At 48.9% G+C, this 115,343-nt stretch carries 111 protein-coding genes and 1 tRNA gene (1 of these 112 running past the window's edge); 61 read left to right on the top strand and 51 right to left on the bottom strand.

Annotation, left to right across the window (positions count from 1 at the left end; genetic code table 11):
• On the bottom strand, positions 1–356 hold the 5' end (the start) of the coding sequence (locus tag BUB37_RS14070) for an MFS transporter (RefSeq protein WP_072994455.1). 808 nt of this gene lie to the left of the window's left edge; 356 of the gene's 1,164 nt are visible here — the first part of the coding sequence; it begins with the start codon at positions 354–356; the stop codon falls past the left edge of the window.
• A 342-nt stretch (positions 357–698) separates the two neighbouring features.
• Here BUB37_RS14070 and BUB37_RS14065 point away from each other — a divergent pair, with 342 nt between their 5' ends.
• Complete coding sequence (locus BUB37_RS14065; RefSeq protein WP_072994454.1) at positions 699–2,291, top strand: sensor histidine kinase; 1,593 nt, start codon at positions 699–701, stop codon at positions 2,289–2,291.
• Between the two features lie 69 nt (positions 2,292–2,360).
• Complete coding sequence (locus BUB37_RS14060; RefSeq protein WP_072994453.1) at positions 2,361–2,759, top strand: response regulator; 399 nt, start codon at positions 2,361–2,363, stop codon at positions 2,757–2,759.
• 30 nt (positions 2,760–2,789) lie between these two features.
• Here BUB37_RS14060 and kynU read toward each other — a convergent pair whose 3' ends face one another.
• Positions 2,790–4,070 (bottom strand): kynureninase, encoded by a 1,281-nt coding sequence (kynU, locus tag BUB37_RS14055; protein ID WP_072994452.1) that lies wholly within the window; start codon positions 4,068–4,070, stop codon positions 2,790–2,792.
• Between the two features lie 48 nt (positions 4,071–4,118).
• Entirely contained in the window at positions 4,119–4,595 is a 477-nt protein-coding gene (locus BUB37_RS14050) for a GNAT family N-acetyltransferase (protein ID WP_072994451.1), read from the bottom strand.
• A 67-nt stretch (positions 4,596–4,662) separates the two neighbouring features.
• Between BUB37_RS14050 and BUB37_RS14045 the strand changes: the two genes are divergently transcribed.
• The gene (locus BUB37_RS14045; RefSeq protein WP_072994450.1) at positions 4,663–5,304 is read left to right on the top strand and encodes an O-methyltransferase; all 642 of its coding nucleotides are present in this window, start codon (positions 4,663–4,665) and stop codon (positions 5,302–5,304) included.
• On the opposite strand, the gene BUB37_RS14040 is transcribed toward BUB37_RS14045, so the two are convergent.
• The 7 genes from BUB37_RS14040 to BUB37_RS14010 all read right to left on the bottom strand — a co-directional run bounded on the left by BUB37_RS14040 (position 5,270) and on the right by BUB37_RS14010 (position 11,641).
• Positions 5,270–5,842: a phosphatase PAP2 family protein gene (locus BUB37_RS14040; RefSeq protein ID WP_072994449.1), complete on the bottom strand. Its 573-nt coding sequence runs from the start codon at positions 5,840–5,842 to the stop codon at positions 5,270–5,272. The two genes, BUB37_RS14045 and BUB37_RS14040, sit on opposite strands and share 35 nt — an antisense overlap.
• 2 nt (positions 5,843–5,844) lie before the next feature.
• On the bottom strand, positions 5,845–6,183 hold the full coding sequence (locus tag BUB37_RS14035) for a Sec-independent protein translocase subunit TatA/TatB (RefSeq protein WP_072994448.1): 339 nt from the start codon (positions 6,181–6,183) through the stop codon (positions 5,845–5,847).
• A gap of 121 nt (positions 6,184–6,304) precedes the next feature.
• Positions 6,305–8,617, bottom strand: coding sequence for a M1 family metallopeptidase (locus tag BUB37_RS14030; protein ID WP_072994447.1), 2,313 nt, complete (start codon positions 8,615–8,617; stop codon positions 6,305–6,307).
• A gap of 61 nt (positions 8,618–8,678) precedes the next feature.
• On the bottom strand, positions 8,679–9,185 hold the full coding sequence (locus BUB37_RS14025; protein ID WP_072994446.1) for a DUF6702 family protein: 507 nt from the start codon (positions 9,183–9,185) through the stop codon (positions 8,679–8,681).
• 48 nt (positions 9,186–9,233) lie between these two features.
• Complete coding sequence (locus BUB37_RS14020; RefSeq protein WP_094766736.1) at positions 9,234–10,064, bottom strand: hypothetical protein; 831 nt, start codon at positions 10,062–10,064, stop codon at positions 9,234–9,236.
• A 58-nt stretch (positions 10,065–10,122) separates the two neighbouring features.
• On the bottom strand, positions 10,123–10,905 hold the full coding sequence (locus BUB37_RS14015) for a carboxypeptidase-like regulatory domain-containing protein (protein WP_072994445.1): 783 nt from the start codon (positions 10,903–10,905) through the stop codon (positions 10,123–10,125).
• The gene (locus tag BUB37_RS14010) at positions 10,892–11,641 is read right to left on the bottom strand and encodes a hypothetical protein (RefSeq protein ID WP_072994444.1); all 750 of its coding nucleotides are present in this window, start codon (positions 11,639–11,641) and stop codon (positions 10,892–10,894) included. Before BUB37_RS14010 ends, BUB37_RS14015 begins: the two co-directional genes overlap by 14 nt.
• Before the next feature lie 329 nt (positions 11,642–11,970).
• Here BUB37_RS14010 and BUB37_RS14005 point away from each other — a divergent pair, with 329 nt between their 5' ends.
• The 5 genes from BUB37_RS14005 to BUB37_RS21650 all read left to right on the top strand — a co-directional run bounded on the left by BUB37_RS14005 (position 11,971) and on the right by BUB37_RS21650 (position 18,720).
• Complete coding sequence (locus BUB37_RS14005; protein ID WP_072994443.1) at positions 11,971–15,384, top strand: vacuolar protein sorting family 37 protein; 3,414 nt, start codon at positions 11,971–11,973, stop codon at positions 15,382–15,384.
• A gap of 33 nt (positions 15,385–15,417) precedes the next feature.
• The gene (locus BUB37_RS14000; protein WP_072994442.1) at positions 15,418–16,566 is read left to right on the top strand and encodes a T9SS type B sorting domain-containing protein; all 1,149 of its coding nucleotides are present in this window, start codon (positions 15,418–15,420) and stop codon (positions 16,564–16,566) included.
• Between the two features lie 220 nt (positions 16,567–16,786).
• Positions 16,787–17,527: a M15 family metallopeptidase gene (locus BUB37_RS13995; RefSeq protein WP_072994441.1), complete on the top strand. Its 741-nt coding sequence runs from the start codon at positions 16,787–16,789 to the stop codon at positions 17,525–17,527.
• Positions 17,528–17,566: 39 nt separating this feature from the next.
• Complete coding sequence (locus BUB37_RS13990; RefSeq protein ID WP_072994440.1) at positions 17,567–18,334, top strand: M48 family metalloprotease; 768 nt, start codon at positions 17,567–17,569, stop codon at positions 18,332–18,334.
• Between the two features lie 218 nt (positions 18,335–18,552).
• Positions 18,553–18,720, top strand: a complete 168-nt coding sequence (locus BUB37_RS21650) for a DUF6747 family protein (RefSeq protein ID WP_170863169.1) — start codon at positions 18,553–18,555, stop codon at positions 18,718–18,720.
• A 92-nt stretch (positions 18,721–18,812) separates the two neighbouring features.
• Here the strand turns inward: BUB37_RS21650 and BUB37_RS13985 are convergent, their stop codons facing one another.
• On the bottom strand, positions 18,813–19,205 hold the full coding sequence (locus tag BUB37_RS13985) for an ankyrin repeat domain-containing protein (RefSeq protein ID WP_072994439.1): 393 nt from the start codon (positions 19,203–19,205) through the stop codon (positions 18,813–18,815).
• A gap of 303 nt (positions 19,206–19,508) precedes the next feature.
• Between BUB37_RS13985 and gpmI the strand changes: the two genes are divergently transcribed.
• The 3 genes from gpmI to BUB37_RS13970 are packed head-to-tail and all read left to right on the top strand — an operon-like array spanning position 19,509 to position 22,686.
• Positions 19,509–21,026: a 2,3-bisphosphoglycerate-independent phosphoglycerate mutase gene (gene gpmI / locus BUB37_RS13980; RefSeq protein WP_072994438.1), complete on the top strand. Its 1,518-nt coding sequence runs from the start codon at positions 19,509–19,511 to the stop codon at positions 21,024–21,026.
• Between the two features lie 31 nt (positions 21,027–21,057).
• On the top strand, positions 21,058–21,876 hold the full coding sequence (gene map, locus BUB37_RS13975) for a type I methionyl aminopeptidase (RefSeq protein ID WP_072994437.1): 819 nt from the start codon (positions 21,058–21,060) through the stop codon (positions 21,874–21,876).
• A gap of 39 nt (positions 21,877–21,915) precedes the next feature.
• Positions 21,916–22,686: a class I SAM-dependent methyltransferase gene (locus tag BUB37_RS13970; RefSeq protein WP_072994436.1), complete on the top strand. Its 771-nt coding sequence runs from the start codon at positions 21,916–21,918 to the stop codon at positions 22,684–22,686.
• Here BUB37_RS13970 and BUB37_RS13965 read toward each other — a convergent pair.
• The 8 genes from BUB37_RS13965 to BUB37_RS13930 all read right to left on the bottom strand — a co-directional run bounded on the left by BUB37_RS13965 (position 22,683) and on the right by BUB37_RS13930 (position 30,251).
• A complete protein-coding gene (locus BUB37_RS13965; protein ID WP_072994435.1) occupies positions 22,683–23,693 on the bottom strand; it encodes an FAD:protein FMN transferase in 1,011 nt (336 codons plus the stop codon). The genes BUB37_RS13970 and BUB37_RS13965 overlap by 4 nt on opposite strands.
• A complete protein-coding gene (locus tag BUB37_RS13960) occupies positions 23,686–24,054 on the bottom strand; it encodes a Na(+)-translocating NADH-quinone reductase subunit F (protein ID WP_072994434.1) in 369 nt (122 codons plus the stop codon). The genes BUB37_RS13965 and BUB37_RS13960 overlap by 8 nt, the downstream gene beginning before the upstream one ends.
• 94 nt (positions 24,055–24,148) lie before the next feature.
• Positions 24,149–25,456 (bottom strand): NADH:ubiquinone reductase (Na(+)-transporting) subunit F, encoded by a 1,308-nt coding sequence (nqrF, locus tag BUB37_RS13955; RefSeq protein WP_072994433.1) that lies wholly within the window; start codon positions 25,454–25,456, stop codon positions 24,149–24,151.
• A gap of 2 nt (positions 25,457–25,458) precedes the next feature.
• Positions 25,459–26,199 carry an NADH:ubiquinone reductase (Na(+)-transporting) subunit E gene (gene nqrE, locus BUB37_RS13950; RefSeq protein ID WP_072994432.1) on the bottom strand — a complete coding sequence of 247 codons (741 nt, stop codon included), beginning with the start codon at positions 26,197–26,199 and terminating at the stop codon, positions 25,459–25,461.
• 21 nt (positions 26,200–26,220) lie between these two features.
• Positions 26,221–26,868, bottom strand: coding sequence for an NADH:ubiquinone reductase (Na(+)-transporting) subunit D (locus BUB37_RS13945; protein WP_072994431.1), 648 nt, complete (start codon positions 26,866–26,868; stop codon positions 26,221–26,223).
• A gap of 1 nt (position 26,869) precedes the next feature.
• Positions 26,870–27,619, bottom strand: coding sequence for a Na(+)-translocating NADH-quinone reductase subunit C (locus BUB37_RS13940; RefSeq protein ID WP_072994430.1), 750 nt, complete (start codon positions 27,617–27,619; stop codon positions 26,870–26,872).
• Between the two features lie 2 nt (positions 27,620–27,621).
• A complete protein-coding gene (locus tag BUB37_RS13935) occupies positions 27,622–28,896 on the bottom strand; it encodes an NADH:ubiquinone reductase (Na(+)-transporting) subunit B (protein WP_072994429.1) in 1,275 nt (424 codons plus the stop codon).
• A 2-nt stretch (positions 28,897–28,898) separates the two neighbouring features.
• A complete protein-coding gene (locus tag BUB37_RS13930; RefSeq protein WP_072994428.1) occupies positions 28,899–30,251 on the bottom strand; it encodes a Na(+)-translocating NADH-quinone reductase subunit A in 1,353 nt (450 codons plus the stop codon).
• Positions 30,252–30,404: 153 nt separating this feature from the next.
• Between BUB37_RS13930 and BUB37_RS13925 the strand changes: the two genes are divergently transcribed.
• The 5 genes from BUB37_RS13925 to BUB37_RS13905 all read left to right on the top strand — a co-directional run bounded on the left by BUB37_RS13925 (position 30,405) and on the right by BUB37_RS13905 (position 35,674).
• Positions 30,405–31,649 carry a type IX secretion system plug protein gene (locus BUB37_RS13925; protein ID WP_072994427.1) on the top strand — a complete coding sequence of 415 codons (1,245 nt, stop codon included), beginning with the start codon at positions 30,405–30,407 and terminating at the stop codon, positions 31,647–31,649.
• 24 nt (positions 31,650–31,673) lie between these two features.
• The gene (locus tag BUB37_RS13920; protein ID WP_072994426.1) at positions 31,674–32,798 is read left to right on the top strand and encodes a DUF3667 domain-containing protein; all 1,125 of its coding nucleotides are present in this window, start codon (positions 31,674–31,676) and stop codon (positions 32,796–32,798) included.
• 13 nt (positions 32,799–32,811) lie between these two features.
• On the top strand, positions 32,812–33,198 hold the full coding sequence (gene apaG, locus BUB37_RS13915; protein ID WP_072994425.1) for a Co2+/Mg2+ efflux protein ApaG: 387 nt from the start codon (positions 32,812–32,814) through the stop codon (positions 33,196–33,198).
• Positions 33,199–33,383: 185 nt separating this feature from the next.
• Positions 33,384–35,012 (top strand): L-glutamate gamma-semialdehyde dehydrogenase, encoded by a 1,629-nt coding sequence (gene pruA / locus BUB37_RS13910; RefSeq protein ID WP_072994424.1) that lies wholly within the window; start codon positions 33,384–33,386, stop codon positions 35,010–35,012.
• Between the two features lie 149 nt (positions 35,013–35,161).
• On the top strand, positions 35,162–35,674 hold the full coding sequence (locus BUB37_RS13905; RefSeq protein WP_072994423.1) for a DinB family protein: 513 nt from the start codon (positions 35,162–35,164) through the stop codon (positions 35,672–35,674).
• 357 nt (positions 35,675–36,031) lie between these two features.
• On the opposite strand, the gene rsmG is transcribed toward BUB37_RS13905, so the two are convergent.
• A complete protein-coding gene (gene rsmG, locus BUB37_RS13900) occupies positions 36,032–36,667 on the bottom strand; it encodes a 16S rRNA (guanine(527)-N(7))-methyltransferase RsmG (protein WP_072994422.1) in 636 nt (211 codons plus the stop codon).
• Positions 36,668–36,774: 107 nt separating this feature from the next.
• On the opposite strand from rsmG, the gene BUB37_RS13895 reads away from it, so the two are divergent.
• Entirely contained in the window at positions 36,775–37,878 is a 1,104-nt protein-coding gene (locus BUB37_RS13895) for a fatty acid desaturase family protein (protein ID WP_072994421.1), read from the top strand.
• 79 nt (positions 37,879–37,957) lie between these two features.
• Entirely contained in the window at positions 37,958–39,166 is a 1,209-nt protein-coding gene (locus BUB37_RS13890; protein ID WP_072994420.1) for a pyridoxal phosphate-dependent aminotransferase, read from the top strand.
• An 89-nt stretch (positions 39,167–39,255) separates the two neighbouring features.
• On the opposite strand, the gene BUB37_RS13885 is transcribed toward BUB37_RS13890, so the two are convergent.
• Together BUB37_RS13885 and trkA are read right to left on the bottom strand one after the other, a co-directional pair.
• Entirely contained in the window at positions 39,256–40,746 is a 1,491-nt protein-coding gene (locus BUB37_RS13885; RefSeq protein ID WP_072994419.1) for a TrkH family potassium uptake protein, read from the bottom strand.
• Complete coding sequence (gene trkA, locus BUB37_RS13880; protein WP_072994418.1) at positions 40,747–42,096, bottom strand: Trk system potassium transporter TrkA; 1,350 nt, start codon at positions 42,094–42,096, stop codon at positions 40,747–40,749.
• Positions 42,097–42,314: 218 nt separating this feature from the next.
• Here trkA and ubiE point away from each other — a divergent pair, with 218 nt between their 5' ends.
• Entirely contained in the window at positions 42,315–43,043 is a 729-nt protein-coding gene (ubiE, locus tag BUB37_RS13875) for a bifunctional demethylmenaquinone methyltransferase/2-methoxy-6-polyprenyl-1,4-benzoquinol methylase UbiE (RefSeq protein WP_072994417.1), read from the top strand.
• Positions 43,044–43,127: 84 nt separating this feature from the next.
• Positions 43,128–43,847, top strand: a complete 720-nt coding sequence (porT, locus tag BUB37_RS13870) for a type IX secretion/gliding motility protein PorT/SprT (protein ID WP_072994416.1) — start codon at positions 43,128–43,130, stop codon at positions 43,845–43,847.
• Positions 43,848–43,874: 27 nt separating this feature from the next.
• Here the strand turns inward: porT and BUB37_RS13865 are convergent, their stop codons facing one another.
• Positions 43,875–44,597 carry a TrmH family RNA methyltransferase gene (locus BUB37_RS13865; RefSeq protein WP_072994415.1) on the bottom strand — a complete coding sequence of 241 codons (723 nt, stop codon included), beginning with the start codon at positions 44,595–44,597 and terminating at the stop codon, positions 43,875–43,877.
• Positions 44,598–44,620: 23 nt separating this feature from the next.
• Between BUB37_RS13865 and tamL the strand changes: the two genes are divergently transcribed.
• The 11 genes from tamL to BUB37_RS13810 all read left to right on the top strand — a co-directional run bounded on the left by tamL (position 44,621) and on the right by BUB37_RS13810 (position 57,087).
• The gene (gene tamL / locus BUB37_RS13860; protein ID WP_072994414.1) at positions 44,621–47,224 is read left to right on the top strand and encodes a translocation and assembly module lipoprotein TamL; all 2,604 of its coding nucleotides are present in this window, start codon (positions 44,621–44,623) and stop codon (positions 47,222–47,224) included.
• 151 nt (positions 47,225–47,375) lie between these two features.
• A complete protein-coding gene (gene fbaA / locus BUB37_RS13855) occupies positions 47,376–48,443 on the top strand; it encodes a class II fructose-bisphosphate aldolase (RefSeq protein WP_072994413.1) in 1,068 nt (355 codons plus the stop codon).
• 36 nt (positions 48,444–48,479) lie between these two features.
• Positions 48,480–49,340: an acetyl-CoA carboxylase, carboxyltransferase subunit beta gene (gene accD / locus BUB37_RS13850; RefSeq protein ID WP_072994544.1), complete on the top strand. Its 861-nt coding sequence runs from the start codon at positions 48,480–48,482 to the stop codon at positions 49,338–49,340.
• Between the two features lie 198 nt (positions 49,341–49,538).
• A complete protein-coding gene (gene rpsO, locus BUB37_RS13845; protein WP_072994412.1) occupies positions 49,539–49,808 on the top strand; it encodes a 30S ribosomal protein S15 in 270 nt (89 codons plus the stop codon).
• A gap of 187 nt (positions 49,809–49,995) precedes the next feature.
• On the top strand, positions 49,996–52,218 hold the full coding sequence (locus tag BUB37_RS13840) for a polyribonucleotide nucleotidyltransferase (protein ID WP_072994411.1): 2,223 nt from the start codon (positions 49,996–49,998) through the stop codon (positions 52,216–52,218).
• Positions 52,219–52,378: 160 nt separating this feature from the next.
• Complete coding sequence (locus BUB37_RS13835) at positions 52,379–53,242, top strand: sigma-70 family RNA polymerase sigma factor (protein WP_013992147.1); 864 nt, start codon at positions 52,379–52,381, stop codon at positions 53,240–53,242.
• A 288-nt stretch (positions 53,243–53,530) separates the two neighbouring features.
• Positions 53,531–54,628 (top strand): amidohydrolase family protein, encoded by a 1,098-nt coding sequence (locus BUB37_RS13830; protein ID WP_072994410.1) that lies wholly within the window; start codon positions 53,531–53,533, stop codon positions 54,626–54,628.
• Between the two features lie 5 nt (positions 54,629–54,633).
• Positions 54,634–54,879, top strand: coding sequence for a VF530 family protein (locus BUB37_RS13825; protein ID WP_072994409.1), 246 nt, complete (start codon positions 54,634–54,636; stop codon positions 54,877–54,879).
• The gene (locus BUB37_RS13820; protein ID WP_072994408.1) at positions 54,880–55,338 is read left to right on the top strand and encodes a tRNA (cytidine(34)-2'-O)-methyltransferase; all 459 of its coding nucleotides are present in this window, start codon (positions 54,880–54,882) and stop codon (positions 55,336–55,338) included. It begins immediately after the preceding gene.
• Positions 55,339–55,444: 106 nt separating this feature from the next.
• Complete coding sequence (gene rpe, locus BUB37_RS13815; protein WP_072994407.1) at positions 55,445–56,125, top strand: ribulose-phosphate 3-epimerase; 681 nt, start codon at positions 55,445–55,447, stop codon at positions 56,123–56,125.
• Positions 56,104–57,087, top strand: a complete 984-nt coding sequence (locus BUB37_RS13810; protein WP_072994406.1) for a YpdA family putative bacillithiol disulfide reductase — start codon at positions 56,104–56,106, stop codon at positions 57,085–57,087. Before rpe ends, BUB37_RS13810 begins: the two co-directional genes overlap by 22 nt.
• Positions 57,088–57,177: 90 nt before the next feature.
• Here the strand turns inward: BUB37_RS13810 and BUB37_RS13805 are convergent, their stop codons facing one another.
• Entirely contained in the window at positions 57,178–59,577 is a 2,400-nt protein-coding gene (locus BUB37_RS13805; RefSeq protein WP_072994543.1) for a TonB-dependent receptor, read from the bottom strand.
• Positions 59,578–59,775: 198 nt separating this feature from the next.
• Between BUB37_RS13805 and BUB37_RS13800 the strand changes: the two genes are divergently transcribed.
• From BUB37_RS13800 to BUB37_RS13790, 3 genes are read left to right on the top strand one after another with little or no spacing between them, the layout of a single operon-like run.
• The gene (locus BUB37_RS13800; RefSeq protein WP_072994405.1) at positions 59,776–60,783 is read left to right on the top strand and encodes a sensor histidine kinase; all 1,008 of its coding nucleotides are present in this window, start codon (positions 59,776–59,778) and stop codon (positions 60,781–60,783) included.
• A 3-nt stretch (positions 60,784–60,786) separates the two neighbouring features.
• The gene (locus BUB37_RS13795) at positions 60,787–61,476 is read left to right on the top strand and encodes a LytR/AlgR family response regulator transcription factor (RefSeq protein WP_072994404.1); all 690 of its coding nucleotides are present in this window, start codon (positions 60,787–60,789) and stop codon (positions 61,474–61,476) included.
• Between the two features lie 12 nt (positions 61,477–61,488).
• Positions 61,489–62,376, top strand: coding sequence for a dienelactone hydrolase family protein (locus BUB37_RS13790; protein ID WP_072994403.1), 888 nt, complete (start codon positions 61,489–61,491; stop codon positions 62,374–62,376).
• A 348-nt stretch (positions 62,377–62,724) separates the two neighbouring features.
• Here the strand turns inward: BUB37_RS13790 and BUB37_RS13780 are convergent.
• The 15 genes from BUB37_RS13780 to mraZ all read right to left on the bottom strand — a co-directional run bounded on the left by BUB37_RS13780 (position 62,725) and on the right by mraZ (position 78,876).
• Positions 62,725–62,798, bottom strand: a tRNA-Arg gene (locus BUB37_RS13780).
• Positions 62,799–62,803: 5 nt separating this feature from the next.
• Positions 62,804–63,250: a GatB/YqeY domain-containing protein gene (locus BUB37_RS13775; protein WP_072994401.1), complete on the bottom strand. Its 447-nt coding sequence runs from the start codon at positions 63,248–63,250 to the stop codon at positions 62,804–62,806.
• Positions 63,251–63,368: 118 nt separating this feature from the next.
• A complete protein-coding gene (gene ftsZ / locus BUB37_RS13770; protein WP_072994400.1) occupies positions 63,369–65,315 on the bottom strand; it encodes a cell division protein FtsZ in 1,947 nt (648 codons plus the stop codon).
• Between the two features lie 37 nt (positions 65,316–65,352).
• Positions 65,353–66,690, bottom strand: coding sequence for a cell division protein FtsA (gene ftsA / locus BUB37_RS13765; protein WP_072994399.1), 1,338 nt, complete (start codon positions 66,688–66,690; stop codon positions 65,353–65,355).
• Positions 66,691–66,693: 3 nt separating this feature from the next.
• Positions 66,694–67,413 carry a cell division protein FtsQ/DivIB gene (locus BUB37_RS13760; RefSeq protein ID WP_072994542.1) on the bottom strand — a complete coding sequence of 240 codons (720 nt, stop codon included), beginning with the start codon at positions 67,411–67,413 and terminating at the stop codon, positions 66,694–66,696.
• Positions 67,403–68,755 (bottom strand): UDP-N-acetylmuramate--L-alanine ligase, encoded by a 1,353-nt coding sequence (gene murC / locus BUB37_RS13755; protein ID WP_072994398.1) that lies wholly within the window; start codon positions 68,753–68,755, stop codon positions 67,403–67,405. The genes BUB37_RS13760 and murC overlap by 11 nt, the downstream gene beginning before the upstream one ends.
• A 19-nt stretch (positions 68,756–68,774) precedes the next feature.
• Positions 68,775–69,872, bottom strand: coding sequence for an undecaprenyldiphospho-muramoylpentapeptide beta-N-acetylglucosaminyltransferase (gene murG / locus BUB37_RS13750; protein WP_072994397.1), 1,098 nt, complete (start codon positions 69,870–69,872; stop codon positions 68,775–68,777).
• The gene (locus BUB37_RS13745) at positions 69,859–71,055 is read right to left on the bottom strand and encodes an FtsW/RodA/SpoVE family cell cycle protein (RefSeq protein WP_072994396.1); all 1,197 of its coding nucleotides are present in this window, start codon (positions 71,053–71,055) and stop codon (positions 69,859–69,861) included. The genes murG and BUB37_RS13745 overlap by 14 nt, the downstream gene beginning before the upstream one ends.
• Before the next feature lie 27 nt (positions 71,056–71,082).
• Positions 71,083–72,417 carry a UDP-N-acetylmuramoyl-L-alanine--D-glutamate ligase gene (gene murD, locus BUB37_RS13740; protein WP_072994395.1) on the bottom strand — a complete coding sequence of 445 codons (1,335 nt, stop codon included), beginning with the start codon at positions 72,415–72,417 and terminating at the stop codon, positions 71,083–71,085.
• Position 72,418: 1 nt separating this feature from the next.
• On the bottom strand, positions 72,419–73,639 hold the full coding sequence (gene mraY, locus BUB37_RS13735) for a phospho-N-acetylmuramoyl-pentapeptide-transferase (protein ID WP_072994394.1): 1,221 nt from the start codon (positions 73,637–73,639) through the stop codon (positions 72,419–72,421).
• 49 nt (positions 73,640–73,688) lie between these two features.
• Entirely contained in the window at positions 73,689–75,152 is a 1,464-nt protein-coding gene (locus BUB37_RS13730; protein ID WP_072994393.1) for a UDP-N-acetylmuramoyl-L-alanyl-D-glutamate--2,6-diaminopimelate ligase, read from the bottom strand.
• Positions 75,149–77,155, bottom strand: coding sequence for a penicillin-binding protein (locus BUB37_RS13725; protein ID WP_072994392.1), 2,007 nt, complete (start codon positions 77,153–77,155; stop codon positions 75,149–75,151). Before BUB37_RS13725 ends, BUB37_RS13730 begins: the two co-directional genes overlap by 4 nt.
• A complete protein-coding gene (locus BUB37_RS13720) occupies positions 77,155–77,481 on the bottom strand; it encodes an FtsL-like putative cell division protein (protein WP_072994541.1) in 327 nt (108 codons plus the stop codon). Before BUB37_RS13720 ends, BUB37_RS13725 begins: the two co-directional genes overlap by 1 nt.
• A 38-nt stretch (positions 77,482–77,519) precedes the next feature.
• Positions 77,520–78,416, bottom strand: a complete 897-nt coding sequence (gene rsmH, locus BUB37_RS13715; protein WP_072994540.1) for a 16S rRNA (cytosine(1402)-N(4))-methyltransferase RsmH — start codon at positions 78,414–78,416, stop codon at positions 77,520–77,522.
• Positions 78,403–78,876, bottom strand: a complete 474-nt coding sequence (gene mraZ, locus BUB37_RS13710) for a division/cell wall cluster transcriptional repressor MraZ (RefSeq protein ID WP_072994391.1) — start codon at positions 78,874–78,876, stop codon at positions 78,403–78,405. Before mraZ ends, rsmH begins: the two co-directional genes overlap by 14 nt.
• A 244-nt stretch (positions 78,877–79,120) precedes the next feature.
• Between mraZ and BUB37_RS13705 the strand changes: the two genes are divergently transcribed.
• The 4 genes from BUB37_RS13705 (at position 79,121) to BUB37_RS13690 (ending at position 81,660) form a co-directional block, all read left to right on the top strand.
• Positions 79,121–79,885 (top strand): alpha/beta fold hydrolase, encoded by a 765-nt coding sequence (locus BUB37_RS13705; RefSeq protein WP_072994390.1) that lies wholly within the window; start codon positions 79,121–79,123, stop codon positions 79,883–79,885.
• Between the two features lie 85 nt (positions 79,886–79,970).
• Positions 79,971–80,588 carry a ribosome biogenesis GTP-binding protein YihA/YsxC gene (gene yihA, locus BUB37_RS13700; protein WP_072994389.1) on the top strand — a complete coding sequence of 206 codons (618 nt, stop codon included), beginning with the start codon at positions 79,971–79,973 and terminating at the stop codon, positions 80,586–80,588.
• Positions 80,589–80,798: 210 nt separating this feature from the next.
• Positions 80,799–81,353: a hypothetical protein gene (locus BUB37_RS13695; RefSeq protein WP_072994388.1), complete on the top strand. Its 555-nt coding sequence runs from the start codon at positions 80,799–80,801 to the stop codon at positions 81,351–81,353.
• Between the two features lie 16 nt (positions 81,354–81,369).
• The gene (locus BUB37_RS13690) at positions 81,370–81,660 is read left to right on the top strand and encodes a hypothetical protein (protein ID WP_072994387.1); all 291 of its coding nucleotides are present in this window, start codon (positions 81,370–81,372) and stop codon (positions 81,658–81,660) included.
• An 82-nt stretch (positions 81,661–81,742) separates the two neighbouring features.
• Here the strand turns inward: BUB37_RS13690 and BUB37_RS13685 are convergent, their stop codons facing one another.
• A complete protein-coding gene (locus tag BUB37_RS13685) occupies positions 81,743–82,120 on the bottom strand; it encodes a GTPase (protein ID WP_072994386.1) in 378 nt (125 codons plus the stop codon).
• A 56-nt stretch (positions 82,121–82,176) separates the two neighbouring features.
• On the opposite strand from BUB37_RS13685, the gene bla reads away from it, so the two are divergent.
• The 19 genes from bla to BUB37_RS13590 all read left to right on the top strand — a co-directional run bounded on the left by bla (position 82,177) and on the right by BUB37_RS13590 (position 100,140).
• Positions 82,177–82,920 (top strand): subclass B1 metallo-beta-lactamase, encoded by a 744-nt coding sequence (gene bla / locus BUB37_RS13680; protein WP_072994385.1) that lies wholly within the window; start codon positions 82,177–82,179, stop codon positions 82,918–82,920.
• A 26-nt stretch (positions 82,921–82,946) separates the two neighbouring features.
• Positions 82,947–84,563, top strand: coding sequence for an alkaline phosphatase D family protein (locus BUB37_RS13675; protein ID WP_072994384.1), 1,617 nt, complete (start codon positions 82,947–82,949; stop codon positions 84,561–84,563).
• 182 nt (positions 84,564–84,745) lie between these two features.
• Positions 84,746–85,798 carry a glycoside hydrolase family protein gene (locus BUB37_RS13670; RefSeq protein ID WP_212635297.1) on the top strand — a complete coding sequence of 351 codons (1,053 nt, stop codon included), beginning with the start codon at positions 84,746–84,748 and terminating at the stop codon, positions 85,796–85,798.
• Between the two features lie 172 nt (positions 85,799–85,970).
• Positions 85,971–86,555 (top strand): Crp/Fnr family transcriptional regulator, encoded by a 585-nt coding sequence (locus BUB37_RS13665; protein ID WP_212635296.1) that lies wholly within the window; start codon positions 85,971–85,973, stop codon positions 86,553–86,555.
• 50 nt (positions 86,556–86,605) lie between these two features.
• Positions 86,606–87,217 carry a succinate dehydrogenase/fumarate reductase transmembrane subunit gene (locus BUB37_RS13660; protein WP_072994383.1) on the top strand — a complete coding sequence of 204 codons (612 nt, stop codon included), beginning with the start codon at positions 86,606–86,608 and terminating at the stop codon, positions 87,215–87,217.
• A gap of 141 nt (positions 87,218–87,358) precedes the next feature.
• The gene (locus tag BUB37_RS13655; RefSeq protein WP_072994382.1) at positions 87,359–88,975 is read left to right on the top strand and encodes a M28 family metallopeptidase; all 1,617 of its coding nucleotides are present in this window, start codon (positions 87,359–87,361) and stop codon (positions 88,973–88,975) included.
• 143 nt (positions 88,976–89,118) lie between these two features.
• Positions 89,119–89,796 (top strand): response regulator transcription factor, encoded by a 678-nt coding sequence (locus BUB37_RS13650; protein ID WP_072994381.1) that lies wholly within the window; start codon positions 89,119–89,121, stop codon positions 89,794–89,796.
• Positions 89,793–91,082: a PorY family sensor histidine kinase gene (gene porY, locus BUB37_RS13645; protein ID WP_072994380.1), complete on the top strand. Its 1,290-nt coding sequence runs from the start codon at positions 89,793–89,795 to the stop codon at positions 91,080–91,082. The genes BUB37_RS13650 and porY overlap by 4 nt, the downstream gene beginning before the upstream one ends.
• Positions 91,083–91,147: 65 nt before the next feature.
• The gene (locus BUB37_RS13640; RefSeq protein ID WP_072994537.1) at positions 91,148–91,591 is read left to right on the top strand and encodes a PepSY-like domain-containing protein; all 444 of its coding nucleotides are present in this window, start codon (positions 91,148–91,150) and stop codon (positions 91,589–91,591) included.
• A gap of 421 nt (positions 91,592–92,012) precedes the next feature.
• The gene (locus BUB37_RS13635; protein ID WP_072994536.1) at positions 92,013–92,465 is read left to right on the top strand and encodes a GNAT family N-acetyltransferase; all 453 of its coding nucleotides are present in this window, start codon (positions 92,013–92,015) and stop codon (positions 92,463–92,465) included.
• Between the two features lie 157 nt (positions 92,466–92,622).
• Entirely contained in the window at positions 92,623–92,949 is a 327-nt protein-coding gene (locus BUB37_RS13630; protein WP_072994379.1) for a DMT family transporter, read from the top strand.
• Between the two features lie 50 nt (positions 92,950–92,999).
• Positions 93,000–93,971, top strand: a complete 972-nt coding sequence (locus BUB37_RS13625) for a sugar phosphate isomerase/epimerase family protein (protein WP_094766735.1) — start codon at positions 93,000–93,002, stop codon at positions 93,969–93,971.
• A gap of 18 nt (positions 93,972–93,989) precedes the next feature.
• On the top strand, positions 93,990–94,595 hold the full coding sequence (locus BUB37_RS13620; RefSeq protein WP_072994378.1) for a Crp/Fnr family transcriptional regulator: 606 nt from the start codon (positions 93,990–93,992) through the stop codon (positions 94,593–94,595).
• A 62-nt stretch (positions 94,596–94,657) separates the two neighbouring features.
• Positions 94,658–95,536 carry a pirin family protein gene (locus BUB37_RS13615; RefSeq protein ID WP_072994377.1) on the top strand — a complete coding sequence of 293 codons (879 nt, stop codon included), beginning with the start codon at positions 94,658–94,660 and terminating at the stop codon, positions 95,534–95,536.
• Positions 95,537–95,553: 17 nt separating this feature from the next.
• Positions 95,554–95,829: a GNAT family N-acetyltransferase gene (locus BUB37_RS13610; protein ID WP_072994376.1), complete on the top strand. Its 276-nt coding sequence runs from the start codon at positions 95,554–95,556 to the stop codon at positions 95,827–95,829.
• A gap of 35 nt (positions 95,830–95,864) precedes the next feature.
• Positions 95,865–96,578, top strand: coding sequence for a pirin family protein (locus tag BUB37_RS13605; protein ID WP_072994375.1), 714 nt, complete (start codon positions 95,865–95,867; stop codon positions 96,576–96,578).
• A 375-nt stretch (positions 96,579–96,953) separates the two neighbouring features.
• Complete coding sequence (locus tag BUB37_RS13600; RefSeq protein ID WP_094766734.1) at positions 96,954–98,036, top strand: nickel-binding protein; 1,083 nt, start codon at positions 96,954–96,956, stop codon at positions 98,034–98,036.
• A gap of 267 nt (positions 98,037–98,303) precedes the next feature.
• Positions 98,304–99,680: an FAD-binding oxidoreductase gene (locus tag BUB37_RS13595; RefSeq protein WP_072994373.1), complete on the top strand. Its 1,377-nt coding sequence runs from the start codon at positions 98,304–98,306 to the stop codon at positions 99,678–99,680.
• 85 nt (positions 99,681–99,765) lie between these two features.
• The gene (locus BUB37_RS13590; protein WP_072994372.1) at positions 99,766–100,140 is read left to right on the top strand and encodes a cupin domain-containing protein; all 375 of its coding nucleotides are present in this window, start codon (positions 99,766–99,768) and stop codon (positions 100,138–100,140) included.
• Between the two features lie 42 nt (positions 100,141–100,182).
• Here BUB37_RS13590 and gldC read toward each other — a convergent pair whose 3' ends face one another.
• Entirely contained in the window at positions 100,183–100,518 is a 336-nt protein-coding gene (gldC, locus tag BUB37_RS13585) for a gliding motility protein GldC (RefSeq protein WP_072994371.1), read from the bottom strand.
• Positions 100,519–101,502: a gliding motility lipoprotein GldB gene (gene gldB, locus BUB37_RS13580; protein WP_072994370.1), complete on the bottom strand. Its 984-nt coding sequence runs from the start codon at positions 101,500–101,502 to the stop codon at positions 100,519–100,521.
• A gap of 69 nt (positions 101,503–101,571) precedes the next feature.
• Between gldB and nadE the strand changes: the two genes are divergently transcribed.
• Together nadE and BUB37_RS13570 are read left to right on the top strand one after the other, a co-directional pair.
• Positions 101,572–102,363, top strand: coding sequence for an NAD(+) synthase (gene nadE, locus BUB37_RS13575; protein WP_072994369.1), 792 nt, complete (start codon positions 101,572–101,574; stop codon positions 102,361–102,363).
• A gap of 170 nt (positions 102,364–102,533) precedes the next feature.
• Positions 102,534–103,163, top strand: coding sequence for a response regulator (locus BUB37_RS13570; protein ID WP_072994368.1), 630 nt, complete (start codon positions 102,534–102,536; stop codon positions 103,161–103,163).
• A 58-nt stretch (positions 103,164–103,221) separates the two neighbouring features.
• Here the strand turns inward: BUB37_RS13570 and dnaG are convergent, their stop codons facing one another.
• On the bottom strand, positions 103,222–105,201 hold the full coding sequence (gene dnaG, locus BUB37_RS13565) for a DNA primase (RefSeq protein WP_072994367.1): 1,980 nt from the start codon (positions 105,199–105,201) through the stop codon (positions 103,222–103,224).
• Positions 105,202–105,512: 311 nt separating this feature from the next.
• Between dnaG and BUB37_RS13560 the strand changes: the two genes are divergently transcribed.
• On the top strand, positions 105,513–105,758 hold the full coding sequence (locus tag BUB37_RS13560; protein ID WP_072994534.1) for a zinc-ribbon domain-containing protein: 246 nt from the start codon (positions 105,513–105,515) through the stop codon (positions 105,756–105,758).
• On the opposite strand, the gene BUB37_RS13555 is transcribed toward BUB37_RS13560, so the two are convergent.
• The 8 genes from BUB37_RS13555 to BUB37_RS13520 all read right to left on the bottom strand — a co-directional run bounded on the left by BUB37_RS13555 (position 105,755) and on the right by BUB37_RS13520 (position 113,569).
• A complete protein-coding gene (locus BUB37_RS13555) occupies positions 105,755–106,828 on the bottom strand; it encodes a hypothetical protein (RefSeq protein ID WP_072994366.1) in 1,074 nt (357 codons plus the stop codon). The two genes, BUB37_RS13560 and BUB37_RS13555, sit on opposite strands and share 4 nt — an antisense overlap.
• 120 nt (positions 106,829–106,948) lie before the next feature.
• Positions 106,949–107,701, bottom strand: a complete 753-nt coding sequence (locus BUB37_RS13550) for a hypothetical protein (RefSeq protein ID WP_139278116.1) — start codon at positions 107,699–107,701, stop codon at positions 106,949–106,951.
• On the bottom strand, positions 107,688–108,248 hold the full coding sequence (locus BUB37_RS13545; RefSeq protein WP_072994364.1) for an RNA polymerase sigma factor: 561 nt from the start codon (positions 108,246–108,248) through the stop codon (positions 107,688–107,690). Before BUB37_RS13545 ends, BUB37_RS13550 begins: the two co-directional genes overlap by 14 nt.
• Before the next feature lie 94 nt (positions 108,249–108,342).
• Entirely contained in the window at positions 108,343–109,320 is a 978-nt protein-coding gene (locus BUB37_RS13540) for a polyprenyl synthetase family protein (protein ID WP_072994363.1), read from the bottom strand.
• 136 nt (positions 109,321–109,456) lie between these two features.
• Entirely contained in the window at positions 109,457–110,497 is a 1,041-nt protein-coding gene (gene rlmN, locus BUB37_RS13535) for a dual-specificity RNA methyltransferase RlmN (RefSeq protein ID WP_072994362.1), read from the bottom strand.
• A gap of 117 nt (positions 110,498–110,614) precedes the next feature.
• Complete coding sequence (gene queA, locus BUB37_RS13530) at positions 110,615–111,664, bottom strand: tRNA preQ1(34) S-adenosylmethionine ribosyltransferase-isomerase QueA (protein WP_072994361.1); 1,050 nt, start codon at positions 111,662–111,664, stop codon at positions 110,615–110,617.
• A 250-nt stretch (positions 111,665–111,914) separates the two neighbouring features.
• Positions 111,915–113,147 (bottom strand): 3-phosphoshikimate 1-carboxyvinyltransferase, encoded by a 1,233-nt coding sequence (locus tag BUB37_RS13525; protein ID WP_072994360.1) that lies wholly within the window; start codon positions 113,145–113,147, stop codon positions 111,915–111,917.
• A 95-nt stretch (positions 113,148–113,242) separates the two neighbouring features.
• On the bottom strand, positions 113,243–113,569 hold the full coding sequence (locus tag BUB37_RS13520) for a nucleotide pyrophosphohydrolase (RefSeq protein ID WP_072994359.1): 327 nt from the start codon (positions 113,567–113,569) through the stop codon (positions 113,243–113,245).
• Positions 113,570–114,096: 527 nt separating this feature from the next.
• Between BUB37_RS13520 and BUB37_RS13515 the strand changes: the two genes are divergently transcribed.
• Positions 114,097–115,290: a sialidase family protein gene (locus BUB37_RS13515; RefSeq protein WP_072994358.1), complete on the top strand. Its 1,194-nt coding sequence runs from the start codon at positions 114,097–114,099 to the stop codon at positions 115,288–115,290.
• The last annotated feature ends 53 nt before the right edge of the window (positions 115,291–115,343 follow it).

The following is a 115,343-nucleotide window of genomic DNA, read 5'->3' as shown; positions in this document are numbered from 1 at the left end:
GAAATGTCGGTAAAACCATTGCAGGCGCCAAAAAGGAACAAAGACCCGGCCAATAGGTAGTAATTGGGAGCCAAAAGGGGCAGCAGGGCCGCAAAACAGCTTAAAACCACGCCCGCCCGGGTGGCCTTCCCTACCCCGATCCGGTTGATAATTCCAGCCGCAAAGGGAAAAACGGTAAAAACCCCCAGGGCCAAAAAAAAGATGGCAATGCCCAATTGCGATTTATCGATACCTAAGTGCTCCTTTACCGTAGGTATGTATATGGCCCAGGTACCAAATAGGATATTGATACTCGCAAAGACCCATGAGGGTCCGAAATATCGGGCATTGGACAGAATAAGCAATAATGATTTCATAGGGCTTCCCTTAACTGACGGACGAATATAATTGAAAAACGCGAAAGCCTCATACAGTATGTAAAGGGAAGCTTATGCAAGTACGGCCCCACCCCATTGTGTTCAGTCCGACCCATAGTATATTAGGATATCCATTTTGAATACCAGAAGGGCGGCAAGCAGCCATACTATTCGAAAAAAAATTACACTCTTAAAAATAAAAACTGCCTAATAAAGTAAGATATTTCATCAAAATGCTGTTCGTTTAAAAAAAAAAGCAATATTTTTAAATCCATGATACTATAATAGGTTCCCCGTCCTACTTCGCAATAATTTGAACAAATACCCTCTTTCCCGGCCTTTATGAAATTGAAATTCACCAATGTTAAACTCATACTATTTTCCCTGATACTATTTCTGGTTACCAATATCCTGATTTGGTCTTCAATTGTGCGTCGCATCGGCACCTTCAATGCCAATATGCATGAACTTGAGGAAGTAAAGGCCCACAATAGGATCAAGGAGGCGGAGAACCAGTTCATAAGCCTCTACGAAATCAGCAAAAAAAACATAGCCGTTATCAGAAAAATGGTCCAGCTCGAAATCGAGAACGGCGACAAACTTGAACTGATCGCCAAAAAACTGGGCAATTTTATAGAACTCGACGGCAATTACTTTCAGGCCCGTATAATCGATTCCAACGGTTATGAGCTTACAAGGGCCCAACTGATAGGCAATTCCACTTATATTTCAGACCCCGGTAAGTTGCAGTACAAAGGTGACCGATACTATTTCAAGGAAGCCTTAAATATCGACAAAGGCCAAATATACGTATCCCAACTCGACCTGAACATTGAAAACGGCAAAGTAGAGGTCCCCTATCGGCCCACCGTCCGTTTTTTCAGCCCGCTCTATGTTCAGGACAAAAAAATTGGCATAATCGGGCTCAACCTCGATATCAAGAACTGGTTCGACACCTTTAAAGGAAAAAACGTTGGATTGCTAAATGCCAACAACGAGGTATTTTATGACGACAAGAGGGAGCTCTATGGCGAGTTCAAGGAAGACCTGGACAAAGAAGGCGCCCACGGCCATAAGGAGTTTTTTTATAAAAAAATAAGCTTGGACGGCGATCAGTTTTGGACCCTCTATACCCAAGCGGATATTTCGGGCGTAGAACAGAAATTGGCGGATTTTAAGAAAGAAGCCGTTGAGACCGGAATTTTGCTGTCTTCAGGGGTACTTATCCTACTTGTGATAACGTACTCCATGAACCGAAAGAACATCAAAATTTCGAAATTGAACGAGCGTATTGAAAGTCGCCTAAAAGAGAGGGACACCCTCATAAAGGAAATTCACCATAGGGTAAAAAACAACCTACAGGTAGTCGCCAGCCTTTTGAGCCTTCAATCGAGCTTTATCAAAGACGAAACGATCAAAATGCTTTTTCGGTACAGCCAATACCGGATCAACTCGATGGGAATGGTCCATGAGATGCTCTACCGAAGTGGAGACCTGAGCAAAATAGACTACGGGGGCTATATTAAGGAATTGGTAGGCACCTTGATACAATCTATGAGGGGCAAGAAAAGCAAAATCGAATTGATTACCGAAGTAGACAACATATACCTGAACCTCGACACCTCCATACCGCTCGGACTTATTATCAACGAGATAATTACCAACTCGCTAAAATACGGCTTTAAAGACTCGGAAAATGGAACCATATTCATTAAACTCGATAAAATCGATTCGTCGGCGTACAAGTACAGGCTTGAAATTGGCGATAACGGTTCCGGTTTTCCGCCAAACGTCAATTTTAGAAACACCAAATCGTTGGGGCTGAAATTGATCCATAAACTCGTTTTGCAATTGCGCGGCAACATTGAAAAGGACAATAGCAAAGTAGGGACACATTATATCATAACATTCAAGGAGATAGAACAAATATCTTAAAAACAGGGGGGGCCATTTCCTTTGTAAGACACTTCTTATCCGTAAAAAGCCAAACCTTAAACCGCCCATATGGAACTAAAAATCTTAATAGTGGAAGACAACTTTATCATACAAATGTTCTTGGAAGAAACTTTGGCGAACATGGGCCACAGTGTACTGGGTTCGGTCGATACGGGCAACGACACCCTATCGTTTATCGAAACCAATCGACCGAACATGATTTTTCTTGACATTGGCCTATCGGGAAGTATGACCGGTATAGAATTGGCCGATACAATTAAGAAAAACTACAACATCCCCTTTATCTTTCTCACCGCCAACTCAGACCGGCCTACCCTCGAAAAGGCCAAAAAAACCCAGCCCCTGCATATTATAAGCAAGCCTATCGACGAAGACAGGTTAAAGGAAGAGGTAGGCGCCGCTTTAGAAAAATTGAGGAAACAGGACATCTCCAATCCAAACGCATAATGCCCGAAAAGGTTTTCTATCGGCCATTGCCTATCGTGCCTTGGCCTGTTCCCGTATGCCCTGCTTTAAAATTTGCCCGAACCGGTACATATCTTCATAAGAGCAATAAAAAGGGGCCGGTGCCAGGCGGATTACATTGGGTTCCCTCCAATCGACGATTACCCCGTGCTCCATCAAGTAGTCGAACAGTGGCTTCCCTTGTCCATGTAGAAAGACCGAAAGCTGGCAGCCGCGGTCCTTGGGGGTGATAATTTCGAAAGACCCGCTTGTTTCCTTGTCGATCTCGCCCAAAATATATTCGAGGTAGGCCACGATCGATTTTCGCTTTTCGATAAGCGCATCCATGCCCACCTCATCGAACATTTGCAAGGAAGCCAAATAAGGCGCCAAAGACAGGACGGGCGGATTGCTCAACTGCCAGGCGTCGGCCGATGCAGGCGGTTCAAATTCGGGCTTCATCAAAAACCTAGTTTCCTTTTGGGTACCCCACCACCCTTCAAAACGGTTGATTCCCTTTTTGTTCAAATGCCGTTCGTGCACAAAGATTCCCGATGCATTGCCCGGGCCACTGTTCATGTATTTATAACTGCACCAAGCGGCGAAGTCGACGTCCCAGTCGTGGAGCCTCAATTCGATATTGCCGGCCGCATGGGCCAGGTCCCAGCCCACTTGGGCCCCCACTTCCCTACCCGCCTTGGTAATGGCGGGCATATCGAACACCTGCCCGTTGTAGTAGTTAACCCCACCGATAAGCACCAGGGCCAATTGATCTCCCGTTTCCTCGATGGCCCTTAAGACATCTTCGGTGCGCCAATGGTGTTCGCCCTTCCTCTTCCTTACCTCAACAATGGCATCGTCGGGATCGAGGCCATGGTGCCTGACCTGGCTTTGCAACATATATTGGTCGGAGGGAAAGGCCTTTTCCTCACAAATGATCTTATACCGTTTATCGGTAGGCCTGTAAAAGGTGACCATCAGCAGGTGCAGGTTTACCGTAAGGGTGTTCATCGCACACACCTCTTCGGTCTTCGCCCCCACGATCTTGGCCATGGGCGCGGCCAAGCGTTCGTGGTAATCCCACCACGGTCTTTTGGCGTGAAAATGGCCTTCGACGGCCAGGTCGGCCCAATCGGCCATGACCTCATCGATATAGTCGTGGGTACGTTTGGGCTGCAGCCCCAATGAGTTACCTGTAAAATAGATAACCTGCCTGCCATTGACCTGGGGAAAATGAAACTCGTCCCGGTACTTGGCCAGGGCATCGGCCGCATCCAATGACCGCGCAAACTTCAGGGTATTTTCAAAATGCATAAAAATGAATTTGTTCAAAAATACGATTAAGATGGTAATTCAACGGCCTTATCCCTGTCCTTGATCATCGACCAAGCGCATTTCGACAAGGTGTTTCTTGAAGCCCACCTTGCCATAGGCCTTTATGGCCCCGATATTGTCTTGGTAAACCGTTAACCGTACCTCCTTGATATCTCTTTTGTACGACCACTCGCGCAGGCCGTCGACGATTTTGCCGTTCAAGCCCCTGCCCCGGTATTCGGGGGCGGTATACATAAAACCCAGGTAGGAATACCGCTCGTGATCCAAATAATGCCTGGCGCGCTTGATTTTGGCATAGCCCGAGGCCACTATCTTTCCGTCGACCTCGGCGACCAACACCTCGGCCTCTTGGCTAAGGATCAAGTCCTTAATGTCATAATAGCTGATTTCACCTTCCCGTATCGTGGGGTCGAAGGGGCGTTCGGCCCTTATGATCTCTTGCTCAAAGCCCAAGAGGGTATCCAAATCCGACAGCGTCGCCGGCCGTACCTTAAATTCTTCCATGGTTCAACTTATTGGCTCCCGTATAAATTAAAGTTCGAAAGTACTATATATTTGCAGAAAAGTCACCATGCATTTTCTATCCCCGGTTTTAGAAAATTACATCAAGAACAACTCCGAAGACGAACCCGAACTCCTTCGAGAGCTTACCCGTGAGACCCATTTAAAAGTGCTCCGGCCCCGAATGCTGACCGGCCATTTTCAGGGCAGGGTCTTGAGTATGCTCTCGAAAATCATCGCCCCCACCACTATTTTGGAGATTGGCACCTACACCGGTTATTCGGCACTGTGCCTGGCCGAGGGCATGCGCAAAACGGGTCAATTGCACACCATCGACATCAACGAGGAACTGCAGGCCATGCAACGCCGCTATTTTGACAAAAGCGGTTATGGCTCGAAGATCATCCAGCACGTGGGCGATGCCAAGACGATCATACCCCAATTGGACCTGACCTTTGACCTGGTCTTTATCGATGCCGAAAAAAAGGACTATCCGGCCTATTTTGAGCTCGTACTCAAAAAAACCCGGCCCGGCAGTATCATTCTTTCCGATAACGTACTTTGGTCGGGCAAGGTGTTGGAACCTATTGACAAAAAAGACAAGGTAACCCCCATATTGCTCGATTACAACTCCATGTTAAAGCGGGATAAGCGGGTAGAAACCGTGCTTTTGCCGATCAGGGACGGCCTAACCCTAACGAGGGTACTATAAAGCGGATATAGAGCATGTAAAAGAAAAGGGCCGACAGCACTCCTACCAGGGCCCCTACCAAGATATCGAGGGGAAAATGCACGCCCACGAAAATTCGGCTCAACACGAACAATACGGGCCATATATAGAAGAGCCAGCTCCACTTGAAGCGATTTTTAAGAAACAGCACCACGAGGGTGGTAATGGAAAAGGAACTGGACGAATGCCCTGAAAAAAAACTGTAGGTCGACGGATTTTTCAATATGCGGATAAGCGTATTGATGTCTTCGTTGTTATTGGGCCTCAACCGTGCCACGGCGTGCTTGGTGAGATCGGTGAGCGTACCCACATAAAGGATCATGACCAAAATCGTTACTATTACCCAGAAAGCCTCCTTTTTGGGGTATTTGATAAAGATTAGGACGATAAACAGAATAAAGAGGGGAATCCACGTGGTGAAGTTGGTCACGGTCGTCCAAAATACATCGTAATCCTCTATACCGAGACCGTTAAGATAGACGAAGACCGCCTTGTCCCATTCAAGAATCTTATCGAGCAAAACTAGTTTCTCTTAATGGTTCCGCTAACCCCGTCGACACTCTTTTTTACCTCATCGATCTCTTTCTTGATATCGGTACCTATGCCCGAGGTCAAATTGTCCTTTACCTCGTTGATATCGTTCTTGATATCGTCTACGAAGCTTGTATCAATGCCTTGTTTTTCGGCACTTTTCTGAATTTCACGCTTAATATCCTCGGTGGCATCCTTCAATTGGCGCATACCGCTACCCAGGCCTTTGGCGATGCCGGGTATTTTATCGGCACCGAATACCATGACCACGATAAACATGATAAAGAATATCTCGCCCCCGCTTATGAACAATAATTGAGTTAAATACATAAGACAAATATAGTGAAGATTGTGTTCGCTGCATAAAAAGACCCGTTAGGTTTTTTCATTACCTCGTCCCCTAGGGCAAGGCAACCCACCTAACGGGCCTTGATTTAATACCGGATACTACTTATTTGCCCTTGACATTGCCCTTCATCCGATCAAAATCGGAAGGGGTTTCCTTTGCGGGCCAAGTGTTGTTGCTCGTATCGATGTCGGCCGTTTCCATCTTGGGATCGACCACGATACCGGTAAGCTCGGTCTGGGAGGCCAGTACCACGCTTACCTCCTTATCGTTCTTGCGCCAAATTTCGGGCGGATAGGTAATGTTTTCGGTAGTGCCATCGGCGTAGGTATACTCGACGATCAAGGGCATGGGTATACCTCCCGGCTTGTCGAAGGTCACCTCATAGAAGTACTTGGGTTCCTTTACCTTGGCCCGTTCGCTGGCCGTCATGTTGTCCATCATGAACTCCTTGAGCGTTTGGGAGGTTTCGGTCGGTGCCTTGCCCTTTATATCGGGGTCGGCATCCTCACTTCCTTCCTCCGCCAAATAGACCAACGGCGGAAGATCGGCCTCGCTGATATTGCGTGCCGCCATATACTCCTGCATCTTCTTGCTCGGCTTATCGCTAACATAGTATTTTTTGATGCCCTTTACCCCGATATCGACATAATCGGTGGTATAGAACCAGCCTCTCCAGTACCAGTCGAGATCGACGGCCGAGGCGTCCTCCATGGTCCTAAAGAAATCCTCGGGGGTAGGGTGTTTGAACTTCCAACGTTGCGCATAGGTCTTGAAGGCATGGTCGAAAAGCTCCCTGCCCATAACGGTTTCACGCAGAATGTTCAAGGCCGTTGCCGGCTTGCCGTAGGCATTGGGCCCCAATTGGTAGACGTTTTCGGGATTCGACATGATCGGGGCTATCGTACTTTGGTCGCCCGCCATGTAAGGCACGATCTTGGAAGGCTCTCCCCTACGCGATGGGTATTTGCTGTTGGGGGCAATGGCCTCGGGATAGCGTTCGCCGAACTCTTGCTCGGCCATGTACTGCATAAAGGTATCGAGACCTTCGTCCATCCAGCCCCATTGGCGCTCGTCGGAGTTGACGATCATCGGGAAAAAGTTGTGTCCGACCTCGTGGATGATCACACTGATCATACCGTACTTGACCCTATCGGAGTAGGTACCGTCTTCGTTGGGCCTACCGTAGTTCCAACAGATCATGGGGTACTCCATCCCCTGGTTCTTGGCATGTACCGAAATGGCCTTGGGATAGGGGTAATCAAAGGTATGTGACGAGTACGACTCCAAGGTATGGGCCACTACCTTGGTCGAATATTCGCCCCAAAGCGGGTTGCCTTCCTTGGGGTACAAGGAAACCGCCATTACATCGCGGTCGCCGATTTTAACGGCCTGCATATCCCAGATAAACTTTCTCGATGTGGCAAAGGCGTAATCGCGGACGTTCTCTGCCTTGAACTTCCAGGTCTTTTTCGCTTTCGAAAACCCTTTTTCGGCTTCCTCGGCCTCCTCTTGGGTAACGATCAATACGGGTTTGTCGTACGATTTTTTGGCCTTCTCGTAGCGTTTCAACATCTCTTTCGAGAAAACCTCCTTTCTGTTCTGAAGTACCCCCGTGGCGTCGAGCACGTGGTCGGCGGGCACGGTAATGCTCACCTCGTAATTTCCGAAGGGAAGGGCGAACTCGCCGCTACCCCAGAACTGATGGTTCTGCCAGCCCTCAACATCGTTGTACACGGCCATTCTCGGAAAAAACTGGGCGATGACATAGGCCCGGTTGCCGTCTTTGGGAAAATACTCGTATCCCGAACGCGCCCGGTTGACCGTATGGTCGGGAATATTGTAGTTCCACTTGATGGAGAACGAAATCTTTTCCTTGCTCTTCAAGGGTTGTGGAATATCGATACGCATCATGGTCTGGTTGATGGTATAGTTCAGGGGCTTGCCGTTGGCATCCCTTACATAGTCGATCACAAAACCACCGTCAAAGGGCTCGGTAAAATACTTTTGCACGAAGGCCCCGGCCTGCTCGGCCATGGGAACCCCACCGCCGTTTCTCAGGGGCGACTTCGAATCCTTGGCCCTTACGTTTTGGTCTAACTGCACCCACAGGTACTCGAGGTCATCGGGCGAATTGTTGGTATAGGTAATGGTCTCTTCCCCGTAAATCTTGGCGTTCTCGTCGTCGAGTACGATGTCCATCACGTAATCGGCCTGTTGTTGGTAGTAGTCGGGACCTGGTGCCCCGGATGCCGACCGATAGGTGTTGGGGGTGGCGAATTCTTCATAGAGCTGTTTGAACTTGCTCTGGTTGTAGTGCCCTGGTTCCTTTTCCTGTTGGGTTTCCTGCCCCTGGACCGTCGCCAAGGCAGCGAACATAAACAGGGCGGAAAAAATGTGATACTTGAATCTGTTCATTTTGATCGTTAGTTTATAATCTGCGAAAAATAAAGTTTTTTAAGGATACGTTAATTAATTGTTACAAGTTTAACATTCCTTTAGCACGCGATTTAACAAGTACGAAACTTTTCTTCTTGTTCTTTAAATTAATGTGAACCAAATTCTGCTGCTCTTCGAAGAGGTCGGTCAGCATCGCGTTTTCGATCTCGACCGTTTTGATCGCACTTAGGTCGATCTCGGGAATCTCGATATAGCAGACCATGACGTCGTTGTCGTAGCGCTTTCCGATAAAATCGTACTCGACCGGCCGGTCATCTATAGAAACGAGAAATTTGGTGCGCAGGTATTTTTCGATGTAGGCGTCGGCCAATGGCGACTCCTTTTCCGTGGCCAGTTCGGCATCCAGGTCGTAGCGCGCCATCAAAAGGCGGTCAAAATCGTCGATAAACAACCGCGTGGTGATCTGAATGGCCTTGTCCTTTTCCGAATAATTGACATGGGTAACACTCACATAATACTTATGTACCGCGGTAAAGGCGAACAGGGGGAGCAGCAGTAAGGGCAGCAACTTTTTCAACGACTTCATAATCCTATTATCTGGTACAAAAATAGGCAAATGTTATGCCAAAAACAGCTATTCCAGGCCGTTGTTTTTACGGTACACCGGGGCCTTTCCTTCCATATCCACATAGAGAGCGGCCATGTCTCCGGTGTTGGCGAGCTCCTTAAACCCGTCATCGACCATGCAGTAATCCAAAAAAGCGTTTATATGGGGTTCGGGAAGTTTTAAGGTTTCCACAAAAACAAAATCTGTAAAGAACGACCGTATCGCGTCTATTTGCCCCGCTTCCTTTTCAATGGCCCCGTACTTTTTTTCAAGCTTGGTGCGACCCGATAGGTCGTCCGATAAGCGAACGATCTTTAGGTCGAGGCGCAGATCGGGTATCAGCCTTATGGTATCGTAGCCCGCGAGCAGGTTCATGTACTTGTTCAATCGAAAGGTTTTGCCCACACCTTTGGGCCTAAGCCTGGTCTTTTTGTTTTCCAGGCCCAATGAGCGCGCCGTCACCACATGGGTTACCGGCATCCGGTCCAAATCCCTGCCCATGTCCCCGGTCAAGTTGTAAGGGGTTACCACTACCTCCTCGAGTAGGGTCAGCGCTTCCTGCAAGGGCACTATAAACAATTTACTTTCCAGTACCTGCTTGGTAACCACCACTATCTTTTTTCTGAACTGCACGGCAGAAAAGACCAGGGTATCGTTCAGGCTGACCTCGATATCGAAAAAACCATCGTTAGTCGTTATGGTGGCCTTTTCGGTCGTGGTGTTCAACACGTGGGTACCCGAAACGTCGTGTTCGGCATTGTACACGCGCCCCTCCAAGGTCTCGGGGTCTTGGGCCCTCCCCACAAAGAAAAAGACCCACAGTGCACATGCAAAAAAAAGCTTTCGAAAAGGTTTCATAATGGACAGGTTTGGCCCTATTTTACCCCAGCCCGGTTTTCAGGGGCCGTGCCCTTGGTTACTCTTCGGCGTTGTGCCTTCGGTACACCTCACTTTTACGCCTAAGAAACTCCCATATCTTAAGCCGGTCGTGGGTATCGACCACGGTTTGAAAGGTCGGGTCTACCTCACAGAAATACATAAAATCGTCTATTTTTTCCAGGGGGATCTTCAGCTCCGAGACGTATAGCGAGTCGGCGTAGAATTGCCTGACCCTTTGGGTCCGGTTGTACCGTTCGTTTCGCGCCACCCGCTGCTTGAGCATTTTGGTACGCCCCGTTATGCCGTTTATGATCGGGTTTAGGCCTACCAGGCCACCTCCCGTCGTAGCCTCGTTGAGCAGGCGTTCGGCCTGGCTCGGAAATACGGCATAGGCGTTGGGCAGGTTCAAGGTGGATGCCGTAACCACGGGCTCCGTCGTCAAACGGTTCAGGTCCCTGCCTATATCGCCCGATAGGTTATAGGGCATGACGACCACCTCGTCGAGTTCGGTCAAGGCCTCTTCCAAGGGCACCATGAGCAACTTGCTCTCCAATACCTCGAGGGTAACCACCATTTGTTTGCGTTTGTACTGTACGGCAGAGAAGACCAAGGTATCGTTCAAGGCCGCCGAAATGGAAAAATACCCGTTGATATCGGTAATGGTCGCCCGTTCGCTCGTGGTATTGAGCACATGGGTGGCGGCCACATCGCCATCCTTACTGTACACCCTTCCCTCCAGTCGTTTTGAAAGTAGATCCTGGGCGGCCAAGCTGGTGCTCGCCCCGAGAAAGGCCAATAAAAAGGTACTAGTCTTGGTCATTCATTTGTTTTCGGTATGCTTTGCTCTCGTTTACCAAAAAATCGATCAGTTGAAATTCGTTTTGTTTGAGCAAAAGGCTTCGCTGTGGTGTATGGGCATCCACATAATCGAGAAAATTATCGATCTCGGCCTGCGACAACTTAAGGTCGACCACGAAAAACTCGTCGTCGTACACCTGGCGCAGCACCTCGCTTACCTTTAAGCGCGGGCGCTGTACCTGGTCGTCGCTTTTGGCCGCCTTGGCCAGGGCCTTAAAGATGTTGACGAAATTTATGCCGTCCCTCATTCCCCGTTCCGTCTGGCTCAACGAAATGTTCTCGACCTCGGTCGAGCGGTCGATATCGTACTCGACTTCCTTGAATTCCTCGTTGCGCAGCTGCAAAAACTTCTCTTGGTTCTCGGGGGTAACCACCACCTCGTCGAGTTCGGTCACCTTTTCCTTTACCTCGACGACCAAGCGCCCGTTCGCGATGATCTCGGGAGTTACCTTTACCACTTCCATCTGGTAGTTGACCGCCGTAAAGGCCAACTCGTCGCCCGCCTTCGCATTGATGGCAAACTGCCCGCCCTCATTTGAAATCACGGCACTCTCCGTAGTAATGTTGATCACATTCTCATTGGGTACCGGAACATTGCGGTACAAAACCGTGCCTCTCAACAGGTGGCGCCCGTCGTCTTGGGCATTCGCCATCAGGGAAACAAAAAGTATGCAAATCAGGGTAGGGATATTCTTCATTGGATTGTTTTAATAGATAATTTTAAGTTTCGCCCAAGCGGGTCTATCGATAGTACAAAAAGTTTTGTCAACCAATGGCCAAACCTGATCGAAAGCTCGTACTTAATATAAAAAAGTGTATAAAGAAAATACATGTAGGGCTCTTAAAAAAGCGGGTACATCTAAACTTTTGTTAATTCGTAAAAGTCGGACCTAAGGTTAAAGTCCGCCTATTGTAAGAAAAACTTTCACCGTTCAACTATGCGAAAAGGTAGTTTATCTTGATAAGTTAGTAATGTATACAGATAATTATATTTTTGTTCACCCTAATAGCTATAAATATTGATCTTATGCTAAAGCACTATGCCTTACCTTTCTTACTGATAGGTCTTTTATTGACTACCGTAACGCAAGCGCAGGTTAAAATCGGAGATGATCCACAGACCATCGACCCCGCTTCCATTCTCGAGCTGCAAAGTTCGGACAAGGTGTTGGTGATCACCCGGGTCGACGAAGCACAAATGGCATCCATAGCGCCCAGCCGTGGCGCCTTGGTCTACAACACGACGGCCGGCTGTGTCTTTTACTACGACGGCGTGCAGTGGATCAATCTGTGCGAGGCCGGTTCGGCGGGCAACCTGACCGCCGATGCCATCGTAAATGCCGAAAGCACCATAGTAATTACGCCGACGGCCGACGGGGCCAATTTTGAGGTAGCCCCCGGCAGTATCAACAGCGAGCAGATCGTCGACGGGGGCATCAACGGGATCGACATCCAAGACGGTTCGATCGGCCCGGGCAAGTTGCAGGACGGTTCGGTGACACAGGACAAGCTATCGGAAAACTCGGTAGGCGCCTATGCCCTGGACAATGACAACATCAACCTCAGCGACTTTACCAACGACGAAGGTTTTATAACCGGTGCCGATGTCGTGAGTCCCGATCCGAACAACAGCATTACGCCCGACGCCAATGGGGCGGCCTTTTTTAATGCCCAGCCCCTACAAGACGGGATCGACAACAATGCAGCGGCCATTGCGGCGGCCGTAGCGGCCGACGGCGACACGGACGCCACCAACGAATTGCAAGATATTACCCTTGTCGGCGACCAATTGACCATTAGTGGCGGAAGCACTGTCACCATACCGACCGCCGACGGTTCGGACACCAAGATCATAGACGGTACCAATACCACCGTCAGTGGTGCCGGAACGGACATCAGCCCCTATGCCATCAACGTCACCCCCGACGGCGACGGAGACAGTAGCAATGAACTTATCACAAGTGCCGTGCTAAACGCCTCCAACGTGCTGGTAATTACCGAAGGGGGCGTAGATACCCCGGTCGACCTAAGTCCCTTGGCCGGAGGCGGGGACGACAACCAAACCGCCGCCGAAGTACCCGCAGCGGCCACCGCCACCAACTACACCCCGACCTCAGCCGACGTAGAAGGCCATTTGGAAGGTATCGATGCGGCTTTGGCCACGGCCACCACCCCCAACCTTTCCACGGTCTTGGGTGAAGGGAATGATGCCGGAACAGAAGTAATAAGCAATTTAGGCGACCCGACGGCGGCCCAAGACGCCGCGACCAAACAATATGTCGACGACGAAATTACCGCCAGCAAGGCCCTGACCGACGGGAACATTCTCGTGGGGGATGCCTCCAACGAAGCACAGGAGGTGGTAATGAGCGGCGATGCCACCATCGACAATACGGGCGTATTGACCATCGAAGATGAAGCCGTTACCTCCGACAAAATAGCAAACGCCACCATCCAATTGGAAGATCTAAGCGATATGGGGGCGACCTCAAATGGGGAAATCATACAATGGGACACCTCTGCCAATTCAGGTGCGGGCGGTTGGACCATTGCCAATAACTCGGGTGGGCATAGTGGTACGGCAAAAGCAATATTTTTCGCCAATGCCGATGGTACTCCGACCACTGCAGATGACAATGACAATCCTAACGATGATTTTGGCTTAATATGGGATACGGAAGGACGTCCTGTAGGGTCAAACACCTACGGAGCTCTATATGTTGGGCGTAAAGGAGATAGTCCAACCCCTGGCAATTATGCCAAAGTGGTGATTAGCGAACGAATCCCGAACGGGCATGTTCAGGCAGGGCTTGCCTACCCACTACAACTCCAAAATGAAAGTGGCCAAGTAGGTAGCTCTTCGGGCATTCTTTTTGCCGTTGACCGTGGTGGTTCACACGGTAAGGGCGCTCTAGTTTACGAAAGACAAGATGCATGGGGCGTTGGTGATTTTCACTTTTTACAGAATACAGATAATACGGGAAATGCCATTCCTGACATTGCCGACAAAGCCTTTACCATTAAAAACAATAAGGACATTCAGTTGTACGGCAACCTCATTGCAAGAAACGGAGCTGGTTCCGATGGTCAGGTATTGATGACAAACGCAGCCGGGGAAACTGTTTGGGGCACCGGAGGAGGCGGACTCAGCGCTGTTACCGTTACGGCAGGCTCGTTTACCGGTGACGGTACCTCGGGCTCGGCCCTCGATATTGCCGACAATGCCATCGGTACCACCGAATTGGCCGACAATGCCGTAAACGCCGACAAAATTGCCGACGATGCCGTAGGCAGCGCCGAATTGGCCGACAATGCGGTCACCACAGCAAGCATCAACGCCGGAGCGGTCACTAGCGAAAAGATCGCCAACAATACCATCCTTGCCGAAGACCTTTCCGATATGGGTGCCACGACGAACGGACAAGTACTCAAATGGAACGGCACCGCCTGGGCACCCGGCACCGACGATACCAGTAGCACACCCTATACCGCCGGAGATGGACTAAGCCTGGCGACCAACGAGTTTAGCGTTAATGTTGACGATACCACCATCGGTATTTCGGGTACGGATCAACTGGAGGTGAAAGATGATGGTATTACTACGGCCAAAATCAAAGAAAGCCCAACAGATGGACAAGTATTGACCACCAGCGGCGGCGATGTGGTTTGGGCCGACCCGGTTAATCTAGAGAATAATGATGTGATTTTGGATGAAGAAAGAACTATCGACTTGAATGGTAATAACCTAATCATAGACGGTTCTGGAAGTGTTGGAATAGGCACAGACACTCCAGATGGAAAGCTTCATGTAATAGGAATTATCCGTACACAAGGTATACGTAACTCATCTGGTACCGCAGGTGTTCCCGCCTATCGTTTTACCGATAACGGTGATACAGGTATGTTCTTAGCCGATAATTCGGGGGTTTTAGGCTTTTCAGCCAACAATATTGAAGCCATGCGAATCGATGACAGCCAAAACGTAGGAATTGGACCAAATTTTGACAGCAATCCTATTGGAGCCAGACTTCATGTCGATGGAAATATTTGGGCCGATGGTGAAGTAAGGGCATCCGGGATCCTTATACCAAGCGATTCCGGACCAGTTGTCCCCGATTACGTTTTCCAAAAATACTTTTTGGGAAGCTCGGACCTAAAGGAAGACTACAGCTTTAGCAGCCTAGAAGAAATTGAAGCCTTTATCAAACAAAACCACCACCTGCCCGGGGTTACCTCGGCCGTAAAAGCCAAGGAAGAAGGGCATTGGAATCTGAGCGAATCGAATTTGCAGAACCTCGAAAAAATAGAGGAACTTTTTCTTTATACCATCGAACAGGAAAAGGAAATCGAAAAATTAAGGGCCGAAAACGAGAGCATGGCCCAAGAACTGGAGTCGATCAAAAAAGACCTCGAGGCGATAAAGGCACTTTTAAACCAATAGTCCTCCCACGCCCTTAAAAACACCCAATTGAAAATGATCGGAAAACTGTACATACCCGCCTTAGTCTTCGCCGCTTCGCTGCAGGCCCAAACGGCCCTGTACAATACGGGCAACCTCCGCATTCACGAGGGGGGACAAATGGGCTTCCATACCGACCTGATCAACGATGGCAGCTTCGACGAGAACCTGGGGCTGGTCGGTTTTTATTCGAACGGTAGCCGTACGGTCGACGGGATCTTTCCGCCCAGCTTTTTCGATGTGGAGTTCTATACCGAGAACGGCACGCTTTTAAACACCACGGCCAACGTGGCGAACACCGCCAATTTTATTACCGGCGATGTACTGACCCCGAGAAGCCAGCCTACCATTACCCTTAACTTTACGGATAACGGCGACGCCTCGGGCGCAAGCGACATCAGCAAGGTCGACGGCTATGCCAGTATCACCAACCAGCAAAATTTTATCTTTCCCGTGGGCGATTCGGAACAGTTGCGGCCCTTGGTCCTTAATTCGGAGGGGATCAACACCTTGGCCAAGGCGGCCTATTTTTACGAAGACCCGAACAGTCCCTCTACCTTTACCGCCTTCGACACCAACAGCAAGCCGAGCCGCTTGGGCGACATCAGCACCACGGAGTTTTGGCGCTTGGAGGGTTCGGTGCCCTCTACGGTACAGCTCTCTTGGAACGAGCGTAGCAATATCAGGGCCTTAAGCGACGACGTGTCGGAAATCGTGGTCGTGGGCTTCAACAAGCTCACCCGCCAATGGGAGAGCCTGGGCGGTCCGGCATCGGTCGGCGACCTGATGCAGGGTGTGGCGGTTTCGGCTTCCTTCGTACCCGACAATTACGAGGCCTTGACCTTCGGGGCCTTCGCCGAGCCCAGGGACTACCTCGACCTCGAGAATTATTTCGTATCGCCCAACGGCGACGGCATCAACGACTTTCTCGACATACCCGAACTGGCCTTATCGCCCAACAACCACATGCAGATCTATAACCGCGAGGGACTCAAGGTTTTCGAACAGAGCAACTACACTAACGAGTTCAACGGCTTCTCGAACCAGAACAACTTTGTGGTCGGCCGCGACAAGGGACTCCCCTCGGGGGTCTATTTCTACATCGTATCCTTGGACGACCTCGGCCTCGAGTTCCAGGGTTTTCTTTACCTGGCCAACGACTAAGGCCTATCTTTCTTGGGCCGGTCGGCCCCTGTAAAGGCTCGGGCCGCATTTTGTGCCCTTTGCACCTTGCATCGGTATGAAAAAAAATGCCCGCTTCGCCGAATCCATCACACGATAAAGGCCCTTGCGAACGTTATCAATACGGCAAGGACCCGATCTTGGCATCAATTTTGGGTATCTTTGTTAAGATTGCGAACCTGATTAAAACTTAAATGCTACTATGGAACGACGGACATTCATAAAAAAAGGCGGATTTACCGGGCTTGCCCTAACGACATTGCCCCATTTGGCGTTTTCAAAGGACAAAGACCTCGAATTCAGCATCTTGGAGCTAATGGGAAAAAGCGACATCAAGCTTTACGGCAAGGGCATCAACCTGCGCAAGGAGGCCCACGACGCCTTTGTCGAGATGAAGCAGGCCGCCTACCGCGACGGCATCGACCTAAAGGTGGTATCGAGCTACCGCAGTTTCGAGCGTCAGCGTACAATTTGGGAACGCAAATTCATGAAGTATACCGAAAACGACAACATGGCGCCCTTGGCGGCCATCGATAAGATCATAGAGTATTCGACCATACCGGGCACCAGCCGCCACCACTGGGGCACCGATGTGGATATCGTCGACGGCAACCGCAAGGTAACGGGCGACGTACTGGTACCTTCAAAATTCGGCGAGGGCCAGCCCTATGCCGATTTCAAGAAGTGGATGGACGAGAATGCCAAGACCTACGATTTCTATCTGGTATACACCGACGTTCCGGGACGTAGGGGCTTTAAATACGAACCCTGGCATTACAGTTACGCCCCCCTTTCGAAGCCCATGCTCGCCGAGTTCAGGAGAAAAAACCTGATGCAGCTTTTAAAGGATGAGGATTTTTACGGCGCAGAACATTTTACCGAGGGATTTTTGACCCACTACATACAAGACAACATCTTGGATATCAATACGGAACTTCTTTAACTCTTTTTCGTATATTGTTTCCGTTAGAACACGATAACCATGGGAAGAAGCAGTTGGAAGATTCGGATTTTTATCGGGCTGGCCATAGTGGCCTTTGCCTTTATCAAGCGCTGTAGCAGCAAGGAAGAAAATCCGTATACGGGCCGGGTACAGACCATCAATATGAGTCCGGAGCAAGAAATCGCCATTGGGCTGCAAAGCACTCCCGAGATCGCACAGCAATATGGGGGGCTATACCCCGATGAGCGCCTTCAGGCCTATGTAGACCAGGTGGGCCACCGCCTCGTACAGAGTAGTATCGCCCGCGAAACGCCCTACCAATACGACTTTCACCTGCTGGCCGACGACCAGACCATTAACGCCTTTGCCCTTCCGGGCGGACCGATATTCATCACCTATGCCCTTTTCAAACAGCTAAACGAAGCCCAATTGGCCGGGGTACTGGGCCACGAGATCGGTCATGTTATCGGCCGGCATTCGGCGGAGCGCATCGCCGAGGGCGAGTTCTGGCAGACCTTGTCGACCGGCGCCTCGGTAGGGGGCGACCTGGGCGGACTCGTAGGCGGTATCGGCCAAAATACCCTTTTGAGCAACGGTAGGGACGACGAGTTGGAAAGCGACGACCTCGGGGTTCTCTTTATGATACAATCGGGCTACCGGCCCGAGGAGATGATCAAGGTGATGGAAATCTTAAAAGCGGCGGCCGGTCCCGACCGCACCCCCGAATTTCAAAGTACCCATCCCGATCCCGAAAACAGGATCGCCAAAATTCAGGAATCGATCGCCAAATACCGCAACCAGCAATAAAAAGGGGCCCTATTACCAAAGAAAGCTTTTTCTTAGTATATAAATCCTTTGAAATGCCGTTAATTTCGATGAAACGCATACCCTCCCCCTAAGCCAAGGGCATTATTTGTATATCTTTACAGCATCCCAAATGTGCTTACCCAAGCGACCCTGATTTAACCCTTATAGCTTTGATTTACTAACAGATGGCAGCCCTGCCTATATGAAAATGAAACTATATGGGAACACTTACACACTTTAGGAACCTTTATGTCGAAGCGTTCGACAATTGCAAACCGGAAATCGCGGTAATAGTGCTTAAGGCCTATTCGGTTTTCAGTGCTATTATGATCCTTATGGCCGTTTACGCCTTTACGGAAAGGCTGATCAATGGATACGAATTCTAAGGTTTTTTTACCTTACTCTTTTATGGGAACACTATGAAAAAAGCGACCCGGGCAATGCCCGGGTCGCTTTGTTACAAACCTTTCCGTCGGACCTAGCTGCCCATGGCAGCCTCTATGACCCGAAGGGCATCGACCGCATTGGAAAGTTCGGCATATTTCTTTACCGTAAAGCCCTTGTCACTGCGGATCGTCAAATCGGCACCATTGTCGATCAACAGCTGCAGGATCTCCGCCTTGTTGTAGCGTGCGGCGAAGATGGCCGGTGTCATGCCCAAAGATTTTTGGTTCACGTCCTCGCCGAGTTCGATCAATTTCTTTACCATGTCAATGTCGCCCTTCATGATCGCCTTGCAGAACGAACTTACCTCCAGGGTTTTGAGCGCGGTTACTTTTGTGGGTTGTGGATCTACCTTGTGGTCATTGGCCAAAAGGCTGCTAGATGATAACAAACAAACCAAGGCTGCGTAAATAATGGGTTTTTTCATGATGAATGATTTTAAGATTGATGAATATTAAATACACCCAATAGACGCCCGGGCCGCCATTTTGTTTCAGAAAAAAAGGGGGAATTTTCAATTTTTAACACTACACGCCCCCAAATTAACGCGATTTTAAGACTTACCTCCCCCCTCAAGTTGCCCTAGGCTCCCCAACCTGCAGGCAAAAACCCATTTTGACGCTATCAAAAAAAGGGATCGCTGTGGCATTTGCCACAAAAAAGCCGTTCCAATTATTGGCAAATGCCCTTAAATCACAGTACTTTTGGAGCTCAGTAAAAGCACGTAAGCATGAACAAGAAAGTAATATTGATGATCCTTGACGGGTGGGGAAAATCACCCGACCCCAAAGTATCGGCCATAGCCAATGCGAACACCCCGTTCGTAGACTCCCTATATAAAAAATACCCCAACGCCAACCTCTTGACCGACGGTATGAACGTCGGCCTTCCCGAGGGGCAAATGGGCAACAGCGAGGTGGGCCACATGAACCTGGGCGCCGGTAGGATCGTATACCAAGACCTGGCCAAGATCAATTTGGCCGTTAAGGAGAACACCCTAAAGGACGAGAAAGTCTTAAAAGATGCCTTTCAGTATGCCAAGGAGAACGACAAGGCCGTCCATTTTTTAGGACTTTTGAGCAATGGTGGGGTGCATAGCCACATCAACCACCTCAAGGGACTCATCGATGCCGGCAACAACTACGGTTTAAAAAAGATGTTCGTGCACGCCTTTACCGACGGTAGGGACGTCGACCCCAAAAGCGGAAAGGGCTTTCTCGAAGACCTGGTCTCCTATTCGAAGGACAAGCACGCCCAACTGGCCACGGTAATCGGCCGGTATTTTGCCATGGACCGCGACAAGCGATGGGAGCGTGTCAAGAAGGCTTACGACGTAATAGTGAACAGCGAAGGGGAAAAATCTACCGATATTTCGGCAACCCTTCAAAAGAGTTACGATGCGGGCACTACCGATGAGTTTATCGAACCGATCGTCATGACCGATGCCTCGGGACAGCCGGTGGCGAAGATCCAGAAAGACGACGTCGTTATCTTCTTCAATTTTAGAACCGACCGCGGCCGCGAGCTGACCCAAGTGTTAAGCCAGGAGTGCATGCACGAGTACAACATGCACAAACTGCCCCTATACTACGTTACCCTGACCAATTACGACGACAGCTTCAAGGGCGTGCACGTGGTGTACGACAAGGAAAACATCAAAGACACCCTTGGCGAAGTACTGGAGAAGGCCGGCAAAAAGCAGATCCGAATAGCGGAAACCGAAAAATACCCCCACGTTACCTTTTTCTTCAACGGGGGAAGGGAAGTCCCCTTTGAGGGCGAAAAGCGTTTGCTGTGCCCGTCGCCAAAGGTAGCCACCTACGACCTGAAACCCGAAATGAGCGCCTATGAGATCAGGGATGCCATCATACCCGAATTGAAAAAGGGCGAGGTCGACTTTGTCTGCCTGAACTTTGCCAACCCCGATATGGTAGGCCATACAGGGGTTATGTCGGCCGCCATCAAGGCCTGCGAAGTGGTCGACGAATGCGCCAAGGCGGTAGTGACGGCCGGTCTTGAAAACGGGTACACCTCCATCGTCATTGCCGACCACGGCAACTGCGATACCATGATCAACCCCGATGGAAGCCCCAACACGGCCCATACCACCAATCCGGTTCCCTTGATCTTGGTCGATAACGAGATCAAGGAAATCAAGGACGGCGTTCTGGGCGACATTGCCCCGACCATACTAAAACTAATGGGTATACCACAGCCCGCCGCCATGACGCGGGAAGCTTTGGTATAAAAAATTATTCCAATTACGTACCTTTGCCGCTATGGTAAAAATCAAAACACCGGAAGAAATCGAACTGATGCGCGAAAGCGCATTGGTCGTTTCCCGAACCTTGGGCATGCTTGCCTCTGAAATCAAACCCGGGGTAGACGCCCTGTATCTCGATAAACTCGCCGAGGATTTTATCCGTTCGCAAGGCGCGGAACCCGGCTTTTTGGGGATGTACGGTTTTCCGAACACGCTGAACATGAGTCCGAACGCCCAAGTGGTGCACGGTATTCCGACCAAGGAGCCCCTAAAGGACGGCGATATCATATCGGTCGACTGCGGCGCCCTGAAAAACGGCTACTACGGCGACCACGCCTATACCTTCGAGGTGGGCGAAGTGGCCCCCGAGACCAAAAAACTACTGAAGGTAACCAAGGAATCGCTCTACCTCGGCATCAAGGAATTCAGGGTCGGCAACCGGGTCGGCGACGTGGCCTACGCCATCCAAAACTACACCGAGGGCCACGGTTATGGTGTCGTACGCGAATTGGTCGGCCACGGTCTGGGCCAAAAGTTGCACGAAGGACCCGAAATGCCCAATTACGGCCGGCGCGGAAGAGGCAAAAAATTCGTCGAGGGCATGGTCGTGGCCATCGAACCCATGATCAACATGGGTACAAGGCGCATCAAACAGCTCAAGGACGGTTGGACCATACTTACCGCCGACGGAAAGCCGAGCGCCCACTTTGAGCACAATGTGGCCATAGTGGACGGAAAGCCCGAACTCTTGTCGACCTATCAATATATTTACAAGGCATTAGGAATTGAAAGTAATGAAGAGGATGAATTTCGCCGCGAAAAACTAGTGCTTTAATTAACAAAGCCATCAATTTGGCGCAAATTGCCTTCATTAGTGTCAAAGATTTTCAAATTCTTCCTCAATCTGGTTCCCAGGCCGTGGCTTATTAGCCTCAGCTATGTGGTGCGCCCCGTCTTCGCCCTGTGGATGAAGGGCCATCGATATACGGATCCCATCGACGGAAAAAGCTTTAGAAGCTTTCTGCCCTACGGTTATGAGAGCCCCCGCGAAAACGTCTTGTCGCCCTCTACCCTCTCGTTGGAGCGGCACCGCTTGCTCTGGCTCTTTCTACAGAGCGAAACCGATTTCTTCTGTGCACCGCTCCGGGTCTTGCACTTTGCGCCCGAACAGCCCTTTTACAAACGGTTCCGAAAGCTGAAAAACCTAGACTATACCACTACCGACCTGAACTCGCCCTTGGCCGATGTAAAGGCCGATATTTGCGCCCTGCCCTTTGAAGACAATTCTTTCGACGTTATTCTATGCAACCATGTGCTTGAGCATATCAGCGACGACACCACGGCCATGCAGGAGCTTTTTAGGGTGATGAAAAAAGGCGGCTGGGGCGTTTTTCAAATACCGCAAGACCTGACCCGGGCCAACACCTTTGAAGACGACAGTATTACCGATGCGAAGGAAAGGGCTCGAATATTCGGTCAATACGACCACGTCAGGGTCTACGGCCGGGATTACTTCGACAAGTTGAGAAGCATCGGCTTCAAGGTCGAGGAGGTCAATTATACCGAAATACTGTCCCCATCGGAAATCGACAGGTACCGATTGGCGGAAGGTGAAATACTTCCTGTGGTCAGAAAGCCCCGTTAGGGCCCCACTACCATTTCTTTGAACCCAGGGGTCATGAACTCTACCACCTCGCCGTTTTGGTCGATATAGATCAGGTAGGCCTCAAGTTCGTGGTCTTCGGTCAACAGAATGAGCGCCTCATCAAGGTCCATGGCCATAAAGGCGGTCGCATAGGCATCGGCGGTGGCACAATTGTTGGCCACAATGGTAGCACCCAAGGTTCGGGCATTCTTGGTAAAGCCGGTAATGGGATCAATGGTGTGCACATACTTTGCACCGGTCTTTTCGTCGACCCTAAAATGGCGGTAATTGCCCGAAGAGGCCAGGCCCTTGTCCTTTAGCCGTATGGTCGTCTTAAGTTGTCGGGTGGTTTCCATTTGCGGGTCATCGATACCTACCACCCATAGCTTGTGCCTTATCCGGTTCTCTCCCTTGGCCACGAGTTCGCCCCCTACTTCAAGCAGATAATCATCGATATAATGGCTGTCCATCAACTTGGCCAGCCGGTCTATGGCGTATCCCTTGGCAATGGCGTTAAAATCGAGGTACATGCCCGGTTTTTCCATTTTCACAAGGCCCTCGGGCGTAAGGCTTACCATATCGAAGCCCACGCGCGATTTAAGGGCCAGTACCTGGGCGCTGTCCATTTTCATCCGTTCTCCCGGGCCAAAGCCCCACGCATTGACCAATAGGCCCACCGTAGGGTCGAAATAGCCCTTGGTAGCCCTGTGCACGTCCTTGGCCATGCTAAAGACCTCCCGAAACATCGCATCGACGACAACGGTACTGTCGCCCCGATTGATTTTCGATATATCGGAATCGGGAAGGTAGGTCGAAAGGGACCGGTTGACGGCCTGGAACACGGAGTCGATCTGCCCTTGCAGATCGAGGGGTTCGTCTGCCGTAAGGTAGACCAAGTTGTAGGTCGTACCCAAGGCGGCACCGCTGCTGACATTTTTAATGAACGCTTCCTTTTCCCCACATGCCACCGCACATAGCAAGAGGCACAACACAATAATCCTATTCATCCTCAATTTCTATCAATCCGTTAAACTCAACAATATATTCCTCGTTCAAGTAGACCGGAAGCTCCCGGTCTTTGGCATTCGAAAGTCCGACACCGGCATAATAGGTACGGGCCTCGTGTTTGTCGGCGTGGTCTTTCATCTTGGCCATAAGCGCCTTGTCGTAGGCCCTTGGATCGTTCGGGTAGGGCACATGGCGTACTACGATAAAGTGAAGCTGTTTTTCTTTCAGGCATACGAACTGCGGATTTTTTCTGGGTTGGCTATTGACCCCCATAAATTCGTAGCCTTCGGCCTCCAGTTGCCGCCCCACGATGTTCATCGCCAGGTTGTGCAGCTCTTGTTTTGAAAGTTCTCTTCGCATTTTTTTTCGGAATTGACCAAAAAAACCGATGCGGTAAACATCGGTTTTTATAAGCTATTTCAATTGATTTTTCTTAGAAGACTACGCCATTTGCCTATCCTCCAAAGTCGTCAAATCGTATGTGCTCGTCAGGTATACCGAAGTCTTCACCCATTTTCTGAACCGCCTTGTTCATCAACGGAGGTCCACAGAAATACAATTCGATATCCTCCGGCGATTCGTGATGGCTCAAGTAATGTTCGATCACACAGTTATGGATAAAGCCGACAAAACCGTCGCCTGGTGCATCTATATTCTCCTTAACCTTCCAATTGTCCTCCTCCAAGGGTTCCGAAAGGGCCATATAGAACTTGAAGTTAGGAAATTCCCTTTCCAGTTCCTTAAAGTGATCGATGTAGAACAATTCGCGTTTCGAACGTCCACCGTACCAATAGGTAACCTTTCTGTTGGTCTTTAAGGTTTTGAACAGATGGTACAGATGCGATCGCATGGGTGCCATTCCGGCTCCCCCACCTACGTAGAGCATCTCCGAATCGGACTCATTGATGAAGAACTCGCCGTAAGGGCCCGAAATAACCACATCGTCTCCCGGTTTCAACGAGAATATATACGATGAGGCGACACCCGGGTTAACGTCCATCCAACCGTTCTTGGCGCGATCCCATGGCGGGGTGGCGATACGAACGTTAAGCATGATCTCCCTTCCTTCGGCGGGATAAGAGGCCATCGAATAGGCCCGTTCTATCGTCTCGGGGTTCTTCATGACCAAGGGCCAAAGGTTGAACTTGTCCCACTCGGCCTGAAACTTATCAGGGGTTTCGTGTTCCTCGGGATGCGCGGTAATATCGATATCCGAGTATTTGACCTCACACTTGGGGACCTCAATCTGAATATACCCCCCTGCCTTATAGTTCATATCCTCGGGAATCTCGACCACGAACTCCTTGATAAAGGATGCCACGTTGTAGTTACGTACCACCTTGGCATTCCACTTCTTGATACCGAACACCTCTTCGGGGATGGTAATTTCCATGTCTTGCTTCACCTTCACCTGGCAGGCCAAACGCGCCCCTTCGTTCAATTCCTTTTTTGAGAAATGCGGTGTTTCGGTAGGAAGGGCTTCCCCCCCGCCCGAAAGCACGTGGCATTCACATTGGATACAGGTTCCTCCACCACCACAGGCAGAAGGAAGGAATATTTTCTGGTTTCCCAGGGTCGATAGTAAGGAGTTTCCGGAGTCTACCTCTATTTTCTTCTCCCCGTTAATGGTGATGGTCACCGGACCCGAGGGCGAAAGTTTTTCCTTGGTGAACAACAAAAGGGCCACCAAGATCATTAAGAGTATTAAAAATGCGACTACGGTAATAAGTATGGTTCCGCCTGTACTTGCTGCTAATAGCATATCTAATCGTTTATTGCATCGTTATAAGAGACTTCCTTACTGTCTATCTCCTTATTAATTTCTTTCTTCTCTTTCGTTTTTTCGGCCGTTGTCTCCTCGACCGGGGCAGGTGCGGCATCGTCGCCACCGGTTAACATCCCCCCGAAACTCTGAAAACCGATACCCATCAACCCGGTAATGATAAAGGTAATGCCCAAGCCGCGTAAGGGTGCTGGTACATTGGAGTATCTAATCTTTTCACGGATCGCGGCAATGGCCAATATGGCCAAGAACCATCCGATACCCGAACTAACGCCATAATTGAAGGCCAGGCCCAGGCTTTGAATATCCCTTGACTGCATAAAGAGCGAACCGCCCAAGATAGCACAGTTCACGGCGATCAAAGGCAAGAATATACCCAAGGAGTTATACAGGGAAGGCGAAAACTTCTCTACCACGATCTCTACCAACTGCACCATTGTGGCAATGGTAGCGATAAAGAGGATAAACGAAAGGAAGCTCAGGTTGTAATCGGCGTATTCAGGCCCCAACCATACCAATGCGCCATCCCTTAAAAGGTATTGGTCCAACAACCAGTTCAACGGTACGGTAACCGCCAGTACAAAAATAACGGCCGCGCCCAAACCAACGGCAGTGGCCACCTTTTTGGAGACCGCCAAGTAGGAACACATCCCCAAGAACACGGCGAACACCATGTTATCGATGAAGATGGACTTAAAAAATAATTCGATATGCTCTAACATAATTCTATCTTTTTACCTTAATTAATGATCTTCGACCAAGGCCGGATTTCTTGAACGCTGCACCCAAATGATGATACCCACAACGATCAAGGCCGCCGGTGGTATGATCATGAAGCCATTGTTTTCGTACCCTATGGAATACAATCCGGTTTTTTCGATCGGGTTTCCCAAAACGGGATAGCCGAACAAGGTTCCCGAACCCAACAGCTCCCTAAAGAAGCCCACGATGACCAAAATGACACCGTAGCCCAGGGCATTACCGATACCGTCAAGGAAAGACCTCCAGGGGCCATTACCCAGGGCAAAGGCCTCAAAGCGTCCCATAATGATACAGTTGGTAATGATCAACCCCACGAATACCGAAAGGGTCTTGCTCAATTCATAGGCAAAGGCCTTCAATACCTGGTCTACGATAATTACCAAGGTGGCCACCACGATCAACTGAACGATGATCCTAATTTTTGAAGGAATAATATTTCGCATCAACGAAATAACCACGTTACCCACCGACAAAACAAAAAGGACCGAGATCGCCATTACCACCGATGCCTTTAGCTCTGCGGTAATCGCCAATGCGGAACATATACCCAATACCTGAATGGTAATGGGGTTGTTGTCGGCCAACGGGTCTGTTATTAGACTTGCGTCTTTTTTTGTTAATAGTGCCATATTATTTTGCGCTAACAGTTTTTAAATAGTCTTTGTAGAGGTTGATACTCTCCTTGATCATAGCCGACACCCCGTTACCGGTAATGGTTGCACCTGCCAAGGCATCGACTTCATTATCGTCTTTTTCGTTGTTCAAGGGGTCGTTATTGCCCTTGGCCACTGTAATACCCACGTACTCATCTCCCTTTAGGATGCTTTCACCGGTGAAATCATCCATAAAGTAGCGTTGTTTGATGTTGGCCCCGAGGCCGGGTGTTTCACCCTTGTGATCGAAATAGACGCCTCTTACGGTCATGGTCTTGTCCAGCGCAATAAAGCCCCAGATAGCGTCCCATAGCCCCTTGCCGTACATGGGGATGATGTAGAAGGTCTCACCGTCCTTCTCTCCGACCAATAACGGAAGCTTCGGCGTTTCGCCCTTTTTGGCAATGGCCATCTGCTTTTTCATATCGATCAAATAGGCATGGTCGTCTTCGCTAACCTGATCGCCCTCTATGACCAACTGTTTTTTGATATAGGTCTTGAATTCGCCCTCTACCTTGTCAGTGGAAACAAAGTTTACACTTCCTTCATCGACATTCTCGTTTACGCCCATGGCGTAAAGAATGTTCTGTTGCTTTTCGAACCGTTCGTTCTCCGCAATCCGGTCTTTTAGGCTCGACGACATAAAAGCCAGAAGGGAACCGACTATCACCACCATTACGGCGGCAAAGACAACGGTATATGAATTTTTATCTGTATTGATTGACATAACTATACGGTTTCTGCTTGAAGTTCGTTTGCCTTGCCTTCGGAATCCTTGGGCAAGATGGTTGCGTTTTTGAGTCGTTTCATTCTTCGTTTTATGTTCCCTCGAACCACGTAGTGGTCAATGGTCGGTGCAAACACGTTCATCAAAAGAATGGCCAGGAAAACACCTTCGGGATAGGCCGGGTTAAAGACCCGTATCATTACGGAAAGGAAACCGATAAAGAAACCATAGAACCACTTGCCCCGGTTCGTTTGGGCCCCCGTCACGGGGTCGGTCGCCATGTAGACGATACCAAAGGCCAGACCCCCCACGATCAAGTGTTGCCAGAAGGGAAAGCTCATCAAGCCATAAAACTTACTGGTCTCACCGATCCAACCTTGATCGACCACTCCGTTAAAGATCAGACCCATGACCAAGGAACCGATAACGGCGCTCAACATAATACGCCAGCTGGCGATCTTGCTAAAAATCAGGAACAAGCCTCCCAAAAGGATAAGGAAGGTCGGGGTCTCACCGACGGAACCGGGTATAAAACCGAAGAACATATCGGAAACCGAATACGACATCTCGGCCCCTTTGTTCTGGGCCAAATAGCCCAAAATGGTCTCACCGGAAATGGCGTCGGGGCCACCGGCGCGTTCGACCGCCTGGTACACCCAAACCTTGTCACCGCTCATCCACGTAGGATAGGCAAAGAACAGGAAGGCCCGTATGGTAAGCGCAGGATTCAGGATATTCATCCCGGTACCCCCAAAGACCTCCTTACCTATGACCACACCAAAGACAACGGCCACGGCCAACATCCAAAGCGGGGTATCGATCGGCACGATCAGCGGTACCAGCATACCCGTCACCAAGTATCCTTCCTCCACTTCGTGCCCCTTGATCACGGCAAATATAAATTCGACCAAAAGTCCTACCCCATACGACACGACCAAGAGGGGAAGCACCTTAATGATCCCGATCCAGAAGTTGTCCCAGGTAAGAAAATCGTCCATCAACGAGAAATTTTGCGGAAAACCGTTGATTGCGGAATAATGCTGATAACCTGCATTGAACATGGAAAAAACAAGTACCGGGACCAAGGCCATAATAACCGTGTTCATGGTACGTTTCAAATCGTCGGCCGCCCTGACATGGCTACCGTTATGGGTCGTTTCGTCGGGCGTAAATAAAAAGGTATGGAACGCATTAAAGGCGGGCGCCATTTTCTTACCTCGAAAATGATGCTTAATAATGTGCAACCTTTTCTTTAAAGTCAGTCTTTTATCACTCATCTTTATCCTATTTCTTTATACAACAAATCCAACCCTTCGCGTATGATCTGCTGATGCGGTTGCTTGGAAACACACACAAACTCAGTCAAAGCAAAATCTTCGGGCGCCACCTCGTAAAGTCCCAATTGCTCCATTTCGTCAAGATCCTTTACCATACACGCCTTAAGCAGCTGCATGGGGTAGATATCCATCGGAAACACCTTCTCGTACATACCCGTAACCACAAAGGCCCTATGCTCGCCATTGGTATTGGTGTTCAGGTCGTATTTTTTATTGGGCTGTAGCCAAGAGAAGGTCAAGGCCCGGGTAGCGGAAATTTTATTGAAAATCGGCTTGTTCCACCCGAAAAGCTCATAATCGTCCCCCTCGGGTATGACACTTACCGTATTGTTATAAAAACCGAGATGGCCATCGGGACGACTTTTCGAACCGGTGAGCACATCGCCATTGATTACCCTGAAATGATTGTTGGTAACGCCACTGGCATATAAAAAGGTAGATATTTCGGCACCGATCTTGGTCGTGTAATACTTGGGCGCCTTTACGCACGAGCCCGCAAGGGCGACGACACGCTCGGGGTTAAACCTACCGGTCAGCAAAAGCTCGCCGATAACCACCAAATCCTGGGCGGCCACGGTCCAAACGACCTCCCCCTTGTTTATGGGGTCGATCTTATTGATCTGGGTTCCGACCAATCCCGCGGGATGCGGACCGGAAACCTTGTGAAGCTCAATGCCCGAAAGACCGGCCAATGGTGAATTGGAGGAAGCACCTACGGAAACATGCACCTTGCCCGGGGTCAACTTGCCCAGCGCAGTGATAGCGGCCTGAAGCTCTTTTTCCCTGCCTTTCAAAACATAGTCAAGATCCGCCGCCAATGGTGCTGTGGCATAACCGGATATAAAGACCGCCTTGGGCGTGGCATCGGGATCGGCGATGATATCGTAAGGACGCTGTTTGATAAACGGCCAGGCCCCACCTTTTAGAAGGTAGGCCTTGACCTCGTCCTTGGAAGCCTTCCCAAGCTCCAATGGGGAATGGGAAACTTCGGCCTGCTCCTTATCGGCCAATATTTTAAGGGAAAGAATGCGCCTCCTCGCCCCTCGATTAATTTCGATGAGTTCGCCGCTTACCGGAGAGACGAACATCATATCTTCCCTGTTCTTGTTATAGAAAAGAGGTTCCCCGACTTTTACCTCGGCACCTTGCTTCACCAACATTTTAGGGGTTATTCCGTGAAAATCGTTAAGATTTATGGCATAAACATTGCTTAAAACAGCCTTGGATGTAGTTTGCTCTGCAGCACCAACAAGATTAATGTTCAAGCCCTTTTTAATCCGAATGTCTTTAGACATATTATTGTAGACCTTAGGTTAACTAAAATATGGCGCAAAAATAGTACTAAAAGCAATGTTTTCATAATAAATGCCCATAAATTTGGAACGTATATCGATCTAAATTTGCCGGGCACACTTTTTGTTTACCTTTACCGAAAAAATAGCGCGTTCATGCTACAAAAGATTATACCGGCATTCCTTTTGCTTTTTACCACCTTCTCCCTTGCCCAGGTTTTGCAGGAAATCAACCCTCCGGAACACATTAAGACGGTTATTTTCGGCGGACCCACCGAAGACCAGTTTCCGGTCGTGGAGCTAGGGGAAACGATCACGTTGGAGTTCGACGACATTACGGCCGGCGAAAGGGACTATTACTATAAGATCGTACATTGCGACTACGACTGGTCGCCATCGCAACTCCTACGGTCGCAATACCTTACCGGGATCGACAACCAAAGAATAACCGATTACGAAAACAGTTATTCGACCCTGCAGCCCTACTCGAACTACAAGCTCACCATACCCAACGACAACGTTCGCCTAAAAGTAAGCGGCAACTACGTATTGGAGATTTACGACGACAATTACGAATTGCAGTTTTCGAGAAGATTTGTCGTCTACAAAGACCTTGTAAGCGTATCGGCAACGGTAAAAAGGTCTAGGGATTTTAACTTCTTGAACACAAAACAGGTCGTCCAATTCAGCATCAACGCCGGGAGCTTTCAATTGGTCAACCCCAAAAAGGAAGTGAAAGTGGTCATTTTGCAGAACTACCAGTGGAATACGGCCCTCTACGACATCGCCCCGCAATACACCATAGGCAAGGAACTGGTATACAAGTACGACCAGGAGACCAGTTTTTTCGGGGGCAACGAATTCCTTAACTTCGACACGAGCGACCTCAGGGCCCCGAGTTCGGAAATTTCAAGAATCGAGATAGGCGACCTTTATCACCATTACCTGTTCCCCGACAGGTATCGGGCTTCGAGGGACTACACCTATTTTCCCGATATCAACGGCGATTTTGTGGTACGCACCCTGCAAGGCGACGACAATTCGAGGGAGGCGGAATATTCATTGGTACATTTTTCATTGCCCTACGATCCCATTTTGGATCTCGACGAGGTATATGTCTTCGGAAAGTTCAACAATTACGCCCTCGGCGACGAGAACCGACTCACCTATAACGAAGAAAACGGTATGATGGAGGGCACCCTAAAATTGAAGCAAGGGTTCTACAACTACAAATACGTTGTCAAAAAGGACGACGGCACGGTAGACCTGAACAGGATCGGCGGTAACTTCCACTTTACCGAGAACAACTACCTTATACTGGTATATTACCGCAGCTTTGGCGAACAGTACGACAGCATTATTGGAATCGGCAATGCCAATTCTAGAAATATCAGCAATTAGCAAGCACCATCAAAATGGGTAAAAATGGAGAACGAACAGGTTGCCACCCAGACGGAAAGCCCCAAAATTAAGTACCGGGGCACCGAATGCCTTAATTGCGGCCATCCATTAAAACTATCGGACAGGTTCTGCCCCAACTGCTCACAGGCCAACAACACCAAGAAGCTTTCGCTCAAGGATTTTTTCGACGAGTTCTTCGCCAGCTTCATTTCGTACGACTCCAAGTTGTTCAAAACCTTATCGGCCCTGCTCCTGCGCCCCGGAAAAATCACGAGGGACTACATTAACGGCAAAAGGGTTTCGTATACCAACCCCTTTCGGTTCTTGCTCAGTTTGGCCATCGTTTACTTCCTGATGTTGGGCGTATCGGGCGGTTATGACCAAATAGGACCTCTTGAAGCCAAGGTCAGGACACCAGATTTCGACCTATCGAAAACCCTGGACACCGTGGAGTTCGAAAACGAGGACGAGAAACAGGAAATAATGCAGGTGATGGATTCCCTTGACCTTCCCAAGCGCATCGGCACCTATATCAAAACGAGGGATTCGGCATTGAACGCCGACCCCATCGCCTACTTTCGGGGCCTGGACAAGATTTCGGGATGGGACAGGATATTTCAAAAACACAACTTTTTCGAAACCATGGCGAGAAGGGACTCCGTCAGGTATTTCGAGGAGGCACGTTCAAAATTCAAGGTTGAAAACACACGTGAAAACCAACTCACGTTCAACTCCGGCCGCAGCCTTTTCAAGATCAAGGAGCGGCCCGGTGACTTTCTGCGTACGTTGATTTCGCGCCTACCCTTTGCCACATTTTTCTTTTTACCCCTGTTCACCGTCTTTATATGGCTGGCTTACATCAGAAAAAAATACAATTACACCGATCATTTGATCTTTAGCTTTCATGTCACATCCCTGTTGTTTATCTTGCTCATTGTTAGCTTTTTGATCGATTCGATCTTTAAGATAGATAGCAATTGGTTTTTTCTGTCCTGCTTTTCGGTCTACCTGTTTCTGGCGATGCGAAAATTCTACGGCCAGGGCATATTCAAAACTATTGTTAAATATCTTTTTTTGAATACGATTTTTTTTATATTGGCCATGTTTTCAGTATTGGTTTTGATCGTTGGAAACATGATTACCTATTAGACCTACAAAACGCATGATAACACAGGTTACCAAGGGCATTAAAATTTCGGTGAACACCAGCTTCGAAGGCACCTTCTTTAAAAACTACAAGATGCACTTTGCCTTTGGCTATACCATTACCATCGAGAACCAAAGCAAGGATTCGGTTCAGCTTACCTCTAGGCATTGGAAAATATACGACGCCCTCAACGAACTTGAAATTTTGGACGGCGAAGGTGTCATCGGCAAAAAACCGGTCATTAAGCCGGGCGAGTCGCACACCTACACCTCCGGATGCCTTCTCACCTCCCCCATCGGGGCCATGCGGGGGCACTACACCATGGTCAATTTCAGCTCTACCGAAAAATTCAGGGTCTACGTACCGACCTTTAAGTTCCACGCCCCCTTTGCCCTCAATTGAACGATACCCCTTCGGTACCCGTACATCCACGACGCCATACCGCTAATTCCCAAGGGTATTTTTCAACGACTTGACAAGGTAAGGCCGAACCTTTAAAACCTCGCTTCGATAACGGTTCAATTTTTTTTTATTTCGACATACTCATCCTACCTTTGTCCCCATCTAAACTCAAAACACACTCAATTATGGGCAAAGGATTTTTCCAGGTACCAAAAGCCAAGAACGAACCGATAAAGAGCTACGCGCCGGGCACCCCCGAACGCGACGAGGTACTAAAAGCTTACCGCAGGTATTACGAGGGCAGTGTAGACATCCCTCTATACATAGGCAGTAAAGAAATCAAGACGGGCAACACCAGGCCCATGTCTCCCCCACACGACCATAAACACATCGTAGGCCAGTACCACTTGGCCGAAAAAGAACACGTACAGGAGGCCATAGACAATTGCCTTGAGTCCCGAAACGCCTGGGCGAACCTTACATGGGAACAACGCGCCGCTATTTTTTTAAAGGCCGCCGAACTGATTGCCGGCCCTTATAGGGCCAAAATAAACGCGGCAACGATGATCGCCCAATCGAAGACCATCCATCAGGCCGAAATCGATTCGGCCTGTGAGCTGATCGATTTCCTACGCTTTAACGTGGCCTATATGGCAGACATCTACGAAGAACAGCCCGACTCTGCCGCAGGCCTATGGAACAGGGTCGAATACCGTCCGCTCGAAGGTTTTGTCTATGCCATCACGCCGTTCAACTTTACGGCCATTGCCGGAAACCTGCCCGCCAGTGCGGCCCTAATGGGCAATGTGGTGGTGTGGAAACCGAGCGACAGCCAAATCTTCTCGGCCAAGGTAATCGTAGATGTATTCAAGGAGGCGGGACTTCCCGACGGCGTTATCAACGTGGTTTATGGAGACCCGGTAATGATAACCGAAACGGTTTTGGCCAGTCCCGATTTTGCCGGGATCCATTTTACGGGATCCACCCATGTCTTCAAGCAATTATGGAAACAGATAGGCAACAACATCGACATCTATAAAACCTATCCGCGTATTGTGGGCGAGACCGGGGGCAAGGATTTTATAATTGCCCATCCAACGGCCAAACCCCAACAGGTGGCCACAGCGATTGTCAGGGGCGCTTTTGAATTCCAAGGCCAGAAATGCAGTGCGGCCTCGCGGGTCTACCTTCCGAAATCGACCTCAAAGGAAATCTTGGACCTGGTGAAGAAAGATGTGGAATCGTTCAACAAACCCGGGAGCCCCGAAGACATGTCAAACTTTATCACCGCGGTGATCCATGAAGGCTCCTTCGACAAACTGGCCAAGTACATCGACCAGGCCAAAGAAGATGCGAACGCCGAAATTATCGTAGGTGGCGGTTACGACAAGTCGGAAGGCTACTTTATCGAACCGACGGTCATCTTGACCACCGACCCCAAGTACACCACTATGGAAACCGAGCTATTCGGTCCCGTTGTCACCGTCTACATCTACGAAGACCAAGACTGGTCGTCAACCCTAAAATTAGTGGACGAAACCTCGGAATACGCCTTAACGGGCGCCGTTCTTGCCACCGACCGTTACGCCATCGACGAGGCCACCAAAGCACTTCAGAACAGTGCCGGAAACTTTTATATAAACGACAAGCCCACAGGGGCCGTGGTCGGCCAACAACCCTTTGGCGGGGCCAGGGCCTCGGGCACCAACGACAAGGCCGGTTCTGCCCAGAACCTGCTCCGATGGGTGTCTCCGCGCCTGATCAAGGAAACGTTTGTAACTCCCGAAGACTATCGCTACCCGTTTTTAGGCTAAGCAAAACCCGAATATTACAAGGCGGGCGATTTCCGAAAAGAAATCGCCCGCTTTTTTTTATTCTTTTTTCAAGGCAATTCAACACCTTTTTAATACCTTGTAAACGAACACCTTACAAGATTCAATCAACATCAACTAAAAACCGACAAATGAAAAAATTACTTTTCGCACTTATGTGCATGGCAGGCGTAACGGCCTACGGACAAGACCTTCAGACACAAAGCACCATACAAGGGGTATTACAGGGCAACCAGGCCCAAGTCGTTGCCTTGGCGGAGGCCTTCTCCGAAGAACAGTACGATTGGCGGCCAATGGAGGGCGTCAACTCGGTAGGCGAAGCCCTTTTACATGTGGCCGGGGGCAATTACTATATTGCGTCAAAAATGGGGTTTGCCCCGCCCGAGGATGTCGATATGATGAATTTGGGCAAGATCAAAGGCAAGGAGAACATCATTGCCGCCTTAAAGAAATCGAACGATTTCGTATTGGAAAAAATAACCATGGTCGAAAACGAGCAACTGGGCGAAGAGGTCGACTTTGGCTTTATGAAGGCCAATAAACTGACCGGGCTTTTGATCATCATGGAGCACAACGGGGAGCACAAGGGCCAACTGATCGCCTATGCCCGATCCAATGGGGTAGTCCCCCCTTGGAGCAAATAGTGCCTTTTTTACGTCAACAAAACCCTGAACCCCTGTGCAATTATCACAGGGGTTTTTCGTTAACCTATAAGGGCAAAACCCCAAAAATACCCCTTAAATTGGGCACTTCACCCCAAAAAAAAGCCTAAAAACATAATTTTCAACACAATACATATGTAAATTTAACGTTAATTAATTGTAAATTAATCGTCATTTACTGAACTTTGTATCAATTAATGTGCTGAATTATGAAAAGGAATACAATGATTGCCAAGACAAAAATGATCGTCAACTGCCTCCAAATACACATTTGGGGCCACATGCGCATTTATGCCAGAAAATATAGGAAGACGTATTACAGAATGTTAAGCCTATAGTTCAACCCTTGAATTTAAGCGGTAGGTACACCACCTTTTTGGTGTCGAAAAAATCTTCTTCAAAATAATCGGGAAGGTCGAATATTTCAACGGTTTTGTAGTCTTTAAGTTCTTCGGTAAGGTCACCTCCCTTTAGGTAGAGAATGCCGTTTCTGCGTTCGTGCACCGAGTCTTTCTTTATTTTGCCCTTCACCCAATGGGTAAAGGTGGGCATGGCCGCCACGGCCCTACTTACGATAAAATCGAATTGCCCGTCGATCTGCTCCACCCTCGAGTTTATGGTCTTTACGTTCTTGAGCCCCAGTCCGTCGACCACCTCGTCAACCACCTTTATTTTTTTGCCGATCGAATCGACCAAGGTAAATTGAACCTCGGGAAAAAGAATGGCCAACGGAATCCCGGGGAAGCCTCCCCCCGTTCCGACGTCCAATACCGAACTTCCCCCACGAAAGGATTGAATCTTGGCAATGCCCAGGGAATGCAATACATGGCGGATATAGAGTTCTTCGATATCCTTTCGGGAAACAACGTTTATTTTTAAATTCCAATCCTTATAAAGATCCTCCAACATGATCAACTGCTGTCGTTGGATATCGGATAAATTGGGAAAATATTTAAAAACTATTTCGGCCTTCATGCGTATATTTGTATGAAAGCAAAATTACAATATTCACTTGCGATATTATAACTACGATAAAATTATAGGGTAAAATTTCAAATGCCCGCAAAAAGAATTCCACAATTATGAGTACTAAAACCGTACGCTTCTCCAGAAAAGATCCGGCACAATTTTTTAAGACCCTCAACAAAAGGGTAAACGATTATTTCAAGGAAAACCAGATCAAGAAAACAGGAAATTGGCGCTTGCACCTAAAAACCGTAATCATGTTCGCCATCTTCCTAACCCCTTATTTTTTAATATTGACCCTTGGGCTGCCTACATGGGCCAACCTCTTGCTCACCATTGTTATGGGCATCGGTATGGCCGGTGTCGGGATGAACGTCATGCACGATGGCAACCACGGTGCCTACTCCAACAAAAAGTGGGTCAACAAATTAATGGGCAGCAGCATCTATATCCTGGCCGGCAATGTATACAACTGGCAGGTACAGCACAATGTATTGCACCACACCTACACCAATATCCACGAGCACGACGAAGATATGGAGGCCGGTAGGATACTGCGGTTCTCAAAACATGCCAAATGGCACAAGTACCATAAGTTCCAGCATTTTTATTCGGTCTTCCTCTATGGCCTGTTGACCTTCAACTGGGCCATAACCACCGATTTTATGCAGATGTACCGTTACATGAAGCGTAAATTGTCGTATGGAAAACTGCCCAACCCCATCGTAAACTGGAGCACCTTGGTGATTACCAAGATATTGTACGTCACCATATGGATCGTGCTACCCCTGATCTTTGTCGACCTGGCTTGGTGGAAGGTGTTTTTGGGCTTTTTTATCATGCACTATGTCGCCGGTGTCATCCTGAGCGTTGTTTTTCAGCTCGCCCACATCGTAGACGAGGCCGAGACTCCCCTACCCGACGAAAACGGAAGCATGAAAAACACCTGGGCCATACACCAGTTGTTCACCACCGTAAACTTTGGCACCAAGAACCGTATCGTCAATTGGTTCACCGGTGGCCTCAACCACCAGGTAGAACACCATATATTCCCCAATATCAGCCATATACATTACACAAAAATCTCTAAAATTGTGAAAGAAACGGCAAAGGAATTTAATTTGCCCTACAACGAATATAAAACTACAAGAAAAGCCATAATTTCGCATTTTAAACATCTAAAGGAGCTGGGCAAACAACCCTCTTTGCAGATGCAATAAATTTTGAGCACCAAATGTATCGACGTGGACGACCGGTACCGAAACCCGGTCGTCCGCTTTTATCAATTAAAAAATCAAGATGACCGCAACTACAGTTACATCTAACGGACTTTCCGATCGAATTAACAGTCTAACCCCTTCCGCCACTTTGGAGATGGCGGCAAAGGCTCGCGAATTACGGGCAGCTGGCAAAGACATTATCGGTTTGAGTTTGGGCGAGCCCGACTTCAACACACCCGACTACATTAAGGAGGCGGCCATACAGGCCATCAATGACAACTACAATTCGTATACGCCCGTCGATGGCTATGCAGAATTGAAGGATGCCATTATCACCAAATTCAAAAGGGACAACGGCCTTACCTACGACCCTTCCCAAATCGTGGTTTCGACAGGGGCCAAACAAGCGCTCTACAATGTGGCGCAAGTGGTATTGAACAAGGGCGACGAGGTAATCCTTCCCTGCCCGTACTGGGTCAGTTACAGCGATATCGTCAAACTGGCGGAAGGTGTTCCCGTCGAAGTAGCCACCTCGATCGACAACGACTTTAAAATGACCCCGGAGCAATTGGAGGCGGCCATTACCCCAAAGACCCGTATGCTTTGGTACAGTTCGCCCTGTAACCCGAGCGGATCGATATACAGTGAGGCCGAACTTCGCGCCTTGGCCGATGTGCTTCAAAAATACCCTCAAATTATCGTGGTAAGCGATGAAATATACGAACACATCAATTACGGGGTAACCGCCCATGCCTCAATGGCGGCTTTCGACGATATGTACGACAGGACCGTTACGGTCAACGGTGTGGCCAAAGCCTTTGCCATGACCGGTTGGAGGATCGGCTACATAGGAGCCCCAAAAACCATTGCACGCGCCTGCAACAAGCTCCAGGGCCAAGTTACCAGTGGTGCCAATTGCATAGCCCAAAGGGCCGTGATCACCGCTTTGACCGAATCGCCCGATCGCGTACAGTACATGGTCGACAAATTCAAGGAAAGAAGACAACTTATCCTGGGCCTCTTGAACGAAATCGAAGGGTTTCGCTGCAATGAGCCCGAAGGCGCCTTTTACGTCTATCCCGATGTAACGGCCTATTTCGGCAAGACCCTGAACGGGGTAACCATAAACAATGCCTCCGATTTTGCCATGTACCTTTTGGAACACGCCAATGTGGCCACCGTCACCGGTGATGCCTTTGGTAACGGGGACTGTATTCGAATTTCATATGCCGCATCGGAAGACGAAATAAAGGAAGCGATTTCAAGAATCAAAAAAGCGCTGGATTAAGCCGCACTTTTGCACAAACACAAAAAAACGGCCCTTTGGTTTTACCAAGGGGCTTTTTTATTGGGTATTGGGATTTGGATCCAGCGGCACTAGATGCGTTTCCAAAAATAGGGGGTGAACAGGATCAGCACGGTAAAAAGCTCCAGCCTTCCGGCCAGCATCAGAAAACCGCACCACCACTTACCGATATCGGGCAGGCCGTTAAAATTGCTCACCGGGTTCAGGGTACCGAAAGCCGGGCCCACGTTGCCAAGTGACGAGGCCGCACCTCCGATGGAGGTCACAAAATCCATCCCCATGGCACCAAGGCCCAAGGCCCCTATTATAAAAAGCAACATGTAGAGCACAAAAAAGGCGATGACGTTATAGACGATCTGTTCCTTGACCGTTTTTCCATTGTAACGCACCGGAATAATGGCACTGGTATGCAGGGTTCGCTTAAACTCCAATAGTCCGTTCTTAATGATCAAGATGTGCCGCATTACCTTAATACCTCCCGCCGTCGAGCCCGCCGAGCCCCCCAAGAACATCAATCCGAAAAAGAAAACGCTCAAAAAGGGGGTCCAGCTTGTAAAATCGGCGGTCACAAACCCTGTCGTAGTAACCACCGCCACCACCTGGAACAGCACATGCCGGAAGGCACTTTCGGCACCGCCCAAAACCATGGGGTGGTAATCGCTAATGGCGACGTCGGCCTTAAAGTACACCACCAAAGCGGCGATGATGGTAAACGATACGATAAAACCGGTATAGAACTTCAGCTCCTCATCCATTAAGATACGCTGTACCTTGCCTTTAAAGGCAAAGTAGCTCAACACAAAATTAGTACCCGCCAAGAACATGAAAAGGATGATAATATACTGTATCAGCGGTTGGTCGTTCCAATAGGCGACACTTAAATTTTTGGTCGAGAACCCCCCGGTGGAAAGGGTGGCCAAAGAGTGGTTGATCGCATCGAAAAAGGACATTCCGGCCAACTTGAGCAATATTGTTTCGGCCAAGGTGTAGCCGACATAGATCAGCCAGAGCCGTTTGGCCGTATCGGTAATACGCGGGTGCAATTTGTCGGCACTCGGCCCGGGCGCCTCGGCGGCGAACAACTGCATGCCCCCTATACCCAACAGGGGAAGGATCGCAATGGCCAGCACAATGATGCCCATACCTCCGATCCAATGGGTAAGGCTGCGCCAAAACAAAAGTCCCTCGGGCAAGGACTCGATATCGTCCAAAATCGACGCCCCCGTAGTGGTGTACCCCGATATCGTTTCAAAAAAGGCATTCGTAACCGAGGGTATGGCCCCTGAAAAAAGATAGGGCAGCATTCCCGAAACCGACATCACCACCCAGCCGAAGCTCACAATTATATAGCCTTCCTTACGCTTTACCTGTTTTTTGTGGTCGCGGGTGTAGAACATGGCAAGGGTACCCACGAACATCGAGGTAATGGCCGCCAAGGCTATGCCCAAGGTCGCCCCATCGGAATAAATGCCGCTGACCAGGGCCGCCATCACCATAAAGCCACCGTTGAACAGCAACAGCAGCCCCATGATATGGAATATTATTTTTGAATTAAGACGCATTTAAAGAAACAATCGTTCAATTTTCGGTATAGCTTCGGGCAGGCAGCAGACGACTACGCGGTCGCCCGCCTTAATCTCAAAACCACCCAGTGCGATAATGCCCTCATCATCGCGAACCACCCCGCCTATGGTGGCGGTACGTGGAAAATCGAGCTCCCGGATAATATTGCCCGTTACCCGCGACGTAGGCTTGACCACGAATTCGAGAATTTCGGCATTGAGGTTGTTCAAGCGCATCAAGGCCACCACCTCCCCCTTTCTGATATGGCGGAATATATTGTTCGCCGCCAACAGCTTTTTGTTGATCAGGGTATCGATACCTATGGAGTGCGACAATTGAAAATAATCCATATTCTCGACCAGGGCGATCGTTTTCTTGATATGCTTCGACTTGGCCACCAGACACGACATGATATTGGTCTCGGAGTTTCCCGTAACGGCGACAAAGGCATCCATAGACTCCAAGCTCTCCTCTTCCAAAAGCTCGACGTTTCGACCGTCCCCGTTAATGACCAGGGCATTGGGTAGGTCGTCGGCCAGATCAAAGGCCTTTTCCTTGTTTTTCTCGATCAATTTTACGTTAAAACGATTCATACAGAGATCCCGGGCCGCTTTAAAACCGACCTTGCTTCCCCCTAAGATCATAACGTTCTTGATCTCTTCCTTTTTCTTGCCCGTAAGTTTGTACAGTTCATCGACACCCTCCTTTGTGGTAATGAAATAGACCTGGTCTCCCACCTTAAATACCGTATCACCCCTTGGGATTACGGTATATTGGGTACCCGTCCGCTTGAGTGCGATCGGCATAAAATGCAATTTGGGAAATATCTTGGCCGCTTCCTTGACCATCTTGCCCACGAAGGGCGCCGACGAAGGCAACGAAACACCTACCATGATCAACTTGCCCATTTCAAACTCATAGGTATCGTTAAAGGCCGACTTGTTCAAGAGCAATTTAATCTCAGTGGCCGCCAATTTTTCGGGCGATATGAGTTCGTCGATTCCCAGCTCCGAAAAACGCAGCGCCTCCTTGTCCTCAATAAATTCGGTATTTGAGATCCTGGCGATGGTACGTTTACAGCCCAACTGTTTTGCGAGCATGCACAGGGTCAGATTTGTGGTTTCGGACGAGGTGACCCCGATCACCAAACTCGAATTCTGTACGTTGGCATCCTTCAATACCGCTATCGAGGTGGCATCGCCACGCAATACCCGGATGTCCAAATGCGAATCGGCGTAAGCCAAACTTTCCTTATTGGTATCGATAAGTGTTATGTCCTGCGATTCGTAAGACAGTAGTTTCGCCAGATGAAAACCTACTTCACCGGCACCCGCAATAATAATTTTCATCTATCAGTAACTTTCTGTGCATCCGCACCTTATACAAGATAACACATCTCTATAAAATTGTGCAAAGTTCATATTGAGCGCAGCAAAATTACACATTTAATCGGTAGTCCCTTTTAAATTCAGGCACATAATGAACCTATCGGACCATCGGGCAATATTAACGGACATAAAACGTATACTTGGGCCGTTATTGTATCTTTGCCCTAAAAATTGCCCCTATGGCCAAAAAAGTTATCCCTTATAAAGATTCCGACCTAGGCAAAAAGGCCCAGGTAACCCAAATGTTCGATACCATATCGGGCAGCTATGACGGCCTAAATCGGGTAATCTCGTTCGGTATCGACATAAAGTGGCGCAAGCGGGTGGTGAACATCGTAAAGGCCTCGCGCCCCGAGAGCGTACTCGACATTGCCACGGGTACGGGCGATTTGGCCATAAACCTCGTTGAAAGCGGGGCCAAGTCCATTATCGGGCTCGATATTTCGCCAGGAATGCTCGAGGTCGGCAAAAAGAAAGTAGCCCAAAAAAAATTGGATCCCATTATTGACATGGTCGTCGGCGACAGTGAAAACCTGCCTTTTTCAGACCAAAGTTTCGATGCGGTAACCGTTGCCTTCGGGGTTCGCAATTTCGAAAACCTCGAAAAAGGCCTGTCGGAAATTTATCGCGTACTGGCCACCGGCGGTACCTTTGTGGTCCTCGAAACCTCGGTACCTACCCAAACACCCTTTAAGCAGGGCTATTCCCTGTACACCAAGTACATTCTGCCGATGATAGGGAAACTTTTTTCCAAAGATCGTTCGGCCTACGCCTACTTAAGCGAATCGGCATCGGTTTTCCCCCACGGCGAAGCCTTCAACAATATTTTGCGGAAAATCGGGTTTATAGAGGTAGAGAACAAACCCCAGACCCTTGGGGTGGCTTCCATTTATGTGGCCAAAAAGTAAATCGAGCCCCCTACAGGGCTTTATAAAAATACCGGTTCCCCTTGTATATGAGGGTATTGACGGGAGCAGGATAATTTTTTTTAAATGAAAGGATTTTATTTGCTTTTGGGAAGTATGCTGATCTTGACCTCAGCAGTGAGCGCTCAGTTTAACGCCGACCCCATTCTCAATATTGAAAACAAGGACAAAAAGTTTCTCAATTACGGTTATTTTCTGGGTTTTAACCGCTACGGGTTCAAATTCGACTACAAAAACGACCGGGGCGACCAGAACACCGATGTCCAGGTTCTCGAGTCAACCGGTTTCAACGTCGGACTCATCGGAGAAATGAGACTTCACGAATTTCTGGACCTGCGTATCGAACCGGGGCTGTACTACAATGCCCGTACCTTGGGCTTTCCCGGCTTTCAGGCCACCGAGGAAGGTGAAAGAAACGCCATTCGCGAAGTAAAATCGACCTACATCAATTTTCCGGTCCTGCTAAAGATCAATACCCGCCGTTTCGGCAACTGGAAACCCTTTTTGGTAGCAGGCCCCTCGGCTTCGTTAAATTTGGGCAGCAACGAGGCAAGTCCGGACGACAACAGCAGCGGAACCTTCAGGATGAAAAAATGGACCTACAACTACGAAATCGGGTTCGGTATCGACTTTTACCTAGAGTACTTTAAGTTTACCCCATCGATCAGGGGCGTTTTCGGACTGACCGACGAGCTCATCCGCGACAACGACCCCAATAGTCCCTGGACGGGCAATATCGAAAAAATGAGCACCCGTGGCCTTTTCGTCAACTTTACCTTCGAATAACCCCACCAACAATAGCATCAATACCCTCTAACCCCTGCGTATTTCGCTCAAGAGAATGGCCGTAGCGGTGGCCACGTTCAAACTCTCCGCGGTTGGTTCGCCAAACTGCGGTATGCTTATCTTGTGGGTTACCAGGTGTTCTATCGGGCTTGATATTCCGTTGGCCTCGTTGCCCATGACCAAGATTCCCGGTTCGGCCAATTTTTCGCCGTATACCGGTACCCCGTCCATAAAGGCCCCGTATATGGGCCGATCGGCCTTTTGCAAAAACAAGGCAAGATCGGTATACCCCACGTTCACCCTCGCGATCGATCCCATCGTCGCCTGAAGGGTCTTGGGGTTGTAACAGTCGACGGTTTGCCCCGAACAGACCAGATGGCGTATTCCGAACCAATCGCAGAGTCGAATGATGGTGCCCAGGTTTCCCGGATCGCGAACATCGTCGACGGTTACGACCCAATCGTCAAAGTCGATTTTTTCGACCTTGGGAATCTTAAAGAGCCCCAACACCTTGTTCGGCGTTCTCAGGGCACTTATCTTTTTCAACTCCGCCTCGGAGATCAATTCGACTTCCCCCGCGGAAGCCGACAAGCCCCCATCTTCGGTCGCATAGACCTTGACGACCTCGAATCTCGAATCCAACAGTTCTTGAACCGCCTTTAAGCCTTCGACAAAAAAAAGACCATTTTCATTTCGGTACTTTTTTTGATGTAGGCTTCTTATAAGTTTTATTTGGCTTTTAACAATCATAAAAAGATGTATTTTTGGGGGCTATGACCACATCGTTACGCTTTATAAAAACATGTGCTAAAATAAGCCTATTATTTCTAGCGGTGACGATCTACTCGTGCAACACTTTAAAAAGAGTCGGCGAAAACGAGCTTTTACTTACCGACAATACCATTTATGCCGATGACAGGGAGGTCAAGAACGAAGCCATCAAGAGCTTGATCGTCCAAGAACCGAACAGCACCCTGTTGGGCTACCCCTTACGCCTCAACCTCTACAACCTGGCCAAGAAGAACCCCGATTCTTCCTTCCAGGCCTGGCTGCACCGAAAGGAAAAACGCGAGGCGCGATTAATACGCCTTCTCTCAAAAAAGCAAGTAAACCGATTGGGGGAGTCATTTTTGGTAAGCGGCCTGAGCGAATGGCTCAAAAAAATCGGGGAAGCCCCGGTGATAGTCGACACGACCAAATCGAGGCGTACCCTCGAACGGCTCAGCGCCTACTATGGCAGCAAGGGCTATTTTAACAACAACACTACGTTCGTCATCGATACCCTGCCCAGAAAAAAACGCGCCAAGATCGATTACAAGATAGACTTGGGCAAGCCTTTTATCATCGACTCGATTTCAAAAAAAATCGCCTCAAGGGCCATCGACTCCATTTACCAACTGAACGCCGAAGCGTCGTTCGTAAAGGAAGGGGAACAGTTCGACCTGGCCCAATTTGCCAAGGAACGGGAGCGGCTAAGCTCCATTTTCAGAAATTCGGGGGTCTATAATTTTCAGGAAAGTTCCATTTCGTACGATATCGCCACCGACACTACCAAAGTGGCCGACGACCAACAGATGAACATCGAACTGAACATCGACAATTTTAAAAAGCGGGGCGATACCGCCGTTACCTCTACCGAATACAAAGTGTACAAGTTCGATCAAATCAATATTTACACCGACTACCTTTACAACGGGGACGACAGCGAACAACAATCCATTCGCTATGGCGACTACAACATATTCTACCACAACAAGCTCCGGTTCAAGCCCAAAACCCTGGCCAATGCCGTTTTCTTTGAAAAAGACAGTGTTTACCGCGAGATAGACCGAACCAGGACCTACCGTCAGATCACCAACTTAGGCGTGTTCAAATACCCGACGATCACATCCGAGCCCAATGGCGAGGGCAACACCCTGGACGCCAACATCTACCTTGCCGCGCGGCCGAAATACTCCTTGGGTACCTCTTTCGAGGTAACCCGGTCCAACATTCAACAGGTGGGCTTGGCCCTCAGCCCCTCGCTTCAGGCCAGAAACCTTTTCGGGGGTGCCGAAAACCTAAGTCTTGCGGGCCGGTTGAGCATAGGTTCGTCGAACGACCCCAGTATCGTCGACAACCGTTTCTTCAATATACAGGAGTACGGTGCCGACCTCAATTTGGACATCCCCCGTATTTGGTTTCCCTTTTTCAATACCAATAAGGTCATTCCCAGCTATACCCTTCCCAAAACACGGATATCGCTAGGTACCAGCTTTCAAAAGAACATTGGCCTCGACAAACAGGCCTTCAATACCGTACTGAGCTACAATTGGGTGCCCTCCGACCTCATCAAGCACAACGTCGAACTTTTGAACATACAATTTGTACGCAATGTCAATATCGACCGCTTTTTTAACGTATACAGCAACTCCTACGAACAGTTGGACGAGGTGGCCGATGCCTATGACAACGCCGGGCAGTATCCCGAATTGGCCTCTTTTTTTGAGACAACCGACGATTCGAGCGACCCCCAGTTGATCATTCCCACAGGGACTACGGGCTTCACCCAAGCCGTTCTCAACAACGAGATCAGCACCACGGAGGACGAGCTGGAAACGGTAAACCGCATCGAGGAAAGAAGGGAGCGCCTGACCGAAAACAACCTTATATTCGCCAGTAATTACACCCTGAACCTGAACAACAGGGAAAATGTTGCCGACAACACCTTTTACCAATTCCGGTTTAAGGTCGAGAGTGCGGGCAACCTCCTTTCGGCAATCTCGGCCATCATTCCCTTTGAAGAAAACGAAAGCGGAGACCGCCTGGTCTTTGGCGTTCCCTATAGCCAATATATAAAAACGGAGTTCGACTATGTCAAATACTGGGGTATCTCAAGGTCGAACGTCTTGGCGTTGCGCACCTTTTTCGGTATTGCCATACCTTATGGCAACTCGAACAACATTCCCTTTGTACGCAGTTATTTTGCGGGAGGGGCGAACGATATCAGGGCATGGTCGCCCTATTCCCTTGGGCCCGGCCGCACCGATGCCATCAACGACTTTAACGAGGCCAACCTAAAGATCGGGGTCAATCTGGAACACCGCTTTCCCGTAATCGGCAACCTCAAGGGAGCCCTGTTCGCCGATGCGGGGAACATCTGGAACGTTTTTGACAACGTAGAGGATCCCGAGGCGACCTTTACCGGTTTCAGCTCCTTGGAAGATATCGCACTAGGTACCGGTTTCGGACTACGTTACGATTTTACCTACTTCGTCCTAAGGGCAGACCTGGGCTTTAAGACCTATAACCCCGCCAACGAGATCTCAAAAAGATGGTTTACCGATTTTAACCTTTCCAACTCGGTGCTCCAGATCGGTATCAACTACCCCTTCTAGCCCATTTTTATCAAAGTTTGCCCCCCTGTATACCAAGAAGACCAAGCCCCAATCGAGGAAGCGTTCACATTCTTGCCCGGCCCTTCCGCTTTAGAGGGAATATTTTATTACTTTTGTCCCATTCAAATTACAAACAAAGATTTATAAAATTATGGCCCACAATATAAAGCCCGGCGTTGCCACCGGAGATGAAGTCCAGGAAATTTTCAAATATGCCAAGGAAAAGGGCTTTGCCCTACCGGCAGTAAACGTTATCGGTTCGAACACGATCAACGGCGTTTTGGAGACAGCAGTAAGTTTAAACGCCCCCGTCATCATTCAATTCTCCAATGGGGGAGCCCAGTTCAATGCGGGCAAGGGACTTTCGAACGAAAACCAAAGGGCCGCCGTATTGGGTGCCGTTGCCGGTGCCAAGCACGTACACCAATTGGCCGAGGCCTATGGGGCCACCGTAATTTTACACACCGACCACTGTGCAAAAAAATTGTTGCCTTGGATCGACGGCATGCTCGATGCCAGTGAAAAACACTTTGCCGAGACCGGCAAACCACTGTTCAGCTCGCATATGATCGATCTTTCCGAAGAACCTATCGAAGAGAACATCGAAATTTGCAAGGGTTATTTGGAGCGCATGAGCAAAATGAACATGACCCTTGAGATCGAGCTGGGCATTACCGGAGGCGAGGAAGACGGTGTCGACAACTCCGATGTCGACGATTCGAAACTTTACACCCAACCCGAAGAAGTGGCCTATGCCTACGAAGAGCTTTCGAAAGTAAGCCACAGGTTTACCATCGCGGCGGCATTTGGCAACGTTCACGGTGTGTACAAGCCCGGAAACGTTAAACTGACCCCAAAAATCCTGAAAAACTCTCAAGATTACATCAGCGAAAAATACGGAGTCGGCCACAACCATATCGACTTTGTATTCCATGGCGGGTCAGGGTCTTCCGTAGAGGAAATCAGGGAAGGCATCAGCTATGGTGTTGTAAAGATGAATATCGACACCGATTTGCAATACGCCTTTTTAGCAGGGGTCCGCGATTACATCCAGGCCAAAAAAGACTATTTGCAATCCCAGATCGGAAACCCCGAAGGTCCCGACGAGCCCAACAAAAAACTATACGACCCACGGGTGTGGCTCAGGGAAGGCGAGAAATCGTTCTCCGAGCGCCTAAAACAAGCTTTTGCTGATTTAAACAACGTAAACACCCTATAGTTATAGGTGTTACCCGCTAACGACAATATGGAAGAAATGACGGCTTGGTTTAAACGAAAGGAAAAAGGAATCCAAACGGCTACCGAAGAGAAGAAGGACACCCCTAAAGGTCTTTGGTACAAGTCCCCTACTGGAAAAATCGTAGAATCGGAAGAGCTGGCCAAAAACTTTTATGTCAGCCCGGAAGACGACTACCATGTTAGAATTGGCAGTAAGGAATACTTTGAGATCATATTCGACGACAACAAATTCAGGGAACTAAACCCTAATTTGACCTCTAAAGACCCCTTGAAGTTCGAGGACACGAAGAAGTACTCCGACCGACTGAAGGAAGCCCAGAAAAAGACCAAGCTAAAAGACGCCGTACGCACGGCTGTTGGCAAGTCGATGGGCAAGGACCTGGTCGTGGCATGTATGGATTTCAGTTTTATCGGCGGGTCAATGGGAAGTGTGGTCGGCGAAAAAATCGCCCGGGCCATCGACTACTCGATAAAGAAAAAACTTCCGTTTTTGATGATAAGCAAATCGGGCGGTGCCCGGATGATGGAAGCTGCCCTTTCCTTGATGCAATTGGCCAAGACATCGGCCAAGCTCGCCCAATTGGCCGAGGCCAAGATTCCCTATATATCGCTTTGCACCGACCCTACAACGGGAGGAACCACGGCTTCTTATGCGATGTTGGGCGATATCAACATCTCTGAACCCGGGGCCCTGATCGGTTTTGCAGGGCCGCGCGTGGTCAAGGAAGCTACGGGGAAGGAACTGCCCGAGGATTTTCAAACGGCCGAGTTCGTAAAAGAACACGGGTTTCTCGACTTTATCGTTCATCGCCGCGACCTTAAAAAGAAAATCAACCTGTATATCGACCTGATCCAAAACAACCCGGTGCGCTCGTAGGCGTCCGTTGCCGAAGCCCGAGACCAGGACAAAGGTACGGGCCCGACGTAGGCCGTGTCGACAACATCCCGAATCGGCACCTGTACCCAAGGGCTTAAAAAATGAATTTTATACCCATTAGGTAATTAAATAATATTATCTTTGCGGCCTGATTGAAAATCAATCATATACATAAAAATCATTTAAAACAATATTGGCATGTATTTAACCAAGGAAGTAAAAGCCGAGATTTTTAAGAAATACGGCGGAAAAGCGGAGAACACCGGTTCTACCGAGGGTCAGATTGCGTTGTTCACGCACCGCATCAACCATTTGACCGAGCATTTGAAAAGGAACAAAAAAGACTACAACACCGAGCGTTCATTGGTTCGTTTGGTAGGTAAAAGAAGAAGTCTTCTCGATTATATGATAAAGAACGACATTGTAAAATATCGTGAACTTATCAAAGAATTGAACATCAGAAAATAATTAAATTCGGGGACTGATTATTTCAGTCCCCTTTTTATATTGCAAAAGTCCTCGTTTATCGAGGCAAATTCAAAAAGCTTCACACGGTTTTTCATTGGTCAACACAACACAACAACTCCGACCAGAGAAAATGTCGGAAAGACCATTGTTTAACAGTTCGCCACATGGGCGGATTTAAATCGAATTTATGATTCCAAAAGTATTTAAAGAGGTCATCGACCTTGGTGACGGTAGGGAAATTTCTATCGAAACCGGAAAATTGGCAAAACAGGCCCACGGTTCTGTTGTTGTTAGATCGGGAAAATGTATGCTGTTGTGTACCGTTGTTTCCAACTACAAGCAAAGTGATGTGGATTTTCTTCCACTTACCGTAGATTATCGCGAGAAGTTCGCGGCGGCCGGGCGCTACCCGGGCGGTTTTTTCAAAAGGGAGGCAAGGCCCAGTGACGGGGAAGTATTGACCATGCGTTTGGTGGATCGTGTACTTCGTCCACTTTTTCCAAAAGATTACCACTCCGAGACCCAGGTAATGATCCAGTTGATGTCGCACGACGAGAACGTAATGCCCGACGCCATGGCCGGATTGGCCGCATCGGCAGCGATCCAACTATCGGATTTTCCTTTTGAATGTGCCATTTCGGAAGTACGTGTAGGTCGTGTCAACGGTGAATTTATCATCAACCCCACCCGCGCCCAGCTCGAAGAATCGGACATCGATATGGTAATCGGGGCTTCGGCCGACTCTGTAATGATGGTCGAAGGGGAAATGAAGGAGATTTCCGAAGAGGAAATGACCGAGGCCATCAAATTTGCACACGAGGCCATTAAGGTACAGTGTGCCGCCCAGATCCGATTGGCCGAGGCCTTCGGAAAAAAGGAAGTACGCGAGTACGAAGGGGAAAGGGAAGACGAGGAACTGGCCCAAAAAATACACGACATGGCCTACGACAAGGTATATGCCATCGCCAAGGCCGGATCGGCCAAACACGATAGGAGTGCCGCTTTCGAAGCCATCAAGGAAGAAATAAAGGCCACCTTTTCGGAAGAGGAGCTGGAAGAGTACGGCGACCTGATCTCTAAATACTACCACAAGGCCGAAAAGGCCGCCGTTCGCGACCTTACCCTAAACGAAGGACTTCGATTGGACGGTAGGAAAACCGACGAGATCAGACCGATCTGGTGCGAGGTCGACTACCTGCCATCAACGCACGGCTCGGCCATTTTCACCCGTGGCGAGACCCAGGCCTTGGCTACCGTAACCTTGGGAACCTCAAGGGATTCGAACCAAATCGATATGCCATCGCACGAAGGCGAAGAGCGTTTCTATTTACATTATAACTTTCCTCCGTTTTCAACGGGCGAGGCAAGACCGATCCGCGGTACTTCACGACGTGAGGTAGGCCATGGTAATTTGGCCCAAAGGGCGTTAAAGGGAATGGTTCCCGACGACTGCCCCTACACCGTTCGGGTCGTTTCGGAAATATTGGAATCCAATGGATCCTCTTCCATGGCCACCGTTTGCGCGGGTACCATGGCCTTGATGGATGCCGGGGTTCAATTGAGAAAACCCGTATCGGGTATCGCAATGGGACTTATATCGGATGCCGATACGGGAAAATATGCCGTACTTTCGGATATCTTGGGCGATGAGGACCACTTGGGCGATATGGACTTTAAAGTTACCGGAACCGCCGATGGTATCACCGCCTGTCAAATGGACATCAAGGTAAAGGGACTTTCTTACGAGATTCTCGTAAAAGCCCTGAAGCAAGCTCGCGACGGTAGGCTGCACATCTTGGAAAAACTTACCGACACCATCGCCGAACCCAATGCCGATGTTAAGGCCCACGCGCCGAAAATGGTTACAAGGGTAATACCCAATGAATTCATCGGAGCCTTGATCGGACCTGGTGGAAAGGTCATCCAAGAACTTCAGAAAGAAACCGGAACCACTATCGTTATCAACGAAGATCCGGTAACCGAAGAAGGTATTGTTGAAATTTTGGGAACCGACCAAGATGGCATCGATGCCGTACTGGCCAAGATAGATTCCCTGATGTTCAAGCCCGAAGTCGGAAGCGTTTACGAGGTCAAGGTGATAAAAATGTTGGATTTTGGTGCAGTAGTCGAATATTTGGATGCCCCGGGCAACGAAGTATTGCTTCACGTATCGGAATTGGCATGGGAACGCACCGAAAACGTCAGCGACGTGGTCAACATGGGAGACGTCTTCGATGTTAAATATATGGGAATCGATTCCCGAACCAAAAAAGACCGTGTTTCCAGAAAGGTACTTCTTCCCAAACCCGAAGGGTATAAGGAAAGGCCACCTAGAAGCAACGATCGCGGACGCGGAAGGGACAATAACCGCGGAAGGGACAATCGCGACCGAAAACCCAGAAGGGACTAATACGTTCCAAAACAAGTAATTAAAAGCCCCAAAGAACGCTCTTTGGGGCTTTTTTCGTGCATTTTACCCGAAATTTCAAGTTTTTTTTACCCTTATGTAACATTTCCGTCTTTTGTACGTATAAGTATATGCAACTATGCATAACGAAAGGATAATTTAGATGAGACAGCTAAAGATTACAAAACAGGTAACCAACCGGGAAACGGCGTCTTTGGACAAGTACTTGCAGGAAATTGGCAAGGTAGACTTGATTACTGCGGATGAGGAAGTGGAATTGGCACAACGGATCAAGGCAGGCGACCAGGTCGCTCTTGAAAAACTTACAAAAGCCAACCTTCGATTTGTGGTATCAGTTGCCAAGCAGTACCAAAACCAAGGTCTAACCCTACCTGATTTGATCAATGAAGGAAATTTGGGTCTTATCAAGGCGGCACAACGCTTCGATGAGACAAGGGGATTTAAATTTATTTCATATGCCGTATGGTGGATCAGACAATCGATTTTGCAGGCCTTGGCCGAACAGTCGAGAATCGTCCGTTTGCCGTTGAACAAAATCGGTTCGATCAACAAGATCAACAAAACCTTCGCTTTTTTGGAGCAGGCACACGAGCGTATGCCTTCGGCAGAAGAAATCGCCAAGGAGCTGGATATGACCGTCGAAGACGTAAAACAGTCCTTAAAAAATTCGGGGCGCCACGTTTCGATGGATGCGCCTTTGATCGACGGCGAAGATTCCAACCTCTACGATGTACTTCGTAGCGGGGAGTCGCCCAATCCCGACAAGGAACTCTTGCACGAGTCGCTAAGAACCGAAATTGAAAGGGCCCTTGAAACCTTGACCCCCAGGGAAGCCGATGTTATCCGCCTTTATTTTGGCCTTGCCGGTCAGCATTCCATGACCTTGGAAGAAATCGGCGAAACCTTCGACCTCACTAGGGAACGGGTTCGTCAAATCAAGGAAAAGGCCATTCGAAGGCTGAAACACACTTCGAGAAGTAAGATCTTAAAAACCTATTTAGGTTAAAACAAACTTAAATTACAGCGTTAAATAATCCTTAAATTGGAAATTTGGCATATTAGTTGTAATTTTAACAGCAACAACAGTTTATCATGACTGTTCGTTTTTTGATTGATGAATAAACTCCGGCTGATTACCGGAGTTTTTTCATTTATGCCCCCTCTTATTTTGGCCACCCAAAAGATACCAGGTGTCAAAAATTTGTACAACCGTGCAGTTAAGGGCCTTGTATATTTCTTTTCTTGGAAAGAAGCGCTATATTTAAATACCTAGTTTTTCCAAACCCGACCGACCATGAAGAACCTCCTTCCCTTGTTACTTTTACTCTGTGCTTTCGCCTGCAAGGAAAAGCCGTCCAATACGGAAAGCCCAAACACGGCCCATACGGCCCCTACCGAAACCGAGGTACAGATAATCGATGCGCACGCCCATTTCAAGTACGACCGCGATTACCTTCCAGGGTTTATGAAATCACGTCAGATGAAGGCCGTACTGGTCGATGTGGCCTTGGCCGATTCGGAAGACTCCACGATTACGAAAAGAAATTGGAGGGAATACGTGGCCTTGGCCCAAAAACACCCCGAGCTGTTTTGGCTCTGTTCCTCGTTGATAGGCACCGGCATCGATGCACCCGATTACGCGGAAAGGGAGATTGCCCGCCTTGACAAGGAAATTGCCCAGGGAGCAAAAATGGTAAAGGTATGGAAGAACTTCGGCATGGTTACCCGGGACAAAACGGGCCACTACGTCCAAATCGACGATCCCCGACTTCAGCCCATCTGGGACTTTCTGAAAGAACGGAACATTCCCGTCATGGCACATATCGCCGAACCCGTGCAAGCCTGGAGGCCCTTGAGCAAAAAAAGCCCACACTACGGATACTATAGCGAACACCCCGAATACCACGCCTATAACTTTCCCGAAATCCCCGGCTACGAAACCATTATCGGGGCAAGGGACAACTGGATCGCCAAAAATCCGGGACTCCAAGTATTATGTGCCCATATTGGCAGTATGTCACATGACATTGACATGGTCTCCGAACGCCTAGACCGCTACCCGAACATGAAGGTAGAACTGGCCGCCCGGTTCGGCGACTTGGCCACGCAGGATTCCAAAAAGGTCAGGGCCTTTTTCGAAAAATACCAAGACCGTATCATGTTCGGTTCGGACTATGGCAACCGAGTGCCCCAAAGTGCACTGGCACCCGAAGAGATCGCTTCCGAAGAAAAAGAGCTTTCCGAGAGCTACGACAGGTTGGACCGATATTTGTCGACCTCCGATACCATCCAAATCCGCGGGCAAACCAATGTGGGCTTGGCACTTTCCGACGATGTCTTGAAAAAACTGTACGTAACGAATATTGTAAACTTTTTAAACCTCCAAGAATAAGCCCCATGAAGGAACAGAACGAAGCTTCCCCAAGCCAGCCCAACAACCCCTTGCACGGTGTAAAGTTGGCCGATATCCTTGAGCACCTTACACAAAAATACACGTGGGAAGAACTGGCCGACCGGGTAAACATCAACTCCTTTAAGAGCAATCCGTCCATTAAATCCTCATTAAAATTTTTAAGGCGCACCCCTTGGGCCCGGGAAAAGGTAGAACGACTATATTTGAAGTCGATTAAAAAACAGCATTAAGTGGCCTTGAACATCGTCCTTATCGAACCCGAGATTCCCAACAACACCGGAAACATTGGCCGGTTGGCCCTGGCAACGGGATCGAACCTTCATCTGGTAAAACCCTTTGGCTTTGAACTGAGCGACAAGAGGCTCAAACGGGCGGGACTCGACTACTGGCCCCATCTTTCGCTGTACACCTACGAAGACCAGGACGAGTTCTTCAGGATACACGGAAGCAAGAAAATGGTGTTTTTTTCAAGCCATGGCCAAAAGAAACACTGGTCTATCCCCTATGAAAACGACCTTTTTCTCATCTTCGGAAAAGAATCGGTCGGTTTGCCCAAGGAGCTTACCGAATCGAACGGAAACGATTTGTACCAAATCCCCCTCTACAGCGAGCACATACGCAGCCTAAACTTGGCCAACGCCGTTAGTATAGCTGTCTATGAAGGCCTGCGCCAACTTGGCGTCACCTAGGTCGCCCCATGGGCCACAAAACGGGCAAAGCGAAACAACTCTCCCTTTTCACTCCCTAAAAGCCCCCATTTCATTACTTTTGTACCGTAATTGAAGCGAAAACAAAATGAGCAAAGCCAAAATAGCACCATCGCTACTCGCCGCCGACTTCGGAAATCTACAGCGCGATGTCGAAATGGTCAACAAAAGTGAGGCCGACTGGCATCATATAGATATAATGGACGGGGTTTTTGTGCCCAATATCTCATATGGCATGCCCGTAGTCAAAGCCATTTCAAAACACGCTACAAAACCATTGGACGTTCATTTGATGATCGTAGACCCCGATCGGTATATCAATACCTTTGCCGAACTGGGCGCTACCTACCTAACGGTTCATTACGAGGCCTGTACACACCTGCACAGAACAATACAGGCCATTAAGGCAGCCGGCATGAAGGCCGGGGTGGCCCTTAACCCGCATACCAACGTGAATCTTCTTAAAAACATCATCAAAGACCTCGACCTCGTACTGATCATGAGCGTAAACCCCGGATTTGGAGGCCAAAGCTTTATCGAAAACAGCTATGAAAAAATAAGGGACGCCAAAGAACTCATAAAGATGAACGAATCAAAGGCCTTGGTCGAAGTCGACGGGGGCGTAACTATAAAAAACGCCAAGGCACTGATCAAAGCCGGTGCCGATGTCTTGGTGGCGGGCAGTTTTATTTTTAAAAGCGGGGATCCGGGCACTACGATCAAAGAACTTAAAGCAGCTACTGACAAATGGAGCATTTTCGAGTTGTAATCATTGGGGGCGGACCAATAGGTATTGCCTGTGCCCTTGAGGCGAAACAAAAGGGACTTAGCTATGTTATCTTGGAAAAAGGGCCCATTGTAAATTCCCTTTTCAACTATCCGATCAACATGCAGTTTTTTTCTTCTTCGGAAAAACTCGAGATCGACGGAATTCCCTTTATCAGTAAGGAAGCCAAGCCCAAACGGAACGAGGCCCTGGAATATTACAGGAGAATAGTAACCTCGAACAACCTCAACATTCGCCTGTTCGAAAAGGTGGAAAAGGTAGAGGCCTCCGGTAGCGGTTTTACGGTAAGGTCGAGCAAGCAGGAATATTCCGCCGACAAGGTAATCGTCGCGACCGGCTTTTACGACCTTCCCAACACCCTCGACGTACCCGGTGAGGATCTGCCGAAAGTATCGCATTATTACAAAGACCCCCACTTTTACGCCAGTCAAAAACTTGCGGTAATCGGGGCCAGTAACTCGGCCATTGACGCCGCCCTCGAATGCTGGCGAAAAGGGGCCGAGGTATCCCTTATCATCAGGGGCGCGGAGGTAGGCCAACGAGTCAAATATTGGGTAAGGCCCGATATAATCAACCGTATCGAAGAAGGCAGCATAAAGGCTTACTACCGTTCAACGGTAAAGGAAATCAAGGAATCGGAAATCATTATCAATACGCCCGAGGGGGAAGTAACACTTGAAAACGACTTTGTTCTGGCCCTGACTGGTTACAAGCCCAATTTTGAATTTCTTGAAAGTATGGGCATTGAACTTTCCGATGACGAAAAGCGACTACCCCGGTACAACCCCGAAACCATGGAAACCAACGTACCCGGAATTTACTTGGCGGGCGTTATTTGCGGAGGTATGGAAACCCACAAGTGGTTTATCGAAAACTCAAGGGTACACGCCCAAATGATCGTCGACGATATCCTAAGGAAAAAAGCAGTGGCTTCGGAGCACTAAGGCTGGCAACCCGCCTCTAAAAAATGAAGCCAAATGAAGGGACGCAAAAGCGACTTACTCCATTTGGCCTACCATGACATTTTAAATCCCTTATCTTCGACGGCGCTGCCCCGAGTACTGCATGGCCTCTCCCTTGCCGAAACCATAGCTAAAACCGAAGGCTACGAAACGCCCGCGTTGCCGTCGATTGTACACCTCAAAATCGGTCTGGGCGACCAGGCTTTCGCTAATGCGGGAGGCGAACAAGTCGCGGATACTTAGGTTGAGAACGGCCTTCCCTTTGAGGATGTTCTTTCGCAGTCCGAGGTCCAAATAGGCCATATCCTCCATTTCACTTTGTACGGTCCTGTAACTCGATTGGTAGTTGCCGGTCATTTCGAAATCGAAATCGGCGGGCAACTTCACCTTCGTCATCAATTTAGAGGACCATTGATCACCGGTAAAGTCAAAAATTTGGCTGTCGAAAACACCATCCCTGGTAAAGGAACTGTAATTAAAGTCCCCGTTAAGGGTGAGCCATTTGAGGGGACTGTATTTGGCGTTGAACTCGACGCCCGTCGCTTTGTTGGTACCGATGTTCTCGGGTCGGTAAGTGCTAACGTTGTCTTCAAAGGTAGAGACCCTTTCGATCACATCGGTGGTATATCTGTGGTAGACCCCCAAATTCAAGGAAGCCTTGCCCAAAATATAGATACTGGTAATTTCGTAGGAATCGGTAAACTCGGGCTCCAATTCCGGATTCCCTTGTCGTATGCTGTAGTTGTTGCGGATATTGAAGAAGGGGTTCAGGTCCCACATTCTGGGCCTGTAAATACGTTTTGAATACCCGGCCTGCAAAGACACCTTATCCGAAAATTTGTACGAGGTATGCGCACTCGGAAAGAAGTTGACGTAATCTTGGTCGTTCGATTCCCCGGTGGTAGCCAAATAGGTCCCGAGGTCGGTATGCTCCAGTCGCAGTCCTCCTTTTACGCCCCATTTTTTTCCTTCGTAAGAGCCCGTACCATAAACCCCCAATACCTTTTGGTTGTACTCAAAGACGTTGGTAAGGCCCGGATCGTTCACGTACGTCCCATTTTCATAATTGTTTACCTCGTAATCGTTGCTTACATCGTTGAGTACGTATTGGGCACCGGTTTCTATGGTCACTTCGTCCGTCAGCGGATTGGTATAATCCAACTTAAACGTAAAGACCGCCTCTTTAAAATCGGTACGCGTCTGCTGCTGTGAATCCATATCCTCGCCCCCTACCGTGGCATCAAAGAACTCGGAAGACTGGTCTTTGGCGAAAAAATTACCCAGACCGCTAAAAAGAAGGGTATGCTCATCATCGTCCTCGTCAAAGTTCTTCTTGTACTGCAGCTCGTACTGAAACTTGGGGTTACGGGCATCGGTAACCTCGGTGCGCTGCCACTGCGAAACCAGGGAGTTGGCACCGTCGTATTCGGCAAAATCGGTCGTCGAGGGCTGATCTTCCATTTCTAGGGCAAAATTGCCCGACAGGGTAAGAACGTTCAAATCGTTGATGTGGTAGTCGGCCCCCAAAACCAAGTTGTAATAATCTTCGTTTCGATGCTCCGTACCGGTGCTTACGACCGAGGTATTGTCCTCCAAATTAAGGTTTCTGTTCTCAATATCGGTAGGGATATCGCGGACCCCTACCCCGATTTGACTAAAGAGGTTGAATTTTTCGGTACGCCTGTTCAGGCTAATGCCCACACTATGGCCAGCTGGCGTACCCGTATTTACGGATATGGAACCGTTAAGCCCCTTGCGCTCATCCTTTTTCAGTACGATATTGATAATTCCCGAGGTACCCTCGGCGTCGTATTTGGCCGAAGGGTTGGTAATCACCTCTACCCTTTCGATCATATCGGCGGTAATCGTCCCCAAGGCATTGCCCTCTTCACTGGCAATTATCGACGGCTTACCGTTAATGAGCATCTGCACCCCTTGGCTACCGCGCAAACTTACCTGGCCTTCTATGTTGACGTTTACCGAAGGTACATTGTTCAGCACTTCGAGGGCACTGGCCCCCGTACTGCTCAGGTCCTTGCCCACATTGAACACCCGTTTGTCAAGTTTGAACTCGGTGCGCGATATTTCACCGGCGACCACGACCTCTTCCAATTGTTCGGCATCCTCTGAAAGGGCCACCGTTCCGAGATCCATTGTAGAGCTTCGGGTAGCCGGTTGCCCGAAGGTTTTGGTCTGAAAGCCCAAAAAACCTATTTCGACATAAAAATTATTGGCGGTCGTCTCAAAGCTAAAGGTACCGTCATCGGCCGTTGTGGTCCCCGTAATGGGTTTCTTGGTTTCATTATCGGCGGCCATGACCGTGGCAAAGGCTATGGGTTCCCCGCTTCCCTGTTCAACCACCTTTCCCTTGATCAAAATGGGATCGCCATTCTGTGCCCTCGCCCACTGCAGCCCGAAAAACAAGAGGCCGACAACGAGTATTCGTAAAAATTGTTCTGTTTTTGGTAACATGTTGATCGGTATAATTTGCGTTTTACCAAAGATGGTATTAATTGTAAAAAATAAAAAGGGATTGCCCCAAACGACAATAGTTTTCCAGTAAACGACCAAAAATTATGTTAAAGTGAAGATCAGGTCGTTCGGGGCAGAAAAAATGCCGTTGGCATTCCAGAATTTTATCGTGCCGGGACAAAATCTTAGCTTTATGAAATGAAACACGCCACTATCTCAAGAAAGGAACTGGTATTTCAGGTTATTCTACACGTTCTCGTTCTTCTCTTTTATTCATTTGACAGGAACGACCCGGGAATAACACTGGCCCAATGTGTATTTTTTTTGGTCTACACCATTTCGGCCGGCCTTATCACCTATTACCTAATGCCGAAATTTCTGTACAAAAAGAAATACTGGCAATTCTTCGGATGGGTCGTAGCCGTCTTCGTCGTGGTTATCATAACCGAAGAGCTTCTGGAAATTGTCTTTTACCCGGGCACCAAGCGCGCCGGGATCGTACCGGGTATCTATTTCGCCTTTTTCGATATTTTGCCGATAATCACTATTCTATCGGGCTTCAAGTTTGCCTGGGACGCCATTGAAAGTCAACACGAGGTGGAAAAGCTGAAAAGCTATGTACAGGAAAGCGAGCTCCAATTTCTAAAATCCCAGATCAACCCACACTTCCTGTTCAACAACCTGAACAATCTGTACTCCTATGCCTTAGAAGGTTCGCCAAAGACCCCCGAAATCATCCTCGAAATGAGCGGGGTTTTACGCTACATGTTGTATGAGTGCAAAGAAAAATTCGTTCCCCTTAAAAAAGAACTAGAACAAGTTAGTAACTTTATAAAGCTCTATAAGTTACAGATCGAAGAGCGGGGCAAAGTAGATTTTAGAATAAGTGAAATCGGTTCGGAGTATAAGATCGCCCCGCTGATATTGATCGTTTTTATTGAAAACGCCTTTAAACACAGTCAATCGGGGCAATCGAAAAATATTGAAATAGATATAGACATAAGGTTGGAGAACAACACTTTGATATTCAAGTGCCTGAACAATTTCGAACCTGTAGAGGGACTCGACAGTGTGGCCAAGGGCATCGGGCTTCAAAACGTAGGGAAACGGCTGAAATTGCTATATCCCAACAAACACAAGCTCGAAATCGAGGAAAGTGAAAAGCTCTTTTCGGTCAACCTGAGCATGCAATTAGAAAAATTTTAGACCATGCATTGCATCATCATAGAAGATCAACCGCCCGCACAACGTATTCTCAAGAAGTACATTGAAGATATGGGCACCTTAAAGCTACAAGGGGTCTTTTCCGATGCCATACAGGCCATGGACTGCCTAAAGACCCATCCTGTGGACCTGATGTTTTTAGACATTCACCTCCCTAAAATATCGGGCATCGATTTTTTAAAATCGATGGCCCACCCGCCCCAGGTCATACTTACCACGGCCTTTTCGGAATATGCCTTGGAGAGCTACGAATTCAATGTAGTCGACTATTTATTGAAACCTTTCTCGTTTCAACGCTTCGTGAAAGCCGTCTCGAAGGCAGTCGAAAGAAACAGGCTCCTCCTCGCCCAGTCTCCCGGTGGGCGCAAGGAAATCTATATCAAATCGGGCTACGAACTTGTCAAAGTGGTCATAGACAACATTCTGTATATTTCTTCGGATGCGGATTATACCGAAATCGTAACCCCGGAAAAAAAATACCTTTCGAACGAACCGCTCCGATTTTGGGAAGAAGCGTTCCAACAACCCCATTTCTACCGGATCCACCGCTCTCACATCATCAACACCTCCAAGATCAAAAAACTGGTCGGCAACCAGATATACCTCTCCGACAGCATAGTACTGCCCATAGGCAGGGCCTACAAGGAAGATTTTGTAAAACGCATTTTATACTAAACGCATCCCACCATGAAAAAGCTTAAAAAGGAACAGATCAAACAAGAGGTTTTCGATCTATACGATGCCTATGCCCACAACCGGCTCCAACGCAGGGAATTTATCGAAAAATTGTCCATCTATGCGGTTGGCGGACTTACCGTTGCCTCGCTGATGGGTTTTTTAATGCCCAATTACGAGGATACGCTTATCGTACCAAAGAACGACCCCCAACTCGAATCGGGCTATATCGAATACCCATCGCCAAAGGGCGGGGGCACCATCAAAGGATTGCTTTCCCTACCGAAAAACACCAAGAAAAAATGGGGCGGCATCGTGGTGGTACACGAAAACCGGGGACTCAACCCCTATATCGAGGATACGGCGCGCAGGGCCGCCCTTGAAGGCTTTATTACCCTTGCCCCCGATGCCCTGAGTCCACTTGGCGGATACCCGGGCAATGACGATGAAGGACGTGAAATGCAGCGCAAACGCGACCGCAACGAAATGCTCGAAGATTTTATTGCCGCCTTCGCCTACCTCAAAAACCACAAAAACTGTTCAGGAAAAATAGGGGTCGTAGGCTTTTGTTTCGGAGGATGGATATCGAACATGATGGCGGTCAGGATTCCCGACCTGGCTGCGGCGGTACCTTTCTATGGCGGACAGCCCAAGGAGGACATCGACAAGATCAAGGCCCCGCTGATGCTGCAATTTGCCGGCTTGGACGAACGGGTCAATGCGGGATGGCCGGAATACGAAAAGGCCCTCAAGGAAAACGGCAAGAAGTACGAGGCATACACCTATCCCGATGTCAACCACGGTTTTCACAACACCTCGACCCCGAGGTACGATAAGGCGGCCGCGGAACTGGCCTGGAAACGGACGATGGACTTTTTCAGGAAGCACCTAAACGGCTAGCTTCTTTTAAGGTAGCCCAATGTTCAAGGATCAATGAAAGGTGTGGCTCCGCCTTTCCTGACAAAGCTCCGCTTTGAAAATCAAAAGGCCGCACTTACACAGTCGACCGGGAAAAACCTCAATGCCCAATATCCCAAAACAGGATTGGCTCCGCCTTTCCTGACAAAGCTCCGCTTTGAAAATCAAAAGGCCGCACTTACACAGTCGACCGGGAAAAACCTCAATGCCCAATACCCCAAAACAGGATTGGCTCCGCCTTTCCTGACAAAGCTCCGCTTTGAAAATCAAAAGGCCGCACTTACAAATTCAAGTAAACTTGATTTGACGTGCAGCCTTTTGATTTATTCGTGACCCCGGCAGGATTCAAACCTGCAACCCTCAGAGCCGAAATCTGATGCGCTATTCAGTTGCGCCACGGGGCCTATTGTTAAGCTAACTTCTTCTTCACTATGGTGGAGATGGTCTTACCATCTGCCTGGCCTGCCAACTCCTTCGAAACGATGCCCATTACCTTGCCCATATCCTTCATACCGCTGGCACCGGTTGCTTCGATTGCCTTGGCCACAGCCTTTTCTATTTCCTCTTCCGAAAGTTGTTCGGGTAAAAACTGCTCGATTACCGCCACTTGGGCCAATTCGGGCTCGGCCAGATCGGCCCTCCCCTGTTTCTGAAAAATAGCTGCGCTATCCTTTCGTTGCTTGACCAGTTTTTGAACCAGTTTAACCTCGTCTTCCTCGGTAAGCTCGTTCCCCGAACCATCGGTCTGGGCCAATAGCAATGCCGACTTAATGGCACGTAAAGACTCAAGTGCGACGGCATCCTTGGCCTTCATTGCCGCCTTCATTTGCTCCATTACTTTTTGCTGTAAGCCCATTACTTTTTATTTTCGGAATGCGAAGATAAAAAATAAACCCGAAAAATTTACCTATTTTTCGGGTTTAACTTTGAGTTAGTATAGATTCCAACAAAAGTCCTTGATTCCGAACTTTTTGCTAATCTACGTTATCGTGCAGAAAGGAATTGTTGGAGCGCAATTGAATTTCATCGTTGCTGTCCGAGCCCAAGGTAGTTCTTGAAACCCTTCCTTCTTGGTTACGTACATCGTCCAAATCGATTCCCTGTCTCTTGTAGGCCGGCTCTTTTTCGATCTCGTCGATGCTGCTTACACTGTTCTGAAACTTATAGTTAAAGTCTTTAAGCTTTCTTCTACGTTCGTCGGCACGCTCCTTTAACAACTCTTCGATGGGGCTGTTCATGGGATCGACCTCGGTTTCAGCGGAATTCTGCGGACCGTTTTGTAGGTTCTCGACCGATTTTTTCTCGATAAGCATCTCCTCTTCGACCGGTTCCTGCTTCGGCTGGGCCTTATTGAGCTTATCCTCGAGCTCCATATAATCGTCCAAACTGTAGCGGGTTTCCCCGTTCTTATTGTACTCAAGCACCGGAATAACCTCCACCGGGTTGTTTACCTCCATATCGCTGACATCGTCATCAAGACTAAAGGTTATTACGTTCTCCTTTTCCGCTTCCTCCTCGACCTCTTCGTTTTCGGTCAGGGGCATATCGAAACTCATGGCGATCTGCTCTTCCTTCAATCGGTCGAACTCGACGGTAATGGGATCTACTACCTCCATATCCCGAATCGAGCTTCCCGACTCGATAATTACGAAGTCGTCGTCAAGAACGTCGTTCTTCTTATCGACCTTCTCCACTACCTCTTCGTAGAAGACATTGAAGTTCTTGATGTAATCGGTAGTCTTTACCAAGTCCATGCCCATATCTTCGGGCTCCTCCTCGATCAAGGTGTGTTTGATGATCGGTTCGGGGACTTCCTCCTCCTCTACCAAATGATGGACGATGTTCTTATTGGCAGTAAGGTCTTGCTGAGCCTTTTGCTCGTCTTCGAGGGTATGGATGATCTTTTTGCTTTCGGTGTTGACGATATCGTCTTGCTGATCTACGTTAAAGCCCGTGGCGATCACGGTAACCGCGATGGCCTCGCCCAAATCCTCATCTTCGCCGACACCCATGATAATGTTGGCCCCATGTCCGGCCTCGGCCTGGATATGGTCGTTGATCTCCCCGATTTCGTCGATGGTAATTTCTTGGGAACCTGAAACGATGAGCAATAATACGTTCTTGGCCCCTGAGATTTTATTATCGTTGAGCAAGGGCGAATCCAAGGCCTTCATGATCGCCTCGTTGGCCCTGGCCGATCCGGTGGCCATGGCGGATCCCATAATGGCCGTACCACTGTTGGAAAGTACGGTCTTGGCATCGCGAAGGTCGATGTTCTGGGTATAGTGGTGGGTAATTACCTCGGCGATTCCCCTTGCCGCGGTAGAAAGCACTTCGTCGGCCTTGGAGAAACCGGCCTTAAAGCCCAGGTTACCATATACCTCACGCAATTTATTGTTGTTGATAACAATGAGCGAATCAACGTTGGCACGCAGCTTTTCGATACCGATGCGCGCTTGTTCGCAACGCATCTTGCCCTCAAACTCGAAAGGCATGGTAACGATACCCACGGTAAGCACGTCCAATTCTTTCGCTTGTTTGGCGATTACGGGAGCGGCACCAGTACCCGTTCCTCCGCCCATACCGGCTGTGATAAAGATCATTTTAGTGGTAGTGGCCAGCATCTGCTTGATCTCTTCCATACTCTCCAAGGCGGCCTGCTCCCCTACTTCGGGGTTGGCACCAGCACCCAACCCTTCCGTCAGCGAAACGCCCAATTGGATCTTTGTAGGTACCGGACTATTGTTCAGCGCCTGTGCATCGGTATTGCAGATGACAAAATCGACCCCATTGATTCCCGATTGAAACATGTGGTTGATGGCATTGCTACCACCACCGCCGACGCCGATGACCTTTATTACATTGCTTTGATTCTTCGGGAGATCAAACGCTATCCCATCAAATTCCGTGTTGTTGCTCATAGTTATTTTTTATTACTGGTTAATGCTTATATTTTCCTTATTCGGCGTTGTCTAAAAAATCCTTCAATTTTTCGGACCAAACTTCGAACACCGACTTTTTTTCCTTTTTCTTTTTTGTTGCTTGGGGCTTGGATACCTGTTCTTCATGACCGGCCATAACCAATTCCCCTTCGTCCGTTTGGGGTGCTTTTTTCTCTACCGGCTTTTTCTTGGCCTCGTTCGAAACCGCGTTCATCAACAGTCCAACCGCTGTAGCGTACATCGGACTGGCGATATCGGCATCGGAGTCGCCCGCCAAATGCTCGTTAGGGTAGCCGATACGGGTATCCATCCCGGTGATGTATTCCACCAATTGCTTCAAATGCTTCAACTGGCTTCCGCCACCGGTAAGTACGATACCTGCGATCAGTTTCTTCTTCTGCTCTTCGTGGCCGTAGTTCTTGATCTCGGTGTACACCTGCTCAATGATCTCGACCACCCTGGCATGGATGATCTTCGAAAGGTTCTTCAAGGTGATTTCCTTGGGTTCCCTCCCGCGCAGTCCGGGAATGGACACAATTTCGTTATCCTTGTTTTCCCCGGGCCAGGCCGAACCGAACTTTATTTTCAACAGTTCCGCCTGCTTTTCGATAATGGAGCATCCTTCCTTGATGTCTTCGGTAATAACACCGCCTCCAAAAGGTATGACCGCCGTATGGCGGATGATCCCATCCTTAAAGATGGCGAGATCGGTCGTACCGCCCCCTATATCGATCAATGCCACCCCGGCCTCCTTTTCCTCTTTGCTGAGAACGGCATCGGAGGATGCCAAGGGCTCAAGGGTGATGTTTCCAAGGTTGAGTCCGGCACTCTTGATGCACCGCCCCACATTTTTGATGGACGATACCTGGCCGACGACCACGTGGAAATTGGCTTCCAAGCGACCACCGTACATACCGATGGGCTCCTTGATCTCGGCTTGCCCGTCTACCTTGTACTCCTGCGGCAGCACATGGATGATTTCCTCCCCGGGAAGCATGACCAACTTGTACACTTGGTTACAGAGCTTGTCCAAATCTTCCTCGCCGATCACTTCTTCCGAATCGGCCCGGGTAATATAATCGCTATGGTGAAGGCTACGGATATGCTGCCCGGCAATGCCGACGACCACAGAGCCTATTTTGAGCCCCGAACTGGCCTCCGCCCCTTCGACGGCCTGCTGGATCGATTGTATGGTTTGGGTAATATTGTTTACCACTCCCCGGTGTACCCCAAGGCTCTTGGATTTTCCAATCCCCAGCACCTCGATTTTACCGTACTCGTTTTCACGGCCGATGATGGCCACGATCTTGGTGGTCCCTATGTCCAGTCCTACAGAATAATTACCTACTTCCATAACTTATATTTTAGTGCACACTACTTGATTGTTAAACTCTAAACTTACCATACCATATTGGTCCAATGCCCTATCCTTTTTGGCTTTGGCATAAAAAGCCTTGAAATTTGCGAACTTTTTCTGCAGCGCTTCGACGTCGCCCAACTCCACTACAAACCGTTCGGTGCGAAAGCGAAGTTGATACTTGGACTCCGACTCAATATGTATACCAATGACGTTCTTTCTAAGAAAATCGTCTTTGTTGATATAGTTCAAAATTTCATATACATCCGCCAAGCTCTCGCCCGTTATCCGACCCGTGATTATAGGTACTCGGGCAGAGTGGCTCGTTGACAATGGCATGCGTTTTCCCTCGTCATCGAGGTAAAACTTGGAATCTCCTTCTATACGTCCGATTGGTTTGCGCTGAACGATCTTCGACGCCAACTTTCCGTTTATGGTGAGATAAACTTGTGCACTTTTTACCATTTTGTTGGCCTCAAGGGCCTTCTCCATAGTATTCAAAACTAATTTTTCTTTGGGCACATTTTCAAGGCTGCCGAATTTTTGTATTAACAATTTATTAACCGCGCCCTGGGTAATGTACAAGTTCTGATCACCGACAAATTCGATCTCGATTCCGTTTACGTTTTTTTGGGCACTTCTGTGATTGGAAAAAGCGTAAAGCCCCATGATCACGAGTACCAAGGCCATTAATTTTATGTAGTCGTAATTAATGCGCATACCCAAATTCATTTTTTATCTTTTCTACCTCCAAACCGATATCACCGGCCCCCATGGTAACCAAAACCTCGGGGTCGTACCGCTTGATCTCTTCGATCAGATTTGCTTTTTCAATTCTTTTTTTGTTAGCGACATCCATTTTGCCCAACAACCATTCCGACGTTACCCCTTCAATGGGCTTTTCCCTGGCGGGATAGATATCGAGCAACAAAACACTTTCGAATTGCGAAAGGCTTTTGGCAAAATCGTCGACAAAGTCCTTCGTCCTTGAAAACAAATGGGGCTGAAACACCACCAATGTCTTCTTGTTCGGGTGCATTTCGACAAGGGCCTGGTAAACCGCATTGATCTCCGTTGGATGATGGGCATAATCGTCTATATACACAAAATCATCGCGTTTGACCTGGTACGAGAACCTGCGCTGCACCCCCTTGAAGCTTTCCAAGGCCGCGGCCAGTTCGTCTACGGGACGGCCCGAAAAGGTAGCCATGGCGAATGCCGCCAGGGCATTCAAAAGGTTGTGCCTCCCCGGCTTATTGAATCTTACCCCTTTCAGTAGGCCATCGGGGGTACGGATATCAAAGACATAGGTTCCGCCCTCTATGGCCACACCTTCTATGCAGTAATCGCTGCCATCATCGATACCATAGGTCTTACCCTCAAGCGGCAATCCCTTGCGCACCAACAACTGCCCCCCGGGCTTTATTCGTTCGGTAAAGGCACTAAACGACCTGTGCAGTTCGTCGACATCGCCATAAATATCCAGGTGATCGGCATCCATTGAGGTTACGCAGGCCACATTGGGCGACAGCCTCAGAAAGGACCTGTCGAACTCGTCGGCCTCCACTACCGAATATTCGTTGCCCTCGAAGACAAAATTGCTATTAAAATCTTCCGAAATCCCTCCTAGAAAGGCGGTAAACGGCGTATTGGCCTCCTTGAGCAAATGGGCCAAAATACTCGTTGTCGTGGTTTTGCCGTGCGTACCCGCAACGGCAAAACAAAACGTATCTTTCGTAATGAGTCCCAGTACCTCCGAGCGCTTCTTGATCTCAAAGCCCCGGTTCAAAAAATACTGGTATTGGGAGTGTTCCGTAGGAACGGCCGGCGTATAGACCACCAAGGTCTGCCTGGCATCGCGGCATCCTTCGGGAATGGCCCCCACGTCGTCCCGATAATGGACGGCAATACCCAGGGACTCCAACTCGAGGGTCAATGGTGTGCGTGTCTTGTCGTAGCCCGCCACCTGTTTGCCTATAAACTTGAAATAACGCGCCAAGGCAGACATACCTATGCCCCCTATACCGATAAAAAAGACGTTATTTATAGTTTTTAAATTCATTTCCCTACCTGGGTTTTTGCTATTGTTTTGACGGCAACAGTTTTTCTATTTCATCCACGATGTGCTTGGTAGCGTTCGGAAGGGCCATTTTCTTGATGTTCGCCGAGAGGCTCTTCCGATAGGCCCCATCCTCGACCAACCTGCTGAAAACGGGCTCGAACCGTGCTTCCAGTTCCGATTCCCTGACCATAAGGGCGGCACCTTCGTCGACCAACGACTGGGCATTCTTGGTCTGGTGGTCTTCCGCCACGTTGGGCGACGGGATAAAGACGACGGGCTTGCCCACAATACTGAGCTCCGAAACGGCCCCGGCCCCCGACCTCGAAATAATGAAATCGGCGGCGGCATACGCATAGTCCATCCGGTTCATAAAATCCAACACCTTTACCGAATCGGAAGTATATTTTTCGTATTCGTCGATATAGAGTTTCCCGCATTGCCAGATCAACTGAAGGCCCAACGACTTAAAGTACTCCAGTTTTTGCGCGATCAATTGGTTGATCCGCCTTGCCCCAAGGCTCCCGCCTAAAACCAACAGGGTAGTCTTACCGGGGTCCAAGCCGAAGAAAGCCAGTGCTTCGGGCACATCTTGGTTCAACTCGACAAGGTCGCTCCTGACCGGGTTACCGGTCTTGACAATCTTATCGGCAGGAAAGAACCGTTCCATACCGTCATAGGCCACGCATATCTTGGCGACCCTGTTCTTCAAAAGTTTGTTGGTGATCCCGGCAAAGGAATTCTGTTCCTGTAGCACACAGGGGATGCCCTTGCCCGAGGCGACCCGAAGCATGGGCCCACTGGCAAAGCCACCGGTACCGATGACCACGTCCGGTCTAAACCTATCCGCTATTTTACCCGCTTTCAACAAACTACTTACTACTTTAAAGGGAAACATTAAATTTTTAAGGGTCAGTTTCCGTTGCAACCCTGTGATCCACAATCCTTCGATATCGTATCCGGCCTGGGGCACCTTTTCCATTTCCATTCGGCCTTCGGCCCCCACGAACAGGAACTCGGCGTCAGGATACCTTCTCCTCAATTCGTCCGCTATGGCGATTGCGGGGTAAATGTGCCCGCCCGTTCCCCCTCCGGAGAGTATAAACCTATAATTGCCCACTCAAAATCTCTAAAGGGTTCATTTCGTCCTCCGTGGTTTTTTTAGGTTCCACCACCTGTTCCTTATTGCTTGCCCCGAGAATGATCCCGATGGCCAGGCACGTCATCCAACTACTGGTCCCGCCCCTACTGACCAAGGGCAGGTTCTGGCCCGTAACGGGAAAAAGTTCTACCGCCACGGCCATATTGATCAGAGCCTGAAAAATGATGGGCAAGCCCACTCCCAAGACCAACAACTTACCGAATATGGTGGGGTTGGCATTGGCCACGACCATGATCCTGAACAATAAAAAGAGGTAGAAGAACATCAGGGTAAAACCACCTATCAAACCGTATTCCTCCACGATGATCGCATAGATAAAATCGGAAGAGCTCTGGGGCAAAAAATTCTTTTGAATGCTCTTGCCGGCGCCCTTGCCGACTATACCTCCGGTAGCTATGGCTATCTTGGCCTTTTCTATTTGGTAATTGGCTTCGGTATCCTCGGGATTGGAAAAACTCTCGATCCTGCTCATCCAGGTATCCACACGGTTGGGGAACAAGTCTGGGGCCGCCTTGGCGGCGAGCACGAACAGGGTGAGGCAAAGAATACCCGTACCGACGATCGCCAAAAGGTACTTAATGGGATATCCTCCCAAAAAGCACAGCAAAAGGACCATGGTAAAGATGATGGCCGCCGTAGAAAAGTTGGCCGGCAATATCAGTACCACAACCAAAAAGACCGGGATCCATAGGGGCAGTATACTCTCCCCAAAGCCTACCTTTTTCTCCCGCACCTTGGCCAGGTATCGGGCCACATAGATCATGAGCACCACGGCTGCCAGATTCGAGGGTTGAAACCCGCCCACGAAGGGGATGCTGATCCAACGACTGGCGTTCGCCCCATCGATGGTTGTACCTTGGGCCAGAGTAAAGCCCAAGAGCACCAGAACAATGGGCAGGGCGATCAAAGACAGGCCCTTAAAGAAATGGGTAGGAATTTTATGCACGCCATAGATAATTCCAAAACCCAACACCAAAAGCATGGCATGTTTCAACAAATGGCCAAAGGTCGTTCCGTTGCCCACCACATACACCAGGTTGCTACTGGCACTGTACACGGGCAGGAAAGAAAACAGGGCCAACAGGGCCACCACGGCCCAAATGGCTTTATCTCCCTTGATATTTTGAAAAAGTGCCTTCAATGCGAATCGATTATCGATGTTGGTCTATTACAAATTCTTTACGGCGTTCTTGAACTGATCGCCCCGATCTTCATAGTTTTTGAACAGGTCAAAACTGGCACAGGCCGGTGACAATAAAACCGTATCGCCCCTTTCGGCAATTTTATAGGCCACCTTTACGGCCTCGTCCATGGCATAGGTCTCTACCATCAGGTCGACTACGTTGCCAAAGGCATCCTTCAGCTTTTCGTTGTCGAGCCCCAAGCAAACAATGGCCTTCACCTTTTCCCTTACCAAGGGCATCAGTTCCTTATAGTCGTTGCCCTTATCCTGTCCGCCGGCGATCCAAACGATCGGTGTCTTTACGCTGTCCAAGGCATAGAAAACCGAATTTACGTTCGTGGCCTTTGAATCGTTGATGTATTGTACGTGGTGTATTTTCAACACCTTTTCCAAGCGGTGCGGCGCCCCTTGAAAACTGGCGATACTCTCGCGTATCGACGCCTTACGGATGCTTACCAGTTTGGCGGCGGTCATGGCGGCCATGGTATTCTTTACGTTGTGTTTGCCTTCCAAGGCCAATGCATTTGTTGTCATTTCCAGTGTCTCGTCTGTCATTTTCAGTATTATTTTATTTTCTTTTACATAAGCTCCTTCTTCCAATTCCCTTTCCAAGGAAAAGGGAATCAATTTCGATTTGATCGGGTGGGTCTCCATCCACTCGGCGATGACCGGGTCGTCGGCATCGTAGATGAAATAATCATCTTCGGTCTGGTTTTCGACGATCCGGAATTTCGAGGCTATATAATTTTCGAACTTGTACCCGTAGCGATCCAGGTGATCTGGGGTAATGTTCGTCAAAATGGCAATATGCGGTGCAAAATCGACGATACCGTCGAGTTGAAAACTGCTTATTTCCAACACATAGAACCGGTAATCGTTTTCGGCCACCATTTGCGCATAGCTATCGCCTATGTTTCCGGCCATCCCAACGTGCAGCCCCCCTTCGCTCAACAGGTGGTGGGTAAGCATGGTCGTCGTCGTCTTGCCGTTGCTTCCGGTTATTCCGATTAGGGTAGCATCGGTATACCGCGATGCGAACTCTATCTCCGAGACCACGGGAACCCCCTTGTCGCGCAAGGCCTTGACCAAGGGCACCCTGTCGGGTATGCCCGGACTTTTCATCACCAGGTCGGCGTTCATTATTTTTGCCTCCGTATGGCCTTCGGCCTCCCAATCAATATCAAAATGTTCAAGAACGTTCCTATATTTTTCTTTCAGCTTTCCGCTGTCCGATACGAATACGTCGTATCCTTTTTGCTTTCCCAAAATAGCGGTGCCCACACCGCTTTCACCCCCGCCAAGAATCACCAATCGCCCCATCTTACCGTATCTTCAATGTCACGATCGTAAGAATCGCCAGTAGAATGCCTATGATCCAAAACCGGGTTACGATCTTGCTCTCGTGATAGCCCTTTACCTGGTAATGGTGATGGATGGGCGACATCAGGAACACCCGTCTGCCCTCTCCGAATTTTTTCCGGGTATACTTGAAATAGCTCACCTGTATCATTACAGAAAGTGATTCGGCGAAAAAGATGCCGCATAGCAGCGGGATCAACAGTTCCTTGCGGACGATAATGGCGATTACCGCAATGATGCCCCCGATGGTGAGGCTGCCCGTATCGCCCATAAATACCTGTGCCGGAAAGGCATTGTACCACAAGAAGCCTACCAGGGCCCCTACAAAGGCGGTTATGAACACCACCAGCTCGCCCGAATTGGGGATGAACATGATATCGAGGTAATCGGAAAAAATAATATTGCCCGATACCCAGGCGAAAATGCCCAGGGTAAAGACGATAATGGCCGAGGTACCGGCCGCCAGCCCATCGATGCCATCGGTAAGGTTGGCCCCGTTCGAAACGGCCGTTACGATCAAGATAACAATGGGGATAAAGACCATCCAGGCGTAGTCTTTGGCTCCCTCGCCGGCCCAGGCGATAAAATCGCTATAGTCGAGCTCGTTGTTCTTAAAAAAGGGAACCGTAGTACTTGTCGACTTTATTTCAGAGCCTTCTACATCGCGCACCTCGAACTGCTGGGTAATGACACTGCTGTTCTCTTCCTTCATGGTTACCTCGGGATGAAAGTACAGGGTGGCCCCTACGCCCAAACCCAATACGACCTGCCCCAAGACCTTAAACCGGCCCTTAAGCCCCTGCTTGTCTTTTTTAAATACCTTGATATAGTCGTCGGCAAAACCGATAAAACCCATCCAAAGGGTCGTCACGATCAAAAGCAGGATGTAAATGTTATCGAGTTTGGCGAACAGGAGAACGGGAATCAGCGTCGACATGATAATGATCAAACCTCCCATGGTGGGCGTACCCGTTTTTTGTTTTTGGCCCTCGAGCCCCAAATCCCTTATGCTTTCACCAATTTGTTGTTTTTGCAGGAAAAGGATGATCCTTTTTCCATAGGCCGTAGCTATGAGCAGCGAAAAAAGAATGGCCATGGCGGCCCTAAAGGTCATGAACTGAAACAAGCTCGCCCCGGGCAACTGGTATTCTTTTTCCAAAAATTCGAACAAGTAGTACAACATAGCTTTTCTGGTTTCTAGGCCTGGATATCCTAGAGGCGCCGTGCGCCCTTTATTTATTCAAACTGTTCAACAGGTTCTTGACCGTTTTAAAATCGTCGAAATCGATCCGCTTGCCATTGGTTTCCTGATAGGTCTCATGGCCCTTGCCGGCGATCAGGATAATATCTTCCGACTCGGCCATCTGGCAGGCCGCCTTAATGGCCTGTTCCCTATTCTCGATACTGAGGATCTTCTTTTCGTTCTGGGGCTCAACACCGGTTTCCATGTCATGTATTATGGCACGGGGATCTTCACTTCTCGGATTATCGGAAGTAAAAATGGCCTGACTGCTCATTTCCGATGCGATATGACCCATAACCGGACGCTTAGAGCTGTCTCGATCGCCACCACACCCCACAACGGTGATGACGCGTTCATTTCCAGTTCTCAACGTGTCGATTGTAGCCAACACATTTTTAAGTGCATCCGGCGTATGGGCATAATCCACTATCGCCGTTATCTTCGTTGCGGATATGTAGTATTGAAACCTACCATCCACGTTGTCGAGTTCGCTCAAAAGCCGAAGCGTCTCCAAGGTCTCGAGTCCCATCAGATCCGCTGTCGCATAGATCGCAAGCATATTGGAGGCATTGAACTGACCGATCAGCTTCGACCAAAGCTCCAATTCGTTTATTTTCAAAAGCTGCCCGCTGAACTGCGCCTCCAACACCTGCCCCCTGTAATTGGCAAAGCTCTTTAGGGCATAGGTGTACTTTCGGGCCTTGGTATTCTGCAGCATGACCATTCCGTTCTTGTCGTCGATATTGCTAAGGGCGAAGGCATTCTTCGGAAGCTCGTCAAAAAGCACCTTTTTGGTATCGCGATATTCGGCAAAGGTCTTGTGATAGTCGAGATGATCGTGCGAAAGGTTGGTAAATATGGCCCCTTCGAAAACCAGGCCTTTGGTCCTTTTTTGATGGATGCCGTGCGAGCTGACCTCCATAAAGCAGAACTCGACCCCGGCCTCGTTCATCAAACCCAGGTACTTGTTGATGGTCAGGGCATCGGGGGTTGTATGCGAGGTGGGGTAAGCCACGTCGTCGACCATTATCTTTATGGTAGAAAGCAGTCCCACCTTGTACCCCGCCTTTTTGAACAACTGGTAGAGCAGGCTGCTAATGGTCGTCTTGCCATTGGTACCCGTTACGCCTACCAACCTTAAGTTTTTCGAAGGATTGTCGTAAAAGTTGGAAGCCATTACCGCCAAGGCCGTATTGCCATCGGCCACCTCGACATAGGTAACACCGTTGACCAACAGTTCGGGAAACCTTTCACATACGATTGCCTTGGCACCTGAATCGATGGCCTTTTGTATGTACAGGTGTCCGTCGGTAAGGGTTCCCTTGATGGCCACGAAAACATCGTCCATAGCCACCTTTCTCGAATCGAAACGGATTTCGTTCACCAAGATATCGGTAGACCCGTTCACGGCGTTTAGGCCGGCACCGTACAATATGTCCTTTAACAGTTTCAAGATAGCTCCAGGGTTATTTTCTTTGCTTTTTTAATATCGGTTCCGTGCGCTACGGACTGCCTTTTTACTTTTCCATTGCCTTTCACCTCAACCTCGATACCCAGGTTTTCCAATATCGAAATGGCATCCATACCGCTCATTCCCTTTACGTTGGGCACCTTGTTGTATTTTTTTTGCGAAATGGCATAGTACCTTTGATAGTTCTTTTCAAGATCCTCATCCTCTACCGCATTCATATCGACCTCATCGATCAAGGGCGAGGTGGCATATACCTTTTGGGCAATCGACTTGAACACCGGTCCTGAAACGTCGGCACCGTAATAGCCCACGCTTTTATCCGGTTCGTGAATGACCACGATACAGGAGTACTTGGGATCTTCGGCAGGAAAATAGCCCGCAAAGGTCGAGATGTACTTGAGTTTATCGGGATCCTTCGACACATAGTCTTTTTGTGCCGTACCTGTTTTGCCGGCCATCGAAAAATTCGGGGAATACAGCCCATGACCGGTACCATGGGGGTTTTCGACCACATTTTTCATCAAGGCCTTGGCCTTGGCCGCGGTCTCTTTCGAACAGATGGCCCTGTCGATTACCTCCTTATCGAATTTTTGAATGGTGTGGTTCCATTCCTTCACCTCCTTGATCAACCTCGGCTTTACCATCTCACCATCGTTGGCGATGGCATTGTAAAAGGTCAGGGTTTGCAATGGCGTCATCGAAACCTCATAGCCATAGGCCATTTGGGCCAATGAGAGTCCTGACCACCCCTTATCGCCCGGCGAACGCAGTACGGGCTCACCCTCTCCCTTTATGGGCAGGTCTAGCTTTCGATGCACGTTCATGGCCATTAAACGGTTGACGAATTTGTCGGGATTGGACTTGTACCCTTCGTGTATTACCTGTGCAAAAGCGGTATTCGAAGAGACCTCGAAGGCCTTACCAAAGGAAATTTTACCATAACCTCCATATTTGGAGTCGCGCACCCGGTGGTTATAGATCTTCCATACACCTTTTTTGGTATCGATAATGTCGCTGGTATCCTTTATACCATCTTCCAGTGCCGCTACCAGGGTCATCAATTTAAAGGTAGACCCCGGCTCGTGCGATTCGCCAATGGCATAGTTCAATCGCTCGTAGTACTTCCCGGCCTCGGTCCTTCCCAAATTGGAGATGGCCTTTACCTCGCCCGTTTTGGTTTCCATCACAATAACACAACCATGGTCGGCCTTGTATTTTTCCAGTTGCCCCAACAAGGCATGGTGGGCGATATCCTGTATATTGATGTCGATGGTAGAGATTACGTCGTAGCCATCCTTGGGTTCCACGATATTGTCCCATCCTATAGGCTTCCACTGGCCTTTGGCTATTTTCTGCTTCAACCTTTTGCCCTCAACGCCCCTAAGGTATTCGCCGAAGGCCCCTTCAAGGCCCACACGGGTATAGTAACCGTTCTCGTCGACACGTTCGTAGCCCACACTGCGCTCGGCTATCTTGCCCAGTGGATGCTCCCGGACTGTCTTCTGCTCGATGATCAATCCGCCCTTGTACGGCCCCTTGTTAAAGAGAGGAAAGTCCTTAACCGCCATATATTCGGAATAATCGAGGTTACGGGCAATCAGGGCATAGCGGTTCTTGTTCACCCGCGCCTTTCTAAGCAGTTGTTGATAGTGCGAAGACGATTTGCCCAACATCCTCGACAGGGCGTTCGACAGGGGAACAATATTTTCCTTGAAATCGGAATCCTTTACGGTAACGGCATCGAAACGAATGGTATACCTGGAGACCGAGGTCGCCAACAAGCTACCGTCATCGGAATACAAATTACCGCGATTGGGGGCAATGGTGAACATTTTCTCGGTTCGCTTCATGGCCAACTCCTGGTACTTGTCGCCCTGCACCAATTGAATGTTCAGCAACTTGAACAGTATGGCACCTGCGAACAGGAACAGGCAGGCCACCACAAAGTACAAACGGGTCAATATGTTCTTTTCGGTTACGGCCACTACTCGTCCTTCTTTTTTGATTTTACCTTAATTTGTTTGGGCGGTACCACTGGTGGATACAAGCCCTTTTCCTCCACAATTTTCATTACCGTGGATTCAAGCTTCAATTTCTGTACGTCAGACCGCACATCTACAAACTCACTGCGCAATTCCTTTACCTCTTCGTTCAAGGCCGCGATTTGGTGTACTTTTCTATCCGCACTATGCGAACTTCCGATCATGACCGTGGCCAAGAAAGAGACGAACAAGATGAACAGCCAATGCCTAGGGGCATCGTCGCTCACCAGAAACTTTCCTTTTAACAGGTTCAATAATCCTTTTTTCACTTTAGTACTTTTTTTATTTCCGTTTTTCAACTTTTCCTTCAAATCCGCTTGGCGATCCGCAGCTTGGCGCTTCGCGCACGATTGTTCATTTTTATCTCTTCGGGCGACGGAACCACCAAGGGCCCCACTTTTTTGAACGGTACCGATATGTTGCCGTAAAAATCCTTTTCAGGCTCACCCTCGAACTGTCCGGCCCGAATAAAGCGCTTTACCAAACGATCTTCCAACGAGTGATAGCTGATAATGCTCAGCCTACCCCCTTTATCAAGCAGGTCGGGTGTCTGCAGCAAGAACTCCTCGATCACCGCGATCTCTTGGTTCACCTCGATACGAATGGCCTGATATATCTGGGCCAAGACCTTATGTTCCCTGCCCTGTGGCAAAAATCTCCGCAACACCTCCTTTAAGCGGGCCGTTGTCTTGATCGGCCCGTTCGAGCGCTGCTCGATAATGGTCGTTGCCATGGCATTGGCATTGCGCAGGTCGCCGTACTGAAAAAGCACCTTGCGCAAATCGTCATAGTCGTATTTATTCACCACATCGTAGGCCGAAAGCGCGTTGCGCTTGCTCATTCGCATGTCGAGATCGGCATCGAAACGGGTAGAAAACCCGCGTTCGGCCTTATCGAACTGATGCGACGAAACGCCGAAATCGGCCAAGATCCCGTCTACTTTCCGAATGCCATAGAACTTTAAAAACTGCTTGATAAACCTGAAATTCTCACCGATCAGGGTAAACCTTTCGTCATCGATGGCATTTTCAAGCGCATCCTCGTCTTGATCGAAGGCGAACAGTCTTCCTTCGCTTCCCAAGCGTTTCAATATCTCTTTTGAATGCCCGCCACCTCCGAAGGTAACATCGACATACACACCATCCTCTTTAATGGCCAGTCCGTCAACGGACTCCTTTAACAAAACCGGATTATGATATACCATCGCCATCGTCTCCGTCATCTCCCATGACCTCTTCGGCCAAGGCGGCAAAATCTTCCGCAGTTTCCTCCAATACCTTCTCGTAGCTATCCTTGTCCCAAATCTCAACAATATTGATGGCCGAGCTGAGCACCACCTCTTTACTGATATTGGCGATCTCCACCAGATTTTTGGGAATCAGCAATCTTCCCGTGGCATCGATCTCTACTATCTTTACTCCTGCCGAAAAACGCCGGATGAAGTCGTTGTTCTTTTTCTTGAACCGGTTCTTCTTGTTCATCTTCTGCATGAGCAAATTCCACTCGTCCATCGGGTATAGCTCCAAACAGGGCTGAAAAACCGACCTTTTGATCACAAATCCCTTATTCAGAATAGGAGACATCTGATTTTTTAGCGCAACCGGCAGCATTATCCTACCTTTGGCATCGGCTTTACAATCGTATGTTCCAATGAAATTGATCACTTAAATGGCTAGTTTTTCAGTACTATAACTCAAAACTACAAATTTTATTACCACATTTTACCACAAATTACCACTTTGTTGATAAATTGTGGCTTTTGAGTATAAAATCTCCCCCCAAAACATCGATTAAATGGGAAATGGTTTGGTGGGAGAGCAATTAAATTGGTTACTTTATGGCTTGCCCCATTGCACGGGTATAATTAGGAAATGCCTATCTTTGGCCCAATACGATAAGCACCCCTGAATGAAAGACAATATTATTAAAGAGGGAAAATACCGGTACATGGAAATAGGGGAAGGCTCCCCTATCATTATTTTGCACGGTCTTATGGGCGGGTTAAGTAATTTTCAAGGTGTTACCGATTATTTTCCCAAGAAAGGATATAAGGTTCTGGTGCCCGAGCTCCCCATTTACAGCATGCCCATGCTAAAAACCAATGTAAAGCAGTTTGCCAAATTCCTTGAGGGCTTTATCGAGTTCAAGGGCCTTAAGGATGTAATTCTTTTGGGCAATTCCCTTGGCGGGCATATCGGACTTTTACACACCAAAATGTATCCCGATATGGTAAAGGCCTTGGTTATTACCGGTAGTTCGGGACTTTACGAAAGTGCTATGGGCGACGGTTATCCGCGGCGGGGCGACTACGAGTTTATCAAGAAAAAGGCCGAGGCCGTTTTCTACGACCCGGCGGTTGCCACCAAGGAGATCGTCGACGAGGTTTTCGCCACCGTAAACGATCGCAATAAAATCGTCAAGACCTTGGCGATCGCCAAAAGTGCCATTCGCCACAACATGGCCAACGACCTGCCCGCGATGAAGACCCCCACCTGCATTATCTGGGGCGAAAACGACAGCGTAACCCCGCCCGACGTGGCCAATCTTTTTCATGAACTGTTGCCCGACTCCGACCTGTTTTGGATCAAGGAATGTGGCCATGCCCCCATGATGGAGCACCCCGATGAGTTCAATGCCATTTTGGATGCCTGGCTGCAGAAAAGGGGATTTTAAGGATCGATCAATAGCCTTGCCCCTGTACTTTTTCGACATCACTTTTTGTAGTAACTTGGCCCGTTAAAGAACCTAAAACACAACCGTGCAAATCAAATCGGCAAATTTCGTAATCAGCAATACCGACGTGGCCAAATGCCCCAACGAACTGCTGCCCGAATACGCCTTTATCGGCCGTTCGAACGTCGGCAAATCGTCGCTCATCAATATGCTCACCGAGCGTAAAAGCCTGGCCAAGACTTCCGGTAGGCCCGGAAAAACGCAGTTGATCAATCATTTTAAGATCAACGACAACTGGTTTTTGGTCGATCTGCCGGGCTACGGCTATGCCCGTGTCTCCAAAAAGAGCAAAAAAACCTTCCAAAAATACATAACCGATTATTTCGCCAAACGCGAACAGCTGGTCTGTGCCTTTGTTTTGGTCGACATCCGCCACGAACCCCAAAAAATAGATATGGAGTTTATGGAGTGGCTCGCCGAAAACGCCGTGCCCTTCTGTATTATCTTTACCAAGGCCGACAAACTAAAACCAAAGGCCATCGAGCGGAACGTAAACACCTACCTTGACAAACTTTTAAGCGGTGCCTGGGAAGAGGCCCCCTCCTATTTTATCACTTCTTCGTCAAAGGGCATCGGGCGAAACGAACTGTTGGCCTACATCGAAGGCATTAACCTCGAGTTTTTCAAGGCGATCAAAAAGTAATCGCCCCCAACAGCACTCCATTTTCCTGCAATTCCCCTCCCCTATTTCACGTCAAAAGGCAGGTGAGCTATAACTACGCCTTAAGATTTGTTGCGACCAACACACCGATCGGCACCATCTATACATCCTTTTCATTTTAAGGGAAGGACTCCCCTACTTTTAACAAACCCCTCACCCAACAAGTAAATCGCAACGACTTATACGCAGACCATGGACAAAAAAATTGAGCAAACACGGAATCCCTTACATTCAAAAACCCCTAAGGCACCTCTACCCGAATGGGCCGTGGGCATTTCGCCCGCCGACATAATCACCGCCTTGAACCGCGAAATCGAAAAAGTTCTAAAACAGGCCAAAGGAAATCAATTGCGCGCCCTAAAACTAGGGTTTGAACGCCAACTGAATGCCGGACTCATAACGCCGAACGATTACAAGCGACTGAACCAAACCTTTTTAACGGTCTATGCCGCCGAAGAGGGCAAGAGAACACCAAAACAGGTTGCAGAAGAGCTGGAACTAATTTACCACGAGTCTTTGATGGATGCCGATTCGAGCGATGCCGCAAATGCGGTAATCGGCGTGGCCTACTCCAAAAAAGAAGACATGGCCATAGGGGGACTTCTGGGCATGGGCATAGGAATGGTAATCGGAGGCGCCCTATCGGGAACAGGACCTTTTGGCGGTTCGGCCGGAGCCCAGATCGGCGCCATCGTAGGTACGATTGTCGGGTCTTGGGCCGCCGGCGTATGTGAAGCAAACAATTAAACCTAAAACCAAAACCATGGCACGGATTACCAGAAGCGCATTTATTAAAAAAGGCAAATGGAATACCCTCGAGACCCGTTGGTCGAACGCAAAGATCCACTTTTATTTCAGAAGGCCGGAAGGAGCCAAAATCAGGGTCAAATATGGGGTGGGATGGTTTTCAAAAACCCGTCAAAACCAAACTTTGGACGGCATCGAGCGAAAAAGCATATCCGTCGGATCTTGGGGCCTTACCCGGGCCAAGATACAGGTCAAGCCCTTGATCGATCAGAACATCGACTTCGAAATCGTAACGGAAGGCCCATAGCCGGGGCAAAACCAAAGGCTTTCCAAACCCCTACGGATACCACCCGAAGAACCTGCCCTTTTTGACCATGCAATTAAAATTACTAGGCGAGCTGGTCTTCAATCAAGGCAATGAGTTCTTTCGAATCTTCCAGCCCGTTCAAGGTTTCCGTACCCACGAAAAGCTGCAGGGCATCATCGGTGGCGGCCAAGACAACGGGGTATGTGAATTTGCTACCGAACTTCGAAGCATAGGTCTTGCGAAACTCGTCTTTGTGCAGAAACTCCATAGCGATGCCCCTGGTCTCGCGAAACTTTTTCCAAACCTTGTTCTCGGTAAAAACACCAAAGGTTATATCGCACAGGTTGCACTCGTAGGTATGGGGACTCAATAACTTATGAACGCTGTCCATCACCTTGTTCCTCAGGCCCGAATCGGCATTATATACAAATATCAGTTTTCGAATCTTTCCGTTTGTCATACTTTAAAAGGAGTAATACGCTTATATTTAGGGTATAAATCCAATACAGCCCCACCATGAAACAACATATCGGTACCGCAATGGTTCTTCTTTTCGCATTGCTACTTACCTGTTGTAAGTCTCAAAAACCAGGGGCGGCTTACACTTCCGAAAATTTAAAGATCATACCCATCACCCCGAACAGCTTCATCCACGTTTCGTACCTGGAGACCGATTCGTACGGAAAAGTGGCCTGCAATGGCCTGGTCTATATGAAGAACAAGGAGGCCGTGGTCTTCGACACGCCTACCGACGACCGCACTTCGGAGGAACTGATCGATTGGATAACGAAGACCAAGAACCACAGGGTAACGGCCGTGGTCGTCAATCATTTTCACGACGATTGTGTCGGTGGACTGCAAGCCTTCCATCAAAGAAAAATTCCTTCCTACGCCAACGAACGTACCATCGAACTGGCACGTAAAGAAGGCAACCAAGTACCCCAATTCGGTTTTAGGCGACGTAAGGAATTACTGGTCGGACAGCACACGGTCATCAACGAACATCCGGGCGAAGCCCATACAAGCGACAATATCGTCAGTTATATTCCCGACGACGAAGTACTCTTCGGCGGCTGCGCGGTAAAGGCGCTCAAGGCGACCAAGGGCTACCTCGGGGATGCGAACGAGGCCGAATGGGGCCCTACCATCGACAAGATCAAGGCAAACTACCCCAAGGTAAAATACGTGGTTCCCGGTCACGGCGACTATGGGGGCGTCGAACTATTGGACTATACGGCCCAACTGTTCCGTACCGAATAAAACAACAAGCAAAATTTAGCGCCCTTATGAAAACCCGATTTTTAGTACTCTTCCTTGGCTTAAGTATACTTTCCTGTTCCGAAAAACCCGAAGAACGCATTCCCCCGGTCAAGGCGCCCTTTAGTCATGTGGACACCCTGTGCATTAACGATTGGTGGAACCGTGCCGACAATCCCATTGTCGACCTAAAGGTGGATCGCGACAGTGTGATAGCCTTTGGCATCTATACCGTTTCCGACCGCACCCTTAAAATGAGCGCCCAGCTCTATCCGCTCTACCCCGAGGAAACCCGTGAGGTACGGTTGGAAATCGAGGAAAACGGTGCATGGAGGGAAATCCAAAAAGCCACGGTGAACGACTTGGGCTGGTCGGCCCTTTTCAGGGTCGAAAACTGGGACGACTCGCAAGACACCCACTATCGCATCCGTCATGGCAAAAACGCCTACTACGAGGGACTGGTCCGCAAAAATCCGATCGATAAGAAAGAGATCTCCATGGCCGCCCTAAGCTGCAACAGCAACCAAGACCGGGGCATGCGCGAAAACTACGTGCGAAACATCAACCACCAAGACCCCGACCTCGTTTTTTTTGCCGGCGACCAATCGTACGACCATACCGAGCATACGGCCGCCTGGCTAAAGTTCGGGCTGCAGTTCAGGGAAACCTTTAGAAACCGGCCCGCCGTTGCCATCCCCGACGACCACGACATAGGCCAGGGCAACCTTTGGGGGGAGAACGGTAAAAAATCGGTGGTAAAAGGGTCCAACGACGGGGGCTATACCTACCACCCCGAATATGTAAAAATGGTAGAGCGCTGCCAAACCGCCCATTTGCCCGACCCCTACGACCCCACTCCCGTTGAGCAGGGCATCGGGGTCTACTACACCAATCTAAAATTGGGCGGGGTAGACTTTGCCATTCTCGAAGACCGCAAGTTCAAATCGGGACCCAATGGGAAGATTCCCCAACAGGGGCCGAGACCCGACCATATCCGCAACCCCGACTACGACCCGGCCAGTATCGACCTACCGGGCCTCAAACTGTTGGGTGACCGCCAGTTACAATTTTTGGAGGATTGGGGCAGCCGCGACACCACCTACCTCAAGGCAGTGCTCTCGCAGACCGGTTTTTGTGGTGGCGCCCATATACACGGTACGCCCGACAACCGACTGCACGCCGACCTCGACAGCAACGGCTGGCCACAGACCGGACGCAACAAGGCCCTGCGATTGATCAAGCGGGCCAAGGCCGTACACATTGCCGGCGACCAGCATTTGGCCACCGTGATCCATCAGGGCATCGACACCTTCGGCGATGGCCCCTGGTCGTTCGTAGTGCCCGCCATTGTTAACGACTACTACAGCCGCTGGTGGTGGCCCGAGGACGAAAAGGCCGGCGAAGACCCCAACCCCGATACCGACCTGCCGTGGACGGGCAATTACCTCGACGGCTTCGGCAACAAGATAAGGATGATGGCCTATGTCAACCCCGAAAGCCCCTCGAAAGGAGGCGGGTACGGCCTCGTGCGTTTCAACAAAAGCGAGCGTACGGCCACCTTCGAATGCTGGCCCAGGAATGCCGACCTTACCCAAGGCGATGCCCAACAATTCGAAGGCTGGCCGATAACGGTAAAAATGGAGTAGGCAGCCCTACAATTACCCGACGGGGCGAGCCATTGAACAGGGAAGAAATTGGGCGATTGCCGCCAAAACCATCAGAGGTTTTTCTTAAATTCCCCCCAAAAAAAGTGGCGATGGCAATAATGCCCAAGTACATTGAAGTATAAATAGCCTAACACCATAGAACTTTTAAAATCGGGAATTTTATGAAAATACTTTTCGCCTTAACCGCGTTATTGACAATAACAACCAAGGTGGCCTCCCAAAGCCCGGGCGATGACCTCTCCTTTAAGAATAGGTTCGACAAGGTTACAGGGAACAACATTTTTAAAGATCCCGATTATTACCACTGGGGCGGCTCCATTATTAAAGGCGATGATGGCAAGTACCATCTGTTCTATTCCCGCTGGCAAAAGGATTTTGCCGCGTGGCTGACCTTTTCCGAAATCGCCCATGCCACCTCCGATAGCCCCAATGGCCCTTGGCAATACCAGGAAACCGTGCTTAAAGGCAGGGGAAAGGGGCATTGGGATGCCATTACGGCCCATAACCCCAAAATAAAAAAATTCGAGGGAAAGTATTACCTGTACTATATAGCCACCAACTTGGGCGACCTTGACTATACCGAAAAAGATCTGTACGATACGCACGGAAAATCGTTGGAAGAGAGTCCTATACGCAAGGCACTTCGCAACAACCAAAGAACAGGCGTCGCCATTTCCAATTCGATAAACGGTCCTTGGAAAAGGCTGGACGAACCCATAATAGAACCTTCCGGTCCCATTACGACCATTACCGTAAACCCCGCCATCGAAAAAGGCGAGGACGGGCGCCATTACCTTATTGTCAAAGGGGATAAACCCAACGAAAAACGCTTTATCAGAAACCAGGCCATAGCCATTTCAGATTCGCCCGTCGGGCCGTTTGCCATGCAGCCCAAACCGGTAATAGACTACCTGGACACCGAAGACATGTCGATGTGGTATGACAGGAAAAGAGGGCGTTTTTACGGGATTTTCCACGCCCATCAATATATCGGTTTGGTCAGCTCGACCGATGGCACCGATTGGGAAAAGGCCAAAAATTTTGTGGTCCTAAAAAAGGAACTCTCCTTTAAAGAGGGCGAAACCATAAAGCCTAACCGAATGGAAAGGCCTTTTGTCTATATCGAAGACGGCGAGCCCAAAACCTTATGTCTGGCCATAAAGAAAGGCGATGAATCCTATACCGTATTTTTGCCTATAAGAAGCGAGAAATAGAATCCGACCAAAACCGGTTTTTTAGAACCGAATAGAAAAACAGTGGCCGAAACACTTTGCCAAAATCAACGATAATGAATGTACCTAGACCATCAACCTGTATCCCTAATGGTGACCGTTGCCCCCTTGCCGACCGATGGTCTCCCTGAGTTTCGCAACCAAAACCACCGCGATGATGACCAAGGAAGCGATAATTGATCAAATCAGCGACACCTATGCCCCCTTATCGGCTGCATGCAAGGAGCAATTGGCAGGGCACGCCACCCTGCTCCCGCTTCATAAGAACACCCTTCTCGTCAAAGAAGGGGAATACGCCGATTCGACCTACTACATCGTCAAGGGCTGTGCCCGGGCCTATTATTTAAGGGAAGGGAAAGACATTTCCGACTGGTTCGCCTTTGAGGGCGAATTCATCAGTTCCATCGTCAGCTTTTTTACCCAAAGGCCCAGTCCGCACTACATCGAACTGCTTGAAGACTGTATTTTGCTTGAACTGTCGCGCGACCATATCGAAAAGGTGTCGGGCCAATTTCACGATTTTGAGCACTTGGTCCGGATCGTGGTGACCCAAACCATGCTTCGCCTCCAAGAGAAAATTTCTTCCCTCCAATTTTACACTGCCCGCCAGAAGTACGAAAATATTTTGGCCATCCGCCCGAATATCACGCAAAGGGTCGCCCTGACCCATATCGCCTCGTATTTGGGCATTTCACTCGAAACCCTGAGCCGAATCAGAAACCCAAGGAACCGAATTTGATGTATATCAAATGATTTGCGCTTACCACGCCCGAGCTTTGCAAGAAAAAAATGAAGCGCATCCACTACCTATCGGGCCTGGTCCTCGCCCTCTTTATCGCCCTCCATCTCTTCAATCACCTGGCCAGCGTTTATGGCGCCGAAACCCATATCGCCCTTATGGACCAACTGAGACGGGCATATCGAAATCCCTTTGTCGAAACCGCACTTCTGGCGGCCGTGGCCGTACAGATCATCTCGGGCATAAGCTTGGTCCGATGCAGGAAAGGGGCCCTGCAAGGGTTTTACGACCGACTGCAGGTTCGTACGGGACTCTACTTGGCATTTTTCCTTTTGATACATGTTGCGGCGGTATTGATCGGACGGTATGTAATGGAACTCGATACCAATTTTTATTTCGGCGTAGCCGGATTGAACACGTTTCCGATCAACCTATTCTTTATTCCCTATTACGCACTGGCCATTTTATCGTTCTTCGGACACATGGCCGCCATCCATTTCCAGAAAATGAAGGGAAAAATTCTTGGCTTGACCGTCGAACAGCAGTCGCGATCGATCCTCATTGTGGGAATCATCGTCACCCTTGTTATATTTTATGGGCTCACCGACCGGTTTTCAGGGGTCGAACTTCCGAAAGCCTATTTTATTCTAATCGGAAGATAGCCTCCCCGCCCCAAAATGGGATTCCCCGGCTTTGTCTTGCAAAATCAGAACGGATTTCAGACCTTAGTCACATACCTACCTTGGTGTTTTACGCCAGGAAGGGTATAAAAAGCCTTTGGTTCAACCTAACAAGCACTTGAAATGAAACATATCTTTACAATTGGTGCCCTCGTACTTCTCGCAAGCTGCGGAAACCACAAAGAACAGGAAGAAGCAACCGTCGAGGTCGACCAACACACCCTGGCCAACCATATCGAGCGCCTGGCATCGGATGAATTCCTGGGAAGAAAACCGTTTACCGAAGGCGAGACGAAGACCGTAAACTACTTGCGGGACGAGTTTAAAAAACTGGGGGTGGAGCCGGGCAACGGAAACAGCTATTTTCAGGAAGTGCCTATGGTCGAAATAGACGGCTCCCCTTCCGAAAAAATGACCATTTCAGGAAAAAACACCCATTTCGACCTGCACCTGTTAAAGGATTTCGTGGCCACGACCAACCAAGTGACCGAAGAGGTGGCCCTCGACGATTCGGAACTTGTTTTCGCGGGCTATGGCATTGTGGCCCCCGAATATGGATGGAACGACTACGAAGGCATCGATTGGCAGGGCAAGACCGCCGTGGTCTTGATCAACGACCCGGGGTTTAAATCGGGCGACTCGACCCTGTTCAAAGGCAACGAAATGACCTATTATGGGCGCTGGACCTATAAGTACGAGGAAGCGGCCCGACAAGGGGCCGATGGGCTGATCATCATTCACGATACCGAACCTGCCTCCTACGGGTGGAACGTAGTGGAATCGGGCTGGAGCGGTGCCCGGTTGACCATAGAAAGCGATTTGCCCCTTTTAAAGGTCGAGTCTTGGGTAAGCGGCGAAAGCGCCCAAAAAATAATCGATGCCTCGCCCATGAAAGGACAAGATTTCAAAGCCTTGGCCAGAAACAAGGACTTTAAGCCCGTTCCCCTCGACCTGACCGTTTCCGTTTCGATTCGCAACCAGATCAAAAAAGACGTTTCAAAGAATGTGGTGGCCCTTATCCCCGGCACCAAACGAAAGGACGAGGTTATCATCTATTCGGCCCATTGGGACCACTTTGGGGTAGGCAAGCCCATTGATGGCGACTCGATCTACAACGGCGCCGTCGACAACGCCTCGGGTACCGCCGGCCTGCTCGCCATTGCCGAAGCCTTTAAGAAAAACGGCCCTACCGAACGTTCGGTGGCCTTTATTGCCCTTACGGGCGAAGAGCAAGGTCTCTTGGGGTCTGCCTATTATGCGGAAAACCCCATTTTCGACCCCAAAAAAACCGTGGCCAACATCAACATCGATGCCTTGGCGAGTCCCGGAAAAATGAAAGACCTCACCATTACCGGTTACGGACATTCCGAAATGGATGAATACGCCGAAGAGGCGGCCCTCAAACAAAACCGGTACATCATTCCCGATCCCGATCCCGAAAAAGGGTATTTTTTTAGGTCGGACCATTTCAATTTTGCCAAGATCGGTATTCCGGCCCTCTATGCCAGCGGTTCGTACGAAGGCTTTGACAAAAGCATCGAGGAGATAAAGGCAAGTAAAGACCATTACCTGGCCCATATCTACCACCAACCGGGGGACGAGTACGACCCCGAAACCACCGAACTGTCCGGGGTACGCCAAGACCTGCAACTGTTCTTTGAAGTGGGACTGAAGCTATCGAATGAGGATTATTTCCCGAAATGGTACGAGGGCAGTGAATTCAAGGAAATCAGGGAATAGGCCGGTCGGCCCGGTTGCCCTGCTTCCCAAGGTTCCGGTTTTGGGGCCCATCGAACCGTAAAAGGTTAAAAAGGCCGGCCCTTCCCCCTAAAAAAATCAGGTAATTCCCAATTCTTTCCAAAATCTTGTAGCAACTTTGCAAGGTGAAGATTTTAGTAATAGAAGACGAGCTACAACTACAGAACAGTATAACCGAATCGCTGGAAAAGGAAAACTTTTTAATAGAGACCGCGGCGGATTACCATACGGCCATGGAAAAGGTCTTCGTCTACGATTACGATTGTATATTGCTCGATATCATGCTGCCCAACGGGAGCGGATTGGATATTCTAAAGGAACTTAAAAAGGAAGGAAAGAACGGCAACGTGATCATCATCTCGGCCAAAGACTCACTCGACGACAAGCTCGAGGGCCTGGAACTCGGCGCCGACGATTACCTGACCAAACCCTTCCACCTGGCCGAACTCAATGCCCGGGTCAAGGCCATCCTCCGAAGAAAGAACCTGAACGGAAAGAATACCATCGAGTTCGCCAATACGGTTTTGGACCTAAACGAACGGCAATTTTACGTCGATGGCAAAGGCGTTCCGCTCAACCGCAAGGAATTTGATATCCTCAACTACTTCCTCTTCAACAAAAACCGCTTGGTCACCAAAACCGCCATGGCCGAACACGTATGGGGCGACAATACCGACCAGGCCGACAACCTCGATTTTATGTACTCCCAGATCAAAAACCTGCGCAAAAAGTTGCAAAGATCACAGGCGGACATAGAAATAGTATCGGTATACGGGGTGGGCTATAAACTCGTTGAAAAATGAAGCTGCTCAACCAATCGCTAAAGTACCTTTCACTTTCCATTTTGGCAATCGTTACGGTATGGTCGGTCGTTTTCTACATCAACATGCTCAACGAGATCAAAAGCAGCATCGACGAAGGACTCGAAAACTACAAACGCCTCATCATCCAAAATGCAAAAATAGACTCGAGCATCCTTACCAAAACCTATTTTGACGAAAGTTTTTTTACCCTACATGAAATCGATAGGGAAACGGCCCTTTCGATGCGCGACCGCTATGCCGATACCATCATTTACATGCAGGATGCCGATGACAAAAGGCCGGAGCCCGAACCGGTACGGATGCTCACCACCTCGTTCAAGATCAAGGACCGCTTTTACGAACTTAAGGTGGCCAACTCCATGGTCGAGGAAGACGACCTCATCGACCAACTGTTTTGGGACGTTATCTGGCTCTACATCATCTTGATCGCCAGTATCATCATCATCAACAATTGGGTGTTAAAAAAACTGTGGAAACCCTTTTATGCCTTCTTGCAGCAACTGAAAAACTACAGGCTCGGCAGCACGAAAAAACTGCCCGAGGCCCAAACGACCACCAAGGAGTTCAAAGATCTGCAATACGCCGTAAACACCTTGCTCCGGCATAGTATCGCGGCTTTTGACCAACAAAAGGAGTTTATCGGCAATGCCTCGCACGAACTGCAGACGCCCTTGGCCATGGTTACCCATAAATTGGAACTGCTATTGGAGAAGGAAGACCTCAAGGAGGAACAGGCCGAAAAGCTGGTCGAAATCTTTCAAATTGTCGAACGCTTGGTTCGCCTGAACAAATCGCTCTTGCTGCTCTCCAAAATCGACAACAAGCAATTTTTCGACAACCAGCAAGTTGCCATCAACCCACTGGTCACACAGACCCTGGCCGAACTGGAAGAAATCAGCTCGTTCAAAAAGGTGGAGACCACGGTCGTTGAAAACGGTAGGCTGAACGCGCACATAGACCCGATACTGGCCCAGGTCGTCGTTTCGAACCTGCTTAAGAACGCCATCTTCCACAATGTCGAAAACGGTACGGTATCGATAGGCCTCTCCGACACGACCCTCGAAATTTGCAATACGGGCAAGGATGAAAGACTACATCCCGAAAAGGTGTTCAGCAGGTTTCAAACGAGCCGTTCAAAGAGCCACGGAACCGGTCTCGGGCTCGCCATAGTAAAAGCGATTTCAGACCTCTACGGCTATCGCGTCTCCTACGCCTTCGACGGGGGCATCCATTGCTTTACCGTACAATTTTCCACTGGGGGCTAGGTCTTTTCCCAATTCTTTCCAAAATGGGGTGCTTTCTTTACGGCATTAACCAAATTATAGCACCCATGAAAAAGCAAATTTTATACATCGCCGCATTGGGCCTTTTTACTTTTTCGAACGCCCAAGACCTTTACCCAAACCAAGTTCCATCGGTAATACTCAACGAATTCAACAGCCGGTTCCCCAATGCCTCCGACGTGGAATGGGAAATGAAGGGAGCCCTTTACAACGTCGAATTCGAAACCGGATGGGACAGGGACCATGAGGTATGGTACGATCCGGAAGGAAAAATTGTCAGGCAAAAGGACGAAATTACGGCAAAGGAACTGCCCGAAGCCGTAAGCCAAACGATCAAAACCAAATTCAAGGGCTATAGGATCGACGATGTCGAACGCATAAGCGACAAGGGCGAAACCGTGTACAAGGTAGAGGTCAACTCCTTGCTCAAGGACGATTGGGACCTGGTTTTGAACGACAAAGGGGAGCTCTTAAGCCAAACCCCGGATTGACACCCATAACAGTTTGACCTAGGGGTATCGGCCCGACCTAAGGTCGCGCCTCTTAAATTAAAAAAACCCCGCCCGGTTGCCATCAAAAAACCGGGCGGGGTTTCTATATTTTTAAGGCTATTGTGCAAAGTGCCAAAAACTACCCTTGGCTTGCACATTTTTAGCCTAAATACCTCCGTTCCCACCTTTTTGTTATATTTAAGCCAACCGTCTGCCCCCAATCTATGAAGGGGCGGTACGGAACGCCGAGCACGTACCCGAAATTTTCAAACCCGACAAAAGTATATGGTTCGCCCTTGGCTACCACACGGGGAAGCCAACCATGACCGAAGGGTCTAGAACCGGCTTGAAAACGATTACGGCCAAAGCCCGAAAAAAAAGAGGTCCGCCACTATATAACAACCAACAACATCCCCAAAAGATGATCGAAGAACTACAGCACTACACCTTGGATACGGCCAAACAGATACGCAGGGTTTTTCAAGCCTCGTACAAAATAGAGGCCGAATTGTTGAAGGCCACCGATTTTCCGCCCCTAAAAAGACCGCTCGAAGCCTATTTGAAATGCGATTCCCGGTTTTTCGGGTACACAAAGCAAGGCCAATTGGCCGGAGTTATTGAAATAGGCCACAATGCCGAGTTTACCCATGTGAGAAGTTTAGTGGTACACCCTCATTTTTTCAGACAGGGAATAGCGAAAGCGCTAATGGAATTTACCCTCAACTCGTTCGACTCGAGCCTATTCGCGGTTGAAACCGGACTGAAAAACGGGCCGGCTTCCCATTTGTACAAAAAATTGGGGTTTACCGAAGTTGAACAATGGGATACCGACCACGGTGTGAGGAAGGTAAAATTCGAACTTAGAAAACCCTAGGCGCATTTAAGCTCCCCTTCCATAGAAAACAGACCGGCCATAACCGTCGCAACAGGTAAACGCCGTTCCTTAAAATAAAAAATAATTGCCCAAGAAAATGTAGCTTTACCGGCCCATTGATTGCAAAAATTACAACCCTGTAAAACCAGAACGAACGATGAATTGGATACTGCTGATTATTGCCGGCCTGTTTGAAGTAACCTTTGCCTTCTGCCTGGGAAAAGCAAAGGAAACCTCGGGCCATGAAATGTACTGGTGGTATGCGGGTTTTCTTGTGGCCCTTTTTATGAGCATGGCCCTCTTGATCAAGGCCACCCAAACCCTGCCCATAGGAACGGCCTATGCCGTATGGACGGGGATCGGTGCCGTAGGTACCGTACTCGTGGGGATTTTTGTCTTTAAGGAACCTACTACCTTTTTAAGACTGTTCTTTATCACCACGCTAATTATTTCGATCATCGGGTTAAAAGTGGTTTCGCATTAGGCGGCTTAGTTTGGGAAAAGCCTTAACTTTAGTTTTTCAACCGCTATACCATGTCCGACAAAATTTCCAGAAGAAAGGCTATTTCCAACACGGTCAAAGGCTCACTGGCCGCCATGGGCGGATATGCCTTTGCCACGGGCCCATTAAACAACAATCGGGAAACCGCTAAAGACAAACTCCCCGTACGGATCAGTTTAAATTGCTCTACCCTGCTCCATTACAAACTGCCCGTCGATGTACAGATCGATTATGTGGCCGATGCCGGATTCGATGGTATAGAACTATGGATGCGCGACATTAAGACCTACCTCGACAAAGGCGGAAACACCTTCTTGTTAAAGAGAAAATTGCAAGACCGGGGACTCGTACTTGAAAATATCATCGGGTTTTCGAAATGGTGCAGCGATGATCCGACCGAAAGGGAAAAGGCCCTGATTCAGCTGCGCGACGAAATGCAGATCACCAAAGGCTTGGGCGGTACCTTTCTTGCCGCTCCCGTACAGGGCATCGATAAAATCGACCCTTTACGCTACGACGATTACGCCGAACGCTATAAGGCCATCCTAGAGTTGGGCGATCAAACCGGGGTTACCCCTATTTTGGAACTCTGGGGCATGGGCGCCCTCAACAAGGTTGCCGATTGCACCCATATCGCCATGGCCACGGGCCACCCCAAAGCTACCGTACTCTTGGATTTTTACCACGTTTACCGCGGAGGAAACGATTGGAACACGGTAGACTTGATCAATGGGGCCAAGCTTCCGGTGATGCATATGAACGACTACCCCGCCACCCCGTCTTACGAACAGTTGACCGATGCCGATAGGGTTTTGCCCGGCGAGGGCATATGTCCGTTCAACGAACTTATCCCCAAACTCTACAAAGCAGGTTTTAGGGGAGGTTTTTCGGTAGAGCTTTTCAATAAGGGCTATTGGAACACCATGGATGCCAAGACCCTTTTGAAAAAAAGTTACGACCAAACATACGATACCGTTAAACGGGCACTTGCACCCCACCTTTGACCCAAGGGCAAAACCACGATGCTCAGAAACTTTAGAACATACCTCGCGAACCAATGGGGCCTTCCCAAAGAAGCCATTGACCAGTTGTGCGCCCAGATCAACACCAAGCAGGTCGATAAAGAAGGCTTCTTGTTAAAATCGGGCGAAATCTGCCCACTTACCTTTTTTGTCGAAAAGGGACTTTTGAGAATGTACGCCCTCAACGAAAAGGGAAAAGAGGACATTCTTCAGTTCGCACCGGAAAATTGGCTGGTAAGCGACCGGGGCAGCGTGTACTTCAACGAGCCCTCGGATTATTATATCGACGCCATTGAAAATACTACGGTGGTACTATTGGACCAGGGCTTTATGGAGCGCATTTCCGATTTGGGCCCCTCGTTCAGAAAACTGAACGAAAGGTTGCTGCACAACCACATCCGCCATTTGAACAAAAGGGTAAAACTCTTGCTGGGTGCCTCTGCCGAGACCCGCTACCTGAATTTCATTAAATTACATCCCGATGTGCTACTGCGCGTTCCCCAATGGATGGTAGCCTCATATTTGGGCATAGCGCCCGAAAGCCTCAGCCGCGTACGCAGGGCGCTGGCCAAAAAGAACTTTAAGCCGGGCCAACGCCTTTCTTAACATACATCAATGCGCCGGTGCTATGGGCATACTATTTTTGACGGAAACAAAACACAACGATTATGGACGTTAAAAAAATAGAACTTGTGGTACCCCCAAGACCGCCCCATTTTGTAGGAGATGGTTTTCGGGTACATAATTTTATTCCCAGCAGTTTCCGTTTGACCATGGAACGAATGAGTCCCTTCATTCTTTTGGACTACAATTCAAAATTCCATTTTCCCCCATCGGAGAAGCCCAAGGGCGTAGGCGTACACCCCCATCGCGGTTTTGAGACCGTTACCATTGCCTACAAGGGGCGGGTAGCCCATCACGACAGTGCCGGAGGCGGGGGTATAATCGGCGAAGGGGGCGTGCAATGGATGACCGCCGCTTCGGGGGTACTCCACAAAGAATATCACGAAGAGGGGTTTTCAAAGACCGGGGGCGACTTTCAAATGGTCCAGTTGTGGGTGAACCTTCCCGCCAAATACAAAATGACCGCCCCAAAGTATCAGGCCTTGGACCCCAAGGACATCAATGCCCATACCTTGCCCGACAATGCCGGAAGGATCGAGGTAATCGCCGGGCAGTATAAAGATGTTCGGGGTGCGGCTTCGACCTTTACCCCCATGCACCTGTTCAATGCCAAACTGGCCCAAGACGCGACCGCCGATTTCGCATTTCCCGCCCATTACAATACCGCATTGTTGGTCATTGAGGGGGAAGTTACGGTCAACGGGGAAGAAAAGGCCCCTACCGACCATTTTGTACTTTTTGAAAACGAAGGCGAATCTTTTCATATAAAGGCCGATCGCGAGGCAGTGGTATTGATACTGAGCGGCGAGCCCATCAATGAGCCCATTGCCGCCCAAGGGCCCTTCGTAATGAACACCAGGGAAGAGTTGGCACAGGCCATAGAAGACTTCAATCTGGGTAAATTTGGATATTTGGAAGATTAACCTTTAAAACATCACCTATGAAAATCGATCAACAGGACAATGGCAAAAAAGGAAGCTTTTACATCGAACACGAGGGCGAACGGGCAGCCGAAATGATCTATGTATGGAAAGGGGACAAATTGGTCATCGAGCATACCGAGGTTGCCGAAGCCCTAAGGGGCAAAGGCGCTGCCAAAAAAATGCTTATGGAGGCCGTTGCCTATGCCCGTGAGCATAAAAAAAAGATCCTGCCCCTATGTTCCTATGCGGCCAGTGTATTCGAGAGAACGCCCGAAATACGGGATGTACTTTAAGCCTAGCGGCATTTTAACCCAAAATATACCCTAAAATGAAAACGACAATACATCGATCGGAAACACGCGGACATGCCGACCACGGCTGGCTGAACACCTACCACACCTTTAGTTTTGCCAACTACCACGACCCGGAACGGATGGGCTTCGGGGTGTTGCGCGTTCTCAACGACGACGAGGTCTCGGCAGGAATGGGTTTCGCCACGCACGGCCATAGCAATATGGAGATTATCTCCATACCCTTGGAAGGCGACCTTGAACACAAGGATAGTATGGGCAATACCACGGTAATTAAACAGGGGGATGTTCAAGTGATGAGTGCGGGGTCGGGCATCCAACACAGTGAGAAAAACAAAAATAGCGACAAAAAGGTAAAATTTCTCCAGATTTGGGTATTGCCCAATAAGGCCAACGCAGAGCCGAGATACGACCAGATCAGCCTTAAGGAGGCCGACCTGGCCAACCGATTCCATCAAATCGTTTCGCCCCATAGCGATGATAGCGGGGTGTGGATCCATCAAAACGCCTGGTTCCACCTGGGGAATTTCGAAAAAGGCCGAACAGGCAGCTACCGTTTTAAGGATGCTTCGAACGGCCTGTACGTTTTCGTGCTCGAGGGGGAACTAACCGTGGACGAGGTAAACTTGGGCCGAAGGGACGGCCTTGGGGTATGGGATACCGATACGGTCGATTTTACGTTTAAGGAAGCCAGTAAGGTGTTGTTGATGGAAGTGCCCATGGCCAATTGAACGAACCCCTTTATAGGCAAAAGTCCGTATCCCGGAGAGTATCGATCGGTCTTCGAAATGGCGGCTGTCCGCATTCCTTTACCCTGTGATTCCCGATAATGCCCTCCAAAAACCAGTCGCGCCTCCCCTAAAAAGGATGGTTATGACCTATTTATAGCATAATTTGAACCAAAAGTCCGATTTTACGTTCATGTAATTCGTATATTTATACTATTCCCTTCGAATTATATATAAGTTGGTTTTTTATCCCATGCCGACCTCCATGGGCTCCCCCTATCGTAGCAAAGACCGAGGCCCAACATAGGGCCCAAACCCCAAGATCAAGCATTTAGGGGTATTGGCACTGATGTATTCTAAATTTTAACACCCAGGATTATGCCGCTATACATGGATGTACACCAAGTTGATTCCGATGATTTTACGGTCGAGGACGTTATTCAGGCCCACTTGAGGGACCTTTCCGTACAGGAGCGTTTTGGGGTAATACAACGAAAGTATTGGGTCAACGAAGAAGACAAAATGGTATTTTGCCTCATGGAAGGCCCCAATAAGGAAGCCTGCCACAAGACACATGAAGAATCCCATGGCATGACGGCGTGCAATATCATCGAGGTATCCGACGACGAGTACAATATTTTCATGTCCCATGGCAGTACCCAAAAAAACGATTTGGCCTATACGGCCGACGGCCAACTTGACCCTGGTTTTCGAACCATTCTACTGATAAGCACTTCCGACTTTTCGGGAAACTACCAGCACTATATAAGGGAAACAAGAAACTTGATTGAAAAATTCCACGGAAAAATCGTACGTCAGCCCCACAACGATGAAACGATGGCTTCATTTCTGCTGGCTTCCGATGCCATTATAGCCGCAATGGCCATCGCCAACTTATTGCAAAGCGTTCCGGACAATTTTGAATACCGATTGGCCCTCGTCAGTGGCAATCCGGTAGATGACAGCGGGACCGACCTGTTCGAGGAAACAAAAAAAAGGGTACGCACCCTCTGTTGGATCGGGTTGAGCAAGGTGGTTTATTTGGATGCGATTACCGAAGCCCTTTCCCATAAGGAATCGAACACCCCTAAGATCAATCACGCCCATGTCAAGATCGTAAACGCCACCGATTTTTTGTTCTGTGAGAAACTGTCACGGATTTTGGAAAGCGAACTGAACAATCCCAGTTTTAAAAGTGATGGACTGGGCCCCTTATTGGGGCTGAGCAAGGCCCAGACCTATAGAAAGATAAAGTTACTTACCGGAATGTCGCCCAATACGATGATCAGGGAACTCCGGCTTAGAAAATCGCTCAAGGCCCTAAAATGCAAACAACGGACCGTAGCTGAAATTGCCTATGACCTCGGTTTTAATAGTCCCACCTATTTTACAAGGGTCTTTAGAAACCGGTATGACGTACTGCCGACATCCTACGCCAAAATTTCCTCCGCCAGCGCCTAAACGTTTTGGGATGGACCTTTTGTTCCGTCTTCCGATTAAAAAAGTACATCCTTGATCCAATTGTTTCAGCCTTTGATCCCGCTGTTACATTTTTGAGTTTTTTTCCATAGTAACTTTGAGACCGTATTGCAGCAGGACAAACGATTATCAAAAACTTAGCTTCCCCCTGTCCGTATCCGTCGTCCTCTCCCCCGAACGAAATACATTTTGACCGAATATACGGGCCGGTAGCAAAACCGTCCGGCCTTAACAAATACATCACACAAAATGGAAACAAAGATCAAGGAATTGGAGAGTCGGGTAAAAGGCGAAATCATCCTGCCCCAACACAAAAATTACGACGAGGCCCGTAGCATTTACAACGCGATGATCGATAAGCGCCCAAGTATTATCGTAAAATGCAAGGATAGGGAGGATGTGGTCGCAGCCGTTAATTTTGCCAGGGAAAATGGTTTGGAGGTCTCGATAAAAAGCGGGGGGCATAACGGTGCCGGATTGGCTTTGGTCAACGATGGATTGGTCATCGACCTTTCGGAAATGAAGGCCATCGAAATAAATGCGGACAACAAGACCGCTAAAATACAACCGGGAAGGACCCTGGCCGAAGTAGACAAGGCCACCCACGAATACGGTCTGGCCCTGCCCAGTGGCATCATTGGAACAACTGGGGTGGCGGGACTGACCCTAGGCGGCGGAATGGGCTATTTAAGCCGAAAGGGCGGTTTGACCATAGACAACCTACTGGAAGCGGAAGTAGTGCTGGCCACGGGTGAAACGGTTACCGCCAGCGCGTCGGACAATCCCGATCTTTTTTGGGCCTTGCGCGGTGGCGGGGGCAACTTTGGGGTCGTCGTATCCTTCACCTTTAATTTGATTCCCATAAAAAACATCTATGGCGGCCCCATGTTCTGGCCAGTGGAAAAGGCGGAGGACGCCATGAAATTCTATGACACTATGCTCAAAAACGCTTCGGACGACCTCTATGGCTTTTTCGCCTTCTTGATCGTACCTCCCGGCGATCCGTTTCCCGAACACCTGCACATGAAAAGGGTCTGTGGTGTGGTATGGTGCTACACGGGGCCCATGGAAAAAGCGGAAGAGGTTTTCAGGCCCATCCGTGAATTCGGCCCGCCCATTCTCGACTTTGTCGGCGAAATGCCGATGCCCGCCCTCAACGGTCTTTTCGACGGACTCTATCCGAGCGGAATGCAATGGTATTGGAGAGCCCATTACATCAACGAACTTACGGATGGGTGCATCCAAGAAAACATAAAACACGGTTCGAATACCCCTTCCGTACGTTCGACCATGCACCTCTACCCCATTGACGGAAAAGTACACGAGGTATCCCGGGAAGACACGGCTTGGGCCAACCGAGGCGCGCGTTGGGCACAGGTAATCGTAGGCGTATCCCCAGAACCGACCGATGCCGACAAGATCACCAAATGGTGCAAAGACTATTATGAGGGCATGAAACCCCATGCCGCAGGAGGCGGGGCCTACGTCAACTTTATGATGGAGGAAGGCCAGGAACGTATCAAGGCGGGCTACAAGGGCAATTACGAACGGTTGACCAAGGTCAAGAAACAATACGATCCGGATAATTTCTTTCATATCAACCAGAATATCGTACCAGCCCGTTGATCTGTCGGCCCTATCGCCCTCCCTTTTTATCCGATATAAAACTCGAAAAGGGTCCTGCACTTTTTGAACCTAAAAACAAATCGACTTGAAAATCAACAAAATAGACATTCCCGTTACCATGGAGGCCCCGGGTACCGTGATGCGTGCCCTGCCCAATTACGGCGGCATGACCGTATGTTTCAACGAACTGCCCAAGGGCACCGACTTTACCCCCTTGTTGCAGGGTTTAAGCAACGACAGCTGCCATTGCCCGCATTGGGGCTATGTCATCGAAGGCAGGATTAAGGCCGTATACGACGATGGCCAGGAAGAAACCGTAAGTGCCGGGGAAGTCTTCTATTGGCCCGCGGGGCATACCGCCATTGTGGTCGAAGACGTAAAGATGATCGATTTTAGTCCCTCAAGGGAGTTCAACGAAGTGATTGCCCATGTCGGTAAAAAGATGGCCGGGATGGGGTAGTTGCCTTGCAAAGACCGATGAAGGATTTATAGGTTACCTTCCCTATTTCTTTAATTCCAACTTCTCTGCGAAGTAGTCGCAGAAATCCCTCATGGTGGCCGTCATTTTTTCGTCTTGGGTGGCCTTCATAAAGGTATCGGAGAGCGAAACCAGGGTTTGGTGAAAAAAGATCTTCATTTCATCGACCGGCATATCCTTTGTCCAGAGGTCTATCTTAAGCGACTCGCGGTTCTTGCTGTCCCAGACCGAAAGCAACATGGCTTTGGCCTCCTCGTTGTCAACTCCCCCGTCCTCAGCCGACCACGACAAGGTTTCGGGTACCCGGTTTTCATCCAGTCCTACCCTTAGGGTAATCTCCGATGTATGTAATTTCGCCATTTATTTTGCAGGTTTATAGTTCGATTTTTTAAAAATTTCGTCCGAAGGCAATTTCAACATTTGTTGCAGGGTCACCTCGTTCTTGTCCATAAAGGCCCTGACCACCCTCCAACCGATATAGCGACCTATACGGCCCGGGGATTCGTTGTCGAGCTCCAGCCCGAATTTTGAAAAGGGTGCCGGATCCAGGAACCTACGGGACAGCTTTACGTCTGTACTATACAAATACTCCCTTTCGATAAAGTTGCGCCAAATGGGCACTTCATTGGCTTCGGCCCAAGCGAGCTCATCTTCCGAATAGTGTATTCGCAAATAATCGGGAGAACCGGGCATAAGCCTATCCTTTAAGTAAAGTTCCTTGCCGTAATACACCATACGGGCGAGGAAGGAACGATTTTCGGGCTTGGGCACCACCCGTTTGGCAAAGGCGCTGGCCACATCGCTGATCAGGTAGGCCTCATCGAGGTTCGCCTTTATGTAGTTCTGTATATTTCCGTAGAACTCGTGTTCCGCTCCCAAATAATTGTCCAATCCGATCAACAGCAGACTGTCGGTCAGAATAATACGGTTTTCATATTGTACGTCGGAGGTCAATGTGACGACCTCGGGCACCTGGTAGTCGGGAAAGTAATATTTGATATGTTTGAACAGGTTTTCCAGGCCCTCCCTTTGTTCGTCGAAATTGGCGAACACCCCTTGAACCTCTTCCAAAAGCTCTATTTGCAAGGTATCTTGCAATTTGGCCACCCAAACACTGTCGGGGTATTGGGCCGGAAATAAATAGGGATATGTTTTTCTCAGTGCGGGAATATCGGAGGGGGAGGCCTCGGCGAATTCGCGATCAAAACGCGAAATTTTCAAATCGACCCCTATCCTTTGTACCGCCTGCTCGACCTTATCGGTATCATTACAACCATAAAACACGGCGATATTCAGCAAAATCGCAAAAATGAACCTTTGTCCGTAAAGAATTCTTCGATACATTTTAATTATTAGACGATAGACATTAATTTTAACCGGTAAAGTTAATCGATCTTAACCAAAGAACATCTTATGCAGACAGAAAAGGTAACCGACCATATCGTAAATTGGCTAAAAGCATATGCCACCAAGGCTAATATCAAGGGTTTTGTCATCGGCATATCGGGCGGAATAGATTCCGCGGTTACCTCGACCCTCTGTGCAAAGACAGGCCTGGACCTGCTGTGTCTGGAAATGCCCATCCACCAGGCCGAGAATCAGGTAAATCGCGCTTCGAGGCATATCGACTGGCTTCAGTCCAACTTCGACCAGGTAAAACGACAGCCCGTAAACCTCACCCCGGTGTTCGATAGTTTGGTCGATGCCCTGCCACCGGTAGAAAACGAGGAAGAGCGTTTTATGTCATTGGCCAATACCCGCGCCCGGTTGCGAATGACCACCTTGTACTACTTTGCCGCCCTACACGGCTACCTCGTTGCGGGCACCGGAAACAAGGTGGAGGATTTTGGTGTCGGGTTCTATACCAAATACGGGGATGGCGGTGTCGACCTCAGCCCCATAGCCGACCTTTTAAAAACGGAGGTCTACGAAATAGCCAAGCATTTGGGTGTTAACGAGGAAATCATCAAAGCTGCCCCGACCGATGGTCTGTGGGGAGACGACAGAACCGATGAAGACCAGATAGGTGCCTCATACCCAGAACTTGAGTGGGCCATGGCCATGCTCGACCAAGGAAAGAATGAAAACGATTTTTCAGGCCGGGAAAAAGAAGTATTTCGTATCTTTATGCGATTTAATACGGCCAACAAGCATAAAATGCTTCCAATACCCGTTTGTGAGATACCCGTTGAGTTAAAACAGTAATTTGACCTAAATAGGTGTAATATAAACGAATATATTCAAAAAACGGGCCGTTTTTGTGAAAAAAATATGACTTTTGTTCAAGAAATTAGATTTTTAAACCTTACATTGCGTGTCAGTATTTTTTTTCACGCCCGAACCGAAAGTTTATCATCTAGACTAAAACTATCAAAATGATCAAAGTACTAATTGCGGACAATCATCCAATTGTCAGAATGGGTGTTACAAATGTTTTAGAGGCTGCTACAGGGTTTGAAGTAGTCGACACGGCATCAACAACTTCCGAGCTTTTTGAAAAATTGGAGAAAGTCACTCCTGATGTGATAATGTTGGAAATGGACATTCCCGAAATCAATGGAATTGCCACCCTAAGGAAACTGAAAAAGGAAAATCCTGATGTCAAGGTATTAATGTACAGCGGCCAGTCCGAAGATGTTTACGCGCTAAGCACCATAAGGGCCGGTGCGTTCGGATACCTATCGAAGGCCTCGGATATCGACTACATTATTTCCGCCGTGAGAAAAGTTAGCGAAGGCAACATGTTCATCACCAATGAACTTGCACAAAGGTTGGCCTTTGACGAGGGAACCCAAAAACCAAGGAGGTTCTTCAGAAAACTATCGACCCGTGAGGTAGAGGTTTTAAAACTTTTGGCCAGTGGTAAGCGAAACAAGGACGTTGCCATCGGTTTGAACCTTAACGAAAAGACGGTCAGCACCTACAAGGCGCGTTTGATGAAAAAATTGAACGTCGACAATATGGTAGACCTACTACAACAGGCCAAGGCCTTGGAACTTTACTAATAGGCTCCCGTAGCATAAAGCATAAAAAGCCCGGACAGACGTTCGGGCCTTTTTTGTTTTACGAGAGTACCCGGTTCAACTTCTGGTTCAACAGCTTGTTCAATTGAATGTAGTTCATGATTTCCTCTAGGGTCTCCCGATTGTCTTGGGTGCCTTCCCTTGTCTCGCCTTGCAGGGCCGACATCCGCTTTTTGATCAAGAAACACCGCAAGGTCAATATGGTCTCACTGGTCAGCTGGGCCACCCCTATCTTTTTGTCCTTGGGGTAAATGTCCTTGCGTTCCCAATTGTGCAAGGTGTACTTTTCCTCTTCCATCATGATGGAAGAAACCTCGGAGACCATTTCCTGGTCCAAACTCCCCAAAAAAGTGCTTAGGCTAAAATTTTCGGATTGGTTCAAGGCTTCGATAAGCTTGTAATAAATAGTTCGAAAACGTTCGTTGGCCAGTTCGATCTCGTCTTCCTGAAGATCGAGGTAGATCTTTTCGTATACCTTGGCCTCTACCGACTCGGGCTCGAGGACCAGCTCACCCGTTTCGCTTTCCTTAAGTACCAGATCTTCGAACTTTTCGGTGTTATTGCCGTACAGCAATAGAATTTCGATGATCTTGCGTTCCAATTCGTATTGTACGTCGACCTTTTCGACCGTGGCATCGTTCTTTACGACATCAAAGGCCTTTTGCTCTTGCCGCTGCTTTTTCGATGCCTCCGTAGATTCCTTTTTTCCGATTTGGGCCAGGGTACTGAACAGTACGGATTCGGACACGTTCATAATGCCCGCACACTCCTGTATATAGATCTCTTGCTTGATCCCATCGGGTATCTTGGCAATACTGTTGACGATATCGCGCACCGTTTCGGCACGCTTGATTGGATCGTTGGCGGCTTCCTTGGCCAATAAATTGGCCTTGAACTGGATAAAATCCTTGGCATTCCCCTCCAAATAGCCCACGATGTCTTCCAATTCGTTGTTCTTGGCAAAACTATCGGGGTCTTCGCCTTCGGGAAAGGTACAGACCTTTACGTTCATCCCCTGCTCCAAGATCAGGTCGATGCCCCGCAACGAGGCCCTAAGCCCTGCGGCATCGCCATCGAACAAGACCGTGATGTTCTTGGTCAGGCGATTGATCAGGCGGATCTGTTCCGGGGTCAAGGCCGTACCACTCGACGAGACGACATTTTCCAGACCCCGTTGGTGCAATTGGATAACATCGGTATAGCCCTCGACCAAAAAGCAGTTGTCTTCTTTGGCAATGGCTTTCTTTGCATAAAAAATGCCGTAAAGCACCTTGCTTTTGTGGTAGATATCGCTTTCGGGCGAATTCAGGTACTTGGCCGCCTTCTTGTCGTTGGTCAGAATACGCCCCCCAAAGCCCAATACCCGGCCGCTCATGGAATGGATCGGAAACATGACCCGCCCCTTGAACCTGTCAAATTTTCTGGTCCCGTTAGGGTTATTGGGGTCGGGCTTGACGATGGTGAGTCCCGTTTTCTCCAAATAGCTTAAGCGGTAGCCCTTATCCAGGGCGGCGTTGGTAAAGCCGTCCCATTGGTCCAAACAATAGCCCAGACCGAATTTCTTGATGGTCTCGGGGGTAAAGCCCCTTTCCTTGAAATACGTAAGGCCAATGGCTTTGCCCAGTTCGCTATTCCAAAGCATATCGGCAAAGTGCCTTTGGGCAAACTCGGAAACCAAATACATGCTCTCACGCTCATCCGCCTCTTGCTTTTGCTCATCGGTACGCTCGGTCTCCTCTACCTCGATATTGTATTTTTTGGCCAAGTATTTTATGGCCTCGGGATAGGTAAAATGTTCGTGCTCCATTAAAAAGGCAACAACATTGCCCCCTTTGCCACTACTAAAGTCCTTCCAGATCTGCTTGACCGGCGAGACCATAAAACTGGGGGTCCTTTCGTCGGTAAACGGGCTCAGGCCCTTAAAGTTCGCCCCCGATTTTTTCAACTGCACAAAATCCCCGATAACCTCCTCCAATCGGGCGGTTTCGAATACTCGGTCTATGGTCGTTTTTGAAATCACAGCGTGTCGTAAAAAGGAAATAGCGCCTAAAGATAGACACTATTTAAATGCTAAAATAATTAAACCTGGTTTGGCACCGGCCGCTCTTGCAAAAGCTACCGCCCTGTAAAGCAAAGGGACTACCGGAGCCTATCGGAAAACGGAAAAAACACGGCTTTTTTCCAGACCGTAAATTTACTATAAAGCAAGACATTTGGCAACTCCCCGGGGCTCGAATGGGCTTGGTCGGACCCAAGCCCTTCCCTCCTTTGGCCGATGGTATTTTTGATATAACTTTGGCACGACCGACGAGTACAAAAAAAACGATACAAATGATTCTTTTCTTTGGAACCCGCCCGGGAAAAACGGAAATTAAGCAACTTACCGGGGTAGCTTGCCCCTATTGCGAGCAAGTGGGCACTATTTCAGTTTCAAAATCGAGCAATTGGTTCCACCTGTTTTGGATCAAGCTCTTTAAGATATCGAACCACTTGATCGCCGAATGCTCGCACTGCAAACGGGTATATTTTGAGGATGAATTTTCCGAAGCCATGCGCAAAGCCTTGGATTCGGACTAGTCAAGGTCGAATCTCAGGCCCAACGAAATATTGTGCTGATCTACGGAAGCATCCTTAAAAATGGGGTTCAAATCGTATTTGGCGTATAGCAAGACCCCATCAAAACCCAAATATCCGCTTAGACCGTAGATAAAATTACTCGTATTGTAACTTCGCTTGAGTTTGTCCTTTACCGTTTCGCCATCAACCTCATACTTGAGTTTTTGCCGTGTTCCGAGGTTAAATCCGGCATAGCCACCAAGGCCCACCCTAAATTTGTTGTGAATATCGTACCTGATCTTTTCATCGCTACTTGAAAAATTTGAAGGTCCGATTTCAAAATGAACGGGAAACACCAGGTTATCCATTCTAAATTTGGACTTCTTCAAGTCGGTTTCGAACTCCTGTAACCGGGCTTCACCATCCTGCATCACGAAGTATTGGTTATCTTCAGGTTTTAGACCGTTGAACTGAAGTGATGCCCCATAGGCCAGTCGCAGAAAATTGGAATTTTCGAAGACCCGTGTCCTCCACACCCATCCCAGTTCAAAAAAGCGGCTGCCCCCTACCTTATAGGGCGAATCGTCGAGGGATCCCCCCTCGAAAAGGGCATTGTTAAGGCCGATGGCCACTACGGGATAACTATAGGTCCGTTTGTCGAAGACCACCTTTTTTTGATTTCCGGAGTTGTACTTTACCCCGAAAAGCACATCGCCCCCTTCGTCTTTCCCTCCAATGGCCACTTCGATACTATTGGTATCCAGGTTCAGGTCGGTGGTACCCGTCCGCTTCAGGAGTTGGATGCTATTTTCTATGATCGCCAACTTGTTCTCGATATTCTTGGCCCGTTTTTCCGCCGCCGCCTTTTTCAATCGCCCGGCCTCCTCCTTCGTAATCTCCTTGTTCCGCAATCGCCCGTTTATCTCCTCCACCTCGATTTTTAAGGCCTCGCGCTCGTTTTGCACTACCTCCTCCTTTTTGCCCTCAAGCCTTTGGATTTCATAGGAAGTGTCCCCGTCTTCCTGAGCTAGGGCCTGATGGGCAAAAAAGGTAAGTAAAAGCACAATTAAATAGGTAACAATAGTTTTCATGACAACTGATTTGATTGATAATTGATAACTGGTAATTGATAATTGATGATTGATAATTGATGATTGATGAATAAACCCCTCCCCTTTCGACAGGGACGAAGTGCGGTCGAATATGATAATTTATTCGTTTCTGGTAGCCACGGCCGTCCTGACCTTGAGCAAACGTTCTTTAAGGGCCTCAAAAATCTGATCGCGGAACGATTGGTCTATCTCGTATTCAACGTCGGCCAAAAGGGCCATGGCATCGACCGTTCGCCCATTTTTACCCAGTTCGCCCTCCAAGATAATTTCTCGCTGGGCGGCTCGCAGCAGTTCGTCGATCTCGGCATCGGATACGGCGACCTCATCCTTTTCGAGACCTTCTATTTTGGTAACGATTTCATCGACCTTGGCATCGATGAGGGTTTTGGGGGCATCGACCAAAACCACCGGTTCCTTGGCCACGCCTTCCGTTTTATCGACGGATACGAGTTCTTCGCCCCAACTATCGGATACTTCGGCCTCATCGGTATCCGCTCCCTTGGTCGCGGCGTTCCCCTTATGCCCCGCCACCTCCGCCGGTACATCCTCCCCAATGATGGGATCGGTGCCCGGGGTTTCCTCGACGGCCTTTTGAGGTGCCTCGTCGACTTCGACATCCGTAACCTCCATAGGTGGCCCCACTTCGGTTCGTTGGGTGGCAAGGTAGATTATCGAAGCGAGCAATATACCCGCAAAGCTTGCGGCCATAACATACCTATTGTAGGGTTTGGGCCTTGGTTTGCGCGAGGTTTCCAACTGTTCCTGAATTCGTTCCCATGCCTTGGGCGAAGGTTGCAACCTACGCCCCTCCAAGCGCTTCCTTATAAAATTATCCGTTTCATCTGTCCGCATATCCTATGACATTTTGTTGTTTTAGTTTTTCTTGAAGCCATTTACGGGCCTTAGAGAGCTGTGACTTCGAAGTACTCTCGGCAATGCCCAGAATTTGGGCGATATCCTGATGTTTATACCCCTCGACGGCATAAAGCACAAAAACGGTGCGGTAGCCTTCGGGAAGGGCATCGATCAAATGCTGGATGTATTCCACGTCAAGTGGGTCTTCTTTGTCCACCTGCAAGGCCGCCTCCTCAAAAACACAATTGTCGAACACCACGAATTGATGTTTGCGCAAATAGGAAATACTTTCCCTCACCATAATTTTACGCACCCAGCCTTCGAAACTGCCATCGCCCCGGTAGCTTTCCAAATTCTTGAAGACCTTGACAAAGCCCGTGACCATGACGTCTTCGGCAAACTGTAGATCCTTGACATACCGCCTACATACGCTCAACATAATCGGCGCATATTTTTCATAGAGCCGCTGTTGGGCGTCCCGATGGCCGGATATCGATTTGCGTATGAGCTGCTTTTCGTTTTTGTAAAATGGAATGATCTTCAATTCTAACGTTATTGGCTTCTATAAAGATAGACGCGGAAAAAGGGAAAAAGGTTGCCTAGGGCAAAAAAAAGAAAGGGCAGGCCCAAGGAAAAGGCTATTTTTTTCGGTCGACGACATAATTGACCATAAGCTCAAGGGAGCTTCGGTATTCCGATTCGGGGTAGGATCTTAGGATGGCAAGGGCCCTTTCCTTAAACTCCAACATTTTTTCTACGGCGTACTCCAGTCCCCCTCGGTCTTTGACAAAGGCAATAACCTCCTTGACCCGTTTTTTGTCCTTGTTATGGTTCTTGATCGAATTGATCAGCCATCGTCTTTCCGACTTCGAGCAATGGTTCAGGGTATAGATCAGGGGCAGGGTCATTTTTTGTTCCTTGATATCGATACCCGTGGGCTTTCCTATTTTGTCCTCCCCGTAATCGAAGAGGTCGTCCTTGATCTGAAAGGCCATTCCGCACAACTCCCCGAACTCACGGAAGGTTTCGACATGCTCCGTATCGGGTTTTACCGAACAGGCTCCCAGACTGCAGCAGGCCGCGATCAAGGTTGCCGTCTTTTGGCGGATGATATCGTAGTAAACCGCTTCGGTAATATCCAATCGCCTGGCCTTCTCGATCTGCAGGAGTTCGCCCTCGCTCATTTCCCTTACGGCCACCGATATAATTCTCAGCAGGTCAAAATCACCGTTGTCTATCGAGAGCAATAAACCCTTTGACAGCAAATAATCGCCGACCAAAACGGCAATCTTGTTTTTCCAAAGGGCGTTGATGGAGAAAAAGCCACGCCGTTTACTGCTTTCGTCGACCACATCGTCGTGCACCAAGGTGGCGGTGTGTATCAATTCGATGACCGAGGCGCCCCGATAGGTACGTTCGTTGACCTCGCCGTTGCTCAAGAGCTTGGCCGTCAAAAAAACGAACATGGGCCTCATTTGTTTGCCCTTTCGGTTAACGATGTAATAGGTAATGCGGTTCAACAGGGCCACTTTGGAGGACATAGCCTCCCGGAACTTCGTTTCAAAAAGTTCCATTTCCTTATTTACCGGGTCCTTTATTTGAGCTACGATCTTCAAGCAGTTCGGTTTATTCGCACAATGGTTTCGCGAAGGGGTAAATTTAGGGAAAATAGTTTGCAGTTGACCGTTCTGGCCGACGAATGGAAAATCTATTTATCAGGGCACCGGTTTTTAGGCTATATGGGAAAGGAAACTATTGTTTGTTCGCCAATTGGCCACAGGCCGCATCGATATCCTTGCCCCGCGAGCGTCTTACCGTAACGGTTATTCCGTTTCGCTCCAGGGTATCGACATACCTATCGATGGCCGAATCGGGGGCCTGAAGAAACTCGCCATCATCGATAGGGTTGTACTCTATAAGGTTTACCTTCGAAGGGGCGAAGCGGCAAAAGCGCACCAAGGCATCGACATCTTTCTGCGTATCGTTAATTCCCTTCCAAACCACATACTCGTAGGTAATCCTGCTCTTGGTCTTGTCGTACCAATACTGCAAGGCTTCGCGCAAGTCGGCCAAGGTGAAGGTAGCGTTGAAGGGCATGATGGTGGTCCGTATTTCATCGATTGCGGAATGCAGGGACACGGCCAACTTGAACTTCACCCCGTCATCGGCCATTTTCCGAATCATTTTCGGAACGCCCGAAGTGGAGACCGTAATACGTTTCGGCGACATGGCCAGGCCTTCAGGAGAGGTAATTTTCTCTATGGCCTTTAAAACATTGTTGTAATTCATCAGGGGTTCGCCCATCCCCATAAAAACAATATTGCTCAAGGGCCTGTCAAAGTACAGCCTGCTTTCATTGTCTATGGCCACCACCTGGTCATAGATCTCATCGGGGTTCAGGTTGCGCATGCGCTTAAGGCGTGCAGTGGCACAGAAACGGCAATCCAAGCTACAGCCCACTTGGCTCGAAACACAGGCCGTGGTACGGGAACTTGTAGGTATAAGGACCGATTCGACCACTAGACCGTCGTGGAGTCTTACGGCATTTTTTATGGTGCCGTCGCTACTGCGCTGCATTTGATCGACCCGAATATGGTTGATCACAAAGTTGGCTTCCAACATTTCCCTTGTGGCCTTCGAAAGATTGGTCATCCCCTCAAAGGAATGGGCAGACTTCTGCCACAGCCATTCGTAGACCTGGTTGCCCCGAAATGCCTTGTCGCCATGGGCCACAAAGAAATCGCGCAGCTGTTCCTTGGTGAGTGCCCGTATGTCTTTCTTTTTCGTTTCCACAAGGTCCTAAGTATAAAAAACCCTTCTCTATTGTCAAAGGAGGATAAAGAAGGGCTTTTGGGTTGCTACCGTCAAATTCCGAAAAAAGGGAATTTTTAGGCAATCGTATTGTTATGATTATATGATCAACATGGCATCGCCGTACGAATAGAACTTATACTGCTCCAAAATCGCTTCTTTGTACGCCTTTTTCATCAAATCGTGTCCCATAAAGGCCGAAACCATCATCAAGAGTGTCGATTTAGGCAAATGGAAATTGGTAATCATGCAATTCGCTATGCTAAAATCGTAGGGAGGGAAAATGAACTTGTTGGTCCACCCTTCGAAAGTGTTCAAAGTATGCTCCGACGAAACCGCACTTTCAAGCCCTCTCATGACCGTAGTACCAACGGCACATACCTTCCTTTTGTTCTTTTTGGCATTGTTAACGATTTGGGTCGCCTTTTCGTCAATGACCAATTCCTCACTGTCCATCTTATGCTTTGAAAGGTCTTCTACCTCAACGGGATTAAAGGTCCCCAAACCTACGTGAAGGGTAACCTCGGCAAAATCGACACCTTTGATTTCCAACCTTTTTAGCAGATGCTTACTAAAGTGAAGTCCCGCTGTCGGTGCGGCAACCGCACCTTCGTATTTGGCGTAAATGGTTTGGTAACGCTCTTCGTCTTCGGGTTCCACTTCCCTTTTGATGTACTTGGGCAAGGGGGTCTGGCCCAGTTCCCTGAGCTTTCTTCTAAAATCGAGATACGACCCGTCGTATAAAAAACGAAGGGTTCTTCCCCGTGATGTCGTATTGTCGATAACCTCGGCCACTAGGGTCTCATCTTCGCCGAAATACAATTTGTTCCCGATCCTGATCTTACGTGCCGGATCGACCAACACATCCCAAAGGCGCTGCTCTTCGTTGAGCTCCCTCAGCAAGAACACTTCTATACGGGCCCCGGTCTTCTCTTTGTTCCCATAAAGCCGTGCCGGAAAGACCTTGGTGTTGTTCAACACCATGACATCGCCTTCATCGAAATAGTCAATGAGGTCTTTGAACATTTTGTGCTCGATTTTTCCCGTTTCGCGGTGAATGACCATTAGTTTCGATTCGTCCCTGTTCTCAGCAGGATACTCGGCCAACAAATTGTCAGGAAGCTCGAAATTGAAGTGTGATAATTTCATGTTGCGTTTACGTGTTATTTATCCCAAATAAGCAGTCGGCCAAAAAAAATAGCCCCGACATGCGGAGACTTTAGACAGGCCTATGCCATTAAGAATTTGGTTAAAGGTTTTGCGGCTGCAAATATACGATGTGCGAACAGGGGTTGTCAAGTAAATCGATGATTATATTCCATGTTTGGGGCCAAAGGCCCGAAAACCCCACTCGTACCCCCTATTTACGCGAATAAAAGAACTATCTGCCCCCAGGCCCCTATTCCATCTCCTCGACAAGGAAGCGAAGTTTCGCCAGGTCGCCCCAAAAATCGGGATACGATTTTGAAACCACCTCCGCATCGTTTATGTACAGATCGGTTTTCAAGGCCAAGGGGGCAAAAGCCATGGCCATGCGATGATCGTTATACGTATCTATGGCCACATCCTTGTTTATCTTGTTTGAAGGCAATAGGGTCAGGTCCTTATCACTTACCGAAATCGGGGCCCCGAGTTTGGAGAGTTCGGTATTCAGGGCTTCCAAGCGATCGGTTTCCTTTATCTTAAGGGTGTGCAGGCCTGTCAAACGACACCCCATTCCCATACCAAAGCAGGTAACCGCAATGGTTTGGGCAATATCGGGCGCATCGGCCAAATCTACGTCAAGGTTATCGGATTGGGGGCCGCCTGTCTTTACCAGCCTTATCGAATTGCCCTCAAAGCTCGTTTCAACCCCAAGTTCCCTATAAATTTTGGCCAACACGCTATCACCCTGCAAACTGTCTTTTTTATAAGAGGACAAGGTAATGGCAGACCCTATGTCGGCAAGGGCCACAATACTGTAAAAATAGGAGGCCGAGCTCCAATCGGACTCCACGACCAAGGTAACATCATCGACCGAGGCCTTGGGAAGAACCCTGATCGTATTGCCTTCAAAGGAATTGTCGACCCCGATCTGGGAGAGCAGGGCCAAGGTCATTTTTATATAGGGCACCGAGGTAATCTTTCCCACCAACTGCAACTCCAGTCCGTTTTCCAGGCTGGGGGCCATCAACAGCAAGGAAGAGATGTACTGACTGCTTATATTGGCCGGTAAGCTCACCTTGCTGTTACTTATCCTTTTACCCTTTATCCGTATCGGCGGATACCCCTCTTCCTTTTCATAGGCTATATCGGCCCCTAGTTCGCGAAGGGCCTCTACCAATACCTTGACCGGTCTTTCGGTCATCCGTTTAGACCCGGTCAACACAACCTCCTTGTTTTCCTGCGAGGCAAAATAGCCCGTTAGAAAGCGCATGGCCGTTCCGGCATGGTGAATATCGACGGTACCTTGGGCCACCTTCAGCCCCTTTTGCATTACCTCGGCATCATCCGAATTCGAAATATTCTCGATTCTAATATTCGGGTACAGGGCCTGTAACAACAAAGAACGGTTGGTCTCGCTCTTGGAGCCCGTAATCTGAATTTTTGAATTCAACAAGTTTTCCGGTGGGGCTGATAGGTGTAGTTTCAAAAGTATTTGGTCGTTTAAGGGGTTAGGTCCGCAAATTGGTGAGGAAAAAGAACCTCATAAAATCGGCGACGTCGATTAAAGCGGCAAATATACCATTATTTCAGCTTTTCGTTGTTGTGGTGGCGATCGTGGTCGCGACGGGTCTTCAACTCCAATTTCCTATCAAAGGCCTCCTGTAGGTCGACTCCGGTTTGGTTGGCCAAACAAAGGGTAACGAAGAGGACATCGGCCAATTCTTCGCCCAGGTCCTTTTTTTTATCCGATTCCTTTTCACTTTGCTCGCCGTACCTGCGCGCTATGATCCGGGCCACTTCCCCTACTTCCTCGGTCAGTTGGGCCATATTGGTCAGTTCGTTGAAATAACGCACCCCGTGGGTGTTTATCCAATCGTCTACGTCTTGTTGTGCCTTTTTTATGCTCATGGGTTTTCTTTGCCAGGACCACCTATTCCGGGCCCATTGGTATAACTTGATTGTACTATTCCTTAAAATCTCAATAGTCGATTTTCAAATCGATCGATTTATTTATTTCAAAGATAACGGATAATTGGATTTTATGGGCGGTATCCCGATTACATAATTGTATTTACAAAAAATTGTCGGGTAGGTTCATTACCATACCCATACCATCAAAACTTCGCCCTTGGAAAGGCAGTCGGTCCCCTTGCCCGGAGCCTGATTGCAAAAATTTTGTGCCGAACATATCATATATTAACCTTTGGCCAAAAATTATAATTATATATTGGCACAGCACTTTTAGACGAGGACAACCCCACTTTTCCTTTATGGGGAAATCGCCCTGTCGGGGCCATCGAAACCCCGTTGAAATTAGTGGTGGGTCTTGGTCCTTGGGTTAATATATGGATACCATAGAGAGTTAAGAAAAGGCTGTTAATCTGCCACAAGTTGATGTAAAATTTTATCAGTTTTTTTATAATACCTCAAATAAGATGAGACATATACCTTCATTTTTGCCCCTGCTATTCGTTGCCGTTTTACAGGTTTCCTGCAAGGGCCCCAATGAAAACAACATCGAGCACGTCAAGGTATATCATGAAAAAGGACGGTTTGCGGGATGGCCTGCCAATAATGGCATTTGGCAGTGGGGCGATGAAATTTTAGTTGGTTTTGCCAGGGGATACCACAAGGACCTGGGCCCTGAGCTCCACAATATCGATAGGGAAAGACCGGAGGAACACATGTTTGCCCGCTCCCTCGATGGAGGCGAGACGTGGCGTATCGAAGACCCTTCCAAAAAGGGTATCATGATAGCACGGGGAGCCTCGTTGCACGGTACCGAGCCCGACCCGGAGGGTATGAGGCCGATCGCCCAACTTAAGGAGCCCATGGATTTTTCACGGCCGGGCTTTGTTTTGAAATTTTGGATGCTCGACATGAACTCGGGGCCATCTATCTTTTACTATTCGTATGACAAGGGACACACTTGGAAGGGCCCCTATGGCCTAGAGGTAGATGGAAACGATAAAATCGCCGCCCGTATCGACTACATGATCGAAGACAGCGATAGTTGCATGGCATTCTTGACGGCCGCCAAAACGAACAATCAGGAAGGCCGGGTATTTGTGGCCAGGACCGATGATGGGGGTATGTCGTGGCAGTTGGTTTCATGGGTCGGGGAAGAACCCGAAAAAGGGTTCAGGATAATGCCCTCGACCGTCCGCTTGTCCGATACCGAATTACTATTGACCTCCCGCGTAAGGGAAGAATCGACCGATTGGAACGAATTGACCCCCAAAGAGAGAAAAAACAGTCGCTACATAGACTCTTGGCTCAGTAAAGACAATGCCCAGAGTTGGGAATACCTCGGCCGACCGGTCGAAGACCTTGGCGAAGGGAACCCCCCGAGCCTTATAAAATTACATGACGGCCGACTGTGCCTGACTTATGGCTACCGGGCAAAACCCTACGGAATCCGGGCAAAAATAAGTCATGACCGGGGTCGGACCTGGGGGAATGAAATTGTTTTGAGAAACGATGGGTCAGGTCGCGACATCGGGTACGTAAGAAGTGTACAACGTACCGATGGCAAGGTGGCCACAGTCTATTATTTTCAAGACAACGAAAGCCCTGAACGCTATATAGGATGTACGATTTGGGACCCCGATGCGATTGACGGCAACTAAAGAGCAACAGTGTTTCCGGTAGGCCTATAGCCACCACAAACAAAAGTCTGTTT

The sequence above is a fragment of the Pseudozobellia thermophila genome (assembly GCF_900141855.1).
Taxonomy (GTDB): Bacteria; Bacteroidota; Bacteroidia; order Flavobacteriales; family Flavobacteriaceae; genus Pseudozobellia; species Pseudozobellia thermophila.
This window is presented reverse-complemented; position numbering and strand designations above follow the sequence as displayed.

What these genes read in the sequence shown, in the direction of transcription:
- BUB37_RS14065 (WP_072994454.1), top strand. Translation starts at nt 699, where the DNA reads ATGAAATTGAAATTCACCAATGTTAAACTCATACTATTTTCCCTGATA.
- BUB37_RS14060 (WP_072994453.1), top strand. Translation starts at nt 2,361, where the DNA reads ATGGAACTAAAAATCTTAATAGTGGAAGACAACTTTATCATACAAATG.
- kynU (WP_072994452.1), bottom strand. Translation starts at nt 4,070, where the DNA reads ATGCATTTTGAAAATACCCTGAAGTTTGCGCGGTCATTGGATGCGGCC.
- BUB37_RS14050 (WP_072994451.1), bottom strand. Translation starts at nt 4,595, where the DNA reads ATGGAAGAATTTAAGGTACGGCCGGCGACGCTGTCGGATTTGGATACC.
- BUB37_RS14045 (WP_072994450.1), top strand. Translation starts at nt 4,663, where the DNA reads ATGCATTTTCTATCCCCGGTTTTAGAAAATTACATCAAGAACAACTCC.
- BUB37_RS14035 (WP_072994448.1), bottom strand. Translation starts at nt 6,183, where the DNA reads ATGTATTTAACTCAATTATTGTTCATAAGCGGGGGCGAGATATTCTTT.
- BUB37_RS14030 (WP_072994447.1), bottom strand. Translation starts at nt 8,617, where the DNA reads ATGAACAGATTCAAGTATCACATTTTTTCCGCCCTGTTTATGTTCGCT.
- BUB37_RS14025 (WP_072994446.1), bottom strand. Translation starts at nt 9,185, where the DNA reads ATGAAGTCGTTGAAAAAGTTGCTGCCCTTACTGCTGCTCCCCCTGTTC.
- BUB37_RS14020 (WP_094766736.1), bottom strand. Translation starts at nt 10,064, where the DNA reads ATGAAACCTTTTCGAAAGCTTTTTTTTGCATGTGCACTGTGGGTCTTT.
- BUB37_RS14015 (WP_072994445.1), bottom strand. Translation starts at nt 10,905, where the DNA reads ATGACCAAGACTAGTACCTTTTTATTGGCCTTTCTCGGGGCGAGCACC.
- BUB37_RS14010 (WP_072994444.1), bottom strand. Translation starts at nt 11,641, where the DNA reads ATGAAGAATATCCCTACCCTGATTTGCATACTTTTTGTTTCCCTGATG.
- BUB37_RS14005 (WP_072994443.1), top strand. Translation starts at nt 11,971, where the DNA reads ATGCTAAAGCACTATGCCTTACCTTTCTTACTGATAGGTCTTTTATTG.
- BUB37_RS14000 (WP_072994442.1), top strand. Translation starts at nt 15,418, where the DNA reads ATGATCGGAAAACTGTACATACCCGCCTTAGTCTTCGCCGCTTCGCTG.
- BUB37_RS13995 (WP_072994441.1), top strand. Translation starts at nt 16,787, where the DNA reads ATGGAACGACGGACATTCATAAAAAAAGGCGGATTTACCGGGCTTGCC.
- BUB37_RS13990 (WP_072994440.1), top strand. Translation starts at nt 17,567, where the DNA reads ATGGGAAGAAGCAGTTGGAAGATTCGGATTTTTATCGGGCTGGCCATA.
- BUB37_RS21650 (WP_170863169.1), top strand. Translation starts at nt 18,553, where the DNA reads ATGGGAACACTTACACACTTTAGGAACCTTTATGTCGAAGCGTTCGAC.
- BUB37_RS13985 (WP_072994439.1), bottom strand. Translation starts at nt 19,205, where the DNA reads ATGAAAAAACCCATTATTTACGCAGCCTTGGTTTGTTTGTTATCATCT.
- gpmI (WP_072994438.1), top strand. Translation starts at nt 19,509, where the DNA reads ATGAACAAGAAAGTAATATTGATGATCCTTGACGGGTGGGGAAAATCA.
- map (WP_072994437.1), top strand. Translation starts at nt 21,058, where the DNA reads ATGGTAAAAATCAAAACACCGGAAGAAATCGAACTGATGCGCGAAAGC.
- BUB37_RS13965 (WP_072994435.1), bottom strand. Translation starts at nt 23,693, where the DNA reads ATGAATAGGATTATTGTGTTGTGCCTCTTGCTATGTGCGGTGGCATGT.
- BUB37_RS13960 (WP_072994434.1), bottom strand. Translation starts at nt 24,054, where the DNA reads ATGCGAAGAGAACTTTCAAAACAAGAGCTGCACAACCTGGCGATGAAC.
- nqrF (WP_072994433.1), bottom strand. Translation starts at nt 25,456, where the DNA reads ATGCTATTAGCAGCAAGTACAGGCGGAACCATACTTATTACCGTAGTC.
- nqrE (WP_072994432.1), bottom strand. Translation starts at nt 26,199, where the DNA reads ATGTTAGAGCATATCGAATTATTTTTTAAGTCCATCTTCATCGATAAC.
- BUB37_RS13945 (WP_072994431.1), bottom strand. Translation starts at nt 26,868, where the DNA reads ATGGCACTATTAACAAAAAAAGACGCAAGTCTAATAACAGACCCGTTG.
- BUB37_RS13940 (WP_072994430.1), bottom strand. Translation starts at nt 27,619, where the DNA reads ATGTCAATCAATACAGATAAAAATTCATATACCGTTGTCTTTGCCGCC.
- BUB37_RS13935 (WP_072994429.1), bottom strand. Translation starts at nt 28,896, where the DNA reads ATGAGTGATAAAAGACTGACTTTAAAGAAAAGGTTGCACATTATTAAG.
- BUB37_RS13930 (WP_072994428.1), bottom strand. Translation starts at nt 30,251, where the DNA reads ATGTCTAAAGACATTCGGATTAAAAAGGGCTTGAACATTAATCTTGTT.
- BUB37_RS13925 (WP_072994427.1), top strand. Translation starts at nt 30,405, where the DNA reads ATGCTACAAAAGATTATACCGGCATTCCTTTTGCTTTTTACCACCTTC.
- BUB37_RS13920 (WP_072994426.1), top strand. Translation starts at nt 31,674, where the DNA reads ATGGAGAACGAACAGGTTGCCACCCAGACGGAAAGCCCCAAAATTAAG.
- apaG (WP_072994425.1), top strand. Translation starts at nt 32,812, where the DNA reads ATGATAACACAGGTTACCAAGGGCATTAAAATTTCGGTGAACACCAGC.
- pruA (WP_072994424.1), top strand. Translation starts at nt 33,384, where the DNA reads ATGGGCAAAGGATTTTTCCAGGTACCAAAAGCCAAGAACGAACCGATA.
- BUB37_RS13905 (WP_072994423.1), top strand. Translation starts at nt 35,162, where the DNA reads ATGAAAAAATTACTTTTCGCACTTATGTGCATGGCAGGCGTAACGGCC.
- rsmG (WP_072994422.1), bottom strand. Translation starts at nt 36,667, where the DNA reads ATGAAGGCCGAAATAGTTTTTAAATATTTTCCCAATTTATCCGATATC.
- BUB37_RS13895 (WP_072994421.1), top strand. Translation starts at nt 36,775, where the DNA reads ATGAGTACTAAAACCGTACGCTTCTCCAGAAAAGATCCGGCACAATTT.
- BUB37_RS13890 (WP_072994420.1), top strand. Translation starts at nt 37,958, where the DNA reads ATGACCGCAACTACAGTTACATCTAACGGACTTTCCGATCGAATTAAC.
- BUB37_RS13885 (WP_072994419.1), bottom strand. Translation starts at nt 40,746, where the DNA reads ATGCGTCTTAATTCAAAAATAATATTCCATATCATGGGGCTGCTGTTG.
- trkA (WP_072994418.1), bottom strand. Translation starts at nt 42,096, where the DNA reads ATGAAAATTATTATTGCGGGTGCCGGTGAAGTAGGTTTTCATCTGGCG.
- ubiE (WP_072994417.1), top strand. Translation starts at nt 42,315, where the DNA reads ATGGCCAAAAAAGTTATCCCTTATAAAGATTCCGACCTAGGCAAAAAG.
- porT (WP_072994416.1), top strand. Translation starts at nt 43,128, where the DNA reads ATGAAAGGATTTTATTTGCTTTTGGGAAGTATGCTGATCTTGACCTCA.
- BUB37_RS13865 (WP_072994415.1), bottom strand. Translation starts at nt 44,597, where the DNA reads ATGATTGTTAAAAGCCAAATAAAACTTATAAGAAGCCTACATCAAAAA.
- tamL (WP_072994414.1), top strand. Translation starts at nt 44,621, where the DNA reads ATGACCACATCGTTACGCTTTATAAAAACATGTGCTAAAATAAGCCTA.
- fbaA (WP_072994413.1), top strand. Translation starts at nt 47,376, where the DNA reads ATGGCCCACAATATAAAGCCCGGCGTTGCCACCGGAGATGAAGTCCAG.
- accD (WP_072994544.1), top strand. Translation starts at nt 48,480, where the DNA reads ATGACGGCTTGGTTTAAACGAAAGGAAAAAGGAATCCAAACGGCTACC.
- rpsO (WP_072994412.1), top strand. Translation starts at nt 49,539, where the DNA reads ATGTATTTAACCAAGGAAGTAAAAGCCGAGATTTTTAAGAAATACGGC.
- BUB37_RS13840 (WP_072994411.1), top strand. Translation starts at nt 49,996, where the DNA reads ATGATTCCAAAAGTATTTAAAGAGGTCATCGACCTTGGTGACGGTAGG.
- BUB37_RS13835 (WP_013992147.1), top strand. Translation starts at nt 52,379, where the DNA reads ATGAGACAGCTAAAGATTACAAAACAGGTAACCAACCGGGAAACGGCG.
- BUB37_RS13830 (WP_072994410.1), top strand. Translation starts at nt 53,531, where the DNA reads ATGAAGAACCTCCTTCCCTTGTTACTTTTACTCTGTGCTTTCGCCTGC.
- BUB37_RS13825 (WP_072994409.1), top strand. Translation starts at nt 54,634, where the DNA reads ATGAAGGAACAGAACGAAGCTTCCCCAAGCCAGCCCAACAACCCCTTG.
- rpe (WP_072994407.1), top strand. Translation starts at nt 55,445, where the DNA reads ATGAGCAAAGCCAAAATAGCACCATCGCTACTCGCCGCCGACTTCGGA.
- BUB37_RS13810 (WP_072994406.1), top strand. Translation starts at nt 56,104, where the DNA reads ATGGAGCATTTTCGAGTTGTAATCATTGGGGGCGGACCAATAGGTATT.
- BUB37_RS13805 (WP_072994543.1), bottom strand. Translation starts at nt 59,577, where the DNA reads ATGTTACCAAAAACAGAACAATTTTTACGAATACTCGTTGTCGGCCTC.
- BUB37_RS13800 (WP_072994405.1), top strand. Translation starts at nt 59,776, where the DNA reads ATGAAACACGCCACTATCTCAAGAAAGGAACTGGTATTTCAGGTTATT.
- BUB37_RS13795 (WP_072994404.1), top strand. Translation starts at nt 60,787, where the DNA reads ATGCATTGCATCATCATAGAAGATCAACCGCCCGCACAACGTATTCTC.
- BUB37_RS13790 (WP_072994403.1), top strand. Translation starts at nt 61,489, where the DNA reads ATGAAAAAGCTTAAAAAGGAACAGATCAAACAAGAGGTTTTCGATCTA.
- BUB37_RS13775 (WP_072994401.1), bottom strand. Translation starts at nt 63,250, where the DNA reads ATGGGCTTACAGCAAAAAGTAATGGAGCAAATGAAGGCGGCAATGAAG.
- ftsZ (WP_072994400.1), bottom strand. Translation starts at nt 65,315, where the DNA reads ATGAGCAACAACACGGAATTTGATGGGATAGCGTTTGATCTCCCGAAG.
- ftsA (WP_072994399.1), bottom strand. Translation starts at nt 66,690, where the DNA reads ATGGAAGTAGGTAATTATTCTGTAGGACTGGACATAGGGACCACCAAG.
- BUB37_RS13760 (WP_072994542.1), bottom strand. Translation starts at nt 67,413, where the DNA reads ATGCGCATTAATTACGACTACATAAAATTAATGGCCTTGGTACTCGTG.
- murC (WP_072994398.1), bottom strand. Translation starts at nt 68,755, where the DNA reads ATGAATTTAAAAACTATAAATAACGTCTTTTTTATCGGTATAGGGGGC.
- murD (WP_072994395.1), bottom strand. Translation starts at nt 72,417, where the DNA reads ATGGGGCGATTGGTGATTCTTGGCGGGGGTGAAAGCGGTGTGGGCACC.
- mraY (WP_072994394.1), bottom strand. Translation starts at nt 73,639, where the DNA reads ATGTTGTACTACTTGTTCGAATTTTTGGAAAAAGAATACCAGTTGCCC.
- rsmH (WP_072994540.1), bottom strand. Translation starts at nt 78,416, where the DNA reads ATGGTATATCATAATCCGGTTTTGTTAAAGGAGTCCGTTGACGGACTG.
- BUB37_RS13705 (WP_072994390.1), top strand. Translation starts at nt 79,121, where the DNA reads ATGAAAGACAATATTATTAAAGAGGGAAAATACCGGTACATGGAAATA.
- BUB37_RS13695 (WP_072994388.1), top strand. Translation starts at nt 80,799, where the DNA reads ATGGACAAAAAAATTGAGCAAACACGGAATCCCTTACATTCAAAAACC.
- BUB37_RS13690 (WP_072994387.1), top strand. Translation starts at nt 81,370, where the DNA reads ATGGCACGGATTACCAGAAGCGCATTTATTAAAAAAGGCAAATGGAAT.
- BUB37_RS13685 (WP_072994386.1), bottom strand. Translation starts at nt 82,120, where the DNA reads ATGACAAACGGAAAGATTCGAAAACTGATATTTGTATATAATGCCGAT.
- bla (WP_072994385.1), top strand. Translation starts at nt 82,177, where the DNA reads ATGAAACAACATATCGGTACCGCAATGGTTCTTCTTTTCGCATTGCTA.
- BUB37_RS13675 (WP_072994384.1), top strand. Translation starts at nt 82,947, where the DNA reads ATGAAAACCCGATTTTTAGTACTCTTCCTTGGCTTAAGTATACTTTCC.
- BUB37_RS13670 (WP_212635297.1), top strand. Translation starts at nt 84,746, where the DNA reads ATGAAAATACTTTTCGCCTTAACCGCGTTATTGACAATAACAACCAAG.
- BUB37_RS13665 (WP_212635296.1), top strand. Translation starts at nt 85,971, where the DNA reads ATGATGACCAAGGAAGCGATAATTGATCAAATCAGCGACACCTATGCC.
- BUB37_RS13660 (WP_072994383.1), top strand. Translation starts at nt 86,606, where the DNA reads ATGAAGCGCATCCACTACCTATCGGGCCTGGTCCTCGCCCTCTTTATC.
- BUB37_RS13655 (WP_072994382.1), top strand. Translation starts at nt 87,359, where the DNA reads ATGAAACATATCTTTACAATTGGTGCCCTCGTACTTCTCGCAAGCTGC.
- porY (WP_072994380.1), top strand. Translation starts at nt 89,793, where the DNA reads ATGAAGCTGCTCAACCAATCGCTAAAGTACCTTTCACTTTCCATTTTG.
- BUB37_RS13640 (WP_072994537.1), top strand. Translation starts at nt 91,148, where the DNA reads ATGAAAAAGCAAATTTTATACATCGCCGCATTGGGCCTTTTTACTTTT.
- BUB37_RS13635 (WP_072994536.1), top strand. Translation starts at nt 92,013, where the DNA reads ATGATCGAAGAACTACAGCACTACACCTTGGATACGGCCAAACAGATA.
- BUB37_RS13630 (WP_072994379.1), top strand. Translation starts at nt 92,623, where the DNA reads ATGAATTGGATACTGCTGATTATTGCCGGCCTGTTTGAAGTAACCTTT.
- BUB37_RS13625 (WP_094766735.1), top strand. Translation starts at nt 93,000, where the DNA reads ATGTCCGACAAAATTTCCAGAAGAAAGGCTATTTCCAACACGGTCAAA.
- BUB37_RS13620 (WP_072994378.1), top strand. Translation starts at nt 93,990, where the DNA reads ATGCTCAGAAACTTTAGAACATACCTCGCGAACCAATGGGGCCTTCCC.
- BUB37_RS13615 (WP_072994377.1), top strand. Translation starts at nt 94,658, where the DNA reads ATGGACGTTAAAAAAATAGAACTTGTGGTACCCCCAAGACCGCCCCAT.
- BUB37_RS13610 (WP_072994376.1), top strand. Translation starts at nt 95,554, where the DNA reads ATGAAAATCGATCAACAGGACAATGGCAAAAAAGGAAGCTTTTACATC.
- BUB37_RS13605 (WP_072994375.1), top strand. Translation starts at nt 95,865, where the DNA reads ATGAAAACGACAATACATCGATCGGAAACACGCGGACATGCCGACCAC.
- BUB37_RS13600 (WP_094766734.1), top strand. Translation starts at nt 96,954, where the DNA reads ATGCCGCTATACATGGATGTACACCAAGTTGATTCCGATGATTTTACG.
- BUB37_RS13595 (WP_072994373.1), top strand. Translation starts at nt 98,304, where the DNA reads ATGGAAACAAAGATCAAGGAATTGGAGAGTCGGGTAAAAGGCGAAATC.
- gldC (WP_072994371.1), bottom strand. Translation starts at nt 100,518, where the DNA reads ATGGCGAAATTACATACATCGGAGATTACCCTAAGGGTAGGACTGGAT.
- gldB (WP_072994370.1), bottom strand. Translation starts at nt 101,502, where the DNA reads ATGTATCGAAGAATTCTTTACGGACAAAGGTTCATTTTTGCGATTTTG.
- nadE (WP_072994369.1), top strand. Translation starts at nt 101,572, where the DNA reads ATGCAGACAGAAAAGGTAACCGACCATATCGTAAATTGGCTAAAAGCA.
- BUB37_RS13570 (WP_072994368.1), top strand. Translation starts at nt 102,534, where the DNA reads ATGATCAAAGTACTAATTGCGGACAATCATCCAATTGTCAGAATGGGT.
- BUB37_RS13560 (WP_072994534.1), top strand. Translation starts at nt 105,513, where the DNA reads ATGATTCTTTTCTTTGGAACCCGCCCGGGAAAAACGGAAATTAAGCAA.
- BUB37_RS13555 (WP_072994366.1), bottom strand. Translation starts at nt 106,828, where the DNA reads ATGAAAACTATTGTTACCTATTTAATTGTGCTTTTACTTACCTTTTTT.
- BUB37_RS13550 (WP_139278116.1), bottom strand. Translation starts at nt 107,701, where the DNA reads ATGCGGACAGATGAAACGGATAATTTTATAAGGAAGCGCTTGGAGGGG.
- queA (WP_072994361.1), bottom strand. Translation starts at nt 111,664, where the DNA reads ATGAAATTATCACACTTCAATTTCGAGCTTCCTGACAATTTGTTGGCC.
- BUB37_RS13520 (WP_072994359.1), bottom strand. Translation starts at nt 113,569, where the DNA reads ATGAGCATAAAAAAGGCACAACAAGACGTAGACGATTGGATAAACACC.
- BUB37_RS13515 (WP_072994358.1), top strand. Translation starts at nt 114,097, where the DNA reads ATGAGACATATACCTTCATTTTTGCCCCTGCTATTCGTTGCCGTTTTA.